General features: G+C 64.3%; 108 protein-coding genes and 3 tRNA genes (2 of these 111 running past the window's edge). 55 read left to right on the top strand and 56 right to left on the bottom strand.

What is annotated here, in order from left to right; genetic code table 11:
- Both rraA and KXR83_RS02505 read right to left on the bottom strand, forming a co-directional pair.
- Window positions 1–70: the beginning of a ribonuclease E activity regulator RraA gene (gene rraA, locus KXR83_RS02510; RefSeq protein ID WP_437423445.1), read on the bottom strand. The gene continues 416 nt to the left of window position 1, outside the view; the window shows 70 of its 486 coding nt (coding positions 1–70); it begins with the start codon at window positions 68–70; its stop codon lies beyond the left edge, outside the window.
- 88 nt (window positions 71–158) lie between these two features.
- The gene (locus KXR83_RS02505) at window positions 159–398 is read right to left on the bottom strand and encodes an RNA-binding S4 domain-containing protein (protein WP_437423444.1); all 240 of its coding nucleotides are present in this window, start codon (window positions 396–398) and stop codon (window positions 159–161) included.
- Window positions 399–460: 62 nt separating this feature from the next.
- On the opposite strand from KXR83_RS02505, the gene lysX reads away from it, so the two are divergent.
- From lysX to KXR83_RS02485, 4 genes are read left to right on the top strand one after another with little or no spacing between them, the layout of a single operon-like run.
- A complete protein-coding gene (gene lysX, locus KXR83_RS02500) occupies window positions 461–3,832 on the top strand; it encodes a bifunctional lysylphosphatidylglycerol synthetase/lysine--tRNA ligase LysX (RefSeq protein WP_437423443.1) in 3,372 nt (1,123 codons plus the stop codon).
- A gap of 19 nt (window positions 3,833–3,851) precedes the next feature.
- On the top strand, window positions 3,852–4,610 hold the full coding sequence (locus KXR83_RS02495) for a hypothetical protein (protein ID WP_437423442.1): 759 nt from the start codon (window positions 3,852–3,854) through the stop codon (window positions 4,608–4,610).
- A 44-nt stretch (window positions 4,611–4,654) separates the two neighbouring features.
- Entirely contained in the window at window positions 4,655–5,488 is an 834-nt protein-coding gene (locus KXR83_RS02490) for a class II glutamine amidotransferase (RefSeq protein WP_437423441.1), read from the top strand.
- A 50-nt stretch (window positions 5,489–5,538) separates the two neighbouring features.
- Window positions 5,539–6,417, top strand: coding sequence for an alpha/beta fold hydrolase (locus KXR83_RS02485; protein ID WP_437423440.1), 879 nt, complete (start codon window positions 5,539–5,541; stop codon window positions 6,415–6,417).
- A 16-nt stretch (window positions 6,418–6,433) separates the two neighbouring features.
- Here the strand turns inward: KXR83_RS02485 and KXR83_RS02480 are convergent, their stop codons facing one another.
- The 10 genes from KXR83_RS02480 to KXR83_RS02435 all read right to left on the bottom strand — a co-directional run bounded on the left by KXR83_RS02480 (window position 6,434) and on the right by KXR83_RS02435 (window position 19,312).
- Complete coding sequence (locus KXR83_RS02480; RefSeq protein WP_157366776.1) at window positions 6,434–6,601, bottom strand: hypothetical protein; 168 nt, start codon at window positions 6,599–6,601, stop codon at window positions 6,434–6,436.
- Window positions 6,602–7,412: 811 nt separating this feature from the next.
- The gene (locus KXR83_RS02475; protein WP_437423439.1) at window positions 7,413–8,363 is read right to left on the bottom strand and encodes a cutinase family protein; all 951 of its coding nucleotides are present in this window, start codon (window positions 8,361–8,363) and stop codon (window positions 7,413–7,415) included.
- Window positions 8,364–8,465: 102 nt separating this feature from the next.
- On the bottom strand, window positions 8,466–9,932 hold the full coding sequence (locus tag KXR83_RS02470) for a glutamate synthase subunit beta (protein ID WP_437423438.1): 1,467 nt from the start codon (window positions 9,930–9,932) through the stop codon (window positions 8,466–8,468).
- Window positions 9,925–14,511 (bottom strand): glutamate synthase large subunit, encoded by a 4,587-nt coding sequence (gene gltB, locus KXR83_RS02465; RefSeq protein WP_437423437.1) that lies wholly within the window; start codon window positions 14,509–14,511, stop codon window positions 9,925–9,927. Before gltB ends, KXR83_RS02470 begins: the two co-directional genes overlap by 8 nt.
- A 308-nt stretch (window positions 14,512–14,819) precedes the next feature.
- A complete protein-coding gene (locus KXR83_RS02460; RefSeq protein ID WP_437423436.1) occupies window positions 14,820–15,431 on the bottom strand; it encodes a response regulator in 612 nt (203 codons plus the stop codon).
- Window positions 15,428–16,537 carry a sensor histidine kinase gene (locus tag KXR83_RS02455; RefSeq protein ID WP_437423435.1) on the bottom strand — a complete coding sequence of 370 codons (1,110 nt, stop codon included), beginning with the start codon at window positions 16,535–16,537 and terminating at the stop codon, window positions 15,428–15,430. The genes KXR83_RS02460 and KXR83_RS02455 overlap by 4 nt, the downstream gene beginning before the upstream one ends.
- Before the next feature lie 25 nt (window positions 16,538–16,562).
- The gene (locus tag KXR83_RS02450; RefSeq protein WP_437423434.1) at window positions 16,563–17,195 is read right to left on the bottom strand and encodes a PaaI family thioesterase; all 633 of its coding nucleotides are present in this window, start codon (window positions 17,193–17,195) and stop codon (window positions 16,563–16,565) included.
- 60 nt (window positions 17,196–17,255) lie between these two features.
- Entirely contained in the window at window positions 17,256–17,552 is a 297-nt protein-coding gene (locus KXR83_RS02445; RefSeq protein WP_437423433.1) for a putative quinol monooxygenase, read from the bottom strand.
- A 45-nt stretch (window positions 17,553–17,597) separates the two neighbouring features.
- Window positions 17,598–18,389, bottom strand: coding sequence for an ABC transporter permease (locus KXR83_RS02440; protein ID WP_437423432.1), 792 nt, complete (start codon window positions 18,387–18,389; stop codon window positions 17,598–17,600).
- Window positions 18,386–19,312, bottom strand: coding sequence for an ABC transporter ATP-binding protein (locus KXR83_RS02435; RefSeq protein WP_437423431.1), 927 nt, complete (start codon window positions 19,310–19,312; stop codon window positions 18,386–18,388). Before KXR83_RS02435 ends, KXR83_RS02440 begins: the two co-directional genes overlap by 4 nt.
- A 94-nt stretch (window positions 19,313–19,406) precedes the next feature.
- Here KXR83_RS02435 and KXR83_RS02430 point away from each other — a divergent pair, with 94 nt between their 5' ends.
- On the top strand, window positions 19,407–20,165 hold the full coding sequence (locus KXR83_RS02430; protein ID WP_437423430.1) for an ABC transporter permease: 759 nt from the start codon (window positions 19,407–19,409) through the stop codon (window positions 20,163–20,165).
- 24 nt (window positions 20,166–20,189) lie between these two features.
- Here KXR83_RS02430 and KXR83_RS02425 read toward each other — a convergent pair whose 3' ends face one another.
- The 4 genes from KXR83_RS02425 to KXR83_RS02410 are packed head-to-tail and all read right to left on the bottom strand — an operon-like array spanning window position 20,190 to window position 24,488.
- Entirely contained in the window at window positions 20,190–21,293 is a 1,104-nt protein-coding gene (locus tag KXR83_RS02425) for a glycerate kinase (protein WP_437423429.1), read from the bottom strand.
- Window positions 21,290–22,156: a sugar phosphate isomerase/epimerase family protein gene (locus KXR83_RS02420; protein ID WP_437423428.1), complete on the bottom strand. Its 867-nt coding sequence runs from the start codon at window positions 22,154–22,156 to the stop codon at window positions 21,290–21,292. Before KXR83_RS02420 ends, KXR83_RS02425 begins: the two co-directional genes overlap by 4 nt.
- Window positions 22,153–23,334 (bottom strand): dihydrodipicolinate synthase family protein, encoded by a 1,182-nt coding sequence (locus tag KXR83_RS02415; RefSeq protein ID WP_437423427.1) that lies wholly within the window; start codon window positions 23,332–23,334, stop codon window positions 22,153–22,155. Before KXR83_RS02415 ends, KXR83_RS02420 begins: the two co-directional genes overlap by 4 nt.
- Entirely contained in the window at window positions 23,331–24,488 is a 1,158-nt protein-coding gene (locus KXR83_RS02410; RefSeq protein WP_437423426.1) for a Gfo/Idh/MocA family protein, read from the bottom strand. The genes KXR83_RS02415 and KXR83_RS02410 overlap by 4 nt, the downstream gene beginning before the upstream one ends.
- A gap of 213 nt (window positions 24,489–24,701) precedes the next feature.
- On the opposite strand from KXR83_RS02410, the gene KXR83_RS02405 reads away from it, so the two are divergent.
- The 4 genes from KXR83_RS02405 to KXR83_RS02390 all read left to right on the top strand — a co-directional run bounded on the left by KXR83_RS02405 (window position 24,702) and on the right by KXR83_RS02390 (window position 28,601).
- Complete coding sequence (locus KXR83_RS02405) at window positions 24,702–25,739, top strand: LacI family DNA-binding transcriptional regulator (protein ID WP_437423425.1); 1,038 nt, start codon at window positions 24,702–24,704, stop codon at window positions 25,737–25,739.
- A 271-nt stretch (window positions 25,740–26,010) separates the two neighbouring features.
- Entirely contained in the window at window positions 26,011–26,727 is a 717-nt protein-coding gene (locus KXR83_RS02400; protein WP_437423424.1) for an ABC transporter permease, read from the top strand.
- Window positions 26,728–26,758: 31 nt separating this feature from the next.
- Window positions 26,759–27,781: an ABC transporter substrate-binding protein gene (locus KXR83_RS02395; RefSeq protein WP_437423423.1), complete on the top strand. Its 1,023-nt coding sequence runs from the start codon at window positions 26,759–26,761 to the stop codon at window positions 27,779–27,781.
- A gap of 10 nt (window positions 27,782–27,791) precedes the next feature.
- Entirely contained in the window at window positions 27,792–28,601 is an 810-nt protein-coding gene (locus KXR83_RS02390; RefSeq protein ID WP_437423422.1) for an ABC transporter ATP-binding protein, read from the top strand.
- Window positions 28,602–28,665: 64 nt separating this feature from the next.
- Here KXR83_RS02390 and KXR83_RS02385 read toward each other — a convergent pair whose 3' ends face one another.
- Together KXR83_RS02385 and KXR83_RS02380 are read right to left on the bottom strand one after the other, a co-directional pair.
- The gene (locus KXR83_RS02385) at window positions 28,666–28,863 is read right to left on the bottom strand and encodes a hypothetical protein (RefSeq protein WP_437423421.1); all 198 of its coding nucleotides are present in this window, start codon (window positions 28,861–28,863) and stop codon (window positions 28,666–28,668) included.
- 89 nt (window positions 28,864–28,952) lie between these two features.
- Window positions 28,953–29,834: a LysR family transcriptional regulator gene (locus KXR83_RS02380; RefSeq protein WP_437423420.1), complete on the bottom strand. Its 882-nt coding sequence runs from the start codon at window positions 29,832–29,834 to the stop codon at window positions 28,953–28,955.
- Between the two features lie 76 nt (window positions 29,835–29,910).
- Here KXR83_RS02380 and KXR83_RS02375 point away from each other — a divergent pair, with 76 nt between their 5' ends.
- The 5 genes from KXR83_RS02375 to KXR83_RS02355 all read left to right on the top strand — a co-directional run bounded on the left by KXR83_RS02375 (window position 29,911) and on the right by KXR83_RS02355 (window position 36,015).
- The gene (locus tag KXR83_RS02375) at window positions 29,911–31,170 is read left to right on the top strand and encodes an MFS transporter (protein ID WP_437423600.1); all 1,260 of its coding nucleotides are present in this window, start codon (window positions 29,911–29,913) and stop codon (window positions 31,168–31,170) included.
- A gap of 67 nt (window positions 31,171–31,237) precedes the next feature.
- A complete protein-coding gene (locus tag KXR83_RS02370; RefSeq protein WP_437423419.1) occupies window positions 31,238–32,629 on the top strand; it encodes a glucose-6-phosphate dehydrogenase in 1,392 nt (463 codons plus the stop codon).
- Window positions 32,630–32,763: 134 nt separating this feature from the next.
- Window positions 32,764–34,569 carry an N-acyl-D-amino-acid deacylase family protein gene (locus tag KXR83_RS02365; protein WP_437423418.1) on the top strand — a complete coding sequence of 602 codons (1,806 nt, stop codon included), beginning with the start codon at window positions 32,764–32,766 and terminating at the stop codon, window positions 34,567–34,569.
- Window positions 34,570–35,019, top strand: a complete 450-nt coding sequence (locus KXR83_RS02360; protein WP_437423417.1) for a nuclear transport factor 2 family protein — start codon at window positions 34,570–34,572, stop codon at window positions 35,017–35,019.
- A gap of 207 nt (window positions 35,020–35,226) precedes the next feature.
- Window positions 35,227–36,015 carry a YsnF/AvaK domain-containing protein gene (locus KXR83_RS02355; RefSeq protein ID WP_437423416.1) on the top strand — a complete coding sequence of 263 codons (789 nt, stop codon included), beginning with the start codon at window positions 35,227–35,229 and terminating at the stop codon, window positions 36,013–36,015.
- A gap of 53 nt (window positions 36,016–36,068) precedes the next feature.
- Here KXR83_RS02355 and KXR83_RS02350 read toward each other — a convergent pair whose 3' ends face one another.
- From KXR83_RS02350 to exaC, 3 genes are all read right to left on the bottom strand, one after another.
- Complete coding sequence (locus tag KXR83_RS02350; RefSeq protein WP_437423415.1) at window positions 36,069–36,638, bottom strand: YdeI/OmpD-associated family protein; 570 nt, start codon at window positions 36,636–36,638, stop codon at window positions 36,069–36,071.
- Between the two features lie 121 nt (window positions 36,639–36,759).
- A complete protein-coding gene (locus KXR83_RS02345) occupies window positions 36,760–37,170 on the bottom strand; it encodes a DUF779 domain-containing protein (RefSeq protein ID WP_023955191.1) in 411 nt (136 codons plus the stop codon).
- A 53-nt stretch (window positions 37,171–37,223) separates the two neighbouring features.
- Window positions 37,224–38,747, bottom strand: a complete 1,524-nt coding sequence (exaC, locus tag KXR83_RS02340) for an acetaldehyde dehydrogenase ExaC (protein WP_437423414.1) — start codon at window positions 38,745–38,747, stop codon at window positions 37,224–37,226.
- Between the two features lie 254 nt (window positions 38,748–39,001).
- Between exaC and KXR83_RS02335 the strand changes: the two genes are divergently transcribed.
- The 5 genes from KXR83_RS02335 to KXR83_RS02315 all read left to right on the top strand — a co-directional run bounded on the left by KXR83_RS02335 (window position 39,002) and on the right by KXR83_RS02315 (window position 43,303).
- The gene (locus KXR83_RS02335; RefSeq protein ID WP_437423413.1) at window positions 39,002–39,583 is read left to right on the top strand and encodes a TetR/AcrR family transcriptional regulator; all 582 of its coding nucleotides are present in this window, start codon (window positions 39,002–39,004) and stop codon (window positions 39,581–39,583) included.
- 31 nt (window positions 39,584–39,614) lie between these two features.
- A complete protein-coding gene (locus KXR83_RS02330; RefSeq protein ID WP_437423599.1) occupies window positions 39,615–40,484 on the top strand; it encodes a TIGR03619 family F420-dependent LLM class oxidoreductase in 870 nt (289 codons plus the stop codon).
- Between the two features lie 51 nt (window positions 40,485–40,535).
- On the top strand, window positions 40,536–41,192 hold the full coding sequence (locus KXR83_RS02325) for a hypothetical protein (RefSeq protein ID WP_437423412.1): 657 nt from the start codon (window positions 40,536–40,538) through the stop codon (window positions 41,190–41,192).
- Window positions 41,193–41,203: 11 nt separating this feature from the next.
- Window positions 41,204–42,379 carry an alkaline phosphatase family protein gene (locus KXR83_RS02320; protein ID WP_437423411.1) on the top strand — a complete coding sequence of 392 codons (1,176 nt, stop codon included), beginning with the start codon at window positions 41,204–41,206 and terminating at the stop codon, window positions 42,377–42,379.
- Window positions 42,380–42,493: 114 nt separating this feature from the next.
- Complete coding sequence (locus KXR83_RS02315) at window positions 42,494–43,303, top strand: UbiA family prenyltransferase (protein WP_437423410.1); 810 nt, start codon at window positions 42,494–42,496, stop codon at window positions 43,301–43,303.
- Window positions 43,304–43,333: 30 nt separating this feature from the next.
- Here the strand turns inward: KXR83_RS02315 and KXR83_RS02310 are convergent, their stop codons facing one another.
- From KXR83_RS02310 to KXR83_RS02295, 4 genes are all read right to left on the bottom strand, one after another.
- Entirely contained in the window at window positions 43,334–45,049 is a 1,716-nt protein-coding gene (locus KXR83_RS02310; protein ID WP_437423409.1) for an alpha/beta hydrolase, read from the bottom strand.
- 210 nt (window positions 45,050–45,259) lie between these two features.
- Window positions 45,260–45,946: a CPBP family intramembrane glutamic endopeptidase gene (locus KXR83_RS02305; RefSeq protein ID WP_437423408.1), complete on the bottom strand. Its 687-nt coding sequence runs from the start codon at window positions 45,944–45,946 to the stop codon at window positions 45,260–45,262.
- A gap of 77 nt (window positions 45,947–46,023) precedes the next feature.
- Window positions 46,024–46,398, bottom strand: a complete 375-nt coding sequence (locus KXR83_RS02300; RefSeq protein WP_437423407.1) for a hypothetical protein — start codon at window positions 46,396–46,398, stop codon at window positions 46,024–46,026.
- Between the two features lie 144 nt (window positions 46,399–46,542).
- A complete protein-coding gene (locus tag KXR83_RS02295) occupies window positions 46,543–48,510 on the bottom strand; it encodes an alkaline phosphatase family protein (protein WP_437423406.1) in 1,968 nt (655 codons plus the stop codon).
- A 48-nt stretch (window positions 48,511–48,558) separates the two neighbouring features.
- Between KXR83_RS02295 and KXR83_RS02290 the strand changes: the two genes are divergently transcribed.
- Both KXR83_RS02290 and KXR83_RS02285 read left to right on the top strand, forming a co-directional pair.
- The gene (locus KXR83_RS02290; RefSeq protein ID WP_437423598.1) at window positions 48,559–49,344 is read left to right on the top strand and encodes an MBL fold metallo-hydrolase; all 786 of its coding nucleotides are present in this window, start codon (window positions 48,559–48,561) and stop codon (window positions 49,342–49,344) included.
- Window positions 49,345–49,579: 235 nt separating this feature from the next.
- Entirely contained in the window at window positions 49,580–51,304 is a 1,725-nt protein-coding gene (locus KXR83_RS02285; RefSeq protein ID WP_437423405.1) for a GAF domain-containing protein, read from the top strand.
- Window positions 51,305–51,314: 10 nt separating this feature from the next.
- Here KXR83_RS02285 and KXR83_RS02280 read toward each other — a convergent pair whose 3' ends face one another.
- The gene (locus KXR83_RS02280; RefSeq protein ID WP_437423597.1) at window positions 51,315–51,965 is read right to left on the bottom strand and encodes a response regulator transcription factor; all 651 of its coding nucleotides are present in this window, start codon (window positions 51,963–51,965) and stop codon (window positions 51,315–51,317) included.
- A 437-nt stretch (window positions 51,966–52,402) separates the two neighbouring features.
- Between KXR83_RS02280 and KXR83_RS02275 the strand changes: the two genes are divergently transcribed.
- From KXR83_RS02275 to KXR83_RS02260, 4 genes are all read left to right on the top strand, one after another.
- Window positions 52,403–52,786, top strand: coding sequence for an SHOCT domain-containing protein (locus tag KXR83_RS02275; RefSeq protein WP_437423404.1), 384 nt, complete (start codon window positions 52,403–52,405; stop codon window positions 52,784–52,786).
- Between the two features lie 196 nt (window positions 52,787–52,982).
- On the top strand, window positions 52,983–55,526 hold the full coding sequence (locus KXR83_RS02270) for a LuxR C-terminal-related transcriptional regulator (RefSeq protein ID WP_437423403.1): 2,544 nt from the start codon (window positions 52,983–52,985) through the stop codon (window positions 55,524–55,526).
- Between the two features lie 219 nt (window positions 55,527–55,745).
- Window positions 55,746–57,128: a DUF2252 domain-containing protein gene (locus KXR83_RS02265; protein WP_437423402.1), complete on the top strand. Its 1,383-nt coding sequence runs from the start codon at window positions 55,746–55,748 to the stop codon at window positions 57,126–57,128.
- Between the two features lie 250 nt (window positions 57,129–57,378).
- Window positions 57,379–59,037 carry an MFS transporter gene (locus KXR83_RS02260; RefSeq protein WP_437423401.1) on the top strand — a complete coding sequence of 553 codons (1,659 nt, stop codon included), beginning with the start codon at window positions 57,379–57,381 and terminating at the stop codon, window positions 59,035–59,037.
- Between the two features lie 69 nt (window positions 59,038–59,106).
- Here the strand turns inward: KXR83_RS02260 and KXR83_RS02255 are convergent, their stop codons facing one another.
- The 9 genes from KXR83_RS02255 to KXR83_RS02215 all read right to left on the bottom strand — a co-directional run bounded on the left by KXR83_RS02255 (window position 59,107) and on the right by KXR83_RS02215 (window position 69,212).
- Entirely contained in the window at window positions 59,107–59,418 is a 312-nt protein-coding gene (locus KXR83_RS02255) for a three-helix bundle dimerization domain-containing protein (RefSeq protein ID WP_437423400.1), read from the bottom strand.
- Complete coding sequence (locus KXR83_RS02250) at window positions 59,402–60,850, bottom strand: hypothetical protein (RefSeq protein ID WP_437423399.1); 1,449 nt, start codon at window positions 60,848–60,850, stop codon at window positions 59,402–59,404. Before KXR83_RS02250 ends, KXR83_RS02255 begins: the two co-directional genes overlap by 17 nt.
- 207 nt (window positions 60,851–61,057) lie before the next feature.
- A complete protein-coding gene (locus KXR83_RS02245; protein ID WP_437423398.1) occupies window positions 61,058–62,398 on the bottom strand; it encodes a diacylglycerol/lipid kinase family protein in 1,341 nt (446 codons plus the stop codon).
- Window positions 62,395–64,113, bottom strand: a complete 1,719-nt coding sequence (locus tag KXR83_RS02240; protein ID WP_437423397.1) for a SulP family inorganic anion transporter — start codon at window positions 64,111–64,113, stop codon at window positions 62,395–62,397. The genes KXR83_RS02245 and KXR83_RS02240 overlap by 4 nt, the downstream gene beginning before the upstream one ends.
- Window positions 64,114–64,122: 9 nt before the next feature.
- Window positions 64,123–66,876 carry a cation-translocating P-type ATPase gene (locus KXR83_RS02235; RefSeq protein WP_437423396.1) on the bottom strand — a complete coding sequence of 918 codons (2,754 nt, stop codon included), beginning with the start codon at window positions 66,874–66,876 and terminating at the stop codon, window positions 64,123–64,125.
- A gap of 28 nt (window positions 66,877–66,904) precedes the next feature.
- Window positions 66,905–67,750, bottom strand: a complete 846-nt coding sequence (gene ppk2 / locus KXR83_RS02230) for a polyphosphate kinase 2 (protein ID WP_437423395.1) — start codon at window positions 67,748–67,750, stop codon at window positions 66,905–66,907.
- A gap of 25 nt (window positions 67,751–67,775) precedes the next feature.
- On the bottom strand, window positions 67,776–68,213 hold the full coding sequence (locus tag KXR83_RS02225; RefSeq protein ID WP_437423394.1) for a DUF7144 family membrane protein: 438 nt from the start codon (window positions 68,211–68,213) through the stop codon (window positions 67,776–67,778).
- Between the two features lie 243 nt (window positions 68,214–68,456).
- A complete protein-coding gene (locus KXR83_RS02220; protein ID WP_437423393.1) occupies window positions 68,457–68,753 on the bottom strand; it encodes an SHOCT domain-containing protein in 297 nt (98 codons plus the stop codon).
- A 15-nt stretch (window positions 68,754–68,768) separates the two neighbouring features.
- Window positions 68,769–69,212 carry a DUF6325 family protein gene (locus tag KXR83_RS02215; protein WP_437423392.1) on the bottom strand — a complete coding sequence of 148 codons (444 nt, stop codon included), beginning with the start codon at window positions 69,210–69,212 and terminating at the stop codon, window positions 68,769–68,771.
- Between the two features lie 232 nt (window positions 69,213–69,444).
- On the opposite strand from KXR83_RS02215, the gene KXR83_RS02210 reads away from it, so the two are divergent.
- The gene (locus tag KXR83_RS02210; RefSeq protein WP_437423391.1) at window positions 69,445–71,016 is read left to right on the top strand and encodes an acyl--CoA ligase family protein; all 1,572 of its coding nucleotides are present in this window, start codon (window positions 69,445–69,447) and stop codon (window positions 71,014–71,016) included.
- Between the two features lie 52 nt (window positions 71,017–71,068).
- On the top strand, window positions 71,069–71,749 hold the full coding sequence (locus KXR83_RS02205; RefSeq protein WP_437423390.1) for an alpha/beta hydrolase: 681 nt from the start codon (window positions 71,069–71,071) through the stop codon (window positions 71,747–71,749).
- A gap of 5 nt (window positions 71,750–71,754) precedes the next feature.
- On the opposite strand, the gene KXR83_RS02200 is transcribed toward KXR83_RS02205, so the two are convergent.
- Entirely contained in the window at window positions 71,755–71,979 is a 225-nt protein-coding gene (locus KXR83_RS02200) for a hypothetical protein (RefSeq protein ID WP_437423389.1), read from the bottom strand.
- Window positions 71,980–72,417: 438 nt separating this feature from the next.
- Here KXR83_RS02200 and KXR83_RS02195 point away from each other — a divergent pair, with 438 nt between their 5' ends.
- The 3 genes from KXR83_RS02195 (at window position 72,418) to KXR83_RS02185 (ending at window position 74,770) form a co-directional block, all read left to right on the top strand.
- Complete coding sequence (locus KXR83_RS02195) at window positions 72,418–72,786, top strand: PLDc N-terminal domain-containing protein (RefSeq protein ID WP_437423388.1); 369 nt, start codon at window positions 72,418–72,420, stop codon at window positions 72,784–72,786.
- Window positions 72,787–72,887: 101 nt separating this feature from the next.
- On the top strand, window positions 72,888–73,628 hold the full coding sequence (locus KXR83_RS02190; protein ID WP_437423387.1) for a glucose 1-dehydrogenase: 741 nt from the start codon (window positions 72,888–72,890) through the stop codon (window positions 73,626–73,628).
- A gap of 65 nt (window positions 73,629–73,693) precedes the next feature.
- Window positions 73,694–74,770, top strand: a complete 1,077-nt coding sequence (locus KXR83_RS02185) for an NAD(P)H-dependent amine dehydrogenase family protein (RefSeq protein ID WP_437423386.1) — start codon at window positions 73,694–73,696, stop codon at window positions 74,768–74,770.
- 29 nt (window positions 74,771–74,799) lie between these two features.
- On the opposite strand, the gene KXR83_RS02180 is transcribed toward KXR83_RS02185, so the two are convergent.
- The gene (locus KXR83_RS02180) at window positions 74,800–76,494 is read right to left on the bottom strand and encodes a diguanylate cyclase domain-containing protein (RefSeq protein WP_437423385.1); all 1,695 of its coding nucleotides are present in this window, start codon (window positions 76,492–76,494) and stop codon (window positions 74,800–74,802) included.
- A gap of 354 nt (window positions 76,495–76,848) precedes the next feature.
- Here KXR83_RS02180 and KXR83_RS02175 point away from each other — a divergent pair, with 354 nt between their 5' ends.
- Complete coding sequence (locus KXR83_RS02175) at window positions 76,849–77,913, top strand: GAF domain-containing protein (protein ID WP_437423384.1); 1,065 nt, start codon at window positions 76,849–76,851, stop codon at window positions 77,911–77,913.
- 293 nt (window positions 77,914–78,206) lie between these two features.
- A complete protein-coding gene (locus tag KXR83_RS02170; RefSeq protein WP_437423383.1) occupies window positions 78,207–78,836 on the top strand; it encodes a hypothetical protein in 630 nt (209 codons plus the stop codon).
- 335 nt (window positions 78,837–79,171) lie between these two features.
- On the opposite strand, the gene KXR83_RS02165 is transcribed toward KXR83_RS02170, so the two are convergent.
- Complete coding sequence (locus KXR83_RS02165; RefSeq protein ID WP_437423382.1) at window positions 79,172–79,366, bottom strand: hypothetical protein; 195 nt, start codon at window positions 79,364–79,366, stop codon at window positions 79,172–79,174.
- Window positions 79,367–79,755: 389 nt separating this feature from the next.
- Here KXR83_RS02165 and KXR83_RS02160 point away from each other — a divergent pair, with 389 nt between their 5' ends.
- Window positions 79,756–80,133 carry a histone-like nucleoid-structuring protein Lsr2 gene (locus KXR83_RS02160; RefSeq protein WP_437423381.1) on the top strand — a complete coding sequence of 126 codons (378 nt, stop codon included), beginning with the start codon at window positions 79,756–79,758 and terminating at the stop codon, window positions 80,131–80,133.
- Between the two features lie 95 nt (window positions 80,134–80,228).
- Here KXR83_RS02160 and KXR83_RS02155 read toward each other — a convergent pair whose 3' ends face one another.
- Both KXR83_RS02155 and KXR83_RS02150 read right to left on the bottom strand, forming a co-directional pair.
- A complete protein-coding gene (locus KXR83_RS02155) occupies window positions 80,229–81,548 on the bottom strand; it encodes a transcriptional regulator (protein ID WP_437423380.1) in 1,320 nt (439 codons plus the stop codon).
- Between the two features lie 71 nt (window positions 81,549–81,619).
- A complete protein-coding gene (locus KXR83_RS02150; RefSeq protein WP_437423379.1) occupies window positions 81,620–83,770 on the bottom strand; it encodes an MMPL family transporter in 2,151 nt (716 codons plus the stop codon).
- A gap of 211 nt (window positions 83,771–83,981) precedes the next feature.
- Between KXR83_RS02150 and KXR83_RS02145 the strand changes: the two genes are divergently transcribed.
- Window positions 83,982–85,100 carry a histidine kinase gene (locus KXR83_RS02145; protein WP_437423378.1) on the top strand — a complete coding sequence of 373 codons (1,119 nt, stop codon included), beginning with the start codon at window positions 83,982–83,984 and terminating at the stop codon, window positions 85,098–85,100.
- Window positions 85,088–85,732, top strand: a complete 645-nt coding sequence (locus KXR83_RS02140; protein WP_437423377.1) for a response regulator — start codon at window positions 85,088–85,090, stop codon at window positions 85,730–85,732. Before KXR83_RS02145 ends, KXR83_RS02140 begins: the two co-directional genes overlap by 13 nt.
- Window positions 85,733–85,734: 2 nt before the next feature.
- Here KXR83_RS02140 and KXR83_RS02135 read toward each other — a convergent pair whose 3' ends face one another.
- Window positions 85,735–85,950, bottom strand: a complete 216-nt coding sequence (locus KXR83_RS02135) for a hypothetical protein (protein WP_437423376.1) — start codon at window positions 85,948–85,950, stop codon at window positions 85,735–85,737.
- A 101-nt stretch (window positions 85,951–86,051) separates the two neighbouring features.
- On the opposite strand from KXR83_RS02135, the gene KXR83_RS02130 reads away from it, so the two are divergent.
- Window positions 86,052–86,471 carry a YccF domain-containing protein gene (locus tag KXR83_RS02130; protein WP_023955238.1) on the top strand — a complete coding sequence of 140 codons (420 nt, stop codon included), beginning with the start codon at window positions 86,052–86,054 and terminating at the stop codon, window positions 86,469–86,471.
- 18 nt (window positions 86,472–86,489) lie between these two features.
- On the opposite strand, the gene KXR83_RS02125 is transcribed toward KXR83_RS02130, so the two are convergent.
- The 4 genes from KXR83_RS02125 to KXR83_RS02110 form a co-directional block, all read right to left on the bottom strand.
- Window positions 86,490–86,891 carry a nitroreductase/quinone reductase family protein gene (locus tag KXR83_RS02125; protein ID WP_437423375.1) on the bottom strand — a complete coding sequence of 134 codons (402 nt, stop codon included), beginning with the start codon at window positions 86,889–86,891 and terminating at the stop codon, window positions 86,490–86,492.
- Between the two features lie 21 nt (window positions 86,892–86,912).
- Window positions 86,913–87,785, bottom strand: a complete 873-nt coding sequence (locus tag KXR83_RS02120; protein WP_437423374.1) for an SCO6745 family protein — start codon at window positions 87,783–87,785, stop codon at window positions 86,913–86,915.
- An 87-nt stretch (window positions 87,786–87,872) separates the two neighbouring features.
- Complete coding sequence (locus KXR83_RS02115) at window positions 87,873–88,343, bottom strand: HD domain-containing protein (protein WP_437423373.1); 471 nt, start codon at window positions 88,341–88,343, stop codon at window positions 87,873–87,875.
- 58 nt (window positions 88,344–88,401) lie between these two features.
- Window positions 88,402–88,896 carry a DUF6328 family protein gene (locus KXR83_RS02110; protein ID WP_437423372.1) on the bottom strand — a complete coding sequence of 165 codons (495 nt, stop codon included), beginning with the start codon at window positions 88,894–88,896 and terminating at the stop codon, window positions 88,402–88,404.
- A gap of 81 nt (window positions 88,897–88,977) precedes the next feature.
- On the opposite strand from KXR83_RS02110, the gene KXR83_RS02105 reads away from it, so the two are divergent.
- Together KXR83_RS02105 and KXR83_RS02100 are read left to right on the top strand one after the other, a co-directional pair.
- Window positions 88,978–89,889 carry an alpha/beta fold hydrolase gene (locus tag KXR83_RS02105; protein ID WP_437423371.1) on the top strand — a complete coding sequence of 304 codons (912 nt, stop codon included), beginning with the start codon at window positions 88,978–88,980 and terminating at the stop codon, window positions 89,887–89,889.
- A 43-nt stretch (window positions 89,890–89,932) separates the two neighbouring features.
- Window positions 89,933–91,318: an MFS transporter gene (locus KXR83_RS02100; protein ID WP_437423370.1), complete on the top strand. Its 1,386-nt coding sequence runs from the start codon at window positions 89,933–89,935 to the stop codon at window positions 91,316–91,318.
- Window positions 91,319–91,379: 61 nt separating this feature from the next.
- On the opposite strand, the gene KXR83_RS02095 is transcribed toward KXR83_RS02100, so the two are convergent.
- Window positions 91,380–91,462: transfer RNA gene (locus tag KXR83_RS02095), tRNA-Leu, on the bottom strand.
- A gap of 353 nt (window positions 91,463–91,815) precedes the next feature.
- On the opposite strand from KXR83_RS02095, the gene KXR83_RS02090 reads away from it, so the two are divergent.
- From KXR83_RS02090 to pknB, 7 genes are all read left to right on the top strand, one after another.
- Window positions 91,816–93,201, top strand: coding sequence for an FhaA domain-containing protein (locus KXR83_RS02090; protein ID WP_437423369.1), 1,386 nt, complete (start codon window positions 91,816–91,818; stop codon window positions 93,199–93,201).
- 157 nt (window positions 93,202–93,358) lie between these two features.
- On the top strand, window positions 93,359–93,823 hold the full coding sequence (locus KXR83_RS02085; protein ID WP_030167109.1) for an FHA domain-containing protein FhaB/FipA: 465 nt from the start codon (window positions 93,359–93,361) through the stop codon (window positions 93,821–93,823).
- On the top strand, window positions 93,820–95,307 hold the full coding sequence (locus tag KXR83_RS02080; RefSeq protein WP_437423368.1) for a PP2C family protein-serine/threonine phosphatase: 1,488 nt from the start codon (window positions 93,820–93,822) through the stop codon (window positions 95,305–95,307). Before KXR83_RS02085 ends, KXR83_RS02080 begins: the two co-directional genes overlap by 4 nt.
- Window positions 95,307–96,734, top strand: coding sequence for an FtsW/RodA/SpoVE family cell cycle protein (locus tag KXR83_RS02075; protein ID WP_437423367.1), 1,428 nt, complete (start codon window positions 95,307–95,309; stop codon window positions 96,732–96,734). The genes KXR83_RS02080 and KXR83_RS02075 overlap by 1 nt, the downstream gene beginning before the upstream one ends.
- Window positions 96,731–98,233 carry a peptidoglycan D,D-transpeptidase FtsI family protein gene (locus KXR83_RS02070; protein ID WP_437423366.1) on the top strand — a complete coding sequence of 501 codons (1,503 nt, stop codon included), beginning with the start codon at window positions 96,731–96,733 and terminating at the stop codon, window positions 98,231–98,233. The genes KXR83_RS02075 and KXR83_RS02070 overlap by 4 nt, the downstream gene beginning before the upstream one ends.
- A gap of 4 nt (window positions 98,234–98,237) precedes the next feature.
- Entirely contained in the window at window positions 98,238–99,620 is a 1,383-nt protein-coding gene (locus KXR83_RS02065; RefSeq protein WP_437423365.1) for a protein kinase domain-containing protein, read from the top strand.
- Window positions 99,620–101,527, top strand: coding sequence for a Stk1 family PASTA domain-containing Ser/Thr kinase (gene pknB / locus KXR83_RS02060; protein WP_437423364.1), 1,908 nt, complete (start codon window positions 99,620–99,622; stop codon window positions 101,525–101,527). The genes KXR83_RS02065 and pknB overlap by 1 nt, the downstream gene beginning before the upstream one ends.
- 59 nt (window positions 101,528–101,586) lie before the next feature.
- Here the strand turns inward: pknB and KXR83_RS02055 are convergent, their stop codons facing one another.
- Window positions 101,587–102,252, bottom strand: coding sequence for an aminodeoxychorismate/anthranilate synthase component II (locus KXR83_RS02055; RefSeq protein WP_030167098.1), 666 nt, complete (start codon window positions 102,250–102,252; stop codon window positions 101,587–101,589).
- 100 nt (window positions 102,253–102,352) lie between these two features.
- Here KXR83_RS02055 and crgA point away from each other — a divergent pair, with 100 nt between their 5' ends.
- Both crgA and KXR83_RS02045 read left to right on the top strand, forming a co-directional pair.
- Window positions 102,353–102,643: a cell division protein CrgA gene (gene crgA, locus KXR83_RS02050; RefSeq protein WP_023959067.1), complete on the top strand. Its 291-nt coding sequence runs from the start codon at window positions 102,353–102,355 to the stop codon at window positions 102,641–102,643.
- Window positions 102,644–102,713: 70 nt separating this feature from the next.
- Window positions 102,714–103,175, top strand: a complete 462-nt coding sequence (locus KXR83_RS02045) for a PH domain-containing protein (RefSeq protein ID WP_437423363.1) — start codon at window positions 102,714–102,716, stop codon at window positions 103,173–103,175.
- A gap of 25 nt (window positions 103,176–103,200) precedes the next feature.
- Here KXR83_RS02045 and KXR83_RS02040 read toward each other — a convergent pair whose 3' ends face one another.
- Together KXR83_RS02040 and KXR83_RS02035 are read right to left on the bottom strand one after the other, a co-directional pair.
- The gene (locus tag KXR83_RS02040; RefSeq protein ID WP_437423362.1) at window positions 103,201–104,088 is read right to left on the bottom strand and encodes a rhomboid family intramembrane serine protease; all 888 of its coding nucleotides are present in this window, start codon (window positions 104,086–104,088) and stop codon (window positions 103,201–103,203) included.
- A gap of 46 nt (window positions 104,089–104,134) precedes the next feature.
- A complete protein-coding gene (locus tag KXR83_RS02035; protein WP_437423361.1) occupies window positions 104,135–104,674 on the bottom strand; it encodes a peptidylprolyl isomerase in 540 nt (179 codons plus the stop codon).
- 165 nt (window positions 104,675–104,839) lie between these two features.
- On the opposite strand from KXR83_RS02035, the gene KXR83_RS02030 reads away from it, so the two are divergent.
- The 8 genes from KXR83_RS02030 (at window position 104,840) to KXR83_RS01995 (ending at window position 109,849) form a co-directional block, all read left to right on the top strand.
- The gene (locus tag KXR83_RS02030; protein WP_437423360.1) at window positions 104,840–105,037 is read left to right on the top strand and encodes a hypothetical protein; all 198 of its coding nucleotides are present in this window, start codon (window positions 104,840–104,842) and stop codon (window positions 105,035–105,037) included.
- Window positions 105,034–105,288, top strand: a complete 255-nt coding sequence (locus KXR83_RS02025; RefSeq protein WP_062796051.1) for a DUF6480 family protein — start codon at window positions 105,034–105,036, stop codon at window positions 105,286–105,288. The genes KXR83_RS02030 and KXR83_RS02025 overlap by 4 nt, the downstream gene beginning before the upstream one ends.
- A 150-nt stretch (window positions 105,289–105,438) precedes the next feature.
- Window positions 105,439–106,251: a GAF domain-containing protein gene (locus KXR83_RS02020; RefSeq protein WP_437423359.1), complete on the top strand. Its 813-nt coding sequence runs from the start codon at window positions 105,439–105,441 to the stop codon at window positions 106,249–106,251.
- A 25-nt stretch (window positions 106,252–106,276) separates the two neighbouring features.
- Window positions 106,277–107,062, top strand: a complete 786-nt coding sequence (locus KXR83_RS02015) for a GAF and ANTAR domain-containing protein (protein ID WP_437423358.1) — start codon at window positions 106,277–106,279, stop codon at window positions 107,060–107,062.
- Window positions 107,063–107,131: 69 nt separating this feature from the next.
- Window positions 107,132–107,863 carry a GAF and ANTAR domain-containing protein gene (locus KXR83_RS02010; protein WP_437423357.1) on the top strand — a complete coding sequence of 244 codons (732 nt, stop codon included), beginning with the start codon at window positions 107,132–107,134 and terminating at the stop codon, window positions 107,861–107,863.
- Window positions 107,864–107,927: 64 nt separating this feature from the next.
- Window positions 107,928–108,545: a hypothetical protein gene (locus KXR83_RS02005; protein WP_437423356.1), complete on the top strand. Its 618-nt coding sequence runs from the start codon at window positions 107,928–107,930 to the stop codon at window positions 108,543–108,545.
- Window positions 108,546–108,591: 46 nt separating this feature from the next.
- Window positions 108,592–109,257: a DUF4190 domain-containing protein gene (locus KXR83_RS02000; protein ID WP_437423355.1), complete on the top strand. Its 666-nt coding sequence runs from the start codon at window positions 108,592–108,594 to the stop codon at window positions 109,255–109,257.
- A 49-nt stretch (window positions 109,258–109,306) separates the two neighbouring features.
- The gene (locus KXR83_RS01995) at window positions 109,307–109,849 is read left to right on the top strand and encodes a DUF1707 SHOCT-like domain-containing protein (RefSeq protein WP_437423354.1); all 543 of its coding nucleotides are present in this window, start codon (window positions 109,307–109,309) and stop codon (window positions 109,847–109,849) included.
- Between the two features lie 31 nt (window positions 109,850–109,880).
- On the opposite strand, the gene KXR83_RS01990 is transcribed toward KXR83_RS01995, so the two are convergent.
- From KXR83_RS01990 to gyrB, 7 genes are all read right to left on the bottom strand, one after another.
- Window positions 109,881–110,807: an LLM class F420-dependent oxidoreductase gene (locus KXR83_RS01990; protein WP_437423353.1), complete on the bottom strand. Its 927-nt coding sequence runs from the start codon at window positions 110,805–110,807 to the stop codon at window positions 109,881–109,883.
- Between the two features lie 82 nt (window positions 110,808–110,889).
- Window positions 110,890–110,962, bottom strand: a tRNA-Ala gene (locus KXR83_RS01985).
- Window positions 110,963–110,972: 10 nt separating this feature from the next.
- Window positions 110,973–111,101 carry a hypothetical protein gene (locus KXR83_RS01980; RefSeq protein WP_281504639.1) on the bottom strand — a complete coding sequence of 43 codons (129 nt, stop codon included), beginning with the start codon at window positions 111,099–111,101 and terminating at the stop codon, window positions 110,973–110,975.
- A gap of 49 nt (window positions 111,102–111,150) precedes the next feature.
- Window positions 111,151–111,224, bottom strand: a tRNA-Ile gene (locus tag KXR83_RS01975).
- 65 nt (window positions 111,225–111,289) lie between these two features.
- Entirely contained in the window at window positions 111,290–112,339 is a 1,050-nt protein-coding gene (locus KXR83_RS01970) for a DUF3566 domain-containing protein (RefSeq protein ID WP_437423352.1), read from the bottom strand.
- Window positions 112,340–112,362: 23 nt separating this feature from the next.
- Entirely contained in the window at window positions 112,363–114,870 is a 2,508-nt protein-coding gene (gene gyrA, locus KXR83_RS01965) for a DNA gyrase subunit A (protein WP_023954152.1), read from the bottom strand.
- A gap of 48 nt (window positions 114,871–114,918) precedes the next feature.
- Window positions 114,919–115,343, bottom strand: partial view of a DNA topoisomerase (ATP-hydrolyzing) subunit B gene (gyrB, locus tag KXR83_RS01960; protein WP_437423596.1) — the 3' portion only. The gene runs 1,612 nt beyond the window's last position; only the last 425 of its 2,037 coding nucleotides appear in the window; its start codon lies off the right edge, out of view; its stop codon occupies window positions 114,919–114,921.

Here is a 115,343-nt window from a genome sequence, read left to right as displayed (position 1 = left end):
CGCAGCTGCGTACCTCCTGGCCGATCTCGTCCACGAGGTCGGCAGTGGCAACGAAGGTGATCTCACTCATGCACCTCAGCCTAACGACTCGTACCTACCGACCGGTAACCACCGCTGACCGGCGCCGCATCCGAGTCGGTCGACCACGGTCGTAGATGTCAGTCCGGGAGCACACCGTCGTCTGGTCCGCCGACCACGGCCTCGGTACCGCCGATGTCCACGACGTCGCCCGTGACCAATTGTCGACCGCGCCGCGTCTCGGTCTCACCGTTGACACTGACCAATCCGTCCGCGATGACTTCTTTTGCCTCGGCCCCGGATTCGATGAGATTTGCCAGCTTCAGGAATTGGCCCAGTCGGATGGAATTGTCTCGGATCGGAACTGTTTCTCGGCTCACCGTTCAATCCTCCCATCTGAGAGATAACGTTACTGCGGACCAGCTGCGGAAAGGCAACACCTGTGAGCGTCGATTCACCCGAAACCACGGTCGACTCAATCGAGGTGAGCAGCGAGGCAACTCCTGCGCCCCGTCGGCCGACTCGCCTGGTCCCACCCGCGGGATGGTTCAAGAACGCGCCCCGGTACGTCAGTTGGGTTGCGGGCGTCCTTGCCGCCATCTCGCTGCTCAGCAGCATCTCCCTGCAGTTCCGCCGCCTCACCGAGGTGCCTCGCGACTACGTCGACAACTATCTGATCTCCGCACCCGACACCAGCTTCGCCTGGGCGTTCGTCTTGGCACTGCTCGCTTTTGCACTCGCGTCCCGCAAGCGGATCGCGTGGTGGATCACGGTGGCGTACGTCGCCGTCTATGCCATCGGAAATGCGCTCTACCTATTCGAGCCGTTGTCTTCGGAAAACGGCGTGAACACCGTGGTGCGGATCAATATCTGCATCGGCGTCGTCCTGCACGTGTTCGCCCTGATGTATTTGATCGCGAGTTATCGGCAGTTCTATACCCGTGTGCGCCGTGGCGCTCTCTGGCGCGCTGCCGGAGTGCTGGTCGCCGGCCTGGTCGTCGGTTCCCTCATCGGTTGGGCCCTCGTCGAGATATTCCCCCACACCCTCACAGCCTCCCAGCGACTGCCCTACGCGATCAACCATGTGGTGACGTTCGGGTCCGTCGACCTGTCGACCGACTTCGACGAGCACCATTCCTATGCACCCGTCGAGACGTTCCTGGGTCTGCTCGGCGCGCTGGCGCTCATCGCCGCGGCGTTGATCCTGTTCCGTTCGCAGCGGTCGAACAACTCGATGACCGCGACCGACGAGAGGTTGCTGCGGCTGCTCATCGATGGGTTCAGCGGCGACGACTCACTTGCGTATTTCTCCACCCGCCACGACAAGGCGGTTGTCTTCGCTCCCAACGGCATGGCTGCGATCACCTACCGGGTGGAGGTCGGCACCGCGATGGCCGGCGGAGACCCCGTGGGCGACAAGCGCTATTGGCCCGACGCGATCGCAGAATTCCTCAAGATCTGTGACCGGTACGGCTGGCATCCGGGCGCGATCGGCGTGAGTGCCACCGGCGCGGAGGCGTGGGACGCTGCCGGATTCACCACACTCAACATCGGCGACGAGGCCATCGTCCACACCCGCGGCTACAACCTCAACGGACCGGAGATGAAGGCCGTCCGGCAGTCGGTGGCCCGCACCAAGCGCGCCGGCATCACCGTGCGCATCGCCCGCCACGAGGATCTGTCCCCCGAACAGATGGCCGCGGTCATCGCGCGCGCCGACGAATGGCGCGACACCGACGAAGAACGCGGCTTCTCGATGGCTCTGGGGCGTCTCGGTGACCCCGCGGACGGCCGGTCCATTCTCGTGGAAGCAGTGCGCGACGCGGGCACCGCGAACGAGAAGGTCGTCGGCATGCTCTCGTTTGTCCCCTGGGGGCAGACCGGAGCATCGCTCGATGTGATGCGCCGCGACCGGGACTCGATCAACGGACTGGTCGAGACGATGGTGACCGAGTTCGCCGAGAACGCCGAGGCCTTCGGAATCCTCGACATCTCGATGAACTTCGCCGCCTTCCGGGTGGTGTTCGAAGAAGGCGGCCAGATCGGCGCCGGCCCGATCATGCGGGCGATGTACGGAGCCCTCACCTTCGCGTCGAAGTTCGTGCAGATGGAATCGCTGTACAAGTCGAACGCCAAGTACCACCCCGAGTGGGTTCCCCGATTCCTGTGTTTCGAGGACGGTCGCACGATCCCGCGAGTCGGCCTGGCCGCGGTGGTCAACGAAGGATTCGTGAAGCTGCCGAAGTTCGGGCAGGGCAACGACTTCACCGGGGATGCCTCCTCGGTGCCGCCCGGTGTCGACATCGACGCGATCGCCGCGGAGATCGCCAGCGAGGAGAAAGCCGAGCATCGCGGACCGCGGCGTCCCGAGCAGGTCCGCGTCCGACTGGCCAAACTGGAGCAGCTGACCGCGGCCGGCGTCGACCCCTATCCGCCCGCCTATCCGCCCACCCACACCATCGCGCAGGCCGTGAGCGCGCCTGAAGGGACCACCGCCCGGGTGGCTGGCCGCGTCATCCGCATGCGCGACTTCGGCAAGGTCGTGTTTTGCGATGTGCGCGACTGGAGCGGGGACGTGCAGGTACTCGTGGATGCGAGCGCCCTGAAGCCGGAAACCCTCGACCTGGCAAGCACAGTCGATCTCGGCGACCTCATCGAGGTCAGCGGAGTGGTCGGGCGCAGCCGCAAGGGCGAGTTGTCGCTGCTGGCCAAGGACTGGCGGATGCTCGGTAAGTGCCTGCATCCGTTGCCGGACAAATGGAGTGGGCTCACCGACCCCGAGGCGCGAGTGCGTCAGCGGTACGTGGACCTGACCATCAATCCCCGAGCACGTGAACTCATGAGAGTGCACAGCGCCATCGTGAAGTCGATGCGCGACTACCTCTCCGGCCGCGACTACCTCGAGGTGGAGACGCCGATCCTGCAGCAGATCCACGGCGGCGCGAACGCCGCGCCGTTCCGCACGCACATCAATGCCTACGACCTCGATCTGTATCTGCGAATCGCTCCCGAGCTGTACCTCAAACGGCTGTGCGTCGGCGGCATGGAGCGCGTGTTCGAGATGGGCCGCAACTTCCGCAACGAAGGTGTGGACTTCAAGCACAACCCGGAGTTCACCAGCCTGGAAGCGTATGAGGCGCACAGCGATTACGACCGCATGCTGCACCTCACCCGCGAGATGATCCAGAACGCCGCGGTTGCCGCGCACGGCGAGCAGGTGGTCTACATCGAGGGCAAGGACGGGGAGATCGAAAAGGTCGACATCTCCGGTGAGTGGCCGGTGAAGACACTGCACGGCGCGGTGTCGGAGGCAATCGGCGAAGAGGTCACCCCGTACTCGGAGGTGGAGTACCTCAAGGAACTGTGCGACAAGCACGAGATCCCCTACCGCAACGACTGGGATGCCGGTCAGGTCGCGTTGGAGATGTACGGGCACCTGGTGGAAGACCAGACCACGTTCCCGACGTTCTACAAGGACTTCCCGACGTCGGTGTCACCGCTGACGCGCCAGCACCGCACCATCCCCGGTGTCACCGAACGCTGGGACCTGGTCGCGTGGGGTGTCGAATTGGGTACGGCCTACACCGAATTGACCGACCCGGTGGAGCAGCGCCGGCGGCTCACCGAACAGTCGTTGCTCGCGGCGGGCGGCGACCCCGAGGCGATGGAACTCGACGAGGACTTCCTGCAGGCCCTCGAACACGGCATGTTCCCCACGGGAGGGCTCGGCATCGGAGTGGATCGCATTGTCATGTTGCTCACCGGACAGTCGATCCGGGAGACGCTCGCGTTCCCGCTCGCGAAACCGAAGTGACCGCTCTGAAGGTTGACGCTTGAACTGGTACATGACCCACGTGGTCGAGACAGGCCGGTCTGCGGCCGTGTTCGCCCTGGTCGGATTCATCGTGACCTACGGCATCACGCGTTGGATCACTCGATCCATTCGCGCTCGAAACGAGAACACGCCGGACGATGCAGAAGCCGCGTCGGGCGGACCGGTCAACGACATCTACATCGGTGGAGTACACATCCACCACCAGGTGTGGGGGATCTTGCTGATCCTCACCGCCGGGCTGCTCGAGTTCCGGTTCCAGCCCGACCCGCCGTGGCGCGAGGTGCTGGCCGCGGCGTTCGGGATCGGCGCCGCCCTCGCGCTCGACGAGTTCGCGCTGTGGCTGCATCTGGAAGACGTGTACTGGTCCGAAGAGGGCCGCAAGTCGATCGACGCGGTGATGATCGCGACGGTATTCGGTGTGGCGATGCTGGTCGGCACCACTCCCCTCGGCGGGGTCGATGAGGGCAATCCGTCCAGCACCAGCGTGGCCATCACAGCGGTGATCGTGCTCGTGCATGTCGCCTACTCGGTGATCTGTCTGCTCAAGGGCAAGCTCGCGACAGGGCTGATCGGGTTGCCGGTGCCACTCCTCGGGTTGATCGGCGCGCTACGGCTGGCTCATCCGACCTCGTATTGGGCGCGCAGGTTCTACTCTGGACGCAAGCTCGAGCGCGCCGAGCGCCGGTTCGAGCTGTACGTCGGTCGTCGTGACCGGATGCGTGATCTCGTCGGCGGTCGCGAACAACGAACGCCCTGACCGCTGCACCCATCTCCTCCGGCGCTCAGAGAACGAGATGACCCATGTGTCGCTGGCTCGGCTACTACGGGAATCCGATCAACCCCAAAGAACTTCTCTACGACCCCGAACACTCCCTGATCCAGCAGAGTCGCCTCGCTGCGCCCGATGTTCCCACCGCAAACGCCGACGGTCATGGACTGGGCTGGTACAGCGAGGCTGGCCGACCCACGCTGTTCCGGAGCGCCGCCCCCGCCTGGGGAGACGAGAACCTTCGCGAGCTGTCGGCGACTGTGCGATCGTCGTTGTTCGTCGCACATGTGCGGGCGGCCACCGGTACCCCAGTGCAGCAAACGAATTGCCATCCATTCCGGTATGGACGGTGGATGTTCGTGCACAACGGCTTCATCGCCGACTTCCAACGCCTCCGACGCGACCTCATGCTCGCCGTGCGGCCGGACCTGTTCGAGAGCATCGGAGGATCGACGGATTCGGAGGTGATGTTCTACCTCGCGCTGACCTTCGGGCTGGAGGACGATCCACTCGGCGGTCTGGAGCGGATGGCCGGTCACATCGAAGCGCTGGCTGAATCGCAGGGCATCGCCGAGCCCGTTCAGATGACGATCGGGCTCACCGACGGTGAACGCCTGTACGCCGCTCGCTATGCAAGCGGCCCAGTGGTCAACACGTTGTACGTCAGCGACGACGTCGAGTCGCTTCGCAAGCTGTATCCCGAGAACGAACGTCTGGCCCACTTCTCGGAGGAAGCTCGCGTGGTGGTGTCCGAACCGCTGAGCGCGCTCCCCGGGCTGTGGCATGAGGTGCCGCCTTCCAGTGCACTCATCGTGCAGAAGGGCCCGGACGAACAGCGACCTTTTCGACCGCAACCACCCACCTGACCACCTGCCGCCGGCCCTGCCGAGTGGTGAGCCCGGCATAGAATGGCTCGATGCAGCTGCAGCCGCCCGGCGCGTTCTTCACCATCTGCGGCCTGCGAACCCATGTGGTCGTCGAGGGCCAGGGTCCACCACTGCTTCTCCTGGCCGCGCTCGGCGGCAACTGGTTCGACTTCGATCACCTGGCAGAACTGCTCCGCGACCGATGGACGGTGATCCGATACGACCGCCCCGGCTACGGGTTGTCCGATCCACTCCCTCCCGGGCAGATCCCGTCGATCGACGACGAGAACCGACGGATAGACGAGGTGCTCAACGCGGTCGGGGTCACCGAACCCGTTGTGGTCGCAGGGCATTCGCTGGCGTCGCTTTACGCGGAGGCATTCGCCCGCGGCCGTCCGGAGCGGGTGGCCGCAGTCATCATGCTCGACGGGTCGTACGTGATGCTGCCACTGCAGTTGGTGCCGCCAGGCATCAGCAACCGCTTGGCGCACCTGGCCGCACACCTCATCAAGGCTCTGGGGCTCCCCCGGTCGGCCGGCATCCGCGGCCATGCGATCGCAACGTCGCCTGGGCCGCCGGGCGGGTACACAGCTGAGCAGCGCCACTGGATCGGGGAGGTGCTGGGCGGACATCGATATCCACGAGCACTTCTCGTCGAGCAGGCCGCGTTCGGGGTTCTCAACTCAGTACTGGTGGCTATGCGACGGACGAGACCCCTCACGGCGCCGACTCTGGTTGTCTCCGCCCTGCCCGGGCGGCGCACACCGGTGCGACTGTTCTGGAACTGGAAGCAGGCCCGGTACGCCCGATTCCTCGGCGCCGACTACACGCCCGTCAGTCCCGCGCGCCACTTCTTCATGGTCCAGCAGCCCGATGTCGCTGCCGGGCTGATCCAGGATTTTGCCGCGCGAGCGATCGCCGACACGTAGTCCCCAGCCGGAGCGATCAGAGGTTGAAGTTCCGCAGGTCGGCGACCGTCACCAGTCGTTCGCCCTCTTCGGGCAGCATCCGAGCGAGTCGTCGATGCGCGATCAACCCATCCGAACCGAAAATGTGCGGGTGTCGACCGAGTAGAGGGGTGCGGCGGCTGTTGTGCGACTTCGCCAGTTTCACGACTGATCACGTCCTGTTTAGTGCAGCGGATAACTTTCTGGGTACCGCGATCGTCCAGAGTCGAAACTTTTGGACGTCTGTACCTGCGCGTTATGTCGTGATGGCCCACCGCGTCGTTACCTCTGCACAGGCCTCACCAGGGGTGTTGTTGCCACAATGTGGTGAATGTCACGCTACGCCCGGAGTTGTCCTGATTCGGTTTGCCACGCGGGCGAGTCACATCTTCCCCAGGGGTAACAGGGCGGGCGGAGGTGTTGCGCCAAACCCTCCGACTCCGGTCAGATGCTCCGGTTGCAACCGGAGGAAGTCGCCGAAACCGGAGGAAGTACGCCGGCCCCGCCAGACCCTCCGACTGCAACCGGAGGAAGTGGTCGAAGCCGGAGGAAGTACGCCAGCGCCACCAAACCGTCCGACACCAGTCAGACCCTCCGGCTGCAACCGGAGGACGTGGTCGAAACCGGAGGAAGTACGCCGGACCCGCCAAACCCTCCGACTCCAGCCAGTAGCTCCGGTTGCGACGGGAGGGAATGCGGTGGCCCACCAGACCCTCCGACTCAAGTCAGACGCTCCGGTTGCAAACGGGAGGAAGTAGGTCGAGCCGGCCAGACCCTCCGACTCCAGTCAGGTGCTCCGGTTGCAACCGGAGGAACTCACCGAAACCGGAGGAACTACGCCGGACCCGCCACACCCTCCGACTCCAGCTAGACGCACCGGTTGCAACCGGAGGAAGTAGGTCGAGCCGGCCAGACCCTCCGACTCCAGTCAGGTGCTCCGGTTGCAACCGGAGGAGGAAGTATGCCGAACCCCCAGGTCAGGCCAGGCCGGCCAGGTAGTTCTGGGCCCACTGCAGTGCGGTGACGCCTGGTTGCACCTGGAAGTTGCCGTAGTTGGTGTGTGAGCCCGATTCGATGAAGCGGTTGAACGCGATGATCTGCGAACGGGCTTTCTCGTTGCTGAGTTCGTTCAGTACGGCGCCGGGTCCGCCGCGGGTGACCAGCTCGTTGAAGATCGCAGCGGCCTCAACCTGGTACTGGGCGAACATGTCGGGGTTCGGGTTGCTGGTCTCGGCCAGGTACCCGACCACGCGGGAGACGTAGTAGTCCCGCGGAATGTTGCAGTACTGGTCGCCCGGGTCGCAGATGGTGAAGGTGCGGTTCTTCACCCATCCGAACCCGCCCTGGCGTGGTCCGCCGTTGCCCTCGCCCGACAGCGGCGGTCCGATGAGCGCATCCTGCTTCGAGCGGCGCGGGTCGGAGATCAGCACAGCGCCGGCGAACTTGGCGGGCGCGATGGCTCCCCGGCCGGTCCCGATGTCGGCGGCGAGGTCGCCGGCTGCGTCAGCACCCTGGCTGTATCCGATCAACGCGACCTTCGTACCCGGGCACCGTTTGGTCATGGTGATGGCAAGGCCTTCGGCGTTGGCCACAGCCTGAGCCTTCGACTCGCCGTAGACGGCGCCGCCGTTCTCCCATGGGAAGGCCGTGGCGTTGTACCCGACCAGCTGGGTCTGGGTCTCGCCGCCGAGGCCGGTCGTGGGGTAGGCGAGCATTCCGCGGATCTGGGCATCGGCCGACTTCTCCCAGGTTCCGGGAATGGCCAACACGTAGAGCTCTGGACATCCCGGGGGATCAGCCGATGCGGTGGGTGCCGACAGTGCACTCAATGCCCCGACCGTCACCACACCTGCTGCCAGCACACTCGTCAGCGCGCGTGTGCGGCGTCCACGCTGTCGCCGCCATCCCAGAACAGTGCCCACCCGCATGAACTTTTCCTCCCGAGCAAAACTGCTGATCACAGCTCGATACCAATCAGAACACAGGTGTGTTCCGATTCATCTTGACAGGTCGGGAGCGATCCCGCACCTTCAGCGCTGCGGTGCCTGGGTGGGAACGATGGGTGCGGGGAGCAGGGTGGCGCCGGTGAGGAACTTGTCCGCAGCGGCAGCCGCAGACCGTCCTTCGGCGATCGCCCAGACGATCAACGACTGCCCGCGACCGGCATCACCGGCCACGAACACGCCGGGGACCGTCGACTGAAAGTTGTCGTCGCGCTTGACGTTTCCGCGTTCGTTGTACTCCACGCCGAGCTTGTCGAGGAAGTCCTCGCGCTCGGGTCCGACGAAGCCCATGGCCAGCAGAACGAGGTCGGCCTCGAGCTCGAAGTCACTGCCTTCGACCTTCTCGAAACGGCCGGCGTTCATCACGACTTCGTGCGCACGCAAACCGGTGACCTTGCCGTCTTCACCGATGAACTGCTCAGTGTTCACCGAGAATACGCGTTCACCGCCCTCTTCATGGGCCGACGACACCCGGTACATCAGGGGGTACGTGGGCCACGGGGTGGAGTCGGCGCGCTCGTCCGGCGGGCGCGGCATGATCTCGAACTGGTGGACGATCTCGGCACCCTGACGCAGCGATGTACCGAGGCAGTCCGCGCCGGTGTCACCACCACCGATGATGATCACCTTCTTGCCCTTGGCGTTGATCGGCGGCATGCCGTCACCGTCGACGACGTCGTCGCCCTCTTGAACCCGGTTGGCCCACGGCAGGAACTCCATCGCCTGATGGATGCCATCGAGTTCACGGCCCGGGATCGGCAGGTCGCGGCCCTTGGTGGAGCCGTTGCACAGCACCACCGCATCGAAGTCGGCCTGGAGCTGTTCGACGGTCACGTCGACACCGACGTTGACACCCGCACGGAACTGGGTTCCCTCAGCTGCCATCTGGTCCAGACGGCGGTCGATGTGGTGCTTCTCCATCTTGAACTCGGGGATGCCGTAGCGGAGCAGACCACCGATCCGATCGGCCCGCTCGAACACGGTGACATCGTGGCCGGCGCGCGTGAGCTGCTGCGCCGCAGCGAGTCCCGCAGGTCCTGACCCGACGACCGCAACCGACTTGCCGGTCTTCTCGGTCGGCAGCACCGGCGTGACCCAGCCTTCATCGAAGGCGTTGTCGATGATCTCGACCTCGACCTGCTTGATGGTGACGGCAGGCTGGTTGATGCCCAGCACGCACGACGCCTCACAGGGGGCCGGGCACAACCGACCGGTGAACTCCGGGAAGTTGTTGGTGGCGTGCAGACGGTCTATGCCGTCGGCCCAACGGTCCTTGTACACGAGGTCGTTCCACTCAGGAATCAGGTTCCCGAGAGGACAACCGTTGTGACAGAACGGGATCCCGCAGTCCATGCATCGGCTGGCCTGGACGCGAAGCTTGTCGCGATCGAAGTCCTCGTAGACCTCTTTCCAGTCCATGAGCCGTAGCGGAACCGGCCGCCGTTGCGGCAGTTCACGTTCGGGGTGCTTGAGAAAGCCCTTCTGGTCAGCCACGTGCGGCCTCCATCACTGCTTCGTCCACGTTGCGCCCGTCCTTCTCGGCTGAGGCGATAGCGAGCAGCACTCGCTTGTAATCGCGCGGCATCACCTTCACGAATCGGCCGACGTTGCTCTCCCAGTCTTCGAGGATACGAGCGGCCACCGGCGAACCGGTTTCGTTGCGGTGCTTGTTCACGATGCCTTCCAGGAACTCGAGGTCTTCGTCCTCGAGCGGCTCCGGTTGCACCAGTTCGGTGTTGAGATTGCTCTCCAGTACGCCGTCGGGGTCGTAGACGTACGCGATACCACCGGACATACCGGCGGCGAAGTTGCGGCCGGTCGGTCCGAGCACGATCACGCGCCCGCCTGTCATGTACTCGCAGCCGTGGTCGCCCACGCCTTCGACAACAGCGGTGACGCCCGAGTTGCGGACGCAGAAACGCTCGCCCACCACGCCTCGGAGCAGGATCTCACCGGAGGTGGCACCGAAGCCGATGACGTTGCCGGCGATGATGTTCTCTTCGGCGACAAAGCCTTCCGGTGCGTTGTCCGCCGGGGCGATCACGATCCGGCCACCCGAGAGGCCCTTGCCCACGAAGTCGTTGGCGTCGCCCTTGAGTCGCAGCGTCACACCCTTGGGCACAAACGCACCGAAGCTGTTTCCGGCGGAGCCGTGGAAATCGATGATGACCGTGCCGTCGGGCAAGCCGTTGGCACCGTACGCCTTGGTGATCTCGTGCCCCAGCATGGTGCCCACGGTGCGGTTCACGTTGGCGATCTCAGAGGTGAACGACACGCGCTCACCCGAATCGATCGCCGCCCGAGCCTGGGTGATCAGCTGTTGATCGAGCGCCTTGTCCAGCGAATGGTCCTGGCTGCCAGAGCAATACAGGTCCTGGTTCATGAACGGCGAATCGGTCTGGGTGAGGATCGCCGACAGGTCGAGCTTTCCTGCCTTGGCCGACTTCCAGTGCTGCAGCGCCTTGGTGGTGTCGAGCATCTGCACCTGGCCAACGGCTTCCTGCAGGGTGCGGAAGCCGAGGCGGGCCAGCAGTTCGCGCACTTCTTCGGCGATGTACATGAAGAAGTTCTCGACGAACTCGGGCTTGCCGGTGAAACGCTCACGCAGCACGGGGTTCTGGGTCGCGACGCCCACCGGGCAGGTGTCGAGATGGCAGACGCGCATCATGATGCAACCCGAGACCACCAGCGGTGCAGTCGCGAATCCGAACTCCTCGCCACCGAGCAGGGCGGCCACGACCACATCGCGACCGGTCTTGAGCTGGCCGTCGACCTGGACCACGATGCGGTCGCGAAGGCCGTTGAGCAGCAACGTCTGCTGGGTCTCGGCCAGACCGAGTTCCCAGGGACCACCGGCGTGCTTGACCGAGGTGAGCGGCGTCGCGCCGGTACCACCGTCGTGACCGGAGATCAGCACCACGTCCGCGTGCGCCTTCGAGACGCCCGCCGCGACGGTGCCGACACCCACTTCCGACACAAGTTTCACGTGAATCCTTGCCGACGGATTCGCGTTCTTCAGGTCGTGGATCAGCTGGGCGAGATCCTCGATCGAATAGATGTCGTGGTGGGGCGGCGGCGAGATGAGGCCGACGCCGGGTGTGGAGCCTCGCACCTCGGCGACCCACGGGTACACCTTGTGCGGCGGTAGCTGTCCACCCTCACCGGGCTTGGCGCCCTGCGCCATCTTGATCTGGATGTCGGTGCAGTTGGTGAGGTAGTGCGCGGTCACGCCGAAACGGCCCGAGGCCACCTGCTTGATGGCACTACGACGCCAGTCGCCGTTCTCGTCGGGTTCGAAACGGCTCGGATTCTCGCCGCCCTCACCGGAGTTCGAGCGCCCGCCGAGTCGGTTCATCGCGATCGCGAGGGTCTCATGGGCCTCGGCCGAGATGGAGCCGAAGCTCATCGCGCCGGTCGAGAACCGCTTGACGATCTCGCTGGCCGGCTCGACCTTGTCGATGGGGATCGGGTCGCGGTCGTCGAAGTTGAACTCGAACAACCCACGCAGCGACGCCATCTTCTTCGACTGGTCGTCGATCAGCTTGGTGTATTCCTTGAACACCGAGTACTGCCCGGTGCGGGTGGAATGCTGCAGCTTGAACACGGTGTCGGGGTTGAACAGGTGGTACTCGCCCTCGCGACGCCACTGGTATTCGCCGCCGACCTCGAGCTCGCGGTGTGCGCGCTCCTCGGGCCGGTGGTTGAACGCCAGTTGATGGCGTGCGCTGACGTCGGCAGCGATGTCGTCGAGGCCGATACCACCGAGGTGCGACCGCAACCCGGTGAAGTACTCGTCGACGGTGTCCTGATTGATGCCGATGACCTGGAAGAGCTGCGCACCGGTGTAGGACGCCAGTGTCGAGATGCCCATCTTCGACATCACCTTGAGAACGCCCTTGCCGGCGGCCTTGATGTAGTTCTTGCGCGCCGTCTCGTAGTCGAGGTCGCCCAGGGCGCCACGCACCGACATGTCCTCGATGGTCTCGAAGGCCATGTAGGGGTTGATCGCCGCGGCACCGAAGCCCACGAGCGCGGCCATGTGGTGCACCTCTCGGGCGTCACCGGCCTCCACCAGCAGGCCGACCTGGGTGCGGGTCTTCTCCCGCACCAGGTGGTGATGCACCGCGGAGACCAGCAGCAGCGACGGGATGGGCGCCAGGGTCTCGTCCGACTCGCGGTCGGACAGGACAACCAGTCGGACGCCGTCCGCGATGGCCTCGGACACCTGGGTACGCACGTTGTCGAGCGCCTTGCGCAGGCCGTCGCCGCCCTCGGCGACCGGGTAGAGACCGCGGATCTGCACGCTGCGGTAGTCGGCGTACTGCTCGTTGTCACCGAGGTGCACGAGCTTGGCGAGGTCGTCGTTGTCCAGGATCGGCTGGGGCAGCACGATCTGGCGGCACGACTCGGGCCCGGGATTCAGCAGGTCGGCCTCACGGCCGATGCTCACGCCGATGCTGGTGACCACCTCTTCACGGATGGCGTCCAGCGGCGGGTTGGTGACCTGCGCGAACATCTGTTGGAAGTAGTCGAACAGCATGCGCGGGCGCTGCGAGAGAACAGCGAGCGGGGTGTCGGTTCCCATCGAGCCGATGGGCTCGGCACCGGTGGTGGCCATCGGCGAGACCAGCAGGTCGACTTCTTCGGTGGTGTATCCGAAGACCTGCTGGCGCAGCCGAACCCGGTCGTGTGGCATGTGGGTGTGCGGCCGTCCGGGCAGCTTGTCGAGGTGCAGCATGCCCTCGTCCAGCCACTGCTGGTACGGGTGTTCGCCGGCGAGCTCGTCCTTGATCTCCGCGTCGTCGACGATGCGGCCGGCTGCGGTGTCCACCAAGAACATCCGGCCCGGCTGCAGACGCAGCTTCTGCACAACGTCGGAGTGGTCGATGTCTAGGACACCCACCTCCGACGCCATCACGACGAGTCCGTCCTTGGTGACCCAGATACGGCTGGGGCGCAGACCGTTACGGTCGAGCACCGCGCCGATCACGGTGCCGTCGGTGAAGCACACCGACGCCGGTCCATCCCAGGCCTCCATCAACGTGGAGTGGTACTCGTAGAACGCTCGGTGCTCGGGTTTCATCGACTCGTGGCGTTCCCACGCCTCGGGGATCATCATCAGGACCGAGTGCGGAAGGCTGCGGCCACCGAGGTGCAGGAGCTCGAGCACCTCGTCGAAACGTGCGGTGTCCGAGGCGCCTTGGGTGACAACCGGGAAGATCTTCTCCGCGGTGCCCTCGCCGAACACGCTGGTGTCGATGAGCGCCTCGCGGGCCCGCATCCAGTTCTCGTTGCCGGTTGCGGTGTTGATCTCGCCGTTGTGGGCGACGCGTCGGAACGGATGCGCCAGCGGCCAGCTCGGGAAGGTGTTGGTGGAGAAGCGTGAGTGCACCAGTCCGAGCGCGCTCTCGACCCGGTCGTCCTGCAGGTCGACGTAGAAGCCGCGCAGCTGCGGGGTGGTGAGCATGCCCTTGTAGACAAAGGTGCGGCCGGAAAGGCTGGGGAAGTACACGGTTTCGCGACCCGGACCATCCTGGCCCGCGCCCTTGTTGCCCAGCTCGGTCTCCACCCGTTTGCGCACCACGTAGGAACGCCGTTCGAGGTCTTCGCCGCTGCTGTCGCCGGCGATGAAGATCTGCCGGAACGTCGGCATCGCGTCACGGGCCAGGGCACCGAGCGAGCTCTCGTCGGTGGGCACGTCACGCCAGCCGAGAACCGTGAGACCTTCGGCCTCCACGATCTTCTCGACACCGTCCACAGCGGTCTTGGCGTCGCCGGAACCCTGCGGGAGGAATGCGATACCGGTGGCGTAGGAGCCTTCCGGTGGCAACTCGAAATCGACCACGGCACGGAAGAACTTGTCCGGTACCTGGATCATGATTCCGGCGCCGTCACCGGTGTTCGGCTCGGCTCCTGCTGCACCTCGGTGTTCGAGGTTCACCAGGGCCGCGATGGCCTTGTCGACGATGTCGCGACTGCGTCGTCCATGCATGTCGACAACAAAGGCAACGCCGCAGGAGTCGTGCTCGTTCTGCGGGTCATAGAGCCCTATCGGGCCGGGAGCGTGCTTCATACTTTTCGCCCTTAACATCGCGTTCGCCGTGCGAGCGCACCGTTTCAGCTGTAGGTTACGGCGCACGGGTTGTGGCAGCCCTTGTCAGGACCACCGCACCGCTCTCACCTGCGCATACAGCGCTGCTGAGCAGCATTTCCGTGCACCGAGGCCAGCGCCATTGCTGACCGCGGATCATGTTTGCCCACCGCATGGAGGATCACTCCTGCTTCAGGCATCAGATCATTTTCTCACGCCACCCGCGCCGTATTGAAATCGCGAGTGTGCCACGACTTCGAGATGACCGTCAAACCATCTCTGAACAGCCATTACAACCATCCGCGTCGTTGGGCTATCTGAGCGGCTTCGGCCCGCGTACCCGCTCCTGTCTTGCCGATTGCACTCGAAAGGTAGTTGCGGACCGTGCCCGGGGACAGATGTACCTGGGAGGCGATGACCGCGACCGTCGCTCCGCCCAGTGCACTGCGGAGTACGTCCTGCTCGCGCTCGGTGAGTGGGTTCTGTCCGGTGGTGAGGCTCTCGGTGGCCAGGGTGGGGTCGATCACGCGGAGGCCGGCGTGAACCTTCCGCACCGCATCGGCGAGTTCGGCCGCCGGTGTGTCCTTCACGACAAATCCCGAGGCTCCCGCTTCGATCGCCCGGCGCAGGTATCCGGGTCGGCCGAAGGTGGTGACGATCAGACTGCGCACGTGCGGGAGTTCGCGGCGCAACGCTTCGGCCGCCTCGATGCCATCGGCGCCGGGCATCTCGATGTCGAGCAGGCAGACATCGACCTCGGCAGCGCGCGCATGTTCCACAACCTCGTCACCCCTCCCCACCTGAGCGACCACCCGCAGGTCGGATTCGAGGTCGAGCAGGGCCGCCAGGGCACCCCTCACGAGCGCTTGATCGTCTGCGAGGAGTAGCCGGATCTCGGTCATGGGACCAACACTCGCAGTTCGGTGCCGTGGTCGCCGCCGAGGGTCAGGGTGCCGCCCGCGGCCTGGACTCGTTCACGTAGCCCGCGGAGCCCGTTGCCCGACACCGAGCCGTCGAGCCCGACCCCGTCGTCGACGATGTCGATCGCGTTGGGCTGCAAGCGCACCCGGCAGGTCGTCGCTCCGGAATGACGTACGACGTTGGTGATCGCCTCACGCAGTACCCACGCGAACAGCACCCGATTCTCCGGTGCGGCGACGGTGGCGTCAGCAGGTAGATCGGCAGCGATCCGGGTAGCGGTGAGGGCCGTGTCGGCGGCCAGCAGTTCTGTCGCCAGATCTGGCGACCGCAGGCCCCCCACGGTGGTCCGGACCTCGGCGAGCGCTTCGCGCGAAATACGTTGCAGGTCAGTAAGTTCGGCTCTTGCCGCCACCGGATCGACATCCATCAACCGGCCCGCGAGCTCGGACTTCACCGTCATCACCGTCAGCGAATGCCCGAGGATGTCATGGACGTCTCGAGCCACACGCTCTCGCTCGGCCACGATGGCCAATTGCTCGTCGAGGCTGCGCTTCGCCGCTTCGGACTCCTCACGCAGCTCTTCGCGGGCGCGCAAGATCCTCACCGCGAGCACGGTCGGGCCGACGACCAACAGCATCACCACGATGCCCGTGTCGAGCTCCCAGCCGTCGACGATCTCCGGCATCACCACCGCCGAACCGGTGAGGAGCACAAAGATGGCCACCGCCACCGGTATTGCGAAAGACAGTGCGGCGACGGCCATCAGATAGGGGGCGAGCGCGAACACCTCTTGGTCGAGGGTGACCGTTGTCGCCGCGGCCAACACGGCGAGCGCGACGAACGCCGCCGGTGCTGCCCGTCTCCGGTCCGAATGGCGCGACGCCCCGAACAGCACGTAGACGCATGTGAGGAGATACCCGACCGCGAACCCGCCGAGCAGGACCAGGGTGTAGATCCGCTCGGCCGTGCTCATCGTGTTCGAGTTACTCACGGTCAGAACCGGATAGGCGAGAAAGAGCAACCACACAGCGGCGAAGGCCCAGCGCAGATCACGCCATGCGGTGAGCCGGTTGGAGATGGCGGACAACTCGCTCCCGTTCTACTCGATGTGTCTACTCACCGGGCTCGCGAGCCCACTTCGGGACGATGAACACCCCACGTGCCTCGGCGGTGACACCGTCCTGGTCGGACAGGGTGCCCACGACGTAGGTCTTGATTCCCTCGATCCGGTCGATCCAGGCGTCGGCACGCACCGGACCCAGCGGGGTCGCCCGCAGGTACTTCACCTCGATGGTGCCGGTGAACTTCGTCCGCTTGCCGTGGCTCGAGGTCTCTCCCAATATGTGGTCGAGAACCATGGCGCACACGCCGCCATGGACCATTCCCGGCGGACCCTCGTATGCGGCGCCGAGGTGGAACTCAGACCAGGCCTCGCCCTCCCGGTCGTGGTGGATCTTCAAGGGCGGGGCCACGGCATTGCGGACTCCGACGACGGCGTTGCCCCACGGCATCGACATTCCCGAGGGCGTTACCCGGACGCCGTAGGCACCGTCGATCTGCTGGGTCCTCAGCTGGGCGGTGGCCTGCTCGATCTGTGACTGAACCGTGCGTATGGTCTCCTCGTCGACCGTCGTACGGATCGTCGCGTCCACGAGGTCTCGTACCGCCACCGCGAGCGGCTCGAAGACCCCGCGCAACCGCGCGATCTCCTCGTCGCTCAAATCTTCCTGCAGAAATTGCACCATCGGAGAACTAGAACACGTTTCCGTTTTCGCTGTCCAGCATCGATCGGCGCCGCCTACGGGCTACACGCCGGCGTCTGTCTCGTACTTCGTCAGGCCGGGAGCGCCGGCAAGCAGTGGGCCCAGCTCGGTGATGGCACCCGGACCTGCCCGGAACTCGCGGTAGGCAGCGTCGTGCTTCTCCGATTCCCAACGCTCCACGATCATCCAGTGATTTGGATCAGCGCTGTCGACCAGCACCTCGACGCCCTCGCACCCGTCGAACGCACGCGTGTCGGCGAGAACCTTTGTCATCAGCGCCTTGGCGTCTGACAGGGCTTCGGGCTTGAAGGTCACTTCGAGCAGGGCGGTCAACGACATCGCGGTCTCCGATTCTGTGCATTGATGGTGTCCTGATCAAACTACTCACCGGCGGGCAGTGCTCCGCCGGTAACAGCGAACTGCGGCGAACCCGAAGACAGCTGCCCAGACCGCGACATTCAGCACACTGACCCACAGCGAGATGTGCTCGCCGTAGACGGTGTCACCGCCGGTCATCGGGTATCCCGCCAGCGTGCTCACGCCGAACATCGGGGTGAACATCGAGAACGTCAGCATCGCGCCCTTGAGCGGCACAAATAGGTTGCCGGCGAAGGCCAGCAGGGTCAGCACACCGCCGAGCACCTGAGTCGCCCCGTCCGATCGAAGGGCACTGCCCACTGCCAGGCCGAATGCCGCGAACACGGCGGAGCCCAGCCAGCCGAGCACCACACACAACACCCACTGGCCTGCCGGTGCGCTGGCTCCGGTGGCGAGGCCAACCGCAGAGAGCAAGACCAAGGGCATCGCCGCGACCGCCAGAGCCACCGCGACTTTCGACATCACGTATCCCAGGGGTGTCAGGGGCGTCATACGCAGCGTCCTCGTCCACCCGGCTTGCTGCTCGGAGGCCACCGAGGCCGCGGTGGTGGTTGTCGCGAGGATCGCTCCATAGATTCCCATGTGCACCATGACGTAGGCCGCGGTGTCGGCACTGCCGATCCGGCCGCTGCCGTAGTCGGTGGTGGCCCCGAAGATCACGTACATGAGCGTCGGGATGGCCAGGGTGAAGATTATTGCCCGCCGGTTGCGCAGCACCCGCCGCAGGTCGAGGCGTATGTACGTGGTCGAAAAGCCCCGGAGGGGCGACGCGGTGTGAGTGTCGGTCAGGGTGGTCACAGGGTGATCCTTTCGGGCGTCCGGCCGTGGTCCGAGGTGAGTGCGACAAAAGCGTCTTCGAGGTTGCGGGAGCCGATTTCGACATCGCGCGCACCTGTCTGCGTGAGAAGGAAGCGAGCCAGGTCATCTGACTCGTCGGTGTGGATAGTCGTCCGTCCGCCCCGCTCGCTGACCTCGGCGAGACCTCCGAACGCGGCCTGTGTCCGGGCGACGTCGCTCGGCGACATCAAGGCCGAGACGCTGCGCCCACTGGCCTGCGCGCGAATACTCGCAACCGAACCGTCCGCGACGATGCGCCCGTTGGCCACCATCACGATGCGGTCGGCGAAAGCATCCGCTTCCTCGAGGTAGTGCGTGGCGAACACCACCGTGCGGCCCCGGCGGGCATCAGCACGCATCGTCGCCCAGAAGGACCGTCGAGACTCTACGTCCATGCCTGCCGTCGGTTCGTCCAGCACGATGAGGTCCGGGTCGGGCAACAGGGCCAGCGCGAACTTGAGTCGTTGCTGTTCGCCACCAGAGCATTTCGAGACCTTGCGGTCCGCGATCCCGGTCAGCTGCGCGCGCTCGATGACCTTTGCGGCAGCCGCAGCGTCGCCGAACGTTCCTGCGACGATGCGGACGGTCTCGGCGACGGTGAAGTCGGGAAGCAACCCGCCTGTCTGCAGCACCGCAGCAATCCGTCCGTCGCCGGCGGCCGTCACCGGGTTCTGGCCGAAGATGCTGACCGTTCCCGAGTCGGGTGTCGAGAGTCCCAGCATCATGTCGATGGTTGTGGTCTTACCTGCGCCGTTGGGCCCTAGAAACGCGACCATCTCGCCGGCCGCGATACGCAGATCGATGCCGTCCACGGCGCGCACAGGCCCGCCCGCCGAGTCGAATGTCTTTGTCAATCCGCTCAGTTCGAGCGCCGTTGTGTTCATGGTTTACAGCCTGCGGGCCACCGCGGTCCGTCACCCACGGCTAATGTCACGAGATCGGCATGACAGATGTCATCTGGGCAGGAGGTCGATCCCGTTGTCCGACACGGTCGTCCGAATCGGGCCGGCGCTGGCCGTCGCTGTGGTGCTGCTGGCCGCCGTGGCGGTCGCGGTCACCTATCTGGGCCGCACCGGACACGAACGCGCCGTGGCCTGGTCGTCGGTGCGTGCGGCCGTTCAGCTCGGTCTGCTGGCGGTGGTGCTGGGACTACTTGTCCGCCACATCTGGTTGTCCGCAGGGTTCGTGGTGCTGATGGCTCTGGTGGCCGCCTGGACGGCGGCGGGCCGGGTGATCGGCCGTCGTCCGACGGTGTCCGAGACCGCTCGGTTACTGCTGCCGGTCGCCGCACCATCAGTTGTGGTGGTGAGCGCACTGATCGTCGTGGGCGTGTTACCCGCAACCGGTCTCGCGCTGATACCCAGCGCCGGAATCATGATCGGCGGCGCGATGAACACCACCTCGTTGACTGGTCGCCGCGCCCTCGACGAACTGACGTCGCGACGCGGTGAGGTGGAGGCCGCGATGTCGCTCGGGCTGTCGACTCATCAGGCGCGGATGGAGATCTGCCGCACCGCCGCGTCTACGGCCCTGGTCCCCGCCCTCGACCAGACCCGGACGGTCGGGCTGGTCACCATTCCCGGTGCGTTCGTGGGAATGGTGCTGGGCGGCGCGTCCACCACCGATGCCGCTGTCATGCAGCTCTTCGTGCTCATCTCAATCCTGGCGGTGAGTTCGTGCGCGATGGTGGCGACCACCGATCTGGTCGCGCGGGGTGTGCTCGTGGCACGACGGTGAGCGAATGAGTCTCGTCGAGTCGGGTCACGCCCGGTGCACGAGTTCGTCTGCGCGTTGAGCAGCTCGTCGGCCGATTTCGGTCAGCCAGTACGACGGGGCCTTCATCGCTTGCGTTGTGGAACCTGCCATCTCCGTCAGCGAATAGGTCGGCACGTCGATGCCCGCGTCGACCTGGCCGGCAACCACCACCACCGAGACGTGGGTTCCAGCGGCGAGGGAGACGATGTGCCCAACGATCTTGCCGGTGAGCGATGTGTGGTCGAACCTGCCCTCGCCGGTGATGATCAGATCCGCTTTCGGCGCGGCCGACGTGAGACCAGTCAGGCCGCACACCCGCGCTGCACCTGGGGTGATCCGCGCTCGCCACGCCGCCGCCAGGCCGAATGCGACGCCCCCCGCCGCGCCCATTCCGGGCATCGTCGGATCGGCGGCGAGACCGGCGTCGCCCAGCAGATCCACCCATCGACGCAGTCCCCGATCCAGCTTTTCAACGATCCGTGCATCGCCGCCTTTCTGTGGCCCGAACACGCTCGCCGCTCCCGCCGGACCGAGCAGCACTGCGGAGGTGTCGACAAGCAGCTCGACGTCGGCGGGTGGACTGAGTAACGAAGACGTGTCGACACGTGCCGCGACGAGGAGACCTGCCCCGCCTTCGGGAACCGGCCTGCCTGCCCGGTCGAAGACCTCGAGGCCGAGCGCACGTAGAGCACCCAATCCTCCGTCCGTCGAGGCGGAACCGCCCAGCGCCACAGTCAGTCTCGAACAGTCGGCGCGCCGGATCACCTCGCCGAGTCCGCGAGACGTCGCGCCGAGTGGGTCAAGCCGATCGAGGTAGGCGATTCCCGACGACTCGGCGAGCTCAACCACAGCGCGACCGTCAGGCATGTTCAGCCAGCGGGCTGACACCGGACGCCCGTGGGGACCGGTTGCGGTGTCGTGGGCACACCACGTGGCATCTCCGACCGCTTGAGCAATTACCGCAAGCGTTCCCTCACCGCCGTCAGCCTGTGGCATGAGGACGAGTTCGTCACCCGGGCGTGCCCGGGCCCAACCTCTGCTCAAGGCCTGCGCAACGTCCACCGCGCCGAGCGATCCCTTGAACGAGTCGGGCGCGACCAGAACTCTCATCCGGCCAGCGGTGGCAAGACGAGATCGCGGTATCGCTGTTTCATCTCCTCGATCACCTGGTGGCCGTCGGTTGACCACACTTTCTCGTTGAATATCTCCACTTCGACATCGCCCTGGTAGCCGGCCGCTCGCACCCACGTTCCGATGGTGTCGAAATCGATGACTCCGTCGCCCATCATTCCGCGCGAGAGCAAGGGGTCGGCTTCCATCGGCACCAACCAGTCACACACCTGGTAGGAGCTGATCCTGCCCTGGACCCCGGCCTCGCGAATCTTGTTGTACAGCTCCGGATCCCACCATACGTGGAAGGTGTCCACGACAACTCCCACGGCTTCGACGGGGTGCGGTGATGCCATCGACAACGCCTGTCCCAGGGTGGAGATCACCGCTCGATCGGCAGCAAACATGGGATGCAACGGCTCGAGCGCGATGCGGACACCACGGTCGATCGCGTACGGAACCAGCTGCGCAAGACGGTCTTCCACCCGCGCGCGTGCCCCGATGAGATCGCGGTCCGGCAGACCGCCCATCACCATCACCAGCTCGGGAGCCCCGAGTTCGGCAGCCTCATCGAGTGCGCGACGATTGTCGTCGAGACCGTCATCGAGCACGCCGGTCATGAATCCGCCCCGACACAGACTCGACACCCGAAGGCCCGCGTCCGCAATCTGCTTCGCCGAAGAGGCGACGCCGGCCTCCTGTACCCGATCTCGCCACAGACCGACTGCGCCGAGGCCTGCACTGGCCGCCCCGTCCACAGCTTCTGCCAAGGTCCACGAGTTGACGGTCTTGGTGTTCAAAGACAGTGTCGCGTAGGGATTGTCGAGGTCGTAGCGAGACGTCTGTACAGCGGTCGTCGTCACGATCGGACTCCGTTCAGTTCGAGGTACAGACCCATCCGATGAATTGCCAGCTCCGGGTCGGTGAGCAACCCCGCCTTGTCGGCCAGGACGAACAAGGTCGTCAGATGCTCCACGCTTCTCCCGGAGGCCAGCCCGCCCACCATGGAGAACCCGGACTGTCTCCCCCGCAACCAGGACAGGAACGCGATTCCGGTCTTGTAGTAGTAGGTAGGCGAAGTGAAGATGTGGCGACCGAGGTCCTCGGTGGACCGCAAGATCTGTTCTGCGCGTCGGACATTCCCGCGGTCGAGCTCCTGCAGAGCGGTGGATGCCGCCGGATAGATACCCGCGAAGATGCCGAGCAGAGCGTCGGAGTGACCATGTTCATCACCGATGATCAACCGCGGGTAGTTGAAGTCGTCGCCGGTGTACATCCGCACGTTCGGCGGTAGCGCGCGCCGAAGCGCTATCTCGTGCTGCGCATCGAGCAAGGAGACCTTGACGCCGTCGACCTTCGTGCTGTTGGCCTCGATGAGCCCACGGAACACGGCCGTCGCCTCCTCCACGTCGTCACTGCCCCAATAGCCCTGCAACGCAGGGTCGAACATGGTGCCGAGCCAGTGCAGTATCACCGGACAATCCACCTCGGACAGCAGCGTGGTGTACACGGATACGTAGTCGTCGGGCGATTGCGCCACCCGAGCCAGTGCCCGCGACGCCATGATGATGATCGTGGCGCCCGACTCACCGACCACGGCGATCTGTTCGCGATAGGCGTCCAGGACTGCGGTGAGACCGGCGGCTCCCGATGGCAGCGCGTCGAGGTCGAGCTGGTCGGTGCCCGCACCGCATGCGAGCATGCCCCCGGCGGCGGTCGCCTCGGCACCCGATCGTCTGATCAACTCGGCAGTCGCCGACCAGTCGAGGCCCATGCCCCGCTGCGCCGTGTCCATTGCATCAGCGACCCCGAGCCCGTACGACCACAACTCGTGTCGATAGGAAAGCGTGGCCTCCCAGTCGATGTCAGCGGGTGCACCGGGTGTGTTGTCTGCCGTCACGCGAGGAATCACATGGGCTGCGGCGTACACCTTGCGAGAGATGATGGGCGATGACGGCTTCGTCCATTCCCCGGGTTCGGCGAGCACATGATTGCCCCTGCCCGGCAGAGCAATGGACAGGTGCGCATCGGTGACGGTCACAGCGTGATCTCCGGCACGGCGAGACGGCGGCCCTCGGCCGAGCTCCGCAGGCCGAGTTCGGCCAGTTGCACACCGCGGGCTGCCGACAACAGTCCGTACCGATGCGGACGCTCGGCGATGACGTCTCGTAAGAACTCTTCCCATTGCAGCTTGAACCCGTTGTCGAGGTCGGCATTGGCGGGCACGTCGAGCCATTGGTCCCGGAAGGGTTCGGTCACCGGCAGGTCGGGGTTCCAGACGGGTTTGGGTGTGTGGGATCGGTGTTGGGCGACACAGTTTCGCAATCCCGCAACAGCCGAACCATGCGTGCCGTCCACCTGGAATTCGACCAGCTCATCGCGATGAACCCGCACTGTCCACGACGAGTTGATCTGTGCCACAACGCCGTTCTCCATCTCGAAGATCCCGTATGCGGCGTCGTCGGCGGTGGCCGGGTACTCGTTGCCGTCTTCGTCCCATCGAACGGGGACGTGGGTGACAGCTTTGGCTGTGACGGACTCGACTTTGCCGAGGATGTTCTCGAGGACGTAGTTCCAGTGACAAAACATGTCAACGACGATGCCGCCACCGTCTTCGGCACGGTAGTTCCAGCTGGGACGCTGCGCCGGTTGGCTGTCGCCCTCGAACACCCAATAGCCGAACTCAGCACGGAGGGAGAGGATGCGGCCGAAGAACCCCTCGTCGACGAGGCGGCGCAGCTTGACCAGTCCCGGCAGATACAGCTTGTCGTGAACAACACCGGCCGTGACCCCGGCATTCTGCGCGATGCGGGCGAGTTCGACAGCATGGGTGAGGGTCTCGGCGGTAGGTTTTTCGGTATAGATGTGTTTGCCGGCCTTCATTGCTGCCGACAAGGCCTCGGCACGCCGCGACGTCACCTGGGCATCGAAGTAGATGTCGGTCCGCGGGTCATGGATCACCGCCGCTGCGTCGGTGCTGTACTCGGCGATGCCATGCAGAGCGCACAGTTCCTGAAGTTTTGACTCGTTGCGCCCGATGAGGATCGGTTCGAGCTGGACGCGAGTGCCGTCGGCCAGGAGCAGCCCGCCGGCGTCACGAATGGGAAGTATCGATCGCATGAGGTGCTGGCGGTAACCCATGCGGCCGGTGACGCCGTTCATGGCGATACGCAGGGTACGAGTGGAGGTGGACATGAGAATGCCTTTTCTTTGAACAGCCGATGCTCGATCGAGGGCCGGGCTCGGGGCGCGGCAGAGCTGAAAGGGATGGATGGGAGCACATGGGCGGCAAAGGTCACCCGCGTGGATTTCACAACTCAGCTTCGGAATGCGCTTTCCAAGCTATGCTGCTCTCATCGATTGGTCAATAGGCACATCGAACCGATGTACAGCCGGAAGGTCGTTGACATGGCGGCGGTGAGACTGCAAGACGTGGCGGCAGCCGCGGGCGTCTCGCAGGCGACCGCTTCGCGTGTTCTCAACGGGTCATCGCGCGTGCCGGGTGTGGGTGTGGCTGACCGCGTTCGCGCCGCGGCCGCCGAGTTGGGCTACGTGCCAAACGCGCAGGCCCAGGCATTGGCGCGGTCATCGACCGGACTGATCGGCCTGGTGGTGCACGATGTGGCCGACCCGTATTTCTCCTCCATCGTCCGCGGCGTTCAGGCTCAGGCCCGGGCAGCGGGAAAATTGGTTTTGCTCGCCAGCACCGAACGCGATTTCGATGTCGAGCGTCAGTCGGTCAGCACTTTCATCTCCCACCGGGCAGACGCCATCATCTTGGCCGGGTCCCGCCAGAGCGGAGACCTCGACCGCGACCTCGAGCAGGAGTTCGCGGTCTATCGCGAGAACGGCGGCAAGGTGGTTGTCATCGGCCAGCCCCTGTCGTTCGGAGCCGCCGTCGAGCCGGAGAACTGGTCGGCGTCAGGGCAATTGGCCGAGGCCCTCTACCAGCATGGACACCGCACATTCGCGATCATCGGCGGGCCGGGCAACATCCGCACGTCTGTCGACCGCCGGAACGGATTTGTGGACACCCTGAGCAGGCACGGACTCAGCCCCATCATCGAGGTTTCCGGGGACTTCTCGCGGGACGGGGGATACAGCGCGGCACGACGACTCGCCGCGGCGCTGGAGTTGGGTACGCAGAGCTTTCGCGTTCCGCCGCCCTGCGTTTTCGCGGTCACCGACGTGATGGCAATCGGTGCCATCGCAGCATGGCGCGAGCTGGGACTCCGTGTGCCGGAAGACATCTGCGTCGCCGGTTTCGACGACATCCCCACCCTGCGCGATCACGTCCCCAGCCTGTCCACGGTCGCCCTGTCGCTGGTCGACATCGGCCGGCGTGCGGTAGATCTCGCGCTCGATGATGCCGCCACCGTGCAATGCGCACACGAATTCGTTCCAGGCAACGTGATCTTGCGCCACAGCAGCGCGTTGATCAGCTGATTCAAGGTCAGCTATTGACAGTGTGGTCGCCATCACATTACGTTGACCCAAGCTTCGGAAAGCGCATTCCCGCAGACACCGGTCTGCATCACTACTAGCTTTAGGACTCCTCATGGCGGTAACAACGTCGGTCGAGGTCCGTTCCGCTGCGTTGCCGGCGTCACCCCCTACGCCGACGCGTCACCGACGGTTTCCCTCGTTCCGAAATACTTGGTCCGGCCTATGGCGGCCACTTGCCCTGGTTGCGGTGCTCGTCGCCGCATGGTGGGCGGTGACCAAGTTCGAACTGGTTGCGCCGTACATCCTCCCGTCGCCGGGCGACACCTGGCAGACGATGGTGGACAACGCTTCGTACCTCACCACCCACACCTGGGTCACCACCTACGAAACCGTCGCCGGCTTCCTCATCGCCGCCGTGATCGGCGAAGCAGTCGCGGTGATGATGCTCTACTCTCCGAGCGTCGAGAAGACGATGTACCCTCTGATCCTCTTCGCACAGGTCATCCCGAAGATCGCGATCGCACCGTTGTTCGTGGTGTGGCTCGGTTTCGGACCCAGCCCCAAAATCCTTGTCGCCGTACTCATGGCGTTCTTCCCCATCGTGATCTCCGGAATGGCCGGCCTACGATCGGTGGATCCGGAGATCGTCGAGCTCACCTCCACGATGGGTGCCGGACGCTGGAAGACCTTCGCCAAGGTGCGCTTTCCTGCCTCACTCCCGCAGCTCCTGTCGGGGCTGAAGATCGCTGCGACACTCGCGGTGACCGGTGCGGTGGTCGGCGAGTTCGTCGGCGCCAATGAAGGCCTGGGCTACGTGATCCTGCAGGCCAACGGAAACATCGACACCGCAATGCTGTTCGCGGCGCTGATCATCATGTCGCTGCTCGGCATCATCCTTTTCATGATCATCGAACTCGCCGAGAAGCTGCTCATCCCATGGCATGCATCCCGCCGGTCCACCGCCTCTGTCGGCGCAGCGGCCGTCTGAACACCCGAACCTCACTCAACGGAGAATGACGATGAAACTCAAAACCCTTGTGATCGCTGCCATTGCGACAACACTTGCGCTCGCCGGTTGCGGTGGTGGAGCAGCCGAGAAGAAGCCCGGAGAAGACGGTCAGGCCACGGCTACATCGCTGATGCTCAACTGGTATCCCTACGGTGAGCACGCACCGTTCTACTACGGAGTACAGGAAGGCATCTTCGCCAAGCACGGAATCGACCTCACGATCAAGGCCGGGCAGGGGTCGACCAAGACTGCACAGGCCGCAGGCTCGAACCAGACAGACTTCGGCTGGGCCGACACTCCCGCCGTCGTGAGCAACATCGGCAAAGGCGTCAAGATCAAGAGCGTCGGGGTGTTCCTGCAGACGACGCCATCCGCTGTACAGGTCTACGCCGACTCCGGCATCACGAAACCCGCTGATCTCGCAGGCAAGACGATTGCCGTGTCGGCAGGCGATGCCCCGACCACGACATTCCCGATCTACCTGGAGAAGGCGGGTGTGCCCGCCGACCAGGTGAACCAGCAAAGCCTCGACGCTGCCGGCAAGGTTGCGGCCATGCTGTCGGGAAAGGTGGATGGGCTCATCGGATTCGCGCATGACCAGGGCCCCACCATCGCGAACAAGAGCGGGCGCGACATGCGCTACCTCCGATACTCCGATGTGGGACTGAACTTCTACAGCAACGGCTTGATCGCCAACACCGGAACGATCGAGGGTTCACCCGAACTGGTGCAGGCGATGGTCGACGCCACCAGCGAAGCCTTCACCGCCGCCGCGGCCAATCCCGAGGCAGCAGTAGCCGCGATGGAGGGCAAGGATCCCCAGATGCCGCCGAAGGAAGTTCTGCTGCAGCAGTGGACCGAGACCATTCCGCTGCTCTCGACCGCCAACACCAAGGGTGAGGCACCCGGAGTCAACACCGATGAAGATTGGGCCGCGACGATTGCGGTACTCAGCGAATCGGGCCTACTCGAGAACGCCGGAGATCCCTCCCAGTACTGGGATTCGGCTTTCACCCCCACCGATACCAAGTGAGTGAGCGACGATGAATGCAACCACTATCGAGCCCACGAACACCGTCACGGATGCGGCGGTGTCCGTCGAGAACCTGAGCGTGCACTTCTCCTCGAAACGCGGTGACGTCACCGCACTCGACAACGTGCAATTGCACGTGCGAGAAGGCGAGTTCGTCTCGATCGCTGGACCGTCCGGGTGTGGAAAGTCGACCCTGCTGAAGGTGGTTGCGGGACTCACCAACGCATCTCACGGCAGTGTGCGGCTGCGCGGTAGCGAGGTCAAAGGCCCGCAGCGAGGCATCGGCTATGTCTTCCAGCGGGCGGCCCTTCTCGAGTGGCGGACCGTTCGCAAGAACATCTTGATCCAGGCAGAGATGCGCGGCATGAACAAGCGGGCTGCCGCGGCGAAGGCCGATCAGCTCATCGAGATGACCGGACTCACCGGTTTCGAGGGCGCGCTCCCCCATGAGTTGTCCGGTGGGATGCAGCAACGTGTCTCCCTGTGCCGGGCGCTGTTGCACGAGCCCGAGGTGCTGCTGATGGACGAACCCTTCGGTGCGTTGGATGCGCTCACTCGGGAGCGCATGAACGTCGAACTCCATCGGATCTGGCGGGAGACCGGCACCACCGTGATGCTCGTGACCCACTCGGTCGCCGAAGCCGTGTATCTCGCCAATCGAGTGGTGGTGATGAGTCCGCGGCCCGGTCGGATCGTTGAGATCCTCGACGTCGACCTTCCGGCGGAGCGCGACTACAGCGCGACCATGGAGCGACCCGAGTTCATCGCGGTGGCCAACCGGGTGCGTGACCTCCTCGGAGCAACGACCAGCGCCGATTGACCGGAGGCGGGCAGCGCACGCGCTGCCCGCCACTCCATTCGGACGGGTCGCTTCGCTGGTCCGGTCAGTCCTCGCGGTACTCGTCTTCCAGCGGTGCGGTCACCACTTGTTCCTGTTCCTGGACATCGGCCGGATCCGCGTCGAGCGGGCCACTGCCACCGGCATCTTCGGCAACGTCGGCCTGCTCCGGATCAACGTCCTGCTGCTGTTCGAGGACATCTTCGACGGGCTGGATTTCGCTTGGCTCTCCGATCTCGGTCATGGAATTCCCCTACCCAGTGAATGGTCCGGAAAAACGCTCGGCCGTAAATTTCCCGAACTGCCCGACAGAGGCGCGGACGAAGCGGCGCTTCACCGCCGATCGGCCGCCCATTCGGTCACGTAGTCGCGGAATCGTCTGGCAACCGGAGTCATCGCGCGGTCGCGATGCCAGATCAGCCCGACGTCGCGCGAACTGCGGTCACCGGTCAGCGGGAGCAGGGTGAGGCCGGTGGGCAGCTGCGGGTTGTCCTCGACCGGTATCACCGCAACCCCGAGGCCCGCGGCCACAAAGCCTGCGACCGTCCCCAGCTCGGTGGCCTCGAAGGTGATCTGCGGACGGAAGTCCGCCTCAGCACACAGTTCCTCCAGGATGCGTCGCATACCGAACGTCGGACCCATCGCGACAAACGACTCGTCGCGCGCCTCGGTCATGGCGATCTCGTCGCGGACCGCAAACGGATGGTCGGCCGGTACCGCAAGCGCCAGGCGCTGACGCATGATCGGTGCCCACCCCACATCGTTGCTCCGTGGTCGCGGCGACACGATGGCGAGGTCGGCCGGCCCCGCGACCACCCGGTCGAGGATGGATTCAGCTGCACCCTGGGTGAGGGTGAAGGCGACCCGCGACGACATCTGGCGCCGGAACTCCCCGATCAGGGTCGGCACCAGCCAGACCCCGAAAGAGTGCAGGAAGCCCAGGTCGATGGACCCTTCGACCGGGCCGGCTCGGTCGGCGATCTCGTGGCGAGCGGCGTCCATCTCGGCGACGGCCCGGCGCAGATGCCCGAGGTAGATCTGCCCGTAGGCGTTGAGCCGGAGACGCTTGGCGTGCCGGTCGAACAAGTCCACCCCGAGCTCTCGTTCGAGCCTGCCGAGCATCCGCGACAACGTGGGTTGCGTCAGATGCAGCTTGCGAGCCGCCGCGGACGTGTTCTCGAGTTCCGCGAGGGTGATGAACCAGGCGTCAGCCATGCGAGCCTCCTTATGCGTTAGGTGCATTACAACGCACCAAATGATTCATTTCCACTCGCGACCTACTGGTGGAAACCTGGGTTCGGTGACCCGCTCGCCGATCAGCCCTCCCCGCCCGATCCCGCCCCGCGCCGGATATCGGACCGGCCAGCGCGGATACCGCAGGACTGCCTTCGCGCTGTTCACCGCGGGGATGGCGACGTTCATGACGCTGTACTACGTGCAGGGTCTGCTGCCGATGTTCTCGGACCACTACGGGGTGTCGCCGGCCGTCTCGGCACTGGCCGTCTCCGTCACCACGGGTCTTCTGGCCGTGGCGATCGTGCCCGCCAGCGTGCTGTCGGAGCGTTTCGGCAGAGTGCGGGTGATGACCGTGTCGGCGGTCTCGGCCGCTGCGCTGGGCGTGGTGCTGCCGTGGAGCCCGACGTTTGAACTGCTGCTGGCGGGACGCGCCGTCCAGGGAATCCTCTGCGCAGGAGTTCCCGCTGTGGCTATGGCCTACCTCGCCGAGGAGATCGACGCCCGATCGCTGGGCACGGCGATGGGGATCTACGTCTCCGGCACCACGATCGGAGGCCTGACCGGACGCCTGATCCCCACCCTCGTGGTCGACTTCACGGCGTGGCAGTGGGCGCTGGAGGTTGCTTCCGCCGTTGCACTTGTGTTCGCAGCGACCTTCTCGCGCTTGGTGCCGCCGTCCAAACAGTATCGACCACAACCGATCTCGCCGAAGCGGACAATACAGAACCTCGCCATCCACCTGCGCGACGTCCCGCTCCTGTGTTTGTTCGGGCTCGCGTTTGTGCTGATGGGCGGGTTCGTCACGGTGTACAACTTTCTCGGTTACCGCCTGCTCGCAGACCCGTTCGATCTACCGGCACTTCTGGCCGGACTGGTGTTCCTGCTCTATCTCGCCGGAACCGCCTCCTCAGCGGTGGCGGGCAGGTTGTCGGATTCGTGGGGACGGGAACGCGTGCTGGTAACCGCGATGTGCGTGATGGTGGCCGGGTTGGCGCTCAGCGTTCCTGATTGGCTGCCAACGGTTCTGGCGGGCATCTTCCTCTTCACCGCCGGGTTCTTCGCGGCTCATTCGGTGGCCAGCGGGTGGGTCAGTGCCCGGGCCACTGATCACCGAGCCGAGGCCTCTTCGCTCTATCTACTCGGTTACTACCTCGGGAGCTCGATCGTCGGGGCTTGTGGTGGCCTCGCGTTCGCAATGGGAGGCTGGATCGCCCTGGCCGGCTACGTGGCAGCGTTTCTGATCGCCGGGGCCGTGCTCACCGCCGTCCTGCTGCGGTCGATCACCAGGCCGGCGGTCACCGGCGAAATCGCCTGAGCTCATCGAGAGCTGACCTAGACTCGGGGAAACCATCGGAAAGTCGTCGCCCTAGGAGCTCACCCACATGCCCGATGAGAGCAGCGCGGTTGTATTCGTTCTATTCGGTGCCACAGGCGATCTCGCCAAACGCATGGTGTTGCCGTCCTTCTACGAGCTGGCCCGCGAAGGGTTGCTCCCCGACACGTGGGCGCTGATCGGCAACGGGCGTGGCCATCGCTCCGACGACGAGTTCCGCGACCACGTGCGGCAGTCGGTCACAGAGTTCGATGCAGCACCCGACGAGACCCGGTGGGCCGATTTCGCGAAGAACGTCCGATTCGCCGGAGGCGGTTTCTCCGTGGACGACCCGGGCGATCTGCCGAGCGTGATCGACGACCTGCGCGGACAACTCGGTGGCGAGATCCAATTGGTCCACTACATCGCGCTGCCGCCCACGACCTTCTCCGACTACACGGCCGCCCTCGGAGCACACGGTCTCGCCGACGGCGCACGCGTGGTGTACGAAAAGCCTTTCGGCACTTCACCGGACGACTTCCGGAAGCTCGATGTGGCCGTGCACGACGTGTTCGACGAGAAGCAGGTCTACCGGATCGACCACTTCCTGGGTAAGGAGAGCACCCAGAACCTGCATGTACTCCGGTTCGCCAACGGCATGGTGGCCGGCGTGTGGAACCGGGAGCATGTCGAGCAGGTACAGATCGATGTCCCCGAGACGTTGGACATCGATGACCGCGCGGTCTTCTACGACGCCACCGGGGCGTTTCTCGACATGGTGGTGACGCACCTGTTCCAGGTGGCCGCGGAAGTGGCGATGGAGCCGCCGCTGAGCCTCGACGCCGACGATCTGCAGGGCGCGCGCGAGTCGGTGATCGCCGCCTTCCGCCCGCTTGATCCGGCCGAGGTGGTCTACGGCCAATACGAAGGTTTCCGGGACACCGAAGGAATTGCCGACGACTCCCAGACAGAGACATTCGTGGCGGCACGCATGTGGGTCGACACCGATCGCTGGCGGGACGTGCCGTTCGTGATGCGCACGGGCAAGATGCTCAACCGCAGTGCCCAGCGGGTGAGCCTCGTGTTCCGTCGCCCTGACGGGCCGATCAAACACCTCCCACCGGAGGGCACCGTACTGACCTTCGACCTCAAGGGCGACGGGTCGATCGACATGGCGATGACCGTGAAGGAACCGGGCTCGGGCACGTCCCTGTCCGTCGGACACATGTCGCTCCCCCTCGACAGCGTCGCCGATGGCCTCGCCCCGTACTCACGGTTGATCCTCGACGTCTTGCGCGGTGATCGTTCCCTGTTCACCAGGCCGGACGGTCTGGCACACGTCTGGGAGGTCGCGGCCCCTGTTCTCGACAACCCTCCTGTGCCACAGCCTTATTCACCGGGGTCGGCAGGTCCGAGTGCTGCCGATCAACTCGTCGGACCCTGCGGGTGGATCTTCGACTGACGCGTGATGCCCCCACCAGTTCACGGCGGGACCGGGCACGTGGTTCCGTAGACGGCATTTGCACTATGCCAACGGAATTCGACGGCAGAAGGCCCACTGTTGACGCGCCTTGATCGGTGGGGTTACATCCGACTATGACCTACGACACACTGATCCGCCGCGGTCGGTGGTTCGACGGCACCGGCGCCCCTTCGTCCATCGCCGATATCGGCATCCGTGACGGCCGGATCGTCGCGGTCAGCGCGCAGCCGCTGGATCCGGCCGGCTGCCCCACCGTGATCGACGCGACCGGCCGATGGGTGCTGCCCGGCATGGTCGACATCCACACCCACTACGACGTCGAGGTTCTCGGTGGGCCGGCGTTGAGCGAGTCGCTGCGGCACGGCGTGACCACCGTTCTGCTGGGTTCGTGTTCACTGTCGACGATCCACATCGGAGCCGAGGTGGCCGGCGATCTCTTCGGCCGCGTCGAGGCGATCCCGCGGCGACATGTGATCGCCAACGTCGACAGCCGCAAGAACTGGCGCAGCGCCGCCGAGTACGTCGACGCGCTCGAATCGCTTCCGCTGGGGCCCAACCTCGCCGCGTTCATCGGACACTCCGACATGCGGGCGGCAACGATGGGCCTCGACCGGGCGACCCGCAAAGAGGTGACCCCCGAACCCGAAGAGCTCCTCCGGATGGAGAGGATGCTCAACGAGGCACTGGACGCCGGCTTTGTCGGAATGTCCTCGCAGCAGCTGCTTTTCGACAAGCTGGACGGAGAGGTGTGCCGTTCTCGCACGCTGCCTTCCACCTACGCCAAGGCGCCGGAACTCCGTCGGCTGGGTGCCATCCTGCGCACCCGCAGTCGGGTTCTGCAGACCGGGCCCGACATCTCGCGGCCATGGAACGTGCTCTCCCAGGCGTTCGGTTCCCTGGGCCTGGGTCGACGCCGCCAGCTCAAGACCAGTCTGCTCTCGGCGGCGGACATCAAGGCTCGCCCCGAGGTCATCCACGCGATGGGGCCGATCGCACGGTTCATCAACAAACTCGGCGGGAACTTCCGCTGGCAACACCTCCCGGTCCCCTTCGAGGTCTATGCGGACGGTATCGACCTGGCGGTGTTCGAAGAGTTCGGCTCGGGTGCGGCAGCTCTGCATCTGCAGACCGAGGTCGACCGCAACAAGCTCATGCAAGAGGAGGACTACCGGCGCGCGTTCCGCAAGGACTACGGACGCAAGTACGGCCCCCGGGTGTGGCATCGAGACTTCTTCGACGCCGAGATCGTCGAATGCCCCGACACCTCGGTGGTCGGCAAATCGTTCGGCCAGGTCGGTGTCGACCGCGGTGGACTGCACCCCGTCGACGCGTTCCTCGATCTTGTCGTCGAGCATGGCAATCAACTGCGCTGGCGCACAACCATTTCGAATCATCGCCCCGAGCTCCTCAAGACACTCGCGGTGGAACCGGGTGTTCAGCTGGGTTTCTCCGATGCCGGCGCCCACCTGCGCAACATGGCGTTCTACAACTTCGGGCTCCGGCTGCTGCGGCACGTTCATTCAGCGGCAGAGGCCGGTACGCCGTTCATGACGATCGAACACGCGGTGCACCGGCTCACCGGTGAGCTCGCCGACTGGTACGACATCGATGCCGGGCACCTGCGCATCGGCGACCGGGCAGACCTCCTCGTTCTCGACCCCGACCACCTCGACGAGCAAGTCGATGCCTACAGCGAATCAAGGCTCGAGCAGTTCGGCGGCCTGTCACGAATGGTCAACCGCAATGACGAGACCGTGTCCGCCGTGATGGTCAACGGCGAGCTGGTGTTCGAGAACGGTTCACCCACAGCAGTTCTCGGTATCAAACGGGTTGGGCGCTTTCTACGTACCCGAACCGGTGACAGCCCGACACCGTCGCTCCGCGATCGATCCGCCCATCCAACACCTCAAGGGGTATGAGTGACGAGCACCAATGAATCCGTAGTTCTCGGCCTGTGGGCCGCTCTGAGCCGACGCGACTGGGAGGCAATCAAGGGTTTTGTGTCCGACGACTGCATATACGTCGACATGCCGGTGGGGCCTGCAGCTGCCGCCCGAGGGCCCGAGGACATCGTCAAGCGCCTGAAGATCGGCTTGGAGAGCCTGGCCGACTACGTCAATCATGACGGCCTACTGGTGGAGAACGGCCAGGACGTGATGTACGAGCACACCGAGACCTGGACCTGGCCCACCGGCGAAACCGCGACCCTGGCTTTTGTCACCGTGCACAAGGTTGTCGATGGACGCATCACCCTGTGGAAGGACTACTGGGACTTCGGTGGCCTGGCGAGTCACGCGCCACCGAACTGGTTGGAGAACTTCAGTTCCGCCGACATGTCGTGGATGTACGACGCGACCGGCGTCATCTGAGTCGGCCTGAGCGGCAGACGCCCGGCCTCGAAGTGACCGTGGCGGGCGCCGATGTGGCACCGCGTTCGGCGGTGGATAAATCGGACAACCTGTCTAATTATCCTTAATCCCAAATGTTTTAGTGTTGATGATCACGGGCACACGTTCGATAGAGCTGCATTTGCGACTGCAAATCGCCGTTCAATCCGAGTACTACTAGGAGACACCGTGACCATTACCAGCAACCAAGTGAGCAAACTTTCCAGCGGCGGCGGAAACGTCGTGTCCGCGAGCGGCGGCAAGATCGGCAGTATCGGCCAGATCTACCTCGACAACCAGACCGACGAGCCCACGTGGGTGACCGTCAAGACGGGCCTGTTCGGCACATCCGAGTCGTTTGCGCCTCTCGCTGATGCCACCGTGCAGGGCAACGACATCGCCATCAACTACGACAAGGACAAGATCAAGGACGCCCCGAGGGTCGATCCCGACGGCAACCTGTCGCCGGCCGAAGAGGACCGGCTCTACGAGTACTACGGTCTGGCAGGAACCGGCGGCGTCGATGCGGGCCCCGTCGGCACCGCGGGCAAGACGCATGATTCCGGCAAAGGAGTTGTCGGACATGATACTTCGGGTCCCACCACGGACGATGCGATGACCGTCTCCGAAGAGAAGGTGCGTGTCGGGACAACCCAGCGGGAGACCGGCCGTGCGCGACTGCGCAAGTACGTCGTCACCGAGAACGTCACCAAGACGGTGCCGGTCAGCCACGAAGAGGTACGCCTCGAGCGCGAGCCGATCACCGACGCCAACCGCGGCGCCGCCCATGATGGCCCCGCCATCAGCGAGGAAGAGCACGAGGTGGTCCTCCACAGCGAAGAGCCCGTGGTGGAGAAAGACGTCGAGGCTGTCGAACGTGTCCGGCTGAACACCGAGACGGTGTCCGACGAGGCCACGGTCACCGACGAGGTTCGCAAAGAGCGCGTCGAGGTCGACGAAGACGGCAAGAAGCGCTAGCGGTCCGGCTCCCGCCGCCATTTCCTGGACGGGAATGGCGGCGCACAGCCGTGTCACGGCCGTTCGTTCCGAGCGGCCTTCTGGACAATCGCGGTGATGCGCTTGGATTTGGTCTCCGGGCGTTTGGCGAACGCGATCTGCGAGAGCCCGAACTTACGAGCACTGGGCGGGAACGCATCCCAGTTCCGGCGCGCAACCGGATCGGCATCGAGAGCTGTTGCCAATTCCGGTGATTCGACCAACGCTTCGGCATCGTCGAGCAGATTCCACAGCCCGCGGGTTTTGGCGTCGTCGATGACCGCTTGCCCCGGAGGTCGCATCCGACCCTGAGCGATCAGGTCGGTGACCCGCGCCTTGTTCGACGCCGCCCACGCACTGTCGCGTCCCCTGCGCGTGAACCACATGCCCCGGCGGTGGTCGTCGATCGTCCGGGTGTGGCCGTCGATCCATCCCCAGCAGAGCGCTTCGCGAACGGCTTCGTCGTAGTCGAGTGGCTGCTGCCCGGATCCCTTGCGCCAGAACACAAGCCACACACCCGACGACGTTGCGTGGTGGTCTGCCAGCCACCTGCCCCATTCGGCCAGATCCGCCGGATGCAACTGCGGTGCCTGGATGTCTGCCATGTCGGTAGCGTAGCGCCGGGTCCATCTGGGGGCCGCCGAAACGCCAGACACCCGCCCCGGTCATCTCTTTCAGTGGCGGCCGTCAGAGATGTCCGGAGCGGGCGGGGTGACCCTGGTCGGGTCAGCCGACCTCTGCGCCGCGCAGGGGTGGAGCGGCGTCGAGATCGGAGTTCTCGTCAGCGGTGAATGCTCGTGAACGCGAGAGGAATCGGACACCCTCGGGCGCTTCGAGGCTGAACCCGGCACCACGTCCGGGGACGACGTCGAGGATCAGCTGCGTGTGCTTCCACAGTTCGAACTGATCGCCGTTGATCCATACCCGCACCGCCGGTAGGGGTTCGGGCAGGTCGAGCGTTCCGACCAGCACGTCACGGCTCCCGACGCGGAACTCTCCTGCGGGGTAACACATCGGGGCCGATCCATCGCAGCATCCACCGGACTGGTGGATCATGAGGCCGCCGTGGAGCTCCGACAGCTTGGTCAGGAGCTCCACGGCGGAGTCAGTTGCGACGACCCGTTCCGGTGCAGTCATCACACACTCACTTCCTGATGAAATCTCTTGTCACGCTTGAGGAAAAGCTTCGATCAGAAGAAGCCCTTGGCCTCTTGAGCGTAACCCACCAACAGGTTCTTGGTCTGCTGGTAGTGCTCGAGCATCATCAGGTGGTTCTCGCGTCCGATGCCGGACTGCTTGTAGCCGCCGAAGGCCGCGTGAGCCGGGTAGTCGTGGTAGGTGTTGGTCCACACCCGGCCGGCCTGGATCTCGCGGCCTGCGCGGTAGGCGGTGGCACCGTCGCGGGTCCACACCCCGGCACCGAGTCCGTACAGGGTGTCGTTCGCGATCTGCATGGCGTCGGCATAGTCGGAGAACTTGGTGACAGCCAGGACCGGGCCGAAGATCTCCTCCTGGAAGATGCGCATCCGGTTCGTGCCGGCGAAGATGGTGGGCTTGATGTAGTAGCCGCCGGCCAGATCGCCGTCCAATTCGAGCGGCTCGCCGCCGGTGAGAACCTTGGCTCCCTCCTCCTTGCCGATCGACAGGTACGACGTGATCTTCTCGAACTGGTCGTTGGACGCCTGGGCGCCCATCATGCTGTCGGTGTCGAGCGGGTTGCCCTGCTTGATCTTCTTGGTGCGCTCCACCGCGAGATCGATGAAGTCGTCGTAGATCGAGTCCTGGATCAGGGCACGGCTGGGGCACGTGCACACCTCACCCTGGTTCAGGGCGAACATCGTGAAGCCTTCGAGCGCGCGGTCGCGGAAGCCGTCGTCCTGGGCCATCACGTCGGCGAAGAAGATGTTCGGGCTCTTGCCACCGAGTTCGAGGGTCACCGGGATGATGTTCTCCGACGCGTACTGCATGATCAGTCGACCCGTGGTGGTCTCGCCGGTGAATGCGATCTTGCGGATCCGGTTGCTCGAGGCCAGCGGCTTGCCCGCTTCGACACCGAATCCGTTGACGATGTTCAGCACGCCGGCCGGGAGCAGGTCGGCGATCAGGCTCATCAAGTAGAGGATCGAAGCCGGTGTCTGCTCGGCGGGTTTGAGCACCACCGCATTTCCGGCGGCCAGCGCGGGAGCGAGCTTCCAGACGGCCATCAGGATCGGGAAGTTCCACGGAATGATCTGGCCGACAACGCCGAGTGGCTCATGGAAGTGGTAGGCCACCGTGTCTTCGTCGATCTCGGAGATCGATCCCTGCTGGGCGCGAAGCGCTCCGGCGAAGTAGCGGATGTGGTCGATCGCCAGCGGGATGTCAGCGGCCAAGGTCTCGCGAACGGCCTTACCGTTGTCCCACGACTCGGCGACGGCCAGCTTCTCGAGATTCTCTTCCATCCGGTCTGCGATCCGCAGCAGCGTCAGCGACCGCTCGGCAACCGAGGTACGACCCCAATTCGGGGCGGCCTTGTGGGCTGCGTCGAGGGCCAGATCGATGTCCTCGGACGTGGACCGGGCGACCTCGCAGAACGTCTTGCCGTTGACGGGCGACGGGTTCTCGAAGTACTGACCCTTGACCGGTGCTGTCCATTGGCCACCGATCCAGTTCTCGTAGCGCGACTCAAAACTCATCACTGCGTCGGATGTTCCGGGATTGGCGTAAACGGTCATGATGCTCCTCTGTTACCTGTGGTGGCCCTCGTGACCCGCCCCCGCAGGGCGGCCACGTGTGACGTAAGGCACACACTATGACCGGTGCCGTTGCATCAGAGTTGCAACGAGAAATCAGCCCTTCCACCAGCGAGGATCGACTCTTCGACATCCCGCCTTACACATGTATTGACACGTGTAAGGTGCGAAAGACGGTCGCCGTCGCGACCCGCACCCTGTCCACAAGCTGACTCCACCCGTAGTCGAGGAGCACGATGCTCGAACAATCCAGGTCAGGACGCCGATCGCTGGCCGGTAGACCAAGTGAGACCGCCGACCGGCTCGTGGACGCCGCCGTCGAGGCGCTTCGGGAGGTCGGCTACGACCACCTCGCGATGCGCGACGTATGCCGCCGGGCCGGTGTCACCCACGCAACCGCCTACGGCTATTTCGCCTCAAAGCCGCATCTGGTGTCGGAGGCGTTCCATCGCAGACTCCAGCGGTGGTGCGCCGAGCCACTCGTCGGGGCCGACGCGACGTCCCGGCTCGAGCGAACCTTCACCGGCCTCGCGACCTTTCTGTCCGCCGAGCCCGCGTTGAGCGTCGCCGCGATGGCCGCCATGCTCAGCGACGACCCCGATGTGAACCGATTACGTACCAGCGCAGGAGAGTTGATCGCCGAGCGCCTCGCCCACGCTCTCGGCGACATGCACACGCCTGCCAGACTCGACGCGCTGAACATCGCCGTGGCGGGCGCGATGATGCATTCGGGTATGGGCTACATCTCCTACGAGACGATGGCGCAGCGGCTGATCCGGGCTTCGGAGTTCGTTCTGTCCGGGGCCGACAATGGCTGAGCGCACCGCGCCGCACATCGACGGCGCCGACCTGAACTTCTACATCAGCACCGCGTACCTCCCGATCGCCGAGACCTTCGCCATCGCGAAGGCTGCCGACCGGTTGGGGTTCGACGGCCTCGGCATTCCCGACCACGTCGTGGACTTCGCCGAACTGACAACCCCGTACCCGTACACGCGTGATGGCAAGACCCGTTGGGAGCCGTTCACCGATTGGCCCGATCCGTGGGTGCTCATCGGCGGTCTTGCTCAGTGCACCAGCACACTTCGCTTTGTCACGACCGTCTACATCCCAGCACTGCGCGACCCCTTCACAGCCGCCAAGGCCATCGGAACAGCGTCGACACTCAGCGGCGGGCGCCTCGAACTCGGGATCGGAGTCGGATGGAGCAAGGACGAGTTCGACTTGCTCGGTGCACGATTCGCCGGCCGGGGTAAGCGAACCGACGAGATGGTCAGCCTGATGCGAGATCTGTGGACTCCCGGATGGACCACATTCGACGGCGACGACTACACGACCCCGCGGGTCGAGATGTCACCGACGCCCCCGCACATACCTGTCTTCGTCGGTGGCCTCACCGACCGCGCCCTCAAGCGTGCGGCGCACTACGACGGGTGGGTCGGCGACCTCATCACCACTGCCGCAGCGGCCGACGTGGCCGAGCGGTTGCATTCCCTGCGTAGCGATGTGGGCCGGGCGGAGACGGCGTTCACCATCATCGCCCCGCTGATCGATGCGATCACTCCGGACGACTATCGCCAGGCGGCGCACTCCGGCATCACCCACGTGCTGACGATGCCCTGGATGTTCTACAGCGGACCCGACGCCACCACCGAACAGAAGGTCGAGGACATGGCGAGGTTCCGCACCGATGTCCTAGATCCGCTCCGAGGCACCTGACGCCAGACCGTTTTCGGCTCTGCCGGGCACACCGCGCGCTAACCTGCGGGAGTGATCCGGCACCCCGTACGCACAGAGTGCTGGGGCTTTGCCATCGGGTCGGCAGCCTTCGCCGTGGGCTCGGCGCCGGGGTTCACAGCCGCTGCCGGTTCCACCGCCTCCAACATCGCCTTTTTCGCCGGCTCGTGGTTCTTCACCGCCGCAGCATTGCTTCAATTCCGGCTGTCCGGGCACCTGGGGGCCGCTCCCGCCATCACGGGATCACTCAAGGTGGGACGCGAAGTCCATGTCTCCGAATGGCTGTCGGGTCTCATCCAATTCTTCGGCACCATCGCCTTCAACATCAGTACCGGTGCCGCGCTCATCGTGCACTCAATCGTGGATCAGGATCGATACAGCTGGCGCCCCGACGTGTACGGGTCCATCGCGTTCCTGGTGAGTTCTGCGCTCGCGGTCTTCGCCACCGACCTGTACCGACGACGTGACGAACCCGATGCGCCCGCATGGCCCGCGACCGTCCTCAATACCGTGGGCTCCGTCGCGTTCGGCTTCTCTGCGGTGGGCGCCTACGTGAACAGTGCGGGCTCCCCGATCGCCCCACTCCTTGATCAGGGCGGCACCTTCATCGGCGCCCTCTGTTTCCTGGCGGCCTCCCTTCTGAGTCTCCCCCGCCAGAAAGCGCCTGCGGGACAGGCGGTCGCAGGTTAGCGTCGTAACCGATGAGCGAACTGGATCCCCACAGCAGTCTGCCGCCGTTGTCGTCGGTGCTCGAGTCGGTCGCCGCATCCCTCGGTGCAGCCGACTTCGACAACCGGCTGCGTCTTGTCCCGGCCCACTCGGCAACAGTCCTGCTCATCGACGGTCTGGGTGCGGAACTGGTGGCCGCCCATCCGGTTGATGCTCCGAATCTCAATGCTGCAAGCCTGGACCATTCGACGGTGGTCGCCGCCGGCTTCCCGGCCACCACGTCGGTGAGCCTGACGAGCTTGAGTACCGGGCGCACGGTGGGGCAACACGGGATGGTCGGCTACACGTTCAGGGCCGGTGCCGATGGGCTGGTCCCCCAGTCGCCGATCCTGAACACCCTGCGCTGGTGCGTTCACGGAGATCACGACCACGACCTGATGCATGTGGCGATACCCGAGGACATTCAGTCGGGGACAACTATTTTCGAGCGCTGCCGCGCGCAAGGCTTCGCCACCCGCCAGATCGTCCCCGGGCACCACATCGGGTCGGGTCTCTCGCGCGCAGCGTTCCGCGGGGCCGGACAGGTGATCGCCGCCGAGAAGCTCGACGAACTGCGCGTGGCGATCCTCGCCGAGATGACCGGGCGCGAACCGACACTGGCCTATGCCTATTACGGAGGCCTCGACCTCGCCGGACATCTCGAGGGGCCGGGGTCGGAGTCCTGGCGCGAACAGTTGCGCTTCATCGACGACATGGTCGGCGCCCTGGCCGATGAGCTACCGGCGGGCAGGCAGATCATCGTGACAGGTGACCACGGGATGGTCGACACGTCGACGGGTCGATTCGACATCGACACCCACCACGAACTGACGATCGGTACCACTGCTGTCGCTGGTGAGGCACGGGTACGGCACATCTACACCGAATCGGGAGCAGCGCCCGATGTCCGGAGCGTCTGGCAGGAAACGCTGGGCGACCGCGCCACCGTCGTCACCCGGGAAGAGGCGATCGATGCCGGCTGGTTCGGGCCGGCAGTGACCGAGCGGCACAAGGTGAGGATCGGCGACGTGATCGCGGCGGCCCGCGGAGTCACCGCGATGGTGCGCTCCGTCGTCGAACCACTCGAGTCCCAGCTCGTCGGGCAGCACGGGGCCTGGGACTCGGCAGAGCAGTTGGTCCCGGCCATCGTTCTGCGGGGCACTCGCTGACCCGTTCGTGTTCAAGCGAGTTGTGTCGGAACGAGTTCGCCGTAACGTTGGTTCGGTGAAGGCAACACGGACCACTCGACGTGCCGGCACCGGCCCCATGGTGATCGACGTATCGTGCTGACACTCCGGCCGGCAGTTGCGTTGGTGGGCGCGGCCCACGTGATCCCGGCCCTCGCGGTCACCGCGCTGACCGCGGCTGTCGCCTTCGCCGCCGACGTCGAGGCCCGGTTGATCTTCATGTTGATGGTTGCTGTCTTCAGCGGTCAGCTGATCGTCGGCTGGACCAACGATCTCATCGACCGGGACCGCGACCGGCAGGTCGGCCGCACCGACAAACCGCTGGCCGCCGGCCACCTCAGCTCCAGGACGGTGACCGTTTCGGTTGTCATCACTGCGGTGGTGTGTGTGGTCGCCTCGCTGGCGTGCGGAGTGGCACCGGGACTGGTTCACCTGATTCTGGGCGTCGGGTCTGCGTTGGCCTACAACTCAGTACTCAAGTCGACGGTGTTCTCCTGGGCTCCCTACTTCGTCGCGTTCGGTTCACTACCGGTGGTCGTGATGCTGACCGCCGAGCCGAGTCATCTGCCGCCACTGTGGATGGTCGCGGTCAGTGGACTGCTCGGCGTGGGGGCACACCTGCTCAATGTGGTGCCCGACCTCGGAGACGACGCCGCCACCGGCATCGAAGGACTGCCGCACCTGCTGGGCGCTCGAAGAATCCCCTATGTGGCAGCAGGACTGCTCGTGGGCGCCACGGCGATCGCGGTGATCGCCAACGCCCACATGCCATGGCTGTGGGCCGGACTCGGCGCGGTGGTTGTCATCGCGCTGGCGACGATGCGCGCTCCTGGTAGGACCCCGTTCTACGGTGCGATTGTCATCGCCGCGGTCGATGTCACCATGCTTGTGCTGATCGCGCGATGACACCCGAATCGCCGGCACGTCGCGCCTGATCTATCCGTCTGCACCCTTGCCCGCCAATACAGTCCGCAGGCGGTTGGTGTCTTCGGCGGTCCATCCTTCCGGCGACAGGATGGCGCTCCACGCATCGGCGATGTCGACGACGTACCTGTGGCCATGCCCGTCCGGGACACCTGTGGACACCGCCATGTCGGCAGCGACTTGTAGGAACGTCACGAACGGGAACCAGGTCGTGCTGTCCAACACGTCGTACCCGCGCTCCTCCTTCAGCCAATCCGGCTTCTGCAGGATCAGTTCAGGAGACCACCACACGATCGGGTCCGATGGGTGCTGCAGATAGATCATCCGGGGCCGGTCCCACACGGTGCCAGGGTGCGCGAGGTCTTCGGGAGCCCGCGCCCCGAACCGGACCGTCTCGCCTTCCTCGTATACCGGTAGCCATTCAGGAGAGCCCGGATCTCGGTTGGTCGTCACATCGGTCCATATCTCGTTCGCATTCGGCGGGCCCGTGAACAGCACGCCGTCGGTTCGTGCCGCGATGTCGTCGACGCTCCCGAATGCACTTTCTCCTCCGAATGATCCGAGGCTCTCGCCCATCACGACCAGCTTCGGGCGCGAGTCCGGTGGCAGCTTCTCCCAGATGTCGTACACAGCGTCGAACTGCGCCTCGCCGGCTTGCCCCGCACGTTCGCGGTCGACCAGAAAAGACAGCCAGCTGGGTAGGTACGAGTACTGCAGACCGACGATTGCGGTGTCGCCGTTGTACATGTATTCGAGTGTGGAGGCGAGACTTTCGTTGATCCACCCGGTTCCGGTGGTGGTGGCCACGCCGATCACCGCTCGGTCGAATCCACCCGTACGTAGGAGCTCTTCCGCTGCGAGCTGAGCGTTCTCACGAATCGTGTCGCCCCCGCTGGCGAGCCCCGCATACGTTCGAATGGCCTCGATCGCGGGACGGCCGTTGTTGAACGCCGACAGCTCCTCGACGGTTGGTCCTCGGGAGACGAACACTCGACCTTGGCGCCCCAACGAGTCCCACGACACCAATGAACCTGGCCCCCCTGACCGCAACGACGATGTGGGCGGCTCATCCCCTGCCTTTGTCTCCTCGTTGACAGCCGCAAACGAATCGTTGAGAGCCCCCATGATCGCTCGAACAGCCACGCCGTTGATCAGCGCGAACACCAGTGCCACCGTCAGCACCCCGATCACCGCAGCAGATATCCGCCGGGGGACCACTCGGCTCACCTTGCGCTCCACCCATCTGACTGCCCGCAGCAGGATTCGCGACAACGCCACCAACCCGACAAAGACCAGTATCGCCACCACCGCCATGACGAGATAGCCCGATCGCGGGAATGGTGCCGCACTCATGATCGCTCTCAACTCGGATTGCCAATTCGCGAACCAGATCAAAATCACTCCGGTGCCGACGATTCCGACAATCCATGCGATTCGACGTACTGCGACCTTCGCCCGCGGCGACGCTTCACGCTGCACCAGATGACGGACCAGTTTGGATCCGAGAAACCCGAATGCGTAACCTATTGCGGCCGAGCCTCCGGTCACCAATCCCTGAAAGAACGGTGCGCGTGGCAGAAGCGTTGGCGTCAATGACAGCCACACGAAGATCACAGCCACCACCAGCCCCCCGAACGCATAGCGATCCGGCAGGCAACGACGATAAAGCGGCGATCGGGTTGGACCAACGTCGCTCCCGAGTTCACCGTCGATCACATCGGTCGGCACCCGCTGAGTGTACCGCCGCAGGGCCTTTCGCGGTCGGGTTTGAGGGTCGATCTCGCTGCGCTGCTCGTGACCTACCCGTAGACGCACGTACCGCACCGCGACAAACTTCCGAATCAGACTCTTACACAGTGCCTTCGCGGATCCAGCTGAATCAGACGACGAATCTTTGTTTCCTGCTGCAAGATTGTCCACGCGGATGGAGCGGCACCGCTAACCCGTCAGTTGCCATGCAATCGCGGCACCGAGCGCCCCGGTGCCGTTCACGGCCCAGTGCAACGCAATCGGTACCAGTAGACTGTCACTGCGTCGCCTGAGCCAGATGAACACCAGCCCAGCACACATCGTGACGACAACCGCACCCGCGATGCCCACCAACTGTGCCATCAGTCCCGAACCCACGAGGTCTGTCAGACCCTCATTGCTTGCAGCCAGCCCGGTGGATGTTGCCATGTGCCACAGGCCGAACAGACTGGCGCCGATGACATATCCCGCGCGCGGGGACACAGCACGCTGCAGTGACGCATCGAGGGCGCCGCGGAAGAGCAACTCCTCCGGGATGACGGTCTGGAGCGGGATCACCAGCAGGGCGCCCCACACGGCGACCGCGACGGAGTCGTATCGATCGGACAGGTAGAAGCTTCTGGTGAGCGGGATGATGGCGCCGCCGATGGCAATCACCGCGACAGCCAACAGGATGGGCAACGCGTACCTGGCACCGCGCTTGAATTGGTCACGGGCAAGGCCCATTTCGCGCCAGGTGAACCCACGCCACCGCATGCACGCGATCACGGCGATCGAACCGAGCGGAACCACCAGGTACGCAGCATTGTCGACGGTGAAGTGCGCCAACACATTGATGATCGCGAGTGCCCCGACCACCATCGCCACGTCGCGCATCATCGCACTCTATCGCTCGACGGATCCAATCGATCAGGACTCCCGTCAACCCTTTGTCGCACAGCTTTTTTCGGAGTCTATGGTGAGCCCTCCCAACTCATCTGCTGATGGGTCGGCGCAACTGGTGAACTGAACTCACGCGGAAACCGGTCATGCAAGGCCATGATCTGTCGTTCCAATTCCGCTATCTCCTGGTGGACGGCAAGCGCGCGCGTTCTGTGCGATTCGCGACTGGCAGCCCACTCGAGCCGCCTGATCCATCCCTCGAGTTCTTCGGCGAGGTATCGTGCCTGCGCGCCATCAGCGTCTTCGCTGTACGTCGGTCGCGCGTCCAGCTCCGCCGGTGACAAGAAGTAGGCCCGCGGCTGTAGGCGTCGCTGCGACATCGGCGGGATGCAGCGGCGCAGCACGGCTCGGTCGAGATCAGAAGTGGACTTCTCCAAAGACGTCATCAGGCACTCCCTCTCGAGCGGAGTCTAAGTATGGTGAAGGTGTCGCCGAGTTCCCCTCACCTTTTCGGAATGATTCTGCTCGACAGAGGGTTTACGCCCATGCGACGTCTGGCATCCGCCTGATCCTCCGGCCGCGACGATAAGTCACCGACTGTCTCGCCAGCCGACGAGAACGGCATGTACCGCTTCTGCGCCGCGGAGCTCGTCCGGTGGCGCGGGGAACTCTCGCGGGTACAGCAAGAACGGTTCGCTCTGAGGGCCGCCCATCCCGCCGTGGGACCCCACCTGCTCCTCGAAGGCTGCAACCTCGTCGGTTTCCGGCCAGTACCTGCCCCCGACCATGATGTCGGCCACGTTGTCGAAAGCGGTTGTTCTACGGATCTTGTCGAGCGCGCCGTCACCGAAGACAGTCAGTGGATCGGTACCTTCGACGGCCCCCGTGCCGACGTCGACCGACCCATCGGCGCCGAGGACCACCGCCTCCGTCGGCGAACGTGCAACAAGTAGAAATCCGACTCCGGGGTGCGCGCGCAACGACGCGATGAATCCCGGGTAGGTGTCGTCGATGACGTCAACGGTCGCGCGGCCCGGAATCTCCGGGAAGCTGATCAAACCGAGATTCCCCGAACCGAGTACCACCGGAAGGCCTTCATCCGCTGCCTTCTGTTGTTCGGGTTCTTTCGGCGGCCGAACACTGGCTACGGCGTAGTCGGCGCCTTCGCCGGACGACCGCGATTCGCCACTGCTCACGAATGTCGCCGCTCCGCACAGACGCAAGACAACCTGCTCCAGTGTCTCGCCATAGCGTTGAAGGAATGTCGCGCCCTGGCTTTGTCCGTGATCGGACAAGATGACCACCCGGTATCTCCGGTCGGCCTGCGCAATGACAGCAAGGAGCATCTCGATCACGCCGTCGATCTTGGTGAGAACCGCCAGGGTTTCGGGTCGTGAGATACCCGAATGGTGCGAGACCTCGTCGTAGCCGATCAAGTCGACATAGATGATGTTTCGGCCACGGATGAGGTCGCCGACGACGGCCGCTGTTGTCACATCGGCTGCCAGGACGTTGGCAAAAGCGCGCACAAACGGATAGCTGCCGCCACGGCGGACACGCGGTCGAATATCGGCTCTACGCTGAGCCCAGGCCTGGCGATACTCCCGCTGAAGTTCGGCCACCATCCCGAGTAGCGTCCGTAGCGCGCTGGACGGATCGCCGAAGTATGACGAATACCCTGCGTCGCCCCCGAGGCGAGCGCCTTTGAGCCGACTGACGACCAGAACGTTGTCGTCTGCTCCACCGGTGAACAAGTTGCCGCGACTGGCACCACCGTCTGACAGAAGTCCGGGTATCCCCGACCGCTCGATTTCTCGTTCCTCGTTGTCACGCGGATTGCTGAAGACGGCGATCTTTCGATCGGTCTTGTCGTACCAGCGAAACGCCGGCACATTGTGGTTCGAACCATGGAGGATGCCGAGTTGACTTGCGCCTGTCTGGCTACTCCAGTCGGTGTGCCAGCGCATCAATGTGTGAGTGTCGCGAACCATCGTGGCGAGCCCAGGCGTGACACCGTCTGCAATGGCCCTCTGGAGAACGCCGTGCCCGAGGCCGTCGATCTGAATACACAACAGACCGGGCTCGGTGTCGACCGGCGTGTGATTACGCCGAAGTCGTTGTCGCCGAACCTGCATCAGGCTGTAGGCCCTGTTCGACCGTGAAGCGATCGCGCCGCCGACGAAGGATGTGACCAGGGACAGTAGAGCGGCTGCCATGACGGCGTCCCAGATGTTCTCGACCGAGGCCAAGGCAACGATGTTGAGGGTCAGCACCATGATGGCGCCGCTCACCGCGAAGACAACAAGAAATAGAACTGCGGGTCCTATCCACGACATCAGTCGGATGATCACCGGCCACAGGATTGCGTTCAGCACACCAAAAACCAGTCCTACTGCCAACGCAGACGGCAACTTTGCCAACACCGGGCCACCGGCGTCCACCGAACTCAGTGAAATACCGTCGAACACCGTATCCAGCACGAGGATCGCGATCGCCGACGACAGCCACAACACAAGGAACTCGACGAGAAGACCGATCGTCGTGGCTGCGGTGCGCATGGCATTCCCTTCGGCCTGATATCTGGGATCGTAGTGTGCGTGGCCGAGATACAGAGCGAAACGAATGGCGAGAAGGCACGTGGTCCGGTCCTACAGTGGCTCGGGCACGCGAGCATCTTTCTCGAAGATCGTGGCACCACAGTGCTGACCGATCCACTGCTCACCGCTCGTGTTGCGCATCTGAGGCGCCGGCGCGGACCAGTTCCTGTTCTGTCGGCAGTTCACGATCCGGATGTTGTCTTGTTGTCTCATCTGCACGCGGACCACACGCATTTGCCGTCGCTGCGCCTGCTCTCGGACCGCGTTCCGATCGTGGTGCCCGCCGGTGCCCCCGACGCGCTACCGAAACTCCGTGAGGTCGGAGCGCAACTGATCGAGGTGGGGCCGGGCGACCAGGTGACGATAGGCGGGTTGTCCGTGCTGGCCGTGCCGGCAGACCACGATGGTCGGAGGTGGCGCCGCGGGCCGCAGAAGGTCCCCGCGCTGGGCTACGTGATCGACGGCGACAAACGCACCTACTTCGCCGGCGACACAGACCTCTACGGAGACATGGCCGCATGGATATCGGATGTCGACCTGGCTTTGCTCCCCGTCGCCGGGTGGGGGCCCACATTGGGTGCGGGACACATGGATCCGGCCAGGGCCGCGCTCGCGGCAGAGGCAGTGTCGGCCCGCCGCGCGGTGCCGATCCATTTCGGGACGCTGTGGCCGATCGGTATGGGCAGGGTTCGGTCGTCGTTGTTCCATGGCCCAGGCGCCGAATTCGTGCGATTGGCCGAGATTGCCGGACTGAATGCAACAGAAATGCTCCCTGGCAGCACAATTCGCATATAGGCCGGCGGCCGTGAATACTGTTCTCACCCCCGTGCGTTGCGCCCTGTTCAGCAGGTGTACGAGGACTAGTTAGTACGAACCACTAATTGAAATACCCGTTGCTGGTTTCGAATTGGACACGATGTCCCCAAATCGAGGGCCGGATTTGTCGCGTTGACCTAGCGGTATGGGTGTCCGACTCGCTAGGCTCAGCACGCGTGTTGCTTACCCGCGTCACGCGACATTGGGAGCTGTCATGAAGCCGTCGATCGAGCCGCCACCGACAGGACACCAGTTCCTGCGGGGCGCGATCTCTCGACTTCGTGTGAACAGATTGAGCGAAGCAGCGCACGAACAGATCGACGAGATCTCCGAAGTCCGGATCCACGACCTCATCGAGGCTGTTCTCCTCGTCACCGCCGATCTCGACCTTGGGGCCACTCTTCGGTCCATCGTGAGGTCGGCCATGAAACTGGCCGACGCACACTACGGCGCGTTGGGTGTGTGGGGTGCGGGCGAGAGCTTCGACGGGTTCATCCACGAGGGCATCGACGAAAAGCGAGTGGCAGAGATCGGCGCGCTGCCGACGGGCCGTGGGGTGCTGGGAAAGGTCGCCGGAGCAGATGTGTTGCGACTCCACGACTTGTCTCGACACCCCGACTCGTGTGGCTTTCCAGCGCACCATCCACCGATGTCCACGTTCCTCGGAACCCAGATCCGAGTTGGTGACGATGTGTTCGGAACGCTCTACCTGACCGAGAAGCGTGGCGGACGAGACTTCACCGAGGACGACGAGGCAATCATTCGTACACTCGCTGCGGCCGCAGCCATCGCGATAGACCACGCACGCGCGCACGAGGAGGCCCGATCTCGGTTGGCCTGGATCGAGTCGATCCGCGACATTCGCGCGGAGCTGATGGCCGGCACCGAGATGACCAGTGTTCTTTCGATGATCGCGCGCGGATTGTTCAGCCTCACCGATGCCGACGCAGTCCTCATCGCTCAGCCCATGGACGCAGAAGACCCCCGCGACACGATCGGCGAGCTGATCATCACGGCGACCGAGGGCAACGCCAGGTCGGGCTTGCTGGGTAGAGCCATCGACGTTCGTCACGTCGCTCCCGGCCTCGGTTACGCCACCCTGAAGCCCGCCCTCCGCGACAACCTGGGGATTCCCGCCCTGGCCGGCGAGTCCGGCGTGGACGGCCCGGCGATGGTTGTACCCCTCGACACGGGTGAGTCCATCTACGGAATCTTCTTGGTGGCCCGAGGGCATGGGAAGCGCCCGTTCACACATGAGATGTTGAACTTGTCCTCGGAGTTCGCAGTGCAGGTTGCGCTGGGGATGTCGATGGCCGCCGCAGTTCAACGGAGCCGAACACTCGAGGTGCTTGCCGACCGCGAACGTATCGCGCGCGTCCTCCATGACCACGTCATCCAAAGGATCTTCGCGGCCGGGATGAACTTGCAAGGCACGTTGCAGCGCACTCATTCACCGCCTGTTCAGCGCCGCCTGACCGAAACCGTCAACGATCTGCAGGACATCATCCAGGAGATCCGAACCACCATCTTCGACCTCCAGCCCGACGGTCGAGAGTCGACGCGGTTACGTCAGCGGATACACGAAGTAATTGATCAGCAGACCCGCGATTTTTCCGGGAGGACGTTCGTCCGGATGTCGGGACCTCTGTCCGTGGTCGCCCCTGGCCTTGCCGAACACGCGGTGGCCGTCGTGCGGGAAGGCGTGACCAATGCAGTGCACTACGCCGAGCCGGAGACGATAACCGTGATCGTCTCTGTCGAGGACGACCTCGTGATCGAGATAGTCGACGACGGTGTGGGAGTCGGCGACGACGTCACTCCCAGCGGCTTGACCAACCTGCGTAACAGAGCGCGAGAACTCGGGGGTGATCTGACCTTCACCACGACCTCGAACGGATCGGGCGTTGCACTGAAGTGGTGGGCCCCACTCGATCAATGAACAATCCGGATCATCGCTCGCGATCTCTTCGATCGGCTGCGAGCTTGGCCGCATAGATTCCGGCTTGGGTCCGACGCTCCATTCCCAATTTCGAAAGGATCCTGGAGACATAGTTCTTCACCGTCTTCTCGGCGAGATGCATTCGCTCTGCAATCTGACGATTGGTCAAACCCTCGCCCAGCAAGGTGAGTAGCGTCCGCTCTTGTTCGGTCAGTCCATCGAGCCGTCCCGCGGCATTGTGGCCGGTTCGCACGCGGTCCATCAAGGCTGCCGCCGCCCTGTTGTCCAAGAGCGATTTGCCTGCTCCCACGTCACGAATTGCTTTCGTCAAGTCCATTCCGGTGATGTCCTTGACCACATACCCGCTTGCGCCGGCCATGATCGCGTCCACCATCGCCTGGTCATCTGTGTACGAGGTGAGCATGAGGCACCGCAGGCCATCAAGTCTGGCAAGCAGCTCCCTGCACAGATCGATGCCGCTACCGTCAGGCATCCGGACGTCGAGTACGGCGACATCTGGTTTGAGCGCTGGTACGCGGGCTCGAGCCTGAGCGCATGTGCCAACATCTCCGATGACGGACAGTTCCGCGTCGGAGTTGATGAGCTCGATGAGTCCACGACGAACAACTTCGTGGTCATCTGCCAAGAACACTGAGATGATGGCTGTACTCCTAGCGAGTCCGAGCCGCCGCTGCCTGTCTAGTGTAAGCCAGGCCCTCGATCCCAGACGGGTAAACAAGATTGCGCTGCTGTCCACAGTTGATCCAGGCCGAGAATGCGACGTTGACGTGGATCGATCTGCACCCCTCGAGCGTTTCGAGTTCCATCAGGATCCCCCGGCAATGGTCGGTGAAGATTCAAGCGCTTCCAATACTCCCGCGAGTGAACAATTCCGGCTAGGGCCAAAGGTCCCTCGACGGGCCGTGGTGGACTGAACAACGCTCAGCAGAAACTATTCGCGGAACGCCGCCGGAGGGCCATTCGTCCCGGACTGATGTGACTTTGTGCCCTGGTACCGACCGGCGGACAAGTGGTGGACTGATGGTACCGGTCGGAAACACCGGTCGGCCCGAGAGTTCAGAGAAGCGGGGACGCGATATGTGGGATTCTTTCTGGGACTTCATGTGGTACACCATCATCATCTTCGCGTTCGTCGCCTACTTGATGATTCTGTTTCATGTCGTGGGCGATCTTTTCCGCGACGATTCGATATCGGGCTGGACAAAGACGGCGTGGATACTGTTCTTGGTTTTCATCCCGTACATTGCCCTGTTCGTCTACCTCATCGCTCGCGGCAAAGGCATGGCACAACGATCGGTGGCTGCGCAGGAAGCGGCGCGCGAACAAGCAGACCAGTACATCCGAAAGGCTGCGGGGACATCGGCAGCGGATCAAATCTCCACTGCCAAGGGCCTACTCGACGAAGGCGTCATCGACCGTGCCGAGTTCGAGCAGCTCAAGAGTGCTGCGATGAGCGCATAGAGCACGATCGCACGAACACACTGCCAAGTGGTCGGAAACGCGCCTCGGTATGCCGAGGCCGCGTTCCCGACCGCGCCATCACCATCGGGGAGGTGAATGGATTGCCATGCCGACAACTCAGAGCATCATTCGCGTACACAGAAGCCGAACCGAGGTGCCGTCCCTCAATCGGCCAATTATCCACCGCCCCAGGCTGTTGAAGGTACTGAACGGCGCGGTGTCCAACGCGCAGCAGCGGACCACCCTGGTCACAGGGCCTGCCGGATCGGGAAAGACGACGCTGCTCGCCGACTGGGTTTCCCAGCGTCAGACAAGTGCAATACCCGTGGCCTGGCTGACGATAGACGACGCCGACAACAACGTCGAAGCGTTCTGCGCATCTCTCCGGCAAGCTGTCGGGCTAGCTGTCGATTCATCGGTCTCCGAAGCCGGCCTGCGCGTTCTGAACGCGGAAGACTCGGAATATCAGGACCTCAGCGTCCGGTTGAGTGACGTGCTCGACGCCAGCACCGACGGTTTGTGCCTGGTCGTCGACGATGCCCACCTGTTACGGGAGTCGGCGTCTTTGAAGCTGCTGGCACGCGTGATGCGTTGGGCGCCCGACAATGTCCACATAATAATCGCCGGCCGGTTCGAGCCATCGCTGATGCTCTACCGGGCACGCCTGTCGTCGTCGCTGGCAGAAATCGACGGGCGCGCACTGGCGTTCCGCGAGGAAGAGGCCGCCGAGCTGTTCGAACAGCAGGGCGCCGAACTTCCGACCGCGGGGCTTCACACGCTCATGATGTGGACGGAAGGGTGGGCAGCCGGTCTGCAGTTGGCGGCACTGGGATCATCCGGTGCTTCGTTCGCTTTCGAGGCGCCTGTGGACTTCGTCGGTGACGGTAAGCACCTGACCGACTATGTGGTAGGTGAGTTCCTGGCGGTTCTGACCGAACCCGTCAGGCAACTGTTGGTGATGACCTCCATCTTCGAAACGTTTTCGGCGGAGTTGGCGGTGGAGCTCTCACAGAACCCAAGGGCTCAGCACATACTTGATCAGTTGGCCCACAACGGATTCCTGCTCGAGCGATCGCACCGTCGCCTGGTGGTGACTTACCGCCTGCACCCTCTGGTTCGTCGGCAACTGCGGGCCGAGGTCAAACTCCTCGACCCTCAGGTTCGGAAACGGGTCGAAACAGACTCGGTGGCATGGCATCTCGAGATGGGTCAGCCGATCGAGGCGTTCAGGTGCGCGATCGAGACCGGTAACGGGCCGTTGTTGCTCGACGTTGTCGAACGATGCGGCATCGAAGTGCTGATATCGGCCGGAGACGAACTGCTGCAGATGCTCGATCGAGCTCCGGTGTCGACGCAGAAGACCAATGTGATGAGCCTGATGGCGGCCTCGGCCCACATCGGGAACGGGGATCTCGCCGCTGCTTCGGCAATGTTGACCATGACCGATACCAGAGCCTGCTCGGAACACACTGCCACCGAGGCGATCCTGCACGAGACGCTGCGTATGCAGGTCGCTCTGTGTGGCGATCCTGTGAAGCCGGCCGATGTCGAGGTCGAGCTGGCTCACCTCGTAGGACTCGTCGACCAGACGGGCTCAGAGATAACCCCCGACGGGCAAGCGTACGGGTTACTTCATGCGGCCGTCGCCGAAATGCTCTTCGATCGGCTCGACTCGGCCGAGCGCAAGGTGATCGGCGCGCTGGGCCGCGCGCAGGTTTCGGGATCCAGTGCGGCTCTGATGCACAGTTACGGAGCGCAGTCGGTGCTGTTGTTGATGCAAGGCAGGCTTTCTACGGCGCTTCTGGCCGCCGAGAACTGCATCGAGGTGGCCGGCCGCCTCGATGCGGTGCAATCCGTCACCGCGGGCCTCGCCATCCTTGTCAGCGACTACGTTAGACATCAGCGAGTTGAGGCCATCCCGGTACGTCCGACCCAGGAAGGCCCCGATCTCGCCGGTAGTGCTTTCCACGTCATCTCCGAGGCAGCGCTTCGGACGGAAGCTCTGCTCATGACTTCTCGACCCGATTCTGTATCCCGCGGGCGTCTGACCCCAAATCATCCGCCCGAGCACGACTGCCTGCCGAAGAGTCTGCACGCCTTGTTCGCAGCCGAATCACAACAACTCCTGTTGGTGGGCGGCAACTATTCACAGGCGCATCAGTACGCAACCTACGTCCGTGCGCTGTTGCCGGGGAGTGCCGAAGGTGCGGTCCTCACCGCGATGCATCGACACAGCGTCGGTCGGACGGGTCCAGCCGAGGCGGCGCTGGCCCCGGCCATCGACGGGTTGCCCTCGGCGCACCCCGTCACAACCGTCTGGACACACCTGATGCACGCCGTGCTCATAGAATCGGTGGATCCGAACCGGACGTTTTATGCACTGTCTGCCGCACTCGAAGCAGCAGAGAAGGAGCAGATCTCACGACCGTTCTGGTTCCTTCGCTCGCCCGTCAGGTCTCTCCTTGTCCGCCATCGCGGCCGGTTCGGTGCTTCGGAGGCCTACGCGGTCCATCTGCGGTCACTCATAGACGAGGCGTCTGCACCGAGCGTCTGTCTGAGTCCACGCGAGCTGGACGTATTGCGCGAGTTGGCATCTTCGCGGCCGGCAAGCGTCATCGCGGCTGATCTGTCGATATCGGTGAACACCACCAAGACTCATCTGCGTGGCATCTACCGGAAGCTCGGCGTATCCAACAAGTGGGACGCGCTGACAGTTGCGCAGAACTCGGGATTGATCTAGATCCCGTTCGGGGCCCTGCTCTCGAAACTGGAGAGCCGCGTGTTCACCCCAAAATGATGATGTGGACCCGTCGAGGTGTGAACACACTGAGATGAGGCCGCAGTACGCGGGAGCCGGGTATGACGTCGAGTCGTGTGTTGACACCTGAGGTGCTCGCGATCCGGGCGGTGGCGACAAGGCGTATGGACCTACGCCATTCAACGTAGAAGGACGATCGCGATGACTCTGTCGACCGACCACGCGACTTCGGCGGACGCGGTGACGTCCGAGCTCCCCAAGCCGGGACGCGAAGCTCGTCTCCTTGTCCCGCGTCGGGAGCTGGGGACCTGGAACCCCAAGGAACGGGGTCACGATCCGCTGCAGACGATCCTGTCGCAGAGTCAGCTACGTGCACCCGACCTGTTACCGATTCGTCATGGGCGGATGGGACTCTCGCCATGGACGTACTACCGAGGCGCTGCAGCAGTGATGGCGGCCGATCTCGCATCCACTCCTCACACGGGGATCATGGTCCAGATGTGCGGGGATGCGCACGTCCTGAACTTCGGGATGTGGGTGTCTCCCGAGCGGAGTCTGGTCTTTGATCTGCGAGATTTCGACGAGACCCTTCCCGGCCCATTCGAATGGGACCTGAAACGGTTCCTCGCCAGTCTCGTCATTCTCGCACGAGACAACGATGTCCCGGAAACGTTGGCTCACAAGGCAGTTCGCGCCGGGTACCGTAACTATCGTAAACATGTCCGCAGATACGCCGAGCTTCCGCACATCGACGTCTGGTACAGCAGGATCGACGTAGACGACCTCTTGCACTACGCGAGAAAGGACACCGAGGCGGATCTGGACGCGGTGATCAAGAACAAGGCAAAGAACCGCACCAGCCGCGGGGTGTCCAAGAAGCTGATAGACGATGTCGACGGGCGTCGGATGATCACCGAGGACCCGCCCTACCGGACCCACCGGCTGAAAGGAGATGCCGAAGAGATCCTTCGTGAGGTGCTGAGCCGCTACCACGAATCGGTGCCAGACCATCTCAAAATGCTGCTGTCACATTACGATGCGGTCGACGCTGTTCGACAGGTCGTCGGTGTCGGGAGCGTTGGTATGCGTGTGTTCCTCACCTTGCTCGAAGAGCGGCGGACACGGGACCCTCTGTTCCTTCAACTCAAACAGGCCGGCCCATCGGTGTACGAACAGTTCTTGGGTCGTAGCCGGTACGAGAACCACGGGGCGCGAGTTGTTTATGGACAGCACCTGATCCAGAGTGCCACCGACATCTTTGTCGGATGGACTTCGTTCTGGGACATGGACTTCTACGTACGCCAGTTCCGAGACGGCAAGGTCATTCCCAAGGGCACCGGTGTGGCGCCGCAGTTGCCGCAGTTCGCCGCAGCCTGTGGTCATGCTCTGGCCCGCGCGCATTCGCGAAGCGGTGACGCGTCCGCCATCGCAGACTACCTCGGTGGCAGCGACACAGTCGAAGATGCGTTGGTCACGTTCGCGGCGTCCTATGCGGATCAGAACTCGGCCGATCACGCTCAGATGGCCCGCGCCATCGAGAACGGCGACATCCTCTCCGAACGGGGGTGGTCGGATGTGCCGTGACCCATGCACCCGTCGGCCGAGAGGCAGCGTAGGATCCACGCGGCCGTGAGCTGAGGATGCCGCAAGACTCGTAAATTGCTGGAACCCCAGGGAACCACCGGCCCGATGACTTTGCCGACGTTGTGTCAGCATTTCGGTGCGGGCCGGAGATCACTCGTTTCGGGTGAGTCGACATCTTCTCGCGCATGCCACAGTGACACATCTGCATCACAGGCGTCAGCCCGGCTCCGGGCGAGCGGAAGGGGTATCGATGTCTGTGTCCGCTCGACCGAGTGGTCCCCATTCAGAGGTGGCGGGTAGTTCAGCACTGGTTCTCGCGGTTTTGGCCGCCGGACAATTCTTGATGACGCTGGACAGTTCGGTGATGAACGTGTCCATGGCGACGGTGGCCAACGATCTGAACACCACCATCACCGGTATCCAGACCGCAATCACGTTGTACACCTTGGTGATGGCAACTCTGATGATCTCCGGTGGCAAGGTCGGAACCATCATCGGGCGTCGAAGAGCCTTTGCGATCGGCCTGGTGATCTACGGTGCCGGTTCCATGACCACGGCTCTGGCACCCAACCTGCCTGTCCTGCTGATCGGTTGGTCATTACTCGAAGGGGTGGGTGCCGCATTGATCATGCCGGCGATCGTGGCTCTGGTTGCCGCCAACTTCGTTGCCGCAAAGCGTTCTGCGGCATACGGTCTGGTCGCGGCGTCGGGCGCGATGGCCGTTGCAGCGGGCCCGCTGATCGGCGGCGCGGTGACAACATACGCATCATGGCGCTACGTCTTCGCCGGCGAGGTTGTCCTGGTGATCCTGATCCTTCTCGTACTGAGGCGAATCAAGGAGGTTCCGCCTGCGAAAGTCAGCCTCGACCTGGTCGGGTCGGCCCTGTCGGTGGCAAGTCTGGGGATGATCGTGTTCGGGGTGCTGCGTTCGAGCCAATGGGGATGGGTGATGGCCAAACCCGGCACCACACAGGTGTTGGGACTGTCGCCGGTGATCTGGCTACTGGTCGCCGGACTCGCCCTGTTGTACGTCTTTCTCCGGTGGCAGAGTCATCTTGCAGACACCGGGGGCGAGCCCCTCATCGACCCTCAACTTCTGCGCAATCGTCAACTCGCGGGCGGGTTGATGATGTTCTTTGCTCAGTTCACCGTGCAGGCAGGTGTCTTCTTCGCGGTGCCGCTTTTCCTCTCTGTGGTGCTCGAACTCAGCGCCCTCGACACCGGCATACGCCTGATCCCGCTGTCCATCGCGCTGCTCGTGGCCGCAGCGGGGATACCGAAGTTCCGCCCACAAGCCGACCCGCGCAGGGTGGTTCGACTCGGCCTCGGTTCCATGATCGTCGGAATCCTCATCCTGGTCGGCGGCTTGGACCCCGCTGCCAACGCGGGAATCGTCGCGATTCCCATGCTGCTGATGGGATTGGGACTGGGCGCTCTGGCTTCGCAACTGGGCGCAGTGACGGTGTCGGCGGTACCCGATTCGCAGAGTGCCGAGGTGGGTGGGTTGCAGAACACCGCCACCAACCTGGGGGCATCACTGGGCACCGCGTTGATCGGATCGGTGTTGATCGCCACACTGACCACGTCGATCATCACCGGGGTACAGGACAATCCGGATGTCCCGGCACCGGTCAAAGAGCAGGCCACATCCGAACTCGTCACCGGTGTTCCCTTTGTCTCGGACACTCAACTCGAGGCTTCCCTCGAAGATTCAGCGGTGCCGGACACACAGAAGCAAGCCGTCGTGGATCTCAACTCCGAGTCCCGGCTCAGAGCGTTGCGGGTTGCGTTCTCACTGGCCGCGCTGCTGGCGATCGTCGCGTTGTTCTTCACCGGCGGGATCCCCCGTCAACCGATAGGCGCATCAGCTGCCGCCACTGCGCCGGGTCCCCGCCCTGCACCTTCGTGATACTGCCTGACCCAGGCCCTGACTTCGCAGCTGTCCTAAAGCTCATCGGAGGGCCGGTTCGACGTCCGGTCAGGCAGACCAGCCCATCGGACTGGCCTCGTCGGCCTGCTCCAGCCGTTCCGTCACGGGGAAGTCGAACGCGGTGGGCAGCGCGGAGACGACACGCTTACCCGGCTCGTTGACGCGCTGCCCCAGCTGCTCCCGCGCGCGGCGTTCGACCAAGAGCGGTATGAAGTCTCGGACGTGAGCGTCGTCGAAGCGCGCGTATATCGACTCGACGAGGCATTCCACATCGGCCACCGGGATCTCGGGATGACAAAGAGCCAGACGTTCGGCGATCTTGGCGATCTGTCGGTGTTCGCTGTCAGGCTTCTCGACCATGTGCTGATTTCCCTGCTGGCTCCGAGGGCCCCGGGTCGGGATTCGATGTAGCTGAATCGACTGTGCTCGATGGACCCGCCGCGGATTCTGCCGGAGAGGGGTTCTGTACAACTGCCGGCCGCGCAACGAGTTCCACGATGACCATGGCGATCACCGCGATGAGAACGGTCGCCATCACCACCAGACCGGACGGGTAGTCCCAGAACACCAGGACAGCGATAGCCACAGCAACGATGCTGAGCCGCAACGGCATCCGATACTTCGCCGCAAAGGTTTCGACCGGGTGAGGCGTACGTGTACCTCTGCCGCGCAGGGAGTCCACCGCTTTCGAGTATGCACCGCGGACGGCGGTTGCAGAACGTGAGGACCCGCTCAGGTACCCGACCAGCGCGACCACGATCCCAACAACCGCCAGGGCACGGAGCATGCTGCGCAGTGGCACCAAGACAGCATCGATCAACGCCTCGGCGGCTCCAGGCGAAAGCACGTCGGCAGGAACCGCGTCGAGGTACAACGACCGGCCGATGCTCAGCCCGATGGCCAGCACCACCATGGCCAGCGCGATCGAGACACCGACCAAGGACACCGCACGTCGCCGAGATCCCTTGGGCGCAGCCCAGACCGCAGCCACCGCCACGAGCAAGGTCAGCCAGGGAAGGATCGTGGACGCCTTGTCGAGCGCAGAGACTGCGTTCTGCGCCTTGACGAGATCCGGCGACCGGAAGATCACAAACGATTTGTCGACGTTCGGAATATTGTCCGCGAACGCAAACCCACGATCCTTGAGGCGGTCTCGCACGTTTGCGACTATCGGCTCGAGGGCGATGCTCACGGTGCCCGAGTCGTCCACGACGATCGCGGCCCGCTCCTCACCGGTCAACAGTTTCACCAGGGCCTCGTGTGCCTGCTTGTTGGCCTGTATCCAGAGTTCCTCGAATTGGTCTGAGGCCAAGAGCGATCTCACGGTTTGGTCGATGAACGATTCGGCCTGTTCGGTCAGGACCGGAGCGAGCCCGACCACCGCCGGAGGGACGTTCGGCGCATTCTGCGTGAGTGCAACAAGCGCCTCTCGCGTGACCTCTGCGATGTTTCCGCGCTCCATGATCGCCGCGGTGATCTGGGTTGCGAGTTCGTTCTGAAGTGTGGTGTTGCCCGCGAGCGGGGACACTGTTTCGACGTATCGGTCGGTGTCCAAAACCTCGCTGCGCGCAAAGCGGGCGAGCACTCCCGAGATGGCCAGTGCCGCAACGATGATGAGCAGCAGAATGGTCGCCGTCCACCGCAATGTCCGGCGGTTGTTCGATCGATCGGTGCCCGCACCCCGCTGTCCGTCGAATTGGTCGCGCCGGCCGTCCGCAACCTGTCGGCGTAAACGTTCGAGCTCGGCTCGCTCGGCACGATCGAGCGGTTGATCGGCCTTGATAGCCATCATGTTTGCCCCACATCGTCGAGGAAGGTGTCCGACTGCAAACGACCAGCGCGCCCTTGTAACTCTTCGTCCTGCCACCCGGATCTGCATCATCCCTTTGGGATGAATCGGGCCCTACAACCACGGCGCCGGCGGACATACATTGCGGTGCGACGCAATGTGGTTGCGAACGTATATCTGGTGTTCACCCTTTCAGACACCCAGCAGGGATCACGCCGTCGACGTGCTCCCACGACGCCAAGCCAATTGGCTCAGACGAACCCAGTCCATCGGCGGCTCAGCAGCGCGGACCGCGGGGAGGTTCCGGGGCAATCTCACGCGAAGTGCCCCAGGTTCGATCGTGCACCGGACGGGACTGGTGAGCATCAACGTCTCGCCGTCCACACCCACCGGGACATCGGCGGTGTTCGCCTCGATGACGACCTCGGTCGCTGTGTGTTGGGTCAGACCCCGCACCTTTGCGCGGCGCAGCAACCCGACCGCCTGTCGAGTGTTGGCGACTGACAACGTCACCACGCCCAGGACGCCTCGGTCGAGCCGCGCCCGCCGGCTCAAGCCCGCCAGATCCCCGGTGCCGTAGGGGTTGTTGCTCACCAACACTGCTTGGGGTCCGGTCACCGTCAGGTTCCCGAATCGAGCGGTCAACCGTGACCCCGTGTGTTCTGCAAGAAGGTCTGGGATGGACGAGAGCACCGTGCCGGCCTTGTCGTTCCTATACGCCGGGCTACGTACGATCTCGGCGTAGACACCGAACGATGCGTTGTTCACAAACGGCCTGCCGTTGATACGCCCAAGATCGACCGGCACGTCGACGCCGTCGCGCAGGGCATCCAGGGAACGGCTCGGATCGGCGCGATCGAGTCCGAGGTCCATGGCGAAGTGGTTACGAGTCCCCGCGCTGATCACCACAAACGGCACGTTGTGCTCGGCGGCCACAGCGGCGACGAGAGCCTGGGTACCGTCGCCACCGGCCACTCCGAGCAGATCGGCGCCACGGTCGATCGCGTCCTGCGCCAAGGCGGTGACATCCACCATGGCCGGCCCCCCGAGCAGAGCAACCTCGGCACCGAGTTCCTCGGCCTGACGTTGCAGGTTGAACTTCGCCACTTTCCCACCGCCGGAATGGGGGTTCATGATGACAAAGGGCTTCTCGGCCTTGGGGGCTGACGTCTTACGTGTCGAATCCGACGACGGTTTGTGCAGCGCCGCGCGGGCGCAGAAGACGGTCAGCAGAGCCATCACGCAGGCCGACATCACCGCTGCCAGCAACTCGGCGCGGACGAACACGATCAGCACGGCGAGAGGAGCGATCACTGCGATTGCGGTGGAGATCCACCGTAGGAATCCCCGACTGGACAGGACCCAGTACAACGCTGCTGTTGTCACGACGACTGCGGCAACACTGACCAGCAGAACACCGATTGTGCTTGTCAGCCCGGCCCACAACAGTGGAACCGCTGCGGTCAGGAATGCGAACAAGAACGCGGCGCGGGCCCACCACCGGCTTCCGCTGGTCTCGGACGTCATGACATCGTGCCGCTTGTTGTTCATGGTCGCTCCGTGAAGTCACTGATATGGCCGGTTCGGTCGGCGAATGCCTGCACCGCGTTGTCGAGTGTCGGATAGAAATGCGTTGTGTCGAACCGGTCGCTCAGGCCGTACCTGATGAGACGGTCTTTGATGGGTCCCTTCATCTCGGCGAAGACCAACCGGATGTTGTTCGTCTCCAGGTAGGTGTCGAGGTCGACCAGCTCGTCGACAGCCGTGGTGTCGAGGCCGGTGATCGGTTCTGCCGCAATCACAACCCACTCGACAGGTTCCGCTGCCTGCGCCACGAGGGTGCGCACGTACTGGTCGAAGATCTCACCATTGGCAAAGAAGAGCGGGGCATCGAACCGCACCAGGATCAGTCCCGGAATACGCTGACCGTCAGGATGACGTTGCACGTCATGGAAGCCAGGGCGATCAGCTGTCTGCACCAGTTCGGTGCGATAGGGCTGCCACGCTCGCGCCACCACAGCCACGAAGGACAAGCCGATGGCCACCAGAATCCCCTGCAGCACTCCGACGAGTGCGACCCCTAGGAAGGCGGCCGCGGCGAGGCTGAACTCGACCGAGCTCATGCGCCACATACGCACCATGCCACCCACGTCGATCAACGCGGTGGCCGCCACGATGACAACGGCGCCGAGGGCCGCGTCGGGTAGATAGCTAGTCACATCGGGCGCCAGCAGGATGAAGGCCAGCACCGCCGCCGCACCCACCACACATGCCAACTGGGTTTTGGCGCCGCTCTGTTCGGCCACCGGCGTCCGAGAACCGCTGGCCGACACCGGGAATCCACCCAGGAAGCCGCCGGCGATGTTGGCCGCACCGACGGCTTTCATCTCGGTGCTGCCGTTCACGTCTTCACCCCGCCGCGCTGCGAACGTGCGCGACAGCACACCCGTGTCCGCGAATGCGATCAGAGCGATGCCGGCAGCGGGACCGACAAGGTGACCCACGTCGGCCCAACTGACCCCGTCGAAAGACGGGAGAGGAAGACCTTGCGGTAGTGCGCCGACCATCTCGATTTCGTCCTGCAACCCGAGGACCGCGGACACCACGATCGCCCCGACGACCGCCACGAGGACTCCTGGAATCACCGGTAGCCAGACACGGAAGGCAAGGATGACCGCCAGCGAACACAACCCCACTGCGGCGGCAACGGGGTCGACGTCGCCCGAGAACACCGCGCGAACTATTTCTCTGATCTCGGTCAGCACACCGTCTGCGTCGACGTCGAATCCGAGCAACTTGGGCAGCTGCCCCACGATGACGATGAGCGCGATGGCGTTCAGGTAACCGAGCCTGATGGGTTTCGACAGCAATTCGGTGACAAATCCGAGCCGGAGATAGCCGCCGACCAGCAGGATCACGCCGACCAGGACGCCCAGGATGCCGGCAAGGGCCAGCGCTTCTTCGGGGTCGTCGGTGACGGTGAGGGGAATGATCGCCGCGGCGATGAGCGGGGCCAGGGATGAATCCGGGCCGAGCACAAGGATTTTCGACGGTCCGACCAGCGCGTACACGAGAAGCGGCACAATCGTTGCGTACAAGCCTGCATAGGCAGGCAGGCCAGCCGCCTCCGCGTAACCCATTCCCGCCGGGATGAGCAGGGCGGTCAGGACGAGCCCCGAGGTCACGTCCGCTCGCAACCAGCCGCGGCGATATCCTCGGAGAGTCACCACCCCGGGGAGTTGCACTAGGCCGGCCATCCACGACATGATGCGTGCTCAGCGAACGCTACGGGGATTGACCGCTGCGGCAACGGTTATGGTGGGTGACAGGTCCGAGTGCCGGCGGCGGCGGATCAATTTCTCGGCCTCCACGACCACCGGGATGATCAACGCCCAGCCGAGGCAGGCCAACCACTGTCCGCCCGTCAACGGTGTCGTCATGAGCAAGTCCTGCAGGAATCCGAGCTCGACGGCGCATACCGTGACGATGACGGGTACCGACAGGATCTTCAGCGCACCCAGTATCGGTGGCACAAACCCTGATTCGGGGTCACGGCGCATGGTGAGCCCGGCCAGAACGGAACCGAGCGAAAGCACCACAAACGCCGTGGTCATCGGCACGCTCGCCTCTGAGGTGCTCATGTCTCCGGGCGCCAACAGCATCGCGGCCAGGGTGACGGCGAACTGCAGAACTCCGTAGAACAACCACTGCACCAATGCTTTTCGGTTCGAAATCGGTAGCCGCGGATCTCGTGGACGCCTGCTCATCAGATCGGGAGAGGGTGGGTCGAGCATGATGACCGCAACCGGGAACAGCGTGATGAAGAAATGCTGGAACAACACCATGAGGGGAGTGAGCGCGACCCCGTCGTTGATGTCGAACACACTCGCAGCCAGGAACAACAGGACGAGCGAAAAGAGTTTCGCCATCTGGTAGCGGATGTACGAGACGATCTTCTCGTAGATGTCCCGGCCCAATCGGATGGCGGTGATCAAGGTCCCGAAGTTGTCGTCGGTGAGCACCATCTTGCCGGCCTGTTTGGTGACCTCACTGCCGGAGCCCATGGCGACCCCGATGTCGGCCTTCTTCAGTGCGGCAGCATCATTGACCGCATCTCCGGTCATGGCCACCACGGCGCCGCGTTGCTGCATCACGCTTGCCAGACGCAGCTTGTCCTGGGGTGTGACCCTGCCGAAAACGTGCAGACGCGGAAGAGAATCGCCCAGTGTTTCATCGTCCATGGCCTGCAACTCGGCCCCGCTGACAGCCCCTGGGCCGAGACCGAGTTCGGCGCCGATCGCGGACGCGGTGATCGTGTGGTCTCCGGTGATCATCCTGACCTCGATGCCGGCCGCGTGAGCAGTACGCACCGCCTCGACGGCAGCCGGGCGCAACGGGTCGATGATGCCTACCATTCCGACGAAGGTCAGGTTTTTCACAAAGGACATCGGATCGGACCGGACCTCGTCCCTTCGCCCTTCGAGCCGACGTGCGGCGAAGGCCAGTACCCGAAGTCCCTTCTCGGACAACTCACGATTCACCCTGAAAAGCTCCTCGCGGACCGAGGCGATCGGGACCTCCCGGCCGTCGGCACCGACGGCGCTGCCACATCGCGCCAGCACCACATCGGGCCCACCCTTCACCAGTCCGACGAACCGCGTGGTGCCGTCGACCGGCAGGTCATGGAAGGTCGCCATGAATTTGTACGACGAGTCGAAAGGCACTTCGGCTACACGCGGATAGGCCATTCGCGTGCGAGGGGCGTCGACTCCCATCTTGGCGGCGAGCACGATCAGCGCGGCCTCGGTCGGGTCGCCCACCACCTCTCCCCCATCGGAGACGGTGGCATCACTGTCGAGGCACATCCCGTATGCAAGCAAGGTGAAATCGGACGGAGCCTCGCCTGCTGTCTGAGTTATTCTCCCGGTCTTGCTGTACCCCTCGCCTTCCACCGTGTACCAACGGCCGTGGAAATAGAGCGTTCTGACCGTCATTTGATTCATGGTCAACGTACCGGTCTTGTCCGAGTTGATCGCGCTGGTTGCCCCGAGGGTCTCGACGTCGGTCAGATTCTTGACAACGGCGTTCACGGCGGCCAGCTGTCGGGCACCGAAGGCAAGCATCGCTTGGACAAACGTGGGAAGGCCGGTGGGTATAGCCGACACACCCATGGAGATGCCGAGCAACAGGACCGTTGTCAGACTCTGGCCGCGGGCCACTCCGATGATCACGATCAGCGCGACTGCCGACCAGGCGATGATTCCGAGCACCTTGGTGAGGGTGTTCAGTTCCCGCTGAAGCGGTGACCGTCCGGGGCTGACGGCCGACAGCATCGAAGCGATCTGTCCTATCTCGGTGTTCATGCCCGTTTCGGTGACGATCATGGTTGCGGTGCCGCGCGTCACCGACGTGTTCTGGAAAACCATGTTGGTCCGGTCGCCCAATGGGACGTCAAACGCATCGAGGGACAGAGCGTTCTTCGGTACGGGTGCACTCTCCCCCGTGAGAGCCGCTTCCTGCGTTTCCAGCGTGGCTGTGGTCAGGAGCCGGCCGTCGGCCGGCACGATGTCCCCGGCCTCGAGTTGAACGATGTCTCCTGGGACCAGCTCCGTAGCGTCGAGGTTGCACAGAGTCTGGTCGCGGATCACCCGGGCCTGTGGCGTATGCATCTTCGCAAGTGCATCGATACTGTTGCGGGCCTTCAATTCCTGACGCGTCCCCAGTACCACGTTGAGCCCGACGAGCACGGCCACCACGATCGCGGTCGGGACTTCCCCGATCACGATGCTGACCACCGCCACCGCTATCAGCATCAGATTCATGAGGTCTTTGAATTGCGTCAGAGCTATCGCCCAGGGAGACAGAGCGGGCGCGGACGCTATCTCGTTGGCACCGAACTCAGATCGACGTTCATCGGCCTCACCCGATGTGAGACCCTCCAGGCGGTTCGACTCGGCGGCCGCGACAACGGCGTCGGCCTCCTGCGCGTACCAACCGACTTCTGTTCCAGCGGATTTCATGAAAACCATGTGCCGATGCGCCTTCCGGGTCAGTCCTTCAGTACGGTGTCGGGATCCAGTGCAACGGTTGCGTCGGCGCCGTATAACCATGAGGTCGTTGCCGTTCCGGCAAAGTGACGTCCGGGCGTTCTATGTGTTCGTACGGAACTTGGCTCAGCAGATGGGTGATGATGTTCAACCGTCCGCGCTTCTTGTCGTCGTTGTTGGCCACAAACCAGGGCGCCCAGCCGGTATCGGTCAGATGAAACATCTCGTCGCGGGCGCGGGCGTAGTCGTACCAGCGACTGTACGAGGCCAGATCGAGGTCCGACAGCTTCCAGATCTTGCGTGGATCGTCAATCCTGCTGCGTAAACGAGCCGTTTGTTCAGCCTCATCCACTTCCAGCCAGTACTTGATGAGGATGACGCCCGACTCCACGATGGCGTGCTCGACCATCGGGATGATCTGCAGGAAATGCTTGGCTTCCTCCTCTGTGCAGAAGCCCATCACCCTTTCGACGCCGGCCCGGTTGTACCAACTGCGGTCGAAGATGACGACCTCTCCGGCAGCGGGTAGGTGAGGCAGATACCGCTGGACGTACATCTGCGACCTTTCACGCTCGGTCGGAGCTGTCAGTGCCACCACCCGGAAGACGCGCGGGCTGACCCGTTCGGTTATCGCTTTGATGACACCACCTTTTCCGGCGGTATCCCGGCCTTCGAACACGATGCACACTCTCGAGCCGGTTACCTTCACCCATTCTTGAAGTTGTACGAGTTCCCCGTGAAGCGGCCGGATCAGTTGACGGTATTCCTTGTTCTTCATCGCCTTCGGGACGTCTGCGGCAGCACCGGTCGACGCGGTGAGCGCCGACCGGGACTGTCGCTTCGTCTTCTTGCTCACGGTGCCACCTGCAGTCTGACGTCGCTTACAGGCGATCCATGCGGTCGGGGCTCCACGTGGTCACGGCCCAGATGATTACGACGTCGAGTGCGATCAACACAATCGACCACACCGGGTAGTAGGGCAACCACAGAAAGTTCACGATGATGGACACAGACGCGATGACAATCGCACCCACTCGCGCCCACAAGGCACCGGTGTACATGCCGCACCCGATCGCTGCGCCGACCAGGCCGAGTATCAAAACGATCCAACCCCAGGTGGTCAGGTCGAACTTGTACACGTAGTCGATGCCGGCCACGAAGATCTCGTCGTTCGCCAGTGCTGAGATGCCCTGGAAGATACCCAGAACCGACACAACCAAGAGAAGGGTCGCGGCGGCGAAGTTGGTTCCGGCTGCAAATCCCTGTCTCGCCGGGTGGCGATCGTATTCAGTAGCAGTAGTCCGCTCGGCCGAAGTCATCATTTCCTCCATCGAAGTGGGAACCTGTCAATGCAAGTCTGCGCGGACCTATCCTCGCGTTCTTCACCCATTCAGGATGAAAATGCGGCGATGGCTGGCTTCGAAAACTATTCCAGCGCAGTGATATAGGACCAGGCCAGTATTCGCACTTGTCATCGACCGTGCTCACGGCAGCGAGAAAGAACGTGGCGTCGTGCGCGTCGAGGACGGAATCACGCCGTGAGCACCCCGCCGCAACAGTCCTCAGGTGGAGAGGATTTTTGCTTTTTCGGCCGCGAACTCGGTGTCGGTCAAGATGCCCTGCGCCTTCAGGTCGGCCAGTTCTTTCAGCGCGTTGATACGGTCCGTGCTTGTGGGGGTTCCCGAGGCCGCGGTCGGCGCCTGGGGTGCCTGGGGGGGCTCGGCGTATTGCGGAGGTTGCTGCTGCATCCCCTGCCCGCTCCAGCGACGCCCCTGGCGCCGCGACACCCGATTCGATACCGAGGTCGCCGTGCCCGCGATGACCGCGGTGCGTGCGACTCCTCGTAGCAGTCCTGGCATGGTTGTGCTCCTTGGTCAGGCGTCGAGCGCGTCGAGGGAGGCCAAGATGGCCTGTGTCGGAATGCGGCCACTGGCCACCAGTTGAGCTCCGTTACGACGCAGCGCGGCCGCAAACGGTGCTGCCCAGCGGTTCTCGTACACCAACACCGCTGCAGACGAGCCGGCCTCCATCGCCGCGGCGGCCTCATCGAGGTCAGAGTGCTCCAGCAAGCCGGTCCTGGCTTCGGCGAACAGGGTGATGTCGAGTTCTCCGTCGAGGCCGACTTCGTCGATCGACAACCCGGCCACAGACCCATCAAGGTCTTTCCGGACGAAGGTCAGATCAAGAACTCTGATTATCTGGCGTTCGATCAAGTCGAGAAGTAAGGGGAAAGCAGAGCCGTCCGGTGGTCTGTCGGCAGGGAATTCGACGACGAGGTAATCGATCGGGCCCACGTCTTCACCGTCGTTCTCGGTCATCAGCGCTCTTTCGTTGTCGTGAATGGGCTCGTCAGGTTCTATCGAGGCCGCACAGCCGATGTTGTCAGCCTCGCGATGTCCGTTCTTCACCCGTTTTGGATGACTCTCCCTGCATTCGTAAGTCGAACGGCGTCCGGCCGATGGTGGTTGATGGCGAGACGGTGGCCACCGAATGATCGAGGCGCGAAGCATACGATTGCACCATCGCGAGTCTTATGAGGGAGCACTACCGATGCCAGCCATACGAGCAGCCGACCCCGATCCGAGCGACTTCACCTTCGCCCCCTTGACCCCGGCGGCATTTCTGACGCGTGCTGCGCAGGCCTTCGCGGACCGCACCGCGATCGTCGACGGCGATCTCACCTTCACCTACGCCGACTACCACCGACGCGCCCTTGCCCTCACCGGGATGCTCGAGGAACTGGGGATCGGTGAGGGCGACAGGGTGGCGGCACTGTGTGCCAACAGCCACGTGATGCTCGAATTGCACAGTGCCATCCCTCTGCACGGTTCGGTTCTGGTTCCCCTCAACATTCGGCTTTCTGCGCCCGAGATCGAGTACATCCTCGACCACAGTGGAGCGAAGGTCCTTGTGGCGACAGCCGAGTTCGCCGACGTCGCAGCGAAAGTCGCCGCCGCGGTTGGTATTCGGGCGATCGTGTCGGGAGGACCCGACGACGAGTACGAACAGTTGCTCTCCCAGTCTCCCGGCGCGGTACAGCGCGAACCCAGTGAACGCGGTCTGCTGGCCATCAATTACACCTCTGGAACAACCGGGCGGCCCAAAGGCGTTATGTACCACCACCGGGGTGCCTACCTGCAGGCCGTTTCGATGGCCTACCAATCCCGTCTCGACCCGGGGTCGAACTACCTGTGGACCCTCCCGATGTTCCATTGCGACGGTTGGTGTTTCACCTGGGCCGTCACCGCGGCAGGCGGTACCCATGTCTGTCTGCGGGCGATCGACACGGCCGAGATCTGGCGCCTGGTCCGCGACACCGGCATCACCCACTTCTGCGCTGCGCCGACGGTCTTGACGATGATCGCCGAGGATGGTTCTGCCTCACCGCTCGACAGCCCGATCCAGGTGTCCACCGGCGGCGCCCCGCCGTCGCCCGCCCTGCTCGCCCGGATGGCCGCGCTCAACATCGAAGTGACCCACCTGTACGGGATGACCGAGACCTTCGGCCCCATTGTCGTCAATCAATGGCAGCCCGAGTGGGACGCAGCCACACCCGATGAGGTGGCCGAGAGGAAGGCGCGTCAGGGCATCGGGAACATCACCGCCGGTCCTGTGCGAGTCGTTTCACCCGTCGGCGACGACGTGCCCGCTGACGCCCAGACGCTCGGGGAGCTGGTGGTCCGCGGCAACAACGTGATGTTGGGCTACTACCGCGACCCCGACGCCACCCGCGCCGCGACCATCGACGGGTGGCTGCGCACCGGCGACCTGGCAGTGATGCATCCCGATGGCTATGTGGAACTCAAAGACCGCAGCAAGGACGTCATCATCTCCGGCGGCGAGAACATCGCCTCGGTCGAGGTCGAACGGGTCCTCGACGCGCATCCGGATGTCGTGGAGTCCGCCGTCGTCGGCCGTCCCGACGAACGCTGGGGTGAAGTGCCGGTCGCCTATGTCACCGTCCGGACAGGCCGTGACCTCACCGCAGCCGACCTGATCGAGTTCGTCCGAACCAGACTCGCCCGGTTCAAGGTCCCCAAAGAGATCGTGTTCAGTGACCTGCCGAAGACCTCGACCGGGAAGATACAGAAGAACGTGCTGCGGCTTGGCCACGGAAGGTGAAATCCGTTCGTTGACGTTCCCTGGAGGCCCGTTCCTCAGGCAGACTCAGGGCATGGAGACCATCGACTACGCACCAGGACGACAGGCAGACCTTTTCGGCGACCCAGCACATCCCACCGTGTTGCTCTGGCACGGGATGCAGACCGATGCACGGGCAGCTGTTCGCCCGCTCGCCGAACGCATCGCTACACACGGGGTGAACGTGATTGCTCCGGACTGGGATTCGCACGCCGCCGACGGCGGTCGAGCAGATCTCCTCCGATCAGCGCAGGTTGCCATGGACCGGACCGAGTCGTCGAACGGAATTGTCATCGTCGGGTGGTCACTCGGCGGCATCGCGGCGGCCGGACTCGCCATCGACGCCGACGCACTCGGAGTCCGTATCCGTCACGCCGTGTGCCTCGCCGGCGCGTTCACGGCGACCAATCCGCTCACAGGTGAGAAGCTCCCCGAGCAACTGACGTCGACCGGTCAACGACCGCCGTTCACGTTGCTGCACGGACGATCCGACGACGTCGTACCGATCAGCTCCAGCCAAGGTTTCGCCGCCACCCTTCAGCGCAGTGACTGGCCGGTCGAACTCGTCGAGCTCGACGTCGATCACGGTTCGATCGCCGGAGCGGCCTACGACGCCGCCTCCGACCACTACGTGCCCTCGGATGCCCCCGACACCGCGGCCGTCACCGCCGACGTGGCGTCCCGGGTTGCGGGCGCCTGCGGCGTCACTTCCTGAGGTCGTCAGTCGACTAATGTGAAATTGTTGTTGTCCCAGTTGATGTCCCATGAAGTGGTCGCCGCGAAGATTCGCTGCGGCCACGAGAAATCATAGAAGTAGCAATCGCCGTAGTTCAACGTCTTGGTCTCACCTGGCGCGATCGTTCCCACCCATTGAGGAGCGACTGGCGCCGGCGTCGTGGGTACAACAACGACGTTGTAGGCCGCCGCGGTCCCAATGTTCGTCACGTTCACAGGGCACCCGAAACCGGTGCCCCAAGTCAGCGCCACATCTGTGTACCCCGGTGCTGCCGTAGCGGGCGCCGCGGCAACCCACCCTCCGGCCAAGGCCACTACACACGCCAGTGAACCAATTAGTCTTCTCATTCAACCCACCCCATTTCTCGATTCCGGATTCTTTGTAAGAAAGATAGTCCGCTATGAATGGATTTATCGACAAACAACAAGCGCATCAAAACCCGATAGATTTTTATAGCGTCAGTAAATAAATCGGTGCAACACGGATCGCACCCAACTGAATGTGCAGGTGACAACCCGCCGCCGAACGGCGTGTTCAAGCTCCTGACGACCCGCCCGGACTCATCTGTTCCGGGGACGCGCGTGGCCAGTGCCTCGGGATATGAATGAGGGTCGCAATTTCTGCGATTCACCGAGTGGGGGGTTCGCGTGCCATATCTCAGTCTGATCGTGCTCGTGGTGATGATCGCCGCACTGGTAGACATCATCGGCAGCGACGCTGCCGGAATCCGGGGACTACCGCGCTGGGGGTGGCTTCTCCTGGTGATCATCTTGCCGTTGGTCGGATCGATCGTGTGGTTCTTCGCTGGTCGTCCGGTCTCTGGCGTCTCGGGCCGGGTCAGCGGTTCAGGTCGCGCCTCGGCACTCGGCTACCCCGAATACGACGTTCCGGGACGATTCGAACCGCAAGATCCCGAGGCAGATGCGGAGTTCTTGCGTCGATGCCGCGAGCGCGCGGAACAGCAACGACGTCAAGGTGAACTCGACCGCCGTCGACGTGAGCGCGAGGCCGACTGACTCCCTCGTTCGTTCCCCGACCGCAGCGTCCGTCCACGCTGGACTATCTGCGCGACACGGGTCTGGACACATGTCTGGATTTGCAGGTACCGTGACGCCCCATGGGACGCGTGGACGGAAAAGTTGCAATCATCAGCGGCGGTGCTCGAGGAATGGGCGCATCGCATGCGCGGTTACTTGTCGCCGAGGGCGCCAAGGTCGTGATCGGCGACATCTTGGATGACGAGGGCACAGCGCTTGCCGATGAGCTCGGTGACGCCGCACGCTACGTGCACCTCGACGTGGCTCAGGCCGACCAGTGGCAAGAAGCTGTGGGTGTTGCCGTCGGCGAGTTCGGCAAACTCAACGTTCTGGTGAACAACGCCGGCATCGCCAACGGCAGTTCCATCCAGGCGTTCAAGCACGACAAGTGGCAGAAGATCATCGACGTCAACCTCACGGGCACGTTCTACGGTATCCAGGCCTCGACGGATCCGATGATCGCGGCCGGCGGCGGTTCCATCATCAACGTGTCGTCGATCGAAGGACTGCGCGGAGCACCCTGGGCGCACGGCTATGTCGCCACGAAATGGGCCGTCCGCGGACTTGCGAAGTCGGTGGCCCTCGAACTCGCCCCCCACAACATCCGGGTCAATTCTCTGCATCCGGGCTTGATCCGCACACCCATGACCGAGAAGTTCCCTGACGATCTGGTGACGATCCCCCTCGGCCGCCCGGGTAACTCCAGCGAGGTCTCCACGTTTGTGTTGTTCCTGGCAAGTGACGAGTCGTCGTATGCGACGGGTACCGAGTTCGTGGTGGACGGCGGGTTGGTCACCGACGTGCCGCACAAATCCATGTAGCGCACACACTTGGCAGCACTCGCACGCTGATCGCAACTCGCACAACACTTCACGAGGAGGCACCCATGGCGATTCGCGTCGCTCATATCGGAACCGGGAACGTGGGGAGTTTGGCTTTGACCCAACTCATCACGAGTGCGGACTACGAACTGACCGCTGTCGGCGTCTCCACAGAGTCCAAGATCGGCCGCGATGCGGGCGAACTCGCGGGACTGGACGTCGTCACCGGGATCACCGCGGTCGGCGACATCGACGCGGTGCTCGCGACCGAACCCGACTGCGTCGTCTACTGCGCGATGGGAGACACCCGTACCGGTGATGCGCTCAGGGACTGCCAGAAGATCCTGGAAGCCGGCGTGAACGTTGTCGGGTCGTCTCCCGTGATCCTGCAGTACCCATGGCAACTGCTGCCCGACAAGAACATAGCCAGGGTCGAGGCGTCGGCGAAGCAGGGTGATGCCAGTATTTTCATCACCGGCGTCGACCCCGGTTTCGCCAACGACCTCATCCCGCTCGCGCTGGCCGGGACGTGCCAGCGCATCGAGCAGGTACGCGTCATGGAGATCGCCGACTACGCCACCTATGACGGCGCCATCGTGATGTTCGACGTGATGGGTTTCGGCAAACCGCTCGACGAACTCCCACTCCTCTTCCAGCCCGGCATCCTCGGATTCACATGGGGCACAACGATCCGTCAGCTCGCTGCCGGTCTCAGCATCGAGGTGGACGAGATCACCGAGACCTTCGAGCTCGAACCCGCGCCGGATTCGTTTGACGTCGCTGTCGGACGAATCGAGAAGGGCACCGTCGCGGCCATGCGTTTCGAGATCCATGGGAAGGTCAACGGTCACTCGGCCATCGTCGTCGAACACGTCACCCGACTTCGCGACGACCTCCGGCCCGATTGGGCCCGCCCCGCCCAGAAAGGCGGTTCGTACCGCGTGGAGATCACCGGCGAACCCAGCTACACCGTCGACATCTGCCCCACCAGCGAGAAGGGCGACCACAACCATGCCGCGATCGTCGCCGCGGCAGGCCGTATCGTCAACGCGATCCCTGAAGTCATCGCAGCGACGCCGGGCATCCACACCACGCTTGATCTGCCACTGGTGACCGGCCGCGGGTTGTACGCCCACGCCTGACGCCCGCGCAGACCGGAACCTGACCGGGCTCAGCGCACCAATTTGATTGCAGCCGGCGTGAATTCGCGGCTCGGGTGCGCCTTGTCGTGCTCCACGGTATGGCCTCCACCGCGGAGTTTGGCCTGGTACATCGCAGTGTCTGCATCACTGATGATGTCCTGGGCAGTGCGCTTTTCGCCGTCGCGGATCCGGACGATGCCCACACTTGTGCGCATCCGGAACTCCTCCCCGTTGATCTCGATCGGATCGAGGAGCAGCAGATGGATGTCGTCGGAGATGTCTTCCATGTCCTCTTCGTCGACTCCGATCAGCACAGCGACGAACTCGTCGCCGCCGACACGCCCCACAAAATGCGGTGCGGGCAACGCCGCACGCAGCCGCCTGCTCACCGCGATGAGGGCGCGGTCACCGGCGCGATGTCCATGAGAGTCGTTGACGTTCTTCAGTTTATCCAGATCGATGTACATCACCACGTCGATGTCGCCCGAGTCTTCCTGTGCCGCTCGGCCCTCGAGCATTGTGGTGAGACGACGCAGTACATACGAACGGTTGGGGAGGTCGGTCATCATGTCGTGGTCGGCTGCGTACTCGAGTCGTGCCGCCTGCGCCCGACTCTCGGTGACGTCGGTGAACGAGATCACCACCGACGAGTGGTCGGGGTCGTTGGGGCTCAGGACAAAACCATTGCACGACAACCACACTCTGCTGCCGTCGAGGCGGTCGAAACCGACGATCGCGTCGATGACCGGCTTGTGGGTGGCTGTCACGATCTGCGACGGCCAGTTCTGCGGTGGGATGGGCGTGCCATCGAGGTCGACGATGGTGATGCGCTCGGCGGTGGAGCCTGCGGCCCTGCGTTGTTCGCTCTCGAACACTCGCCGCGCAGCCGGGTTCGCAGACTCGATCACCCCGTCCTGGGAGATGAGCAGCACGCCCTCTTGAAGTGAATTGACGACCGAGGTGAACTTGGTCTCGGCTTCGATTTGGGCGGTGTTGTCCGAACAGACAACTACATATCCGCCGTCCATTTCCGAGACAGCCAGACGCATCATCCTGGGAGTGCCGTCTTTTGCGTAGTGCACAACGCTTTCGGCGGGTTTGCCGGCACGGCGACGAAGATTCACCGGCGCCCCCAAGACCTCGGCGACCGGGCAGCCGATCGCGTCCACCGCGGTGGAGCCGTAGATGGACTGTGCGGCAGGATTCCAGCTGACAACTTTTCCTGCGGCATCGGTGGCGATGATCGCGTCACTGACGGTGGCCACCAGCGCGACTTGATGGCGGATCGCCTGCTCCGCGGCCTTCGTGGCCGTCAGGTCCCGAAAGATGACCTGGTAGGCAAGCGCACCTCGCCACTTGGTGAGGACAGACACGATCTCCATGTCGATGACCGAGCCATCGAATCGCACCATTCGGACCTCGACCGCCTCGGTGAAGTCACCGTCCGTCGTGAGTGAGACCAACTTCGTGGTGATTTCGCGGATCGAGTCCGGATGCATGACGTCGGTTATCGGCCGGCCGACCAAATCGTCGAGCGAAGTCGCGCCGATCTCCACGATGGCCGCGCGGTTGACATAAACGATGACGCCGCCGGAGTGCACGGCAATCGGGTGGGGGTTGTGCTCGACGAGACTTTGATAGTGCTCGTGCTCGCGCAACGCAAGCTGCTCAGACGCGTCCTCGATGGCCTTTCCGGTGACCACGTCTCTGTTGTTGTCGCTCATCGCACGGCTGTCCCCCTCTTCATCAAGTACAGCATGGGACCACTGAGACCGTGCTGTGAAAACCCACCAACCTGGACGAGCTTGTTTTGGAGCTGTCGCCGTGGTGACCGTTTCAAGAAATACCCGGCTCGATCCCAACGGAATTGCAGACCTGTCGAAACATTTCCGTTCTGGCGTCTTTTCAAGGAAATAGCCGACCGTCTAAAAACAAAGTCGGGGATTGGCAGACCGCTACCGGACGCCGCACGAGATTGTCGAGACGTCGGTGCACCACGCACAATGAGGCTTGGAATGATGGGGTTCCGTAGGGTTTCGAGAGATGTCACCCGCGGGAGGCGGCGACATGGGGGGCCGATGACTGTTTCAGCCGGCACGTGGTTGTTGGTCGCGACCTTTCGCGGTTCCATCGCGGGCGTGGTGGCCAAAGGCGACAATCCTGCGGCACCGCCTGGTGCCGATGGGTTCCAACAGCTCAAGCGAGTCGACCTTCCGCTGCCCGTCATCTCGAAACTCGTCAAGCCGGTCGTCGAGGTCGCTGTGGCGTCGCAGGCCCCCATTCGCAGAGAGCTGCTCCTACGAGGGGACCGACTGCACGCGTACGCCGAACCGGTGACCTCCGGCACCGGGAATGTTCACGCTGTCTGGATATGGGTCGGAGGTACCGCCGAGCCGGCATATCCACATGTCAGGACCGGCGCCTGGGAATGGGACCTGGAGGGCCTGACCGTGATCTACGGCCCTGGCATACCCGACATCTACGGGCGCGATTGGGCGATCGGGAAGCCGTATCCACTACACAACACGGTCGACACATTCTCGGAGGCGGACATGGTGGCGGCTGCCGCGGTGCTTGCGAGTCGCGCGGACGGCACCCGCTACCCGATGACCGTCCGGATCGATCGCCCATCAGGTGGCCCGAACGACGGTTCAGACCCCAGGTCGCTACGGGCGGCCACCGAGGTGATCAAGACAGATACCGGGTGCTTCTGGCGCGGGGTGACCTGGGACGTGACCCCCTTCGACCCGCCTCGCCAGAACCCCCTCCACGCCGCCAACAACCTACTGGCACAAGAAGTGGACGGGTGGACCGCGATCGTCTACTGGAAGGTGGATCGGTCACAAACGCATGGTGACCGATTCCCCATCATGGTGGCCCGCTGGCAGGGCCAGAAGGTGCTCGATGGCATCCATGTGGACCCAGATACCGGGCGCGCCCGTGTTCATCCCGACGATCACGGACTCCCGCACCGTTGGGCAGAAACACTCGAACGCGGGCCTGAACTCACGGCAACGCTGCGGCTGTGGGGCGACGACGCGCGCTGGCACACTTTGGATCTCGCCTGCCAGCGAGTCAAGGGCACCGAGCCGCCGGCCGCCACGGTTCGCATCACCAGACGCGCGGAGCGACATGAAGATTGACGGCCCCAGAGCGCACCCGTAACCTGACTAGCGCTCTCGTGGTCGGTTACCCGTAAGAAGGTGCGCCGCTGCGAGATACACCGGGCCGGTGACCTGCTCGGTGGTGCGTACCAGTCGTGTCCCCACGGCGTGCAAGCAATTTCGTGCACGGCCATGATCGGGCACAAGCCGCACCACTCGCCGGAAAGGTCGTACCGATCATGGATCGAGGAGCCGACAGCACAGGACCTCGACGCGATACTGTTGTCCAGCAAGAGCTTCCACGCAGCGCTCGACCATACAGTGGAATCGCGTTGCAACTCTATGATCTGTTTGTCCTTCGCTTCACCTCCCCGTACGCATGGGGCTGCCACCGCAAGACGATCTCCGCCCTCTACGCCGAACATTGCACCACCGTGCACGCGGAGGTGGGTGTCGGATCCGGATACTTTCTCTCCCAGCTCGGAAAGACCTGGGACAAGCTGGCGCTCGTCGACCCCAACGACGCAACACTCGCATATGCCGGAGCGCGCCTCGGCCAAGGACGCCTCACCGGAGAGCAACCCCGGATCGCCGGATACGTCGCCGACATCCTCGTCTCAGACCAGCTGCCTCCCAGCCGCTACAAATCCGTCGCCGCCAATTACCTCCTCCACTGCCTTCCGGGACCGATGGCGGCCAAGGAACCAGCGGTGGCCAACCTGGCCCGCCTCACCGACGCAGACGGAACACTGTTCGGCGCCACCGTCATCGGTGCGACGCAGCACAATCGCCTCGGTCGCATCCTGATGTGGGCATGCAATCGAACCGGTGCGTTCGGCAACACCACCGATACCGAAGAGATGTTGCGCGATCTACTCGAGCGGCACTTCTCGGTGGTCACGGTGTGGCGCGAGAACACCGTCGCCCTCTTTGTCGCGTCGTCACCCCGATACTCCGAATGACTTCCAGGCAACCCACTCCACTCGGCGGCTGAATCGTTCTCCACGTAAAGCGGCTCAACCGCCAATACCTCAGCGTTCTCGGATGGGGTCGCATACCTCGGCCGCATTGGAGAAGCAGACTCGTCCGCAACAGCAAACACGTCCGTCCCGAGCGACGTTTCTACGGCCACCCATTGATCGTGACATCAATGGGCACACCATTCACGTCAGCCAATGCGCGCGTAGACACTTGTGGACTCTGTCTCCATCAACACAATTAATAGACACGTGTCCACAGCGGACGAACAATTGCATTCATGCCCAAAAGGCAATGAGTCGAAGAGCGCAAGCTGTTGTCAATTGGCCAGTTCGATGAGCACAATCACGCCTATGACCAGGCCCAATAGTGCAGTGAGGGCAAGGACCACCATCAGATCGCCCCCGATCAAGGTCTGTTTCGCGGACGGAATCCGATCTACATCGACGACTGACGCATCCTGCGGCATCGATGAATCATCCTTGATTTCCATTGATTCGTTGTAATCGTTCACGAAATACCGACCAACCCTGATTTGTGCACTTCAAAACCCCCCATGTGGCTTATCTTGCCACGCCGGACTTCTATGCGCGAGGGCGATAAGACCTACACGGTGAACTTCAATCCTCAATGATGCAGCGACTAGAAATCGTTGCCGACGGTGCCCCCGATCCGCCTGGGCGCCTATCGCAACAACGGCGAGGGCTCGAAGAACAGTGCGCCTGAGCTTCGCCCCCAGCGGTCACAACACTTCGGCCGAGCGGTCAACGGTAGCCAGAACAGCCTCACAGGCGCAGCCATTCATCCGTTCGTACGACGAATCACATCGTCCGGGGAAACGTTTCGCAGACGGATTGTCTTTTTAGCCCGCGTACCGACACCAACTTGGTTATCTTTAGCCGCATGGCGAAAAAGACCGTCGTTGAATACGTCGACGACTTGGATGGCAAGCCGGTTCACATTGATCAGTTGCACACGATCGAGTGGTCGTGGCTGGGGGTCGACTACGTAATCGACACCAGTGCAACAAATTTGGAGAAAATCGAGAACGGCAGAGTCCCGGTCTCGACTTTGCTGAGCAAGTCGGCCCGCGTAGGTGGTCGTCGACGGTCGACCGCACCCAAACACCACACCACCGGCCGCGAGGGGCCTGTGGTCGGCGCCGACGAACGGACATCGATTCGGCAATGGGCCCGGGAACAGGGCTATGACATCGGCGACCGCGGACGCATCAGCCAGCAGATCATCGCCGCTTACCGGGAGCAGTCGAACGGGCGTTGAATGAAGACCGGTGGCACCAACTTCGTCCCCGCGAGTAGCCGTCGGGGGCTATTTACCCTCGGCGGCCGCGTAGGGGGATGAAGTTGGCGCGACGGTCAGATACCAAAACGCCGATCGAGCAGCCTGACCCTGCCGCGGACGAGGGCTTCGTCGCGATGCCCGGGGGATAGCGTCTGCGCCCAGCGACGCCAGGCCGCCAGATCTTCTCGCCCGTGCACCGAACCGGTCCACACGCGGAGCAATTCGGGGTCGCTTGCCGCGAGGACCGTCGAACGCATGTCTTCCTTCAGCTCCTCGAAGACATCGGCTATCCCAGGGGCCAGTGACGCGGCGAGCAACCCGCCGCGACCGAACTTCTCGATGGCGCCGGCAACATCACCTCCGCGCAGCAACCGCCGCACCTGCTCGATGTCCGACTCGACGGGCACCGTGAGGCGGTACGGTCGCGACGCCACCAGGTCTGCACCCAGGTCGCGCCGGAGCCGGGAGATCTCGGCACGTACGGTCACCGGGTCGATCCCATCCTCGGCGAGCATGGTGGCGATCTCCTCGGTACCGAGACCATCCGGATATTCACCCAGCAGAACCAGGATCTCCGCATGCCGGCGGGACAGTCTGAGCGCAGGCGCCGAACCGGTTCGCCAGAAGTACCGATCACCGTCCAGCACAAGCAGTTCCGGTCCAGTCGCCGGCGCCACCGCAGGTGCATTCCCGGTCAGGGTGCGCACCCGCAGCTCGCTTTCCACAGCCGCGACAACCGATTTCACCATCGACAGCGCAAAGGGTGCGGCCACCCGCTCGCCGCCAGTCACATCGATCACGCCGATCACGGCGCCCGTCACCGGATCGTGCACCGGTGCCGCCACGCAATTCCATTCCTGGACAGGTACCGAAAAATGCTCGGCCCCGAAGATCTGCACACCGTGGTCGACCTCGAGAGCCAGGCCGGGGGCATTGGTGCCGGCAACGCGCTCCGCCCACACCGCTCCTTCGACAAAATTGATGCCGCCGGCCTGGTCTCGGGCTTTGTGGTCACCCTCTACCCACAACAGCCGACCCACGTCATCGGTGAGAGCTACCACCACACCTGAGTCGGACACCTCGTCGAGCATCAGCGAGCGGACCAGAGGGTAGGCGGCTGCCATCGGGTGTCCGGCGCGGTATTCGAGGAAGTCGTTCCACGACATCCCTCCCGCGTCGATCATCCCCGACGGGTTGACGCCGCCCTTGACCGAGCGCAGCCACGAGTCCCGGACCACCGACCGCACCGAGGTGGGGCCGGTGGCCGGGGCAAGTGTGCCCGTCTGCACAAAGAGTTCGTGGGCGCGGCGTACCTGTTCGAGCCGGGCAGCCGGGTCTTCGCCGGGGGTCAGCGCAGTCCAGAAGTCGCGGGCCGGTGACGTTGTCTCACTCATCGCGTCCCTCCGCTCTGTTCTCGGCGTCTGTCACGGCACGGCCGTGAGCCTGCCCTCAATTGTGCACTACCTCACACCCGAGCAGGTGCGACCCGAGGATCCGGAGCCTGACGCCGGACAGCGCGGTCACGCCGCGGCCACCACGCCCGGTCACCGAGAAGTACCAAGATGGACGGCAACAGGAGCAGGCGCACGATGGTCGCGTCGATCAGGATCGCCGCTGCCAGTCCCACCCCCATCTGCTTCATCTCCACCATGCTCTGCGCCGCGAACAACGCGAACACCGAGACCATCACCAGCGCCGCGCTCGTGACGACCCCGGCGGTCTGGGTGACGCCGGCTCGCACCGCAGCCGTGGGCGTCAGTCCCATGTCGATACCTTCACGGATCCGGCTCAGGACGAACACGTGGTAGTCCATCGACAACCCGACGAGCACGGCCAGCATGAACAGCGGTATCCACTCCACCACGGTCCCGTTCGAATTGAAGTCGAGAAGGCTCTCGGCCCACGAATGCTGGAACACCAGCGCCAGCACCCCGAACGCGGCACCCACCGACATCAGGTTGAGCAGGGTGGACACCACTGCGATCACCAGGCTGCGGAACGTGACGATCAACATCAGCATCGTGAGGGTCAGGATCACCGCGATGACCACCGGCAGGCCGTCGGACTGATTCTTCGCCGAGTCGTACTGTTCGGCGAGGTCGCCACCGACGGCAAATCGGGCGCCGTCCACCGGGTCGATCTGATCGGGCACCACGCTTGTCCGAAGTGCCACCAGGGCATCGTCACCCTTGGCGTCGTTCGGCGGATAGGTGCTGGCCAGTTCGAGCACGCTGGTGCTGCCGGACGGCGAGATCACAGGCTCTCCGGTGACCGTCCACTCGCCCGAGCTCTCGGCCTGTTTGCCGATGTTCTCCAGTGCCACAGCAACTTCGGCAGGATCGCCGCCCTGTACAACAACCTTGGCCGATGGGCCCTCGGACGGGAACTGCTCGTTCATCGTCTGCGCGACCTGCACCGGAGGTAGATCCTGTGGCAGCGTGTCGAGGTTGCCGCTGCGCATCGTCATCGACAACGCAGGTACGGCCAGGGCGAGCATCACGATCAGCCCCGCCAGCAGCGCGGTGATGGGCCTCCGGATGACGGGTCCGATGATCCGCGAGCTGATCCCGCCCTGACCGATCCGGTTGTTGACGCGCCAGAGCAGCGGCACGCGGGGGCGATCCACCCATTTGCCGAGCTTGGCCAGCAACGCCGGCAACACGGTGAGTGAACCGATCACGGCCACCGACACCACGATGATCGCCGACGTGGCGAGGGAGTTGAACGTCGCACTGCCCAGCGCATAAACACCGGCCAGTGAGGCGATCACCGCGACACCGGACACGATGATCGAGTGACCGGAGGTGGCTGCCGCTATCTCCACCGCGTCGATCGTGCTGCGACCCTTGCGCCGCTCTTCGCGTTCGCGTTTGAGGTAGAAGAGCGAATAGTCCACTCCGACAGCCATTCCGATGAGCATCACCATCGACGACGCAGTCGATTCAGAGGGAACGAGATAGGAGATGGGAGCGTAGACGCCGATGGTGGCGACCACCGAGGTGATCGCCAGCAACACCGGGATGCCGGCAGCTATCAGGGCGCCGAAGGCAACAAGCATGATGCCGAACGTGATGGGGATGCTGATGATCTCGGCCGAGACCAGGTCGTCGGCCACCCGCTCGTTGATCGACTCGTCGAGCGAGACATCGCCGGTCTGACCGAACGTCAGTTCCGGGTGATTCGAATCGATCGCCGCGACGGCGGCATTGATATCGGTGATCGACGCGTCCTCGTCGCCCGGTGGCGCACGGAGCGAGATCGCCGTCAACAGCGTCGTGCCATCGGGGCTCCACACCGGCGCCACGATCTCTTGCACCTGATCCGAGCCGGCCAGTGCCTCGCGCAGCTCGTTTGCGGCGAGCACCGCCGCGTCGCGGTCGCCGGTGATGACGACGTACTCGGTGTCCGGTGCGGCGAGACCGGCTTCGTGGATCATCTGGTCGGCAGTCCCCGACTGACCGACCCGGTAATCGGCGTCGTCGGTCGTCTGGGTGGGGATCAACGCGCTCAATCCCACGGCCAGCACCACAAGCGCAAGCCAGAGTCCTATTGCGCGCCAAGGGTTGTGCGCACTCCACCGCGCCACTGCCTGTGGCCCTCGGGTCATCTTTCCCATGTCAGCTCCTGATGCGTGAGGCGGTGCGCCTCGACGGGTGGCCCGGCGAACACCGGGCACCACCTGAGACTGCTCGGTTCCCGGAGCCCGGTCAGGAGCGTCAATCCCCCAGGTGAGGGCGGAATATCCCACCCCTGGGGTAGGCCCAGGTCTACTGTCATCTACTGCCCGCTTCGGTCACGATGGAGACCTGAAGAGTGGAAGGAACGCTGTGAGATCCGACGAAGAACCGACGCCGGTTGTTCGGTGGCTGAGGGCGGCCATGTATGCCGTTGTCACCACCCTGCTCGCGCCGGTCGCGCTGGTGCTGTTTGTCGTCCAGGTGGTCGCGATTCCGCTGGTGCTGGTTTCCGTCGGCGCCCTGGTGTTGTGGATCAAGGTGCCGATCACGGGCGCGTTCTGCGACCTTCATCGTCGGATGGCGGCAGGCGTTCTCGACCGGCCGTGGCACCCGGGTGATTACCGACCCACGAACAATCGAGGGATCTTTCATCTGTTGTCCGTGTGGAGTACCGATTCCCTGCGCTGGCGCGACCTCGGCTGGCTGGTGATCGCGTCGACCGTCGGATTTGTCATCTCCCTGGTGGGAGTGATCTTCGCGGTGACACTCATCCTCCTGCCCTTCGTGGAGCCATTGATGAAAACCCGTGCCGTGATGGATCTGTGGGCGCTGAACCGCAGCCGTAACGAAGTCCTCGAGGCACGCGTACACGAGGTGACCGAGTCACGCGCTGCGACAGTTGATTCCGCGGCAGCCGAACTGCGCCGGGTGGAGCGGGACCTCCACGACGGGGCTCAGGCGCGGCTGGCCGCCCTCGGTATGACGATCGGTCTGGCCGAGAGTCAGATCGCCACCGACCCGGAGGCGGCCCGTCAACTGATGGCCGAAGCGCGGGCGTCGGCCACCTCGGCCCTCGGCGATCTGCGATCAGTGGTCCGCGGCATCCATCCCCCGGTGCTGGCCGATCGCGGCGTCGGACCGGCAGTCGAAGCGCTGGCTCTCGACATGCCCCTGCCCATCACACTCAATCTCGGTGTGCGCGAGCGTCTTCCCATCGCCACCGAGAACGCCGTGTATTTCGCGGTTGCCGAGGCACTGGCCAACATCGGAAAACACGCCCGCGCACGGAACGCGTGGATCGCCATGGGTATCTTCGACGGTGTGCTGCGCGTAGAGGTCGGCGACGACGGGGTGGGCGGCGCTGCACCCTCGGGTTCGGGACTGCACGGTGTCACCCAGCGATTGACCGCCCTCGACGGCAAGCTCTTTGTGCACAGTCCGATCGGTGGCCCGACCATCGTGTCGATGGAGGTTCCATGCGCGTCGTGATCGGCGAAGATCACGCCCTCCTGCGCGACGGGCTCACGCGCATCCTCCAGGCCCACAGCATGGACGTGGTGGCGGCCGTCGACAACGCCACCGAGCTCGACGTCGCACTCGCCGACGACTCCATCGACGTTGCGGTGCTGGACGTTCGGATGCCACCCACCTTCACGGACGAAGGTCTGCGCGCGGCCATCAAGATCCGGACCTCCCGCCCCGGCTTCCCGGTGCTGGTGCTCTCTCAATACGTCGAGCAGCTCTACGCGAGAGAGCTGCTGGAGAGCGGCGAAGGCGCGGTCGGCTATCTCCTCAAAGACCGGGTGGCCAACGTCGCCGGGTTCATCGACGCCGTACGGCAGGTTGCCGCGGGCGGCACCGTCCTCGATCCGGAGGTGGTGTCGCAGCTGCTCACCGGGCAGCGCGCCGACGGACCGCTGGAACGTCTGACTGCACGGGAACGTGAAGTGCTGGCGCTGATGGCCGAGGGCCGCTCGAACGCAGCCATCGCCGAGGCCATGTTCGTCTCGGAGAAAGCGGTCAGCAAGCACTCGAACAGCATCTTCACCAAACTCGATCTGCCGGTGTCGGCCGACGACAATCGGCGGGTCCTGGCGGTGCTCGCCTATCTCGGGGTCTGACCTCAGCCGCGGATCACGTTGTAGAAAAAGGTGCTGCCGGCCAGCAGAATGCCCGAGACAGCGGCCGGCCAGAACCAGTTGTTGAGCAGGTCGGACCGAAACGCCACCACAACCCAACCGATGATCAACAACGCCGTGGTGAGGGTGGTGACGATCCGGACCAGCAGGATGATGATCATCCCGAGCGACCACACGAGCTCTCGAAGCCCAGATCTCATCAGACTCCTCAGATGCCAAAGTCCCGTCAGCTTTTCAGAAGAACGCAGACGGTAGCTGCGTTCATCCATGCGGAGTCGGTCACATTTGGCAGACTGAACTGATGAAGACCATTCTGAATGTCATCTGGCTCGTGCTCTGTGGATTCTGGATGGCGTTGGGCTACGTCGCCGCCGGCATCATCTGCTGCATCCTGATCATCACCATCCCGTTCGGGATCGCATCGTTTCGGATCGCCGCGTACGCCCTCTGGCCGTTCGGCCGAACCGTGGTTCGCAAACCCACAGCCGGGGTCGGCTCGGCCATCGGCAACGTGATCTGGCTGATCTTCGCCGGCATCTGGCTCGCCATCGGTCACATCGTCACGGGAATCGCTTTGTGCCTCACCATCATCGGCATCCCGCTCGGCATCGCGAGCTTCAAGATGGTCCCGGTGTCGCTGCTTCCGCTGGGCGCGGAGATCATCGATTCGGACGAGGTCGGCGTCATCACCGCTCCCCCGCCCCGCCAGCGCACGTACTGATCGCGCGCCCGGCCGACCTCAGGCTCGAGACAGCGCCAGCACCGGAATCTTGCGGCTGGTCTTCTTCTCGTAGTCCGCGAAGCCCGGCATCAGACCGGCCTGCTCGGCGTAGATCCGGTCGCGGTCGGCGCCGGTGACCTCGGAGACGGTCACCGGGACGGTGTCATCGCCGATCTCCACCTCGGTTGCCGGGTCGGCGAGCAGATTCCGGTACCACTGAGGGTCCTCGTCGGCGCCCGCAGCGCTCGCAAAGAGGTACGAGACCCCATCCTTGGGCAGGTAGACCAGCGGGGTCACGTACTGCTTGCCGCTCTTGATCCCCTTGTGATGCAGCAACAGAAGTGGCGCACCCTCGAAATTGCCACCTACCTTGCCGTGATTGGCGCGGAACTCTTTGATGATCTCGTCGTTGAAGCCCATGGCCAAAAGTGTAGGCGCTCATCACCCGACATCGTCGAGATCGAGACCCATCGGAGTGACCGAGGGAATGTCGCCGCTCGCGACCACCGTCTTCGTCAACGTCATCAACGCCGAGGTGAGTTCGTCGACCTCGGCCTCGGACAGGGCGTTGTACGCAGGTGCGGCCAGCCGGTCGGTGGTGGTCTCGATGTCACCCTTGAGCGCTCTCCCGGACGGCGTGATCGCCCCTGAGTGGTCGAGCAGTCCGCGCACGGCCAAACGTTCTGTGAGTGCGGACCATTCGTCGGGTGTGTACTTGCGGCTGGTCTCGAGAACCGACCTCGGGATGGCAGCGGCACTCGAATGCAGCACCCCGGCCTCACGACCGGTGACACCGGCGGTTGTCAGAGCGGCCACGTGGCCGTCGCCCCGATGTTCGCGCAGCAGAGTCGCGGCATGCCACAGGGCCCCGTACCGATCTTCCGGCCACGGCAACGCGGCGTTTGCCGCAAACAGCGCCCGGCCACCCAGGTCCGCGTTCTGCGCAGCCGGCCTCAGCAGCGCCACCACCCGGTCGACCACCTCGTCGTTCCCCGCCGAACCGAGCATCCGCTGCAGGGTGGCAACCGCGGCCTCTCGGCGCACATCGATCGCCGTCTCCGGCGGCGCGAACCGCCAGGCGTCCGGGATGGCGCGGGCGACATGGTCGGGCGCGAAGTTGTAGAACAGCGCGGTCACAATCTCGGGGCCCACCTCGCCCAAGGGCGCCGCACGACCCGCGAAGTACCCCATCCAGAAGCCGCGATATCCGGCCGCTGCCAGTGCCTCTCGCGTCTCGTCCGAGAAGTAGGTGACGGCGTGGATCGGTTCGAGCAGTCGCCACAGTCGACGAGCTGTGGACAATTCGATGGCCATGGGCTCGACAATGCCATTGCGCGCGCAGATCAGCCATGGTTCTGCGACGCCCGACCCAATGGATCCGCGACCGACAGGCGTTGCCGACTACAGGGCGTCGGCGAGTGATCCGGCGCCGAGACACCGGTAGGCGCTGCGGTACTTGGTGCGCAGACGCGCCTGGGTGTCATCAGGCAGGCGGTTCAGCCGAACAGGATCGGTGTTGTCGGCGAGGTCGGCGAGTTTGACGGCCAGAGCGATGTGGTTTGTTCGGATACGTGCGTAATACTTTTGCGGCGCAACATCTTCGGTTCGGGTCAGCAGCGTCACCGCATCCACCACGGTTCCCGGGATGCCCTCTGCCAACAGATCCGAGGCGGTGATGTCGGAGTCCTCGATCACGTCGTGCAGCAACGCGGTTGCGCTGTATTCGGCCGACTGGGGCGTGACGCGCGTCGCGACCGAACGGGGATGCACGATGTAGTCGCCACCCACCTTGTCGACCTGTCCGTGATGGGCACGGTCCGCGATGGCTCCGGCCGCCGCGATCAGATCTTCGCCACTACGAGCATTCGCCATGATCCGCCTTTCCCCGATGTTCCGACTGTAAGGGAGGGCCGGATACCGTGACAGGCGATCAGTCGTCGAGGCGCCGGTAGCGCCACGGGTACGCAAACCAGAAGAATGCGAAGGTGAGCAGGGCGACGAGGCCCGCAACCCACCCCACCGTTTTGCTCACCACCAACTCGAACACCAACGTCATGACGCCGGTCAGCGCCACTCCGAGCAAGACGAGGCCACCGAGGGCAAATCGCTGGGCCGAGTTCACCAGCTCGTCGAGACGGTGCCGCCGGAACAGCAGGCGATGCATGGCCACCGGTGAGAGCAACAGCACCGTCGCGCCGACCGAAGCGGTCACCGTCACGAGATACACGTTCTGGAACAGACCATCCTGCTCGTAGAAGCGGTCCTGGAAAGGGACCGTCAGCAAGAAACCGGTCAACAGCTGAACCCCGGTCTGCACCACCCGAAGCTCCTGCAGCAGGCTCGCCCAGTTGCGGTCGAGACGCTGGGTGGGAGTCTCATTGCGCTCCCTGCGATGCCAGTCGTCGTCGATCGTCTCGTCACTCATTTACCAATGGTCGACTCCTTCGTTCGCACTGGCAAGTGCCGTCCCAGACGCGATGGATATGGTCAGCCGAGAGGTTTCACCGTGGCGAAGGAGCAGGCGATGGCGATGGATCAGTCCGGGACAGCAACACCCGCTTGGTTCACTGCCGCCATCGACCAGGCGCCCGACCATCGCGACGTCGAAGTCGAAGGTGCGTCTGTACATCTACGTTGCTGGGGCGAGCCCGGCACGCCCGGTGTGGTGCTGGTGCACGGTGGTTCCGCGCACTCGGGATGGTGGGACCATGTCGCGCCACTTCTGGCCGTCTCACATCGAGTGGTCGCCCTGGACATGACCGGTCACGGCGACAGCGATGCGCGCCCCGACTATCCGCTCGAGACGTGGGCCGCAGAGGTACTGGCCGCCGCCGAAACGGGCGAGATCGCAGGAAAGCCGTACGTGGTGGGGCACAGCATGGGCGGCTGGGTGACATCGGCAGTCGGCGCTCTGCATGGCGACTCCGTGGCGGGCATCGTGGTGATCGACTCGCCCCTGCTCGACGAACCGCCCGAAGAGGTGATCATCCGGCAGCTGAGCCGCAAGTCGCGGGCGTACCCGTCCAAGCCCGAGATCGTGGCCCGCTTCCGCACCGAACCGGCACAAGAGTTGTTGTTGCCCTACGTCGCCGAGCACGTCGCCGGTGAATCGGTGCGCGACACCGAGGCCGGCTGGATGTGGAAGTTCGATCCCGACATGTTCCGCAAACGGCATGAAGGCGGCCAGCGGGTCAAGGTACGGGATTTCTTGGCCCAGGTGAGCACGCGGGCGACCTACATCCGCTGCCAGAACGGCATCGTGCCTCCGCAGGCCGCGCAGGAGATCGCAGGCCTGTTCGTCCCGCGGGCCACCGTCGTCGAATTGGCCGAGGCCGGGCACCACCCGATGATGGATCAGCCTCTGCCACTGGTAGCCACACTGAGAACTGTTCTCGCGCACTGGGATTCAGCTCAGTGACATCGGATGCCGCAACGTCGGCGATGGCGGTGCTCCACCACTGATGCCAACAGAGGATGTCGGCGCGCCGCGATACCGCACCTTGCTGCTGACCCTGGGTCTGCTGACCACCATCACCGCGATCGTCAGCAGCCTTGGGGCCCCGCTGATCCCGGCCATCGCCGACGAACACAACGTGACGCTCACCGAAGCGCAGTGGGCCTTGACCGCCACCCTGCTCACCGCGGCGGTTGCGACACCGATCATCGGAAGGCTCGGAGCCGGACAGATGCGTCGGCCGACGATCATCACCGGTCTGGTCATCGTCACCCTGGGTTCGATGTTGGCCGCACTCCCGTGGGGTTTCGCTCCGCTGTTGATCGGCCGGGCGATGCAGGGCGTCGGACTCGCGCTGGTCCCCCTGGCGATGGCCGTTGCTCGCGACGTCATCCGGCCACCGAGGATCTCGGCCGTCATCGCGATGTTGTCGGTGACAGCTGTTGCCGGTACCGGCCTCGGATACCCGCTGACGGCTGTGGTGGCCCAGACCTGGGGATTGGCTGCCGCCTACTGGATGGGCGCCGTACTCAGTGCCTGCACGCTGCTGATGGCGCTCAGTTTTGTTCCGCGTGCCCAGTCGGTGGTCCGCGCACCTGTGGACTGGGCAGGCGCGGTGATGCTGTCCGCCGGTACGGGGTCCACGCTCTTGGCGGTCAGCCGCGGCGAGACATGGGGCTGGACGTCGCTTCGCACCGTTGCCCTTGCGCTGGTGGGTCTCACGTTTCTTGTCGTGTGGGGGCGATGGAGCCTGCGACGCGATCACCCGCTGGTCGATCTCCGCTTGGCCACCCGCTCGGGTATCGCTGCACCGAACCTGGTGGCCTTCGGCGGCGGCATCGGTATGTACACGTTGCTGACGTTGACCATCGTGCTGGTCCAGAGCTCGGATCCTGGTTGGGGGCTTGATCATTCGGTCACCGTCGCCGGGCTGATGCTGGTGCCCTACTCGCTGACGAGTGTTGTCGGCAGCAGACTCGCGCTGGCGGCCGGCGCCAAGAATGGCCCCGACGTCCTGCTGCCTCTGGGCTCGGTTGTGTTCATGGGTTCCACTCTCGGTCTGGCCTTTCTGCACAGCAATGTGTACTGGGCTCTGGGCTGGATGGCCGTCGGTGGACTGGGCAGCGGTTTCACGTTCTCGTCGCTGGCCGTGCTCATCGTCCCGCACGTTCCGCAGGAGGAGACCGGTAGTGCGATGGCCTTCAACATGGTGCTGCGTTATCTCGGTTTCTCGGTGGGTAGCGCGGTCAGCGTCACGTTGATGGCCGTCTACGGCGGCGGGCAACAGGGGTTCGTCTGGACGCTTGTAACCATGGCGGCAGTGTTCGGGGTTGTCGCGGTGGGTGCGTGGTTGCTGACGACGCGGCAGAGGCCACCCGCTGTTCCGGCATGAACCGGTCGACGCCCAAAAGAAAAGGCCGGGAACTCTCGGTTCCCGGCCTGATCTCATTCTGTGGGCGAAGGGGGACTTGAACCCCCACGTCCCGAAGGACACTGGCACCTGAAGCCAGCGCGTCTGCCATTCCGCCACTCGCCCGTGGCTGCTCGTCGGTCTTCAAACGAACTGGAAAACGGTAACATGGGCCGGCCCTGCGTCAGAAATCGGCAGCTCCGGACCGCGAGGGTGACGGGTCGAACACACGGCGCGTCAGAGGCACGTGCGATCAGATGAGTTGTACGTCACTTCTCGCACAGCTTTCCCGTGGGCCCCATTCGGGCCGATCAGCCCACGTATTCGGCCGAAACGGACACCAGGCATCTGCTGGGACATCTGTGGCAGACGGTGCAGAAGTTCCGCCTGGAGTGTCCAACGCGGGGTATGAGTCGCTATCATCAAACAGCACGATTGGCACGCCGACACGCTGAGAACTCGAAGGGAGGTCGTCGGTAGTGGGGATTCTGCAAAGAATCGAACGCAAACTCGAAGGTGCGGTAGATGACGGCTTCGCCCGGGTCTTCGGCGGCAAGGTCGCCCCGCAAGAGGTCGAGAACGCTCTGCAACGCGAAGCCGAAGACAACCTGGAAGACCTCGGCGACGGCGGAAAGCTCGCCCCGAACGCCTACAACTTGGTGGTCAGCTCCACCGATCACCGCGAGATGGTTGCCGAGTACGAGCTCAACCGGAAGACCTTCTCCAAGCATCTCGAGAATTTCATCCGTGACAACGGATGGCAGACATACGGTGACGTGGTGGTCGAGTTCTCCCACTCACCCACCCTGCACACCGGGCAGTTCCGGGCGCGGGGCACGGTCAATCCGGACGTGCGGCCGATGCCTGTGCAACAAGCAGGCCATCGTCCTCCAGATCAATCAGGGCCGCCGTTGCCCCATCCGCCGCCCGCGGCGCCAAACCGAAACCCACAAGTAGGAGCCACTCCCATGACGCAGAACTCCGGATACGACCCCCGCGGAGGTTACGAACAGGGCTCCTACCCACCGCAGGCCGCCTACAGCCAGCAGCCCTACGAGCAGGGCCAGGACAGCTCCGGCGACGGCGCGCAGGCATACAGCCAGCAGGGTGGCTACGACCAGCAGGGCTACAACCAGGCCGGCTACGACCAGCAGGGTTACGACCAGCGTGGCTATGACCAACGCGGTTACGACCAGCACGGTGGTTACGACCAGCAAGGGTATGACCAGGGCGCCTACCAGCAAGGCGGCCAGGACCAGCAGGGTTACAACCAGGGTGGGTACGCCCAGCCGCCGGCCAACCCGGAGCAGGGCTACGATCCGCGCAACTACCAGCAGGGCTACGACCAGGGCGGCTACCAGCAGCCCGGGTACGACCAGCAGGGTTACGACCAGGGCGGCTACCAGCAGCCGGGATACAGCCAGAACGAGTACGACCAGCAGGGCGCTTACAACCAGCAGGCCGGTTACGCGCAACAGGGCTACCCGCAACAGGGCGGGTACGACCAGCAGGGTGGCTACGACCAGCAGGCCGGTTACGCCCAGGCTCCCGGCTACGGCGCCCCCGCCGCGTACGCACCGACGGCGATCACCCTGCTGCTCGAAGACGGCAGCAACCGCACGTTCCAGCTGCGCAACGGCTCGAATGTCATCGGCCGTGGCCAGGACGCGCAATTCCGCCTGCCCGACACCGGTGTTTCCCGTCGCCACGTCGAGATCCGCTGGGACGGCTCGAGCGCCCTCCTCAACGACCTCAACTCCACAAATGGCACCACGGTCAACGATGTCCAGGTCAGCAGCTGGGAACTCGCGGACGGTGACCGGATCCGCGTGGGGCATTCGGACATCACCGTCCGTTTCCAGTGACGCCCGCACAAACCGTCACTACCCAGTAGCGCGCTCCCTCGATCCGCGTGGCTCACAGCTGCTCGATGCACAAGTGAGACATCCGAATGCGTGATGGAGCGGCACTGGGCCATAAGATGCACTGGACGTTGATGGCTGGCCCAGGAGGTGGAAAAGCGTGCAGGGCATAGTGCTGCAACTGACGCGTGTCGGCTTCTTGCTGCTGCTGTGGCTCCTGGTGTGGGCAGTACTGCGAGTCATCCGCACCGATGTGTACGCCGCCACCGGCCAACGACCCATGACGCGCTACGAACGCCGCAACCGCGGCGGCTCCCCCGCCAAGGTCAAAGGCGGGGCCAGATACCTCGTGGTCACCCATGGGGCCTTGGCCAACACGAGGATCACTCTCGGCACGCAACCGGTGTTGCTGGGCCGCGCCGACGACTCGACCCTGGTGCTCACCGACGAGTACGCCTCCGAGCGCCACGCCCGGCTGATCCGCCGGGGAGACGACTGGTATGTCGAAGACCTCGGCTCCACCAACGGCACCTACCTCGACCGTGCGAAGGTCACCACCGCTGTGCGCGTGCCGCTCGCAACTCCGGTCAGGGTGGGCAAAACCGTGATTGAGTTGCGCCCGTGACCCTGGTGTTGCGCTATATCGCGCGTAGCGACCGCGGCTTGGTCCGTGCGAACAACGAAGACTCCGTGTACGCCGGTGCCCGACTGCTGGCCCTTGCCGACGGCATGGGCGGCCACGCGGCCGGAGAGGTGGCCAGCCAGCTGGTCATCCAGGCACTACGTCCCCTCGACGACGACGAGCCCGGCGGCGACCTCCTCGCGAAACTCGAAGAGGCCACCCGCCACGGCAACGAAGCGATCGCCGACCAGGTTGCCGAGGCCCCCGAGCTCGACGGCATGGGCACCACCCTCACCGCCATCCTCTTCGCGGGCTCGCGCCTGGGTCTGTGCCACATCGGCGATTCCCGCGGCTACCTGCTGCGCGACGGCCAGCTCACCCAGATCACCCGCGACGACACCTTCGTTCAGACCCTTGTCGAAGAAGGCCGGATCACCGCCGAAGAAGCACACACACATCCGCAGCGGTCGTTGATCATGCGTGCGCTCACCGGCACCGAGGTCGAGCCCACGCTGACCGTGCGCGAAGCCCGCGCCGGCGACCGCTACCTCCTGTGCAGCGACGGCCTGTCCGACGTGGTCAGCGAAGAGACCATCGCCGACACCATGACGTCGGTGGAGAACTACCGCGACTGCGCCGACCGGCTCATCGAGCTCGCCCTGCGTGGCGGTGGGCCCGACAACGTCACCGTCGTCGTCGCCGATGTTGTCGATGTGGATTACGGCGACAGCCAGCCGATCGTCGGCGGAGCGGCCGGAGGCGACGACCAGGAGTACGTCCCCGATCCGCGTACCTCGGCCGGACGTGCTGCGGCGCTACGCCCGCCTGCACAGTCGCCCCGGCGGCCGACCATCGGAACCCCCGAACCCGAACCGCCGCAAGCACACCCGCGGCGCAAATGGATTCTCGGCGGCATCGCTCTTGCCGTGATCGCCGTACTCATCGCCGGTGTCTTCGTGGGCCGGGCGATCGTCCGGTCGAACTACTACGTCAGCGCCGACAACGGCGAGGTGGTGCTCTACCGCGGACTGCAGGGGTCGTTCCTGGGCCTGAGCCTGCACGAGCTGAGCAAGATCACCTGCACCGGAGCCATGGACACCGACAGGCCGACGGTCACCATCGCCGACTACAACAACCGTCCCGAGAACTGTGTACCGCTGAAGGTGTCCGACCTCACCGGCACGGCGCCCGCCTCTCTCGAAGGCCGCGACCCGGTGCCTCTCGACGACGCCGAGGAACAGGTCCGCAACCTGATGGACAACCTCGTGCCGCTGTGTCCCGAAGAGGAGTCCGCCTCGGCCGAGGGCGTCACCCCGGGCCCCGTCCAGCCCCCCGTGCCGGGCACCGAGACCCCTGTACCGCCGCCGGCCACACCGGGACAGCCCGCTCCGGTGCTCCCGCAGTCGGGCAGTGCCAGCACGCAGCCGCCGTTGACGTCCACCACCACGCCGTCCGTCACGGCCCCGGAAAACTGTCGGGGGCGCTGATGTCACAGGCCGCCGTCACACAGACACCGGCTTCCGGGCCGATCCGCAACTACACAGGCCGCAACTCCGAACTGGTGTTGCTCGGCCTGTCGACGATCATCGTCTTCACCGCGCTCATCCTGGTCGAGGCTGCGCAGTCGCAGAGCATCACCTGGGAACTGGCCAAGTACATGGCCGCCTACGTCCTGCTCTACGGGTTCGCCCACCTGGTGGTCCGACGATTCGCGCCCTACGCCGATCCGCTGATCCTGCCGCTGGTGGCCACCATCAACGGTCTCGGGCTCGTCCTGATCCATCGCCTCGACCTCGGGACCGGTCAGAACGGTGAGACCGCCAACCCCATCGACCGCACCAACGACGCCGACCAGCAGGTGCTGTGGGCCGTCCTCGGCATCATCGCGTTCGCGGCCATCCTGATCCTGATCCGCGACCACCGGACGCTGTCGCGATACAGCTACCTGCTGGGCTTGAGCGGTCTGATCTTCTTGGCGATCCCGGCGATCCTGCCGTCGTCGATGTCGGAGATCAACGGTTCCAAGATCTGGATCCGCACCCCGCTGTTCAACATCCAGCCAGGCGAGTTCTCGAAGATCCTGATCATCATCTTCACCGCGTCGTTGCTGGTGTCCAAGCGTGATCTGTTCACCACCGCGGGTAAGCACTTCCTCGGTATGGACCTGCCCCGCGCCCGTGACCTCGGCCCGCTGCTCGCCGCATGGATCATCTCCATCGGCGTCCTGGCCTTCGAGGCCGACCTCGGCACCTCACTCCTGATCTTCTCGACCATGCTGGTGATGCTGTACGTGGCAACCGAGCGGGTGAGCTGGCTGATCATCGGCGTCAGCCTGTTCGCCATGGGCGCACTGGTTGCCTACCAGCTGTTCTCGCATCTGCAGGTGCGTGTCGCGGTGTGGCAGGACCCGTTCAGCGACTTCTACGGCCAGGGCTACCAAGTGGGCCAGAGTCTGTTCGGTCTGGCCACCGGTGGCCTGTTCGGCACCGGTCTGGGTTCGGGCCGGCCCAACATCGTGCCCTTCGCCAACACCGACTTCATCATCGCCACCATCGGTGAAGAGCTCGGCCTCGTGGGGCTCGCGGCAATCCTGCTGCTGTATCTGGTGTTGATCGTCCGCGGTCTGCGCACCGGCATCGCCGTTCGTGACAGCTTCGGCAAGCTCCTCGCCACCGGGTTGTCATTCACGATCGCGGTGCAGATCTTCGTGGTGGTCGGCGGCGTGACCAAACTGATCCCGCTGACCGGCCTGACCACACCGTTCATGTCCTACGGCGGCTCGTCGCTGCTGGCGAACTACATCCTGGTCGCGTTGCTCATCCGCGTGTCCAACGCCGCACGGGAGCCCGACCCGACCAAGAAGAAGTCGACGCCCATCGCCGAGGCGCCCACCGAGATGGTCAGGCGCTCATGAACATTCCCATCCGCCGCGTGGTCATCGCGGTCATGGTGATCATCCTCGTGCTGCTCGCCAACGCCACCTACGTGCAGGTGTTCAAGGCCGACAACCTGCGGGCCGACCCACGCAATCAGCGGGTGCTCCTCGATGAGTACTCGCGTCAGCGCGGCCAGATCACCGCCGGCCAGGACGTGATCGCGCAGTCGGTGCCCACCGACGACCGGCTCAAGTACCTGCGCACCTACCCGGGGCCGTGGGCGCCTGCCTTTGCACCGGTCACCGGTTACTACTCGTTCCAGTACGCGAGTTCGGGCCTCGAGCAAGCCGAGGATTCCATCCTCAACGGCAACGACGACCGGCTGTTCGGACAGCGCTTCGCCGACATGTTCTCCGGTCGTGATCCACGCGGGGGCAACGTGATCACCACCATCGACCCGCGGGCGCAGCAGATCGCCTTCGACGAGATGAACAAGGGCTGCAACGGTGGCTGCCGCGGGGCCGTGGTGGCCCTGGCACCGAACACCGGCGCGATCCTGGCGATGGTGTCCACACCGAGTTACGACCCCAATCTGCTGGCCAGCCACGACTCCACCGTCCGTGAAGACGCCTGGGCCGCCTGGAATCCCACCGAGGATTCGACCGGGTTCCAGCCGATGCTCAACCGAGCCCTCAACGAGACCTACCCACCTGGTTCGACCTTCAAGGTGATCACCGCTGCCACAGCGCTCGAGCAGGGTATCGGTCAGGACGAACGCCTCACGGCGGCAAGCAGTTACACGCTGCCGCAGACCGAGACCGGGCTGACCAACTACGGCGGGCAGACCTGTCCCGACTCCAGCGGTGGCCAGGTGACGATGCATCAGGCTCTCGAATACTCGTGCAACACAGCGTTTGTGCAACTGTCCACCGAGAAGTTGCAGAACCCGATCGAAGCGGTCAAGAACCAGGCCAACGCTTTCGGTGTCGACACCGAACTACCCGACACCCCGCTGCCCGTCTCCGAATCGTCGATGGGCCCGATCCCTGACCTCGCCGCACTCGGCCAGAGCTCCATCGGCCAACGTGACGTGCGGTTCACCCCGCTGCAGAACGCAATGATCGCCGCGACCGTTGCCAACGGTGGGGTTCGCATGCAGCCGTACCTCGTGGACAAGTTGCAGGGTCCGGACCTCGATACCCTGCACACCACCCGGCCCAATTCGCTCAACGAGCCGATCAGCGCTCAGACCGCCGCGACCCTGACCGAGATGATGATCGACTCCGAACGCAATACCCGCGGTTCCGGCGGGCCGGTGTCGATCGCATCGAAAACCGGCACCGCCGAACACTCCAACACCCAAGGCACCGATGAGACCCCCTACGCCTGGTACATCGCGTTCGGTCCGTCGAGTAATGCCAAGGTGGCGGTGGCGGTGATCGTCGAGAACGGCGACGGCGGACTACAGGCAACGGGCGGCTCGTCAGCCGCCCCTATTGGGCGTGCCGTGATCAACGCGCTCGCAGGTGAGAGGTGACCGGGTGAGTTTGCAGGGTGGCACGACCATCGCAGGCCGGTATCGGCTGATGCGGTTGATCGCGACCGGAGGCATGGGCCAGGTGTGGGAAACCATGGACACCAGGCTCGATCGGCGCGTGGCCGTCAAGGTCCTCAAGGCCGAGTTCTCCGACGACCCCGAGTTCCTCGAGCGGTTCCGCACCGAGGCCCGGACCACCGCACAGCTCAACCATCCCGGGATCGCCAACGTCTTCGACTATGGCGAGGCGCAGGATCCGGGGGCGGGTTCGGTGGCCTATCTGGTGATGGAGCTGGTCAACGGGGAACCGCTCAACGCGGTGCTGTCGCGCGTCGGCCGGCTGTCACTGAACAACTCTCTCGACATGCTCGAGCAGACCGGCCGGGCGCTCAAGGCCGCTCACGACGCGGGTCTCGTGCACCGCGACGTCAAGCCCGGCAACATCCTCATCACGCCCACCGGCCGGGTGAAGATCACCGACTTCGGTATCGCCAAGGCGGTGGATGCGGCGCCGGTCACCCAGACCGGAATGGTCATGGGCACAGCGCAATACATCTCCCCTGAGCAGGCGCTCGGCGAAGACGCAACCGCCGCGTCCGACGTGTACTCACTCGGCATCGTCGGCTACGAGGCGATCGCAGGCCGTCGTCCGTTCCTCGGTGACGGCGCGATCACCGTGGCGATGAAGCACATCCGCGAGGAGGCACCACCGCTTCCGACCGACCTCCCGGTCAACGTCCGGGAACTGATCGAGATCACCATCGCGAAAGACCCCAAACAGCGGTATGCCGATGGCGGCGAGTTCGCCGATGCGGTTGCTGCGGTGCGCGCGGGCCGGCGGGCTCCGTTGCCGGGCACCGCCGCCGCAGCGGGGGCACGGCCGGCGACAGCGATGATGGCCCCGATGACCGGTGCAACCCGTCCCACGCCGCCGCCACAGCATCGTGCCGCCGCCGTAGCCCCGGTGCCCGTGGATCGCCAGGACGGATGGTCCACCGGACAGAAGGCGCTCGCCGCAGCGGCCGTACTCCTGTTGCTCGGTGCACTGGTGCTGGTCGGCTTCCTGATCCTCAACTCCGATGACGCGACCGGCGACGCCCCGACGAGGTCGACCACCCCGACCACGACGACAACAACGCGGACCACCACGCCCCCGCCGACGACCACCGAAGAAACAACCACCGAAGAAACAACGACCACAACGACGCGCACGACCACGACAACCACTGAAGAAACAACGACGACCACCGAGTCGACGACCGGTGGATTCACCTTGCCGAGCATTCAGATCCCCGGTCTTCCGGCCCGGGAGAGCGATGACCAGCTCGGCCAGGGCGACGAAGAGACCAGTTCGAGTGCGCAGCCCGAACCACAGGATGGTGGTTGATGGCCGACCCCCGGCAGATCTCTGATCGATACGAACTGGGCGAGACCCTCGGTTTCGGCGGCATGTCCGAGGTCCATCTCGCGCGTGACCTGCTCCTGCACCGCGATGTGGCCATCAAGGTGTTGCGTGCCGATCTGGCCCGAGACCCTACGTTCTACCTGCGCTTCCGGCGTGAGGCGCAGAATGCGGCAGCCCTCAATCACCCGACGATCGTCCAGGTCTTCGACACCGGCGAGGCGACCACGCCGGAGGGTCCGCTGCCGTACATCGTGATGGAGTTCGTCGACGGCGAGACCCTGCGCGACGTCCTGCGCGCCGAGGGTTACATCAAGCCTCGGCAGGCCATGACGTGGATCGCTGACGTGGCCGCGGCACTGCACTTCTCACACCAGAACGGCATCGTTCACCGGGACGTGAAGCCGGCGAATGTGATGATCGACAAGTCCGGCGCGGTGAAGGTGATGGACTTCGGCATCGCCCGCGTACTGGCCGACACCGGCAACTCCGTGACCCAGACCGCGGCCGTCATCGGCACCGCTCAGTACCTTTCACCCGAACAGGCCCGCGGCGAGAGCGTCGATGCCCGCAGCGACGTCTACTCGCTGGGCTGTGTGCTGTTCGAACTGCTGACCGGAGAACCGCCGTTCACCGGCGACTCACCGGTGGCCGTCGCCTATCAACATGTGCGTGAAGATCCCCCGACCCCGTCGTCGGTACGCGAGGGGGTGCCGCACGAGCTGGACTCCGTGGTTCTCAAGGCCATGAGCAAGAACCCGGCCAACCGCTACCAATCAGCGTCCGAGATGCGGTCGGATCTGATGAAGGTGCTTGCCGGCGGTAAGCCCAGCGCCCCGATCGTGATGTCCGACGAGGACCGCACCGCGCTGATCGACACCGGTCCGCGAGCGCGTGTCTCCCGGGTCGGGCCGACCGGCACCAGCCACCGACGCGATGATGACGACGACGACTCCGACTCGCGACGCAAGGCCCTCAAGTTCGCCGGATTCGGCGTGCTCGCGGCGTTGGTGATCGCTGCCGTGACCCTGTTGCTGCTGCGTCCTTGGGCGTCGGATGTGACGCCGCAGGTGTCGATCCCACGGGTCACCGACATGTCCGCAGTCGACGCAAAGGCCGAACTCGAGCGGATGGGCTTCCGCGTGAATCAGCGGGACGAGCCGAGCCCGACCATTCCGGTAGGTGCACCCACCCGGACGACCCCCGGCGAAGGCGTGAAGGTCGACAAGGGAGCCACCGTCACCCTGTATGTCTCCACCGGCCCACTGCGACAACAGATTCCGGATCTTCGTGGTCGGACGCTGGCGGAAGCGACCGCAGAGCTGGGCAATCTGGGATTCACCAACACCCGGTCGATCGAGGTGTCCTCCACCGCCGACCTCAAGGACAAAGTGGTTGCCACCGCACCTGCCGCGCGCAGCACTCAGGCGGTCACCGAGCTGATCACCATCCAGGTCGGCACCGGACCACGCAAGGTCACCGTCCCCGACCTCACCGGTCAGCGCGAAGCGCAGGCGCGGACAAATCTCGACCAGCTCAACCTCGACATAGCCGTGGTCGCCACCGACTCGGAGTTGCCGTCGGGCACCGTGATCAGTTCATCGCCGAATGCCGGCGAGGTGGTCGACGAGCGAAGTGTTGTTCAGGTGACGATCAGCCGCGGCAACATGTTCGTCGTACCCGATCTGCGCGGCCGGACGGCGGCGCAGGCCCAGACGATCCTGACGTCGGCGGGGTGGGAACGAACCACCCTCACCACCGTGCAGCGCAACGTGCCGCTCGGCAGCCCCGACGACGAGAAGGTCCTCGAGCAGGCTCCCGTGGCCGGCAGTCTCCTCCGCAAGGATGGAGCGGTGTCGATCACCGTCGGACGGGCGAGCCTGCTTCCCTGACCACGGGAAGAGCGCGGTCACCCCGTCCATCCGGCAACGGGGATCGGGCAGGGTGGTCGTCAGCCGAGCGCTGCGGCCACCTGCGCTTCGAGTGTGCTGACCTGTCCGTCGGGGACGGTCATGCCGCACACGGTCAGCCAGTTCGCCAGCATCCGGTGCCCGCCCTGGGTCAGCACGCTCTCGGGGTGGAACTGCACACCGTGGATGGGGAGTTCGCGGTGCTTCATGGCCATCACGATGCCGCTCTCGGTGTGCGCGGTCACCTGGATCTCGGCCGGGATCGTCTCAGGTAGCACGGTGAGGGAGTGGTACCTGGTGGCCGTGAACGGATTGGGCAGGCCCGCCAGAACGCCATCTGCGTCGTCGTCGTGCGTGACCAACGACGTCTTGCCGTGCAGCAGTTCTGGCGCGCGGTCCACGGTGGCTCCGAAGGCCGCGCCGATCGCCTGATGGCCCAGACACACGCCGAGCAGAGGGGTGCCCTGGTCGGCCGCAGCCTTCACGAGAGGCATGGTCGCGCCGGCACGCTGAGGGGTGCCAGGGCCCGGCGACAGCAGGACACCATCGAAATCCTTGATCGCACCGTCGGGGTCGGCGAGCCGCGCATCGTCGTTGCGCCACACCTGCGCATGCACACCCAGCTGGCCCAGATACTGGACCAGGTTGTAGACAAAGCTGTCGTAGTTGTCCACCACGAGTATTCGCGCGGGCTGTGGCTCATTCACAGTGGTCAACAATACCTGGGTGCACGCGAGGGCCTCCCATCGTCGATCCCAGGTGGGCTAGGTTATAGGGAGACGTTTTTGCCCGCGAACCGAGGAAACCATGCCCAAGTCGAAGGTCCGCAAGAAGACCGATTACACGATCAACCCCGCCAGCCGTACTCCGGTCAAGGTGAAGACCGGGCCGTCGAGCCCGGTGTACGTATCCACCATGCTCGGCCTGATGGTGCTGGGACTGCTGTGGCTGATCGTCTTCTATCTGGTTGCCACTCCTGAGTCGCTCGGCGCCGACGGCAAGATCCTCAACTGGATGTACGAGCTGGGACCCTGGAACTTCCTGATCGGTTTCGGTTTCATGGTGGCCGGACTCCTGATGACCATGAAATGGCGCTGACCAGCCGTTATGGTTCATCCACAGTCTTGAACAACATGTGTGTAATTCATCCCCACTGTGGATAAGGCCTGTGGATAACTCGGCACAGCCTTCTCTCGCCTGGTCCACGCCGGCTGCGATGGGCGCGGTCATGGTGGTCGGCGGCATACTCCTCGGCGGCGCAGCCGCGTTCTCTGCTCCAGACCCGGCCGGACTGGTGCTGATGTCGATCGCGGCATTGTTGTTGGTGGTGCTCGGCGCGATCGCGCTGCTGGTGCGGCCCAGGCTCGCCGTCATCGACGGACACCTGATCCAGATCCGCACCGTGACCGGGGCGCGCAGATACCCATTTGAAGCGGTGCGCCGCGCCCAGGTGCTCACCTACTCGCGCTACGGCCGCCAAGTGCCGCATCTCGAGTTCGACCTCGACGACACCGCGGCCCGCGAAGGGGAAAGACTCGTGATTCTCGGTCGGTGGGACCTCGGGACCAATCCCCTGGACGTGGCAGATGCTCTACGCGCAGCCGGATTGCCCGTGGAGACCAGAAAGTAGCTGCTCGACGCGTTCGATCAGCAGATCAGACCGTGAGTGTTGCCGCGCGCACCACGCCGATCAGCAACGCCAGCACGATCAGCCCGGCGATCGAAGCCCAACCGACTGCGGCGACATTGCGGGCGGTACGCGACCCGGCCGGCAGAAGGCCGGGGCCATAGAGCACCCCTGCGGCCGCGGCGGCACCGAAGACCAGTCCTCCGAGGTGCGCCCACAACGAGATGTTGGGGATGGTCAGCGAAAGAACGATGTTCAGCCCGATCACCCCGAGTACAAACCCCGCCGGGACCTTGGCCCGTAGCACCACCACCAGGGTGGCGCCCATCAGACCGAAGATGGCTCCCGAAGCTCCGGCGTTGATGGCGTTCGGGTTCTCGAACAGCATCACCATGGCGCTGCCACCGAGCAGCGACGCCAGATAGATGCCTACGAATCGTGCTGTGCCCAAGGTGATCTCGACATCTCGACCCAGGATGTACAGCGAGAACATGTTGACCGCGACATGGATCAACGAGAAGTGCAGGAAGCCCGCGGTGAGCAGGCGCCAGTACTCGCCGTCGGCGAGGAAGGGCCCGAAGAGCGCGCCCTCGTAGAAGATCCGCGAGCCCCGGACTTCGGTGAAGCTGCCGGCCTGCGCCACGGTGGCCGCGAACACGGCGACGTTCACGGCGAGCAGGACGTAGGTGGCCCACGGGGTCGTCGACCCGATGCCCCGAGGACCGACGACGGTTGCCCGAGGGGTGGCACGTCCCGATGCCCGGACGCAGTCGACACAGTGCTGGCCGACTGCGGCCGGGGTGAGACATTGTGGACATGCCGGACGGCCGCACCGGCTGCAGGCCAGACCCGTCGGCCGGTCAGGATGCCGGACGCACACCTGGGTGGGTGGCGACGGCGGGTTCTGGAATGTCACACAGACCTCATCTGAGCAGAGCTCGGCACGACCAAAGGGCGGTCTATCAGGACTCGATGGTGACCTTTTCGATGATCACGTCGTCCAGTGGCCGGTCACGACGGTCGGTCGGAACGGCCTCGATCGCCTTGACGACCTTCTGGGACTCCTCGTCCTCGACCACACCGAAGATGGTGTGCTTGCGGTTCAGGTGGGGCGTCGGGCCGACGGTGATGAAGAACTGCGACCCATTGGTTCCGGGTCCGGCGTTCGCCATGGCCAGCAGGTACGGCTGGTTGAAGGTCAACTCCGGGTGGAACTCGTCCTCGAACTGGTAGCCGGGTCCGCCCATGCCGGTCCCGGTGGGATCACCGCCCTGGAGCATGAAGCCCGAGATGATGCGGTGGAACACCGCGCCGTCGTAGAACGGCCCGGCGTCTCCGCCGGAAGCGTTGGGCTTGGAGTACTCCTTCGACCCGTCGGCGAGGCCGGTGAAGTTGGCGACGGTCTTGGGCGCGTGGTTACCGAACAGGGCGATTCTGATGTCACCGTGATTGGTGTGCAGGGTCGCGGTTGCGGTTTTCAATGCTGTGGTCACGGCCTCCATGGTGCCACTGAACGCCGTCGGCGCAGACGTCAGCCAACAGGCAGGTCAGGTTTTGCCGTCGCCACCGCGGGTATTACCCACCTCACGGGAGCCGCGGCCGGCGGTCGCGGCCCCACCACCGTCGAAATCCTCGCTGGTGACGAGTCGAAACGGAAGTGAGACACGATGACCGACGCTAAGAAGGACGTTTCCGGCGCTACCCCAGGTGTCGACGAGGCACCGCAGGAGCCGAGCACAACCCTTGACGGAACCACCGCTCCCGACGCGGCCGAACTCCCGAAAGACGGCAGCGACCTGCCCGACAACTGGGACAACAGCTCGGGATACGCGGGTGCATCGGCCGAACAACTCGAGGACCGATGACCCGCAGTTCCGGGCCGGCCCACAACGATCCCAACCCGGATCCCGCCAACACACCAGGCCTCGAGCCCGGCGGCGGAGTCTCGCCGGGGTCCACCCCGCCCGACGCTCCACAGACCTCTGGCTTGTCGGACTCCGAGCCAAGGACGCGAAACCACTTCCCGCCCACGGGAATTGCGTTGATCATCGGAGTGGTGATCCTGGTTCTCCTGTTCGCGGCCGGCGCGGTCGCGATCATCGCCCAGATGGGCTAGCCACTCGCACCGCCAACGCCCGCAAGTCGACCGTGAGGACGGCGTCATGTGGGCGGCGTTCTGGCGCCGACACCGGTGTTGAGGCGGTCAAGGAGCCAACGCATCGTGGGTGCGGCGGGTAGGTTTGACATGAGGCGATGGGAGCGCAGGATGAACGGCACCTCTGACAGAGGATCGCCGGCCGAGGGTGAAGACGCAGGTCCTGATCAAGCCAAAGCCGGATCCACCACCAACGCGGCTGGCCCGTCGGTGTTCACCGGCATCAGCCAGCTCTGTGAGACCGTCGTGCGGCTCTCCGGGGTCGACGGCGCTGCGATAGCTCTACTCACCCGATCGAGCCGCGTCCGAGACCTCGTCTACGCCACCGATGGAACCGCTCAGCAGATCGACGAGCTGCAGTTCACCCTTGGTGAGGGGCCGTGCCTCGATGCCTATCATGATCACAGCAATCAGCTCTTGCCCGATCTGAGCGATCCTTCCGCGAACGAGCGGTGGCCGGTGTTCGTCGGCGAAGCCCGTGATCTGGGGATTCGGTCGGTTTTCGCATTTCCTGTAGTGGAGAGCGGCAATCCTCTCGGGGTGCTGGAGCTGTACAGGCGCACTGCAGGAGCTCTCGCGGTCGATGAGCTCAATGCCGCCCTCACGATTGCGGCCACCGCTGCGTTCACCGTTCGGCAGAACTGGGACGCGTACCTGGCCAGGAGTGATGCTTTTGAGGGCGCTGACGCCGCGGCGGAGAATCTCAGCGAGGCGCAGGTCGATGCGCCGGGTGCGTTCTCGCGGTCGCAGGTGTATCTGGCGTCCGGCATGGCGGCCGTGCAGCTCGGTGTGCCGGCCGGTGAGGCACTCGACCGCCTGCGGGCATATTCGTACCAGCACGGGAGGTCCATCAAAGACGTGTCCGACGACGTGGTGGCCCGCCGACTGAACCTACGTGACGAAGCCGAGCTGGAGGACACATGAACTCAATGATTCGCTGGGCCGACCGATGAGCGACGTGCTGAACCGGGTCGCGATCGCCGATGTGACCGGAACACTGACAACCGACTTCGATCTGCCGACCTTGCTGCAGACCGTCGTGACCCACGCACGCGAAGGCTTCGACGCGTACTCCGCTGTCATCGTCTTGCGCGACGACCGCCAATCCACCGCAGGCGACGACCTGCACATAGTCGCCGAGTCATGCCAAGCCGGCGTCGGTGCGGACACCGAGCTCAACACAACCGGGCCCGCACTCAACAGTGCCCACGACGGCGCGGTCACCTTGGTCACCGACCTCTCCACCACTGACGACACCCGATGGCCAAGCTATCGCCAACGCGCGCTGTCGACGGGGCTACGCGGGGTTCGCGCCTACCCGATCAAGGCGCTGTCGCTCCCGGTCGGCTCGCTTGTCATCCATACCGAGCAACCCTGGGACGGATCCGGCCAACCCAGTGAGTTCGGGCAGATCCTGGCCAACCTGGTGGCCATCGCGCTGAGCACCGGGGCTTCGACCGTTCGTCACTCGGGGGTGTCGAAATCGGTGGACACGGTGCTCGAGGGAACCAGCGTGGTCGCGACCGCCATCGGCATCATCGCCGAGTACCGCGGCATCGAGATCGTCGAGGCCAGGCACTTCCTGACCCGGCTCGCGCGCGCACATGGTGTCACCGTGACGACGCATGCCCGCGCAGTTGTGGCAGCGCAGAACAGCTCGCCGACCGACCCCGGGGCGACGGGCGTATTCACCCCTCCCACCGATCCTGCGGCCCCTCGCCGGATCGACACATGACCACGACAACTCGATCGGCATCTTTGTCCATGTGAGCCCGGTGGCGGCTGAGGGAGAAAGGCGACAGCGATGAGAGAGCACCACAGCGATCTGCGGGCGGTGACCGAAGAACTTGCCGGCCACATCCGCACGCGCCTTCCCGAGAGCATCGCATCGGTCCTCGAAGGCCTCACCCACAGCGCGGTCGAGCATGTTCCCGGCGCCGATCACGCCGGGATCACCGTCATCACCAAACGCAAGAAGATCACCTCCACTGCCGCGACCTCACGCGCTGCGCGACGGCTCGACCACTTGCAGGGTGAGCTCGGTGAAGGGCCCTGTGTTGATGCGGCAGCACATCAGCACACCATTCGCGTCGACGATCTCTGCGACGAAAAGCGTTGGCCAGCTTTCTCGTCCGCCGCACAGGCGGCGACACCGATCCGGTCGGCGCTGTCTTTCCGGCTGTACTCCGACCGTGAGGCCAACGGTGCACTGAACCTTTACGCGGACAACGCATTTGCCTTTACCGATGGTGCCGAAGAGGTCGGCCTGATGCATGCCACCCACGCCGCTGTCGCGCTCTACGCCGCCCGTCGTCACGACGAGTTCGAGAGTGCGCTGGCATCACGCGACATCATCGGCCAGGCCAAGGGCATGATCATGGAGCGGTACGACCTCGACGCCGTGCAGGCATTCGATCTGCTCAAAAAGCTGTCGCAGGAATCGAATACGCGTCTGGTGGACGTATGCCGGCAGCTGGTTCGCCGGGAACACCCTGCTGTCGATCCGCCGAGGACCCCGCGGGCCGAGCACCGATGAGTTTCGTCTGTCTGCGCCCACTAGGGTGGACAACAGTCCGCATTGGTTTCACCGAGGAGGTTTCATGAGCAAACTCGAATCCGAATTGAAAGCGGTCCGTCAACGTGCCGCCGCCCGCAGCGCCGGGCAGCGGGTGAAGCTCGGTGGTCGACAGACCGTGGCCGGGTTGTCGAACCTCACCCGTGGGTCTGCCGGATTGAGCGTCGCCGGCGCGCGCAAGTCGCTGCTCGGTGCCTCCGCCGCCACCCGAGGAGCAGGCAATGTTGCACTCGCCGGCGCCAAGAAGGTCGCGGCCCAGGCGCGTTCGAAGGAGTCCGAGCTCGCCGCCGAGGCTCGCGAACTCACCGCTGCGTACCGCGACCGGGCCGCCGACGTGCTCCCCGTGACGATCAGCAATCCCACCGTTGTCGATGCCCTCGAACGCGCCGGACTCGTCGAGGCGCTCCCGACCCAGCTGGTGACCACAAAAGCTCCTTCTCGTCGTCGACTGAGGATCGCTTTGATCGTGGTCGGGCTGGTGGGTGCAGGTGCGGCCGCATTCGCGATCAGTCGTCGTACGCGTCCGCAACCGCCATCGGTGGCCGCTGCTCCCCCGCGTCTGGCCGACGTGCCGGTTGTCGAGACCGAAGCCGAGTCCGTCGACCCCGCCGGTCAGTCCACGAACGGGCAATCCGCCAATTGAGGTTGGTGCAGCAGCCGAGGTCGCTGCGGCAGGTACGGTGTGACGGATGAGTGTTGAGAACGGCGAGGGCAACCGACGCCGCCATGGCGAGCCCATCCCGGCATGGCAACCGCGCACCGGACCTGCCGAAGGCCCACCGCCGGGTTACCGGCCCGGTCCCCCTCAGGCTCCGGCCCCGCAAGGTGGTCGTCCGCCCGAGCCGGCTCGTGGTTACGCACCACGCCCTGGTCCCAGTGGGCCCCCGCCCTTCAATCCCGGCCCGGCCGACCGCCCACGAGAAGATCCTCGGCGACGTCAACCGCCTCCCTCCTCTCCGGCACCACTGAGCGGTCCCGCAGCTGGTCTCGGTGCCTCCCCCGCGCCGTTGAGCAGTGCCTATTCGCAGACGTCTGATCCGGCAGAAACCCGTTATGACGGTCCGCAGGGCGACCACCCAGCAGATCAGGAGTCCGGAGCCGAGATGAGCCCTGCGCCCGCGTCGCGATCCAACAAGACGAATGTCACCGCCATCGTCGCCTTGATCTTGTCGGTGCTGGGAGTCACCTCGTTGATCGGGATCATCTGCGGTCACGTTGCGCGCTCACAGATCCGGCGGACCGGCGAGCAGGGTATGCCCTTCGCGGTCGCCGCCCTGTGGGTCGGGTATCTCTATCTGGCAGCGGGCATCTTGGTGCTCGCCGGCTATCTGTACATCGTCGGCCAAGGCAACTGAGCGCTTCAACCACAGGGCACGGACCGCCGGCGCGTGATCGAATTGCCGCATGGACGATGACAAGACCCGCGACATCCGTATCGGCAACGATGAGCGGGGTCGCGCCCTCGACGCACTCGGTGAGCATTTCACCAGTGGTCGACTCGACCACACCGAGTACGAGGAACGCGTTCAGTTGGCCGCGGCCGCGCACACCCGTTCAGAACTCGACGAGCTCTTCGGTGATCTACCCGAGCCCACTCCGTTCGGCTCAGGATCGTCGGCACCTGCGTTCGCACGTGATGCCTCCGCTGCCCAGGCACCTCGCAATCGGGTCCAGAACGGACCTGGCAGGAAGCTGATACAAACCCTGAACCTGTTTGCCGGCGGCGGTACTTTGCTGCTCTTTCTCCTGCTGCAGGTGGTGTTCGACGTCCCCAACGCCTGGCTGGTGTTCATCGTCTTCCCGCTTGTCCTCGGCGGTATCCGCATCTGGTCCGGCCAAGCAGGCGGTGACGACGTGGATTACGACGACGACGGACACCTCGATCAGGCCGAAGTCCGGCGCCGACGTGAGATCGAGTCACGCCGACGCCGGGACTTCGGCTACTGAACGACGCTCACGCGGTCGAAGCGCTGCGAGATCAGAGCTGCGGGATCACCGTCTCGGCGATGAACTCGACGTGCTCGAGGTCGGACATGTCGAGCACCTGCAAGTAGATCCTCGTGGCGCCGATGGCCGCGTAGGTGCCGATCTTGTCCACGATCTCGTCCGGTGATCCCGCCAGGCCATCTCGGCGCAGATCATCGAGCCCGCGTCCGATGTTGTCGGCTCGGCGGGCCAGCTCGGCATCGGAACGCCCGGCGCACACCACCAGCGCCGCTGAGTACGTCAGGTCGTCGGCCGGGCGGCCCCGGTCGGTACAGGCGGCCCGGACCCGTCCGAACGCCGCCTCGACGTCCTCCACGGGCGCAAAGGGCACGTTGAACTCGGCAGCGTACTGCGCGGCCAGGGCCGCTGAACGCTTCTTCCCGGCGCCGCCGATGACGATGGGCGGTGCGGGCGACTGGACGGGCTTGGGCAATGCCGGGGAGTCGGTGACGGTGTAGTGATCGCCCGAATACGAGAACTTCTCCCCGATCGGCGTAGTCCACAATCCGGAGATGACGGCGAGCTGCTCGGTGAGTCGGTCGAACCGTTCACGAAGATCCGGGAACGGGATCGCATAGGCCTCGTGTTCGGCGGCATACCAACCAGCGCCGAGCCCGAAGTCCACCCGACCGCCCGACATCTGATCCACCTGGGCGACGGTCACCGCGAGCGGGCCCGGATGGCGAAAGGTGGCCGAGGACACCAGGGTGCCCAACCGAATGGTGCTGGTCTCGCGGGCGAGGCCGGCCAGCGTGGTCCATGCATCGGTGGGGCCGGGCAAGCCCTCGACATTCATGGCCAGGTAGTGGTCGGAACGGAAGAACGCCCCGAATCCGCCCGCCTCTGCGGTTCTCGCGACCGCGAGCTGGTCGTCGTAGGTGGCGCCTTGCTGGGGTTCTACAAATATTCGCAAATCCATACAGCCACTCTTACGGGCTTTGATCGCGTTCGCCACCTCGGGGGCCTGACGGCCGAATCAGGGTGGTGCAGTTCGTTCTTTGTGGAGCCTAGGAGATTCGAACTCCTGACATCTGCCTTGCAAAGGCAGCGCTCTACCAACTGAGCTAAGGCCCCGTTTGCCGGATCAACCGGCTGTCAGATCTCTCTGACCTTCGGGTAGACCATGCCACACCTCGATGTTGCGCCGAGATTCCGTGAGCAGGCCCGCGACGACGAGTGCGACTGCGGCGATCGCTAGTGCAACTGCCTTCATCCGCTCATCCCCTTGGGTGGTGGTCCCTTGGTTCGGTTCGTCGTCACAGTGGGCCTAGGAGGACTTGAACCTCCGACCTCTTCGTTATCAGCGAAGCGCTCTAACCGCCTGAGCTATAGGCCCGTGAACCGAAGTCAGAGATTACCCGACTGCGTGCCTCCGCGACAAAACGGCTGGTCAAAAGCCCCTCAGTCGCGGTCGGCGAGCGTTACCTCCACACCACCCACGAGGTCGGACGACAGGTTGTAGATGAATGATCCGACGGTGGCCAGAGCGGTGAACAGCACGACGTTGACCGCACCGATCAGAGCCGCGATACCGAACACCCCTCCGGCGCTGATCTCGAACGAGGATTCCGCCGTGGTGTCACTGGACACCAGCGTGCCGAAGGAGTTGTTCAGCTGATCCCAGACGCCCATGCCGTCGAGGATGAGATACAGCACACCCACCGCGATCATCCAGATGAAGAACGAGGCGACCGAGAGCACCGCCGACACCTTGAACGCCGACCAGGGGTCGATCCGGCGGATCTGAACGGCAGCGCGCAACGGACCCATGGCACTCGGCGACGGCATCGCCTCGAACGACCTATTGGCCGGCTGCGAGGCCTCCGGATGATGGATGGCATCGAGGTCGGGCAGATCTTCCTGCGGAAGGTCCCGCCGGTCGATGTTGCGGGTCGGGCCATCGATCGGCTTCGACAGCGGAGACCGACTGGTCGCGTCGGTCTCCGAGCCCGGCAGCTTGGGTGCTGCGGTGCCAGTGATCACCGGGCGTTTGGTGGTCTGCGCCGAGGCACCCGGACCGGGCTGACGACCCGGAGGCGGGCCGGCAGGGCCCCGGCCCGACCCCTGCTGAGGTGGCTGCTGGGGTTGCTGCTTGATCTGCGGCTGTGGGCCGGTTGCCGATGCCGACGGCTGCCCGGGGCCGGTGGGCTGCCCCTGACCGCCTTGCGAGCCGGCACGCTGCCACGGAGGCACGCCACCAGGGCCGGTCCCGTTGCCGGGAGGCCGACCCTGGGCCGGTGCCTGACCCTGACCAGCGTCCGGCCGCGGCGCCTGATCCTGCACTGACACCGAAGGACGTGCGCCGTTGGCCGAGGAGTTCGCCGCGGCGGAGGCCGCCTTGTCCTGCTCACCACCGCTGCCCGACGATCCCTGCGGACCTTTCGGCGGCCCACTGGTGCCGTTCGGTTCGCCCGCGACCTTGGGTTCGTTGGGCTCGTCAGTTGTGCTCATGCGTTCCTTTGCGTTCGCCTCAGCTACTTCTTGCCGGCCGGCCCGTTCTGCGTGTCAGCCGGTTCGTCCGGCTCGTCGGCATTGCGGGCAATAGCCAAGAGCGTAGTTCCTTCGCCCAGGTTCATCAGGCGGACGCCCTTGGTTTGGCGTCCGGCCTTGCGAACCTGCCGCGCACCGGTGCGGATGACGCCGCCCCCGGAGGTGATCGCGTAGAGCTCACTGTCGTCGTCGACGATCACTGCGCCGACCAACGCGCCGCGGCGTTTGTCGTATTGAATCGTCAGGACGCCCTTGCCGCCGCGACCCTGCACGGGGTAATCGCTCATCGCGGTGCGCTTGGCGTAGCCACCCGATGTCGCGACCAGCAGGTAGGTGTCCTCGCGGACCACGTTCAACGACAACAACTGGTCGTCGTCGTTGAACCGCATGCCCTGGACACCCGAGGTCTGCCTTCCCATCGGACGCAGGACGTCGTCGGTGGCCGAGAAGCGGATCGACTGTCCCTTCGTCGACACGAGCAAGAGGTCGTCGTCGGCGCTGCACAACTGTGCGCCCACCAATTCGTCCTCACCGCGCAGGTTGATCGCGAAGATGCCGCCGGAGCGGTTGGAGTCGAAGTCCACCAGACGGGACTTCTTCACCAGACCGTTGAGGGTTGCGAGCACCAGATAGGGCGCATCCTCGTAACTCTTGATCTGGATGACCTGGGCGATGCGCTCCTCGGGCTGGAATGCCAGCAGGTTGGCGACGTGCTGGCCACGGGCGGTGCGGTTGGCCTCCGGCAGTTCGTACGCCTTCGCCCGGTAGACCCGGCCCTTGGTGGTGAAGAACAGGATCCAGTCGTGTGTGGAGCACACGAAGAAGTGCCGGACGATGTCGTCCTGCTTGAGACCGGCGCCCTGCACACCTTTACCGCCGCGCTTCTGGCTGCGGTAGAGATCGGTCTTCGTCCGCTTGGCATAGCCGGTTTCGGTGATGGTGACCACCACGTCTTCGCGGGCTATGAGGTCTTCGTCGGACACATCCCCGTCTGCGGCAATGATTTTCGTGCGTCGCTCGTCGGCGAACTTCTCGACGATCTCGGCCAGTTCGTCGCGCACGATGGCGCGCTGACGCTCCGGCTTGGCGAGGATGTCCTTGTAGTCGGCGATCTCGATCTCGATCTCCGCCAACTCGTCGACGATCTTCTGCCGTTCCAGAGCAGCGAGCCTGCGCAGCTGCATCGCCAAGATGGCGTCGGCCTGGATCTCGTCGACGTCGAGCAGCTCGATCAAACCGGTGCGCGCCAGGTCGACGGTCTGCGACCGCCGGATCAGCGCGATGACCTCATCAAGTGCGTCAAGGGCTTTGACCAGACCACGCAGGATGTGGGCCCGCTCCTCGGCTTTACGCAGCCGGTAGCGGGTGCGCCGGATGATGACGTCGATCTGATGCTCGACATACAGGCGGATCATCTTGTCCAGGCGCAACGTTCGCGGAACACCGTCCACGATCGAGAGCATGTTCACGCCGAAACTGGTCTGCAGCTGGCTGTGCTTGTAGAGGTTGTTCAGCACCACCTTGGCCACGGCGTCGCGGCGCAGCGTGACCACGATCTGCATGCCGACACGGTCCGACGACTCGTCATCGATCCTGCTGATGCCCTTGAGTTTTCCCTCGTTCACCTGTTCGGCGATCGACAGGATCATGTTGTCGGGGTTCACCTGGTACGGCAGCTCGGTGATGACGAGGGTGGTGGCACCCTTGTTCTCCTCGATCCGCACCACGCCTCGCATACGGATGCTGCCCCGGCCGGTGGTGTACGCGTCGCGGATGCCCTGGCCGCCGACAATCAGTCCAGCGGTTGGGAAGTCGGGCCCCTTGATGCGTTCCATGCAGGCTTCGAGGGTGCTCTCCTCGTCGGCCTCGTAGTTGTCGAGTGCCCAGAAGATGGCGTCGGCCACCTCACCGAGGTTGTGCGGCGGGATGTTGGTGGCCATACCCACCGCGATACCGCTCGACCCGTTGATGAGGAGGTTCGGCACCCGTGAGGGCAGGACCGTCGGTTCCTGGGTCTTGCCGTCGTAGTTGGGTGTGAAATCGACTGTCTCCTCGCCGATGTCACGCAACATCTCCATGGCGAGCGGCGTCAGGCGGGCCTCGGTGTACCGCATCGCGGCCGCGCCGTCGTTGCCGCGGGAACCGAAGTTGCCCTGGCCGTCGACCAGCGGATACCGCATCGACCACGGCTGTGCCAACCGCACCAGCGCGTCGTAAATCGCGGTGTCGCCGTGCGGGTGGTAGTTACCCATGGTCTCGGCGACCGGCTTGGCCGACTTGACGTAACTGCGGTCGGGCCGGAACCCGGCGTCGTTCATCGCATAGAGCAGTCGGCGGTGCACCGGCTTGAGTCCGTCGCGGACCTCGGGCAGCGCGCGGCCGACGATGACGCTCATCGCGTAATCGATGTAGCTGCGCTGCATCTCCTGCTGGATGTCTACCGGCTCGACGCGGTCTCCGGCGCCACTGTCCGGTGGCAAGGTGTCGGTCATCAGTTCACTTTCGTCGTGTCAGGTCGAAGCAGATGGAAGTGGAGTCCGTCAGACATCCAGGAAGCGAACGTCTTTGGCGTTGCGGGCGATGAAGCTGCGCCGGGCCACCACGTCCTCCCCCATCAGCACACTGAACAGTTCGTCGGCGGCGGCGGCGTCATCGAGCGTCACCTGACGCAGAACACGCACCGAGGGGTCCATCGTGGTCTCCCACAACTCCTTGGCATTCATCTCGCCGAGACCCTTGTACCGCTGGATGCCGTCGTCCTTGTTGATCTTCTTGCCGGCCTGGGCGCCGGCCTCGAGGAGACCATCGCGCTCACGATCGGAGTACGCGAACTCCGGCGGTGCACCCTTCTGCCACTTGAGTTTGTACAGCGGCGGCTGCGCCAGATAGACGTGACCGTGCTCCACCAGTGGTCGCATGAAACGGAACAGCAACGTCATCAACAGGGTCGAGATGTGTTGTCCGT

This window comes from Williamsia muralis (assembly GCF_051487485.1).
In the GTDB taxonomy this organism is placed as follows: domain Bacteria; phylum Actinomycetota; class Actinomycetes; order Mycobacteriales; family Mycobacteriaceae; genus Williamsia; species Williamsia muralis_B.
The sequence above is the reverse complement of the archived record's forward strand: the minus strand, read 5'-3'. Positions and strand labels throughout refer to the sequence as shown.

Coding starts and splice junctions, on each gene's coding strand:
- KXR83_RS02490 (WP_437423441.1), top strand. CDS start 4,655: ATGTGTCGCTGGCTCGGCTACTACGGGAATCCGATCAACCCCAAAGAA.
- KXR83_RS02485 (WP_437423440.1), top strand. CDS start 5,539: ATGCAGCTGCAGCCGCCCGGCGCGTTCTTCACCATCTGCGGCCTGCGA.
- KXR83_RS02475 (WP_437423439.1), bottom strand. CDS start 8,363: ATGCGGGTGGGCACTGTTCTGGGATGGCGGCGACAGCGTGGACGCCGC.
- gltB (WP_437423437.1), bottom strand. CDS start 14,511: ATGAAGCACGCTCCCGGCCCGATAGGGCTCTATGACCCGCAGAACGAG.
- KXR83_RS02460 (WP_437423436.1), bottom strand. CDS start 15,431: ATGACCGAGATCCGGCTACTCCTCGCAGACGATCAAGCGCTCGTGAGG.
- KXR83_RS02450 (WP_437423434.1), bottom strand. CDS start 17,195: ATGGTGCAATTTCTGCAGGAAGATTTGAGCGACGAGGAGATCGCGCGG.
- KXR83_RS02445 (WP_437423433.1), bottom strand. CDS start 17,552: ATGTCGTTGACCGCCCTGCTCGAAGTGACCTTCAAGCCCGAAGCCCTG.
- KXR83_RS02435 (WP_437423431.1), bottom strand. CDS start 19,312: ATGAACACAACGGCGCTCGAACTGAGCGGATTGACAAAGACATTCGAC.
- KXR83_RS02425 (WP_437423429.1), bottom strand. CDS start 21,293: ATGAGAGTTCTGGTCGCGCCCGACTCGTTCAAGGGATCGCTCGGCGCG.
- KXR83_RS02410 (WP_437423426.1), bottom strand. CDS start 24,488: ATGTCCACCTCCACTCGTACCCTGCGTATCGCCATGAACGGCGTCACC.
- KXR83_RS02405 (WP_437423425.1), top strand. CDS start 24,702: ATGGCGGCGGTGAGACTGCAAGACGTGGCGGCAGCCGCGGGCGTCTCG.
- KXR83_RS02395 (WP_437423423.1), top strand. CDS start 26,759: ATGAAACTCAAAACCCTTGTGATCGCTGCCATTGCGACAACACTTGCG.
- KXR83_RS02390 (WP_437423422.1), top strand. CDS start 27,792: ATGAATGCAACCACTATCGAGCCCACGAACACCGTCACGGATGCGGCG.
- KXR83_RS02385 (WP_437423421.1), bottom strand. CDS start 28,863: ATGACCGAGATCGGAGAGCCAAGCGAAATCCAGCCCGTCGAAGATGTC.
- KXR83_RS02380 (WP_437423420.1), bottom strand. CDS start 29,834: ATGGCTGACGCCTGGTTCATCACCCTCGCGGAACTCGAGAACACGTCC.
- KXR83_RS02370 (WP_437423419.1), top strand. CDS start 31,238: ATGCCCGATGAGAGCAGCGCGGTTGTATTCGTTCTATTCGGTGCCACA.
- KXR83_RS02365 (WP_437423418.1), top strand. CDS start 32,764: ATGACCTACGACACACTGATCCGCCGCGGTCGGTGGTTCGACGGCACC.
- KXR83_RS02350 (WP_437423415.1), bottom strand. CDS start 36,638: ATGGCAGACATCCAGGCACCGCAGTTGCATCCGGCGGATCTGGCCGAA.
- KXR83_RS02345 (WP_023955191.1), bottom strand. CDS start 37,170: ATGACTGCACCGGAACGGGTCGTCGCAACTGACTCCGCCGTGGAGCTC.
- exaC (WP_437423414.1), bottom strand. CDS start 38,747: ATGACCGTTTACGCCAATCCCGGAACATCCGACGCAGTGATGAGTTTT.
- KXR83_RS02335 (WP_437423413.1), top strand. CDS start 39,002: ATGCTCGAACAATCCAGGTCAGGACGCCGATCGCTGGCCGGTAGACCA.
- KXR83_RS02320 (WP_437423411.1), top strand. CDS start 41,204: ATGAGCGAACTGGATCCCCACAGCAGTCTGCCGCCGTTGTCGTCGGTG.
- KXR83_RS02305 (WP_437423408.1), bottom strand. CDS start 45,946: ATGCGCGACGTGGCGATGGTGGTCGGGGCACTCGCGATCATCAATGTG.
- KXR83_RS02300 (WP_437423407.1), bottom strand. CDS start 46,398: ATGACGTCTTTGGAGAAGTCCACTTCTGATCTCGACCGAGCCGTGCTG.
- KXR83_RS02295 (WP_437423406.1), bottom strand. CDS start 48,510: ATGCGCACCGCAGCCACGACGATCGGTCTTCTCGTCGAGTTCCTTGTG.
- KXR83_RS02285 (WP_437423405.1), top strand. CDS start 49,580: ATGAAGCCGTCGATCGAGCCGCCACCGACAGGACACCAGTTCCTGCGG.
- KXR83_RS02275 (WP_437423404.1), top strand. CDS start 52,403: ATGTGGGATTCTTTCTGGGACTTCATGTGGTACACCATCATCATCTTC.
- KXR83_RS02265 (WP_437423402.1), top strand. CDS start 55,746: ATGACTCTGTCGACCGACCACGCGACTTCGGCGGACGCGGTGACGTCC.
- KXR83_RS02260 (WP_437423401.1), top strand. CDS start 57,379: ATGTCTGTGTCCGCTCGACCGAGTGGTCCCCATTCAGAGGTGGCGGGT.
- KXR83_RS02255 (WP_437423400.1), bottom strand. CDS start 59,418: ATGGTCGAGAAGCCTGACAGCGAACACCGACAGATCGCCAAGATCGCC.
- KXR83_RS02250 (WP_437423399.1), bottom strand. CDS start 60,850: ATGATGGCTATCAAGGCCGATCAACCGCTCGATCGTGCCGAGCGAGCC.
- KXR83_RS02245 (WP_437423398.1), bottom strand. CDS start 62,398: ATGAACAACAAGCGGCACGATGTCATGACGTCCGAGACCAGCGGAAGC.
- KXR83_RS02240 (WP_437423397.1), bottom strand. CDS start 64,113: ATGTCGTGGATGGCCGGCCTAGTGCAACTCCCCGGGGTGGTGACTCTC.
- KXR83_RS02235 (WP_437423396.1), bottom strand. CDS start 66,876: ATGGTTTTCATGAAATCCGCTGGAACAGAAGTCGGTTGGTACGCGCAG.
- KXR83_RS02225 (WP_437423394.1), bottom strand. CDS start 68,213: ATGACTTCGGCCGAGCGGACTACTGCTACTGAATACGATCGCCACCCG.
- KXR83_RS02220 (WP_437423393.1), bottom strand. CDS start 68,753: ATGCCAGGACTGCTACGAGGAGTCGCACGCACCGCGGTCATCGCGGGC.
- KXR83_RS02215 (WP_437423392.1), bottom strand. CDS start 69,212: ATGACCGAGAACGACGGTGAAGACGTGGGCCCGATCGATTACCTCGTC.
- KXR83_RS02210 (WP_437423391.1), top strand. CDS start 69,445: ATGCCAGCCATACGAGCAGCCGACCCCGATCCGAGCGACTTCACCTTC.
- KXR83_RS02205 (WP_437423390.1), top strand. CDS start 71,069: ATGGAGACCATCGACTACGCACCAGGACGACAGGCAGACCTTTTCGGC.
- KXR83_RS02190 (WP_437423387.1), top strand. CDS start 72,888: ATGGGACGCGTGGACGGAAAAGTTGCAATCATCAGCGGCGGTGCTCGA.
- KXR83_RS02185 (WP_437423386.1), top strand. CDS start 73,694: ATGGCGATTCGCGTCGCTCATATCGGAACCGGGAACGTGGGGAGTTTG.
- KXR83_RS02180 (WP_437423385.1), bottom strand. CDS start 76,494: ATGAGCGACAACAACAGAGACGTGGTCACCGGAAAGGCCATCGAGGAC.
- KXR83_RS02175 (WP_437423384.1), top strand. CDS start 76,849: ATGACTGTTTCAGCCGGCACGTGGTTGTTGGTCGCGACCTTTCGCGGT.
- KXR83_RS02160 (WP_437423381.1), top strand. CDS start 79,756: ATGGCGAAAAAGACCGTCGTTGAATACGTCGACGACTTGGATGGCAAG.
- KXR83_RS02155 (WP_437423380.1), bottom strand. CDS start 81,548: ATGAGTGAGACAACGTCACCGGCCCGCGACTTCTGGACTGCGCTGACC.
- KXR83_RS02150 (WP_437423379.1), bottom strand. CDS start 83,770: ATGGGAAAGATGACCCGAGGGCCACAGGCAGTGGCGCGGTGGAGTGCG.
- KXR83_RS02140 (WP_437423377.1), top strand. CDS start 85,088: ATGCGCGTCGTGATCGGCGAAGATCACGCCCTCCTGCGCGACGGGCTC.
- KXR83_RS02135 (WP_437423376.1), bottom strand. CDS start 85,950: ATGAGATCTGGGCTTCGAGAGCTCGTGTGGTCGCTCGGGATGATCATC.
- KXR83_RS02130 (WP_023955238.1), top strand. CDS start 86,052: ATGAAGACCATTCTGAATGTCATCTGGCTCGTGCTCTGTGGATTCTGG.
- KXR83_RS02125 (WP_437423375.1), bottom strand. CDS start 86,891: ATGGGCTTCAACGACGAGATCATCAAAGAGTTCCGCGCCAATCACGGC.
- KXR83_RS02120 (WP_437423374.1), bottom strand. CDS start 87,785: ATGGCCATCGAATTGTCCACAGCTCGTCGACTGTGGCGACTGCTCGAA.
- KXR83_RS02115 (WP_437423373.1), bottom strand. CDS start 88,343: ATGGCGAATGCTCGTAGTGGCGAAGATCTGATCGCGGCGGCCGGAGCC.
- KXR83_RS02110 (WP_437423372.1), bottom strand. CDS start 88,896: ATGAGTGACGAGACGATCGACGACGACTGGCATCGCAGGGAGCGCAAT.
- KXR83_RS02100 (WP_437423370.1), top strand. CDS start 89,933: ATGCCAACAGAGGATGTCGGCGCGCCGCGATACCGCACCTTGCTGCTG.
- KXR83_RS02075 (WP_437423367.1), top strand. CDS start 95,307: ATGTCACAGGCCGCCGTCACACAGACACCGGCTTCCGGGCCGATCCGC.
- KXR83_RS02070 (WP_437423366.1), top strand. CDS start 96,731: ATGAACATTCCCATCCGCCGCGTGGTCATCGCGGTCATGGTGATCATC.
- pknB (WP_437423364.1), top strand. CDS start 99,620: ATGGCCGACCCCCGGCAGATCTCTGATCGATACGAACTGGGCGAGACC.
- crgA (WP_023959067.1), top strand. CDS start 102,353: ATGCCCAAGTCGAAGGTCCGCAAGAAGACCGATTACACGATCAACCCC.
- KXR83_RS02035 (WP_437423361.1), bottom strand. CDS start 104,674: ATGGAGGCCGTGACCACAGCATTGAAAACCGCAACCGCGACCCTGCAC.
- KXR83_RS02030 (WP_437423360.1), top strand. CDS start 104,840: ATGACCGACGCTAAGAAGGACGTTTCCGGCGCTACCCCAGGTGTCGAC.
- KXR83_RS02025 (WP_062796051.1), top strand. CDS start 105,034: ATGACCCGCAGTTCCGGGCCGGCCCACAACGATCCCAACCCGGATCCC.
- KXR83_RS02020 (WP_437423359.1), top strand. CDS start 105,439: ATGAACGGCACCTCTGACAGAGGATCGCCGGCCGAGGGTGAAGACGCA.
- KXR83_RS02015 (WP_437423358.1), top strand. CDS start 106,277: ATGAGCGACGTGCTGAACCGGGTCGCGATCGCCGATGTGACCGGAACA.
- KXR83_RS02010 (WP_437423357.1), top strand. CDS start 107,132: ATGAGAGAGCACCACAGCGATCTGCGGGCGGTGACCGAAGAACTTGCC.
- KXR83_RS02005 (WP_437423356.1), top strand. CDS start 107,928: ATGAGCAAACTCGAATCCGAATTGAAAGCGGTCCGTCAACGTGCCGCC.
- KXR83_RS02000 (WP_437423355.1), top strand. CDS start 108,592: ATGAGTGTTGAGAACGGCGAGGGCAACCGACGCCGCCATGGCGAGCCC.
- KXR83_RS01995 (WP_437423354.1), top strand. CDS start 109,307: ATGGACGATGACAAGACCCGCGACATCCGTATCGGCAACGATGAGCGG.
- KXR83_RS01990 (WP_437423353.1), bottom strand. CDS start 110,807: ATGGATTTGCGAATATTTGTAGAACCCCAGCAAGGCGCCACCTACGAC.
- KXR83_RS01980 (WP_281504639.1), bottom strand. CDS start 111,101: ATGAAGGCAGTTGCACTAGCGATCGCCGCAGTCGCACTCGTCGTCGCG.
- KXR83_RS01970 (WP_437423352.1), bottom strand. CDS start 112,339: ATGAGCACAACTGACGAGCCCAACGAACCCAAGGTCGCGGGCGAACCG.
- gyrA (WP_023954152.1), bottom strand. CDS start 114,870: ATGACCGACACCTTGCCACCGGACAGTGGCGCCGGAGACCGCGTCGAG.